General features: G+C 67.2%; 82 protein-coding genes (1 of these 82 only partly in view). 40 read left to right on the top strand and 42 right to left on the bottom strand.

The features are described from left to right. Window positions 1–36: 36 nt before the first annotated feature. The 9 genes from MOM01_RS17890 to MOM01_RS17850 all read right to left on the bottom strand — a co-directional run bounded on the left by MOM01_RS17890 (window position 37) and on the right by MOM01_RS17850 (window position 11326). Entirely contained in the window at window positions 37–201 is a 165-nt protein-coding gene (locus tag MOM01_RS17890) for a hypothetical protein (protein WP_241386778.1), read from the bottom strand. Window positions 202–730: 529 nt separating this feature from the next. Beyond that, on the bottom strand, window positions 731–1861 hold the full coding sequence (locus MOM01_RS17885) for a nitronate monooxygenase (protein ID WP_241386777.1): 1131 nt from the start codon (window positions 1859–1861) through the stop codon (window positions 731–733). Window positions 1862–1953: 92 nt separating this feature from the next. After that, window positions 1954–3171 carry a CaiB/BaiF CoA transferase family protein gene (locus tag MOM01_RS17880; protein ID WP_241386776.1) on the bottom strand — a complete coding sequence of 406 codons (1218 nt, stop codon included), beginning with the start codon at window positions 3169–3171 and terminating at the stop codon, window positions 1954–1956. 19 nt (window positions 3172–3190) lie between these two features. Then, on the bottom strand, window positions 3191–4666 hold the full coding sequence (locus MOM01_RS17875; protein WP_241386775.1) for an aldehyde dehydrogenase family protein: 1476 nt from the start codon (window positions 4664–4666) through the stop codon (window positions 3191–3193). Next, window positions 4666–5994 carry a homogentisate 1,2-dioxygenase gene (gene hmgA / locus MOM01_RS17870; RefSeq protein ID WP_241386774.1) on the bottom strand — a complete coding sequence of 443 codons (1329 nt, stop codon included), beginning with the start codon at window positions 5992–5994 and terminating at the stop codon, window positions 4666–4668. The genes MOM01_RS17875 and hmgA overlap by 1 nt, the downstream gene beginning before the upstream one ends. Further along, on the bottom strand, window positions 5991–7043 hold the full coding sequence (locus MOM01_RS17865; protein ID WP_241386773.1) for a lipocalin-like domain-containing protein: 1053 nt from the start codon (window positions 7041–7043) through the stop codon (window positions 5991–5993). Before MOM01_RS17865 ends, hmgA begins: the two co-directional genes overlap by 4 nt. A 43-nt stretch (window positions 7044–7086) precedes the next feature. Beyond that, complete coding sequence (locus MOM01_RS17860; protein WP_241386772.1) at window positions 7087–8364, bottom strand: oxygenase MpaB family protein; 1278 nt, start codon at window positions 8362–8364, stop codon at window positions 7087–7089. Then, on the bottom strand, window positions 8361–9536 hold the full coding sequence (locus MOM01_RS17855) for an alpha/beta hydrolase (RefSeq protein ID WP_241386771.1): 1176 nt from the start codon (window positions 9534–9536) through the stop codon (window positions 8361–8363). Before MOM01_RS17855 ends, MOM01_RS17860 begins: the two co-directional genes overlap by 4 nt. Next, entirely contained in the window at window positions 9533–11326 is a 1794-nt protein-coding gene (locus tag MOM01_RS17850; protein ID WP_241386770.1) for a multicopper oxidase family protein, read from the bottom strand. Before MOM01_RS17850 ends, MOM01_RS17855 begins: the two co-directional genes overlap by 4 nt. A 146-nt stretch (window positions 11327–11472) precedes the next feature. On the opposite strand from MOM01_RS17850, the gene MOM01_RS17845 reads away from it, so the two are divergent. Then, window positions 11473–12054: a TetR/AcrR family transcriptional regulator gene (locus MOM01_RS17845; RefSeq protein WP_241386769.1), complete on the top strand. Its 582-nt coding sequence runs from the start codon at window positions 11473–11475 to the stop codon at window positions 12052–12054. A 64-nt stretch (window positions 12055–12118) separates the two neighbouring features. Here the strand turns inward: MOM01_RS17845 and MOM01_RS17840 are convergent, their stop codons facing one another. Then, the gene (locus tag MOM01_RS17840; protein WP_241386768.1) at window positions 12119–13231 is read right to left on the bottom strand and encodes an NAD(P)H-dependent flavin oxidoreductase; all 1113 of its coding nucleotides are present in this window, start codon (window positions 13229–13231) and stop codon (window positions 12119–12121) included. A gap of 7 nt (window positions 13232–13238) precedes the next feature. After that, window positions 13239–14909 carry an acyl-CoA synthetase gene (locus MOM01_RS17835; RefSeq protein WP_241386767.1) on the bottom strand — a complete coding sequence of 557 codons (1671 nt, stop codon included), beginning with the start codon at window positions 14907–14909 and terminating at the stop codon, window positions 13239–13241. A 45-nt stretch (window positions 14910–14954) separates the two neighbouring features. Between MOM01_RS17835 and MOM01_RS17830 the strand changes: the two genes are divergently transcribed. Together MOM01_RS17830 and MOM01_RS17825 are read left to right on the top strand one after the other, a co-directional pair. After that, window positions 14955–15854: a crotonase/enoyl-CoA hydratase family protein gene (locus tag MOM01_RS17830; RefSeq protein WP_241386766.1), complete on the top strand. Its 900-nt coding sequence runs from the start codon at window positions 14955–14957 to the stop codon at window positions 15852–15854. Window positions 15855–15982: 128 nt separating this feature from the next. Further along, window positions 15983–17512 (top strand): AMP-binding protein, encoded by a 1530-nt coding sequence (locus MOM01_RS17825; protein ID WP_241386765.1) that lies wholly within the window; start codon window positions 15983–15985, stop codon window positions 17510–17512. A gap of 60 nt (window positions 17513–17572) precedes the next feature. On the opposite strand, the gene MOM01_RS17820 is transcribed toward MOM01_RS17825, so the two are convergent. Beyond that, complete coding sequence (locus tag MOM01_RS17820; protein WP_241386764.1) at window positions 17573–18610, bottom strand: LLM class F420-dependent oxidoreductase; 1038 nt, start codon at window positions 18608–18610, stop codon at window positions 17573–17575. Window positions 18611–18700: 90 nt separating this feature from the next. Here MOM01_RS17820 and MOM01_RS17815 point away from each other — a divergent pair, with 90 nt between their 5' ends. From MOM01_RS17815 to MOM01_RS17785, 7 genes are read left to right on the top strand one after another with little or no spacing between them, the layout of a single operon-like run. Beyond that, a complete protein-coding gene (locus MOM01_RS17815) occupies window positions 18701–19672 on the top strand; it encodes a Zn-ribbon domain-containing OB-fold protein (RefSeq protein WP_241386763.1) in 972 nt (323 codons plus the stop codon). Window positions 19673–19685: 13 nt separating this feature from the next. Next, a complete protein-coding gene (locus MOM01_RS17810; protein ID WP_241386762.1) occupies window positions 19686–20747 on the top strand; it encodes a thiolase domain-containing protein in 1062 nt (353 codons plus the stop codon). Next, entirely contained in the window at window positions 20747–21922 is a 1176-nt protein-coding gene (locus MOM01_RS17805) for a thiolase domain-containing protein (protein ID WP_241386761.1), read from the top strand. Before MOM01_RS17810 ends, MOM01_RS17805 begins: the two co-directional genes overlap by 1 nt. 8 nt (window positions 21923–21930) lie before the next feature. After that, complete coding sequence (locus MOM01_RS17800) at window positions 21931–22812, top strand: TIGR03619 family F420-dependent LLM class oxidoreductase (protein ID WP_241386760.1); 882 nt, start codon at window positions 21931–21933, stop codon at window positions 22810–22812. Continuing rightward, a complete protein-coding gene (locus MOM01_RS17795) occupies window positions 22809–23222 on the top strand; it encodes a nuclear transport factor 2 family protein (protein ID WP_241386759.1) in 414 nt (137 codons plus the stop codon). Before MOM01_RS17800 ends, MOM01_RS17795 begins: the two co-directional genes overlap by 4 nt. 9 nt (window positions 23223–23231) lie before the next feature. Beyond that, window positions 23232–23804 carry a nucleotidyltransferase family protein gene (locus MOM01_RS17790; RefSeq protein ID WP_241386758.1) on the top strand — a complete coding sequence of 191 codons (573 nt, stop codon included), beginning with the start codon at window positions 23232–23234 and terminating at the stop codon, window positions 23802–23804. 60 nt (window positions 23805–23864) lie between these two features. Beyond that, window positions 23865–25130 (top strand): hypothetical protein, encoded by a 1266-nt coding sequence (locus tag MOM01_RS17785; RefSeq protein ID WP_241386757.1) that lies wholly within the window; start codon window positions 23865–23867, stop codon window positions 25128–25130. Between the two features lie 81 nt (window positions 25131–25211). On the opposite strand, the gene MOM01_RS17780 is transcribed toward MOM01_RS17785, so the two are convergent. Further along, the gene (locus MOM01_RS17780) at window positions 25212–26465 is read right to left on the bottom strand and encodes a cytochrome P450 (protein ID WP_241386756.1); all 1254 of its coding nucleotides are present in this window, start codon (window positions 26463–26465) and stop codon (window positions 25212–25214) included. 181 nt (window positions 26466–26646) lie between these two features. On the opposite strand from MOM01_RS17780, the gene MOM01_RS17775 reads away from it, so the two are divergent. The 3 genes from MOM01_RS17775 (at window position 26647) to MOM01_RS17765 (ending at window position 29042) form a co-directional block, all read left to right on the top strand. Further along, window positions 26647–27810 carry a steroid 3-ketoacyl-CoA thiolase gene (locus tag MOM01_RS17775; protein ID WP_241386755.1) on the top strand — a complete coding sequence of 388 codons (1164 nt, stop codon included), beginning with the start codon at window positions 26647–26649 and terminating at the stop codon, window positions 27808–27810. Window position 27811: 1 nt separating this feature from the next. Next, window positions 27812–28285, top strand: a complete 474-nt coding sequence (locus tag MOM01_RS17770; RefSeq protein ID WP_241386754.1) for a nitroreductase family deazaflavin-dependent oxidoreductase — start codon at window positions 27812–27814, stop codon at window positions 28283–28285. A 97-nt stretch (window positions 28286–28382) separates the two neighbouring features. After that, on the top strand, window positions 28383–29042 hold the full coding sequence (locus tag MOM01_RS17765) for a GNAT family N-acetyltransferase (RefSeq protein ID WP_241386753.1): 660 nt from the start codon (window positions 28383–28385) through the stop codon (window positions 29040–29042). 79 nt (window positions 29043–29121) lie between these two features. Here the strand turns inward: MOM01_RS17765 and MOM01_RS17760 are convergent, their stop codons facing one another. Both MOM01_RS17760 and MOM01_RS17755 read right to left on the bottom strand, forming a co-directional pair. Next, on the bottom strand, window positions 29122–30036 hold the full coding sequence (locus MOM01_RS17760; RefSeq protein WP_241386752.1) for an SDR family oxidoreductase: 915 nt from the start codon (window positions 30034–30036) through the stop codon (window positions 29122–29124). Beyond that, window positions 30033–30809 (bottom strand): SDR family oxidoreductase, encoded by a 777-nt coding sequence (locus MOM01_RS17755; RefSeq protein ID WP_241386751.1) that lies wholly within the window; start codon window positions 30807–30809, stop codon window positions 30033–30035. The genes MOM01_RS17760 and MOM01_RS17755 overlap by 4 nt, the downstream gene beginning before the upstream one ends. 195 nt (window positions 30810–31004) lie before the next feature. Here MOM01_RS17755 and MOM01_RS17750 point away from each other — a divergent pair, with 195 nt between their 5' ends. From MOM01_RS17750 to MOM01_RS17725, 6 genes are read left to right on the top strand one after another with little or no spacing between them, the layout of a single operon-like run. Next, window positions 31005–31559: an FAS1-like dehydratase domain-containing protein gene (locus MOM01_RS17750; RefSeq protein WP_241386750.1), complete on the top strand. Its 555-nt coding sequence runs from the start codon at window positions 31005–31007 to the stop codon at window positions 31557–31559. Continuing rightward, complete coding sequence (locus MOM01_RS17745) at window positions 31556–31963, top strand: Zn-ribbon domain-containing OB-fold protein (protein ID WP_241386749.1); 408 nt, start codon at window positions 31556–31558, stop codon at window positions 31961–31963. Before MOM01_RS17750 ends, MOM01_RS17745 begins: the two co-directional genes overlap by 4 nt. Continuing rightward, a complete protein-coding gene (locus MOM01_RS17740; protein WP_241386748.1) occupies window positions 31960–32370 on the top strand; it encodes a MaoC/PaaZ C-terminal domain-containing protein in 411 nt (136 codons plus the stop codon). Before MOM01_RS17745 ends, MOM01_RS17740 begins: the two co-directional genes overlap by 4 nt. Beyond that, entirely contained in the window at window positions 32367–33551 is a 1185-nt protein-coding gene (locus tag MOM01_RS17735) for a lipid-transfer protein (protein ID WP_241386747.1), read from the top strand. The genes MOM01_RS17740 and MOM01_RS17735 overlap by 4 nt, the downstream gene beginning before the upstream one ends. A 44-nt stretch (window positions 33552–33595) precedes the next feature. Continuing rightward, the gene (locus tag MOM01_RS17730) at window positions 33596–34813 is read left to right on the top strand and encodes an acyl-CoA dehydrogenase family protein (RefSeq protein ID WP_241386746.1); all 1218 of its coding nucleotides are present in this window, start codon (window positions 33596–33598) and stop codon (window positions 34811–34813) included. Window position 34814: 1 nt separating this feature from the next. Then, window positions 34815–35945 carry an acyl-CoA dehydrogenase family protein gene (locus tag MOM01_RS17725; RefSeq protein WP_241386745.1) on the top strand — a complete coding sequence of 377 codons (1131 nt, stop codon included), beginning with the start codon at window positions 34815–34817 and terminating at the stop codon, window positions 35943–35945. A 48-nt stretch (window positions 35946–35993) separates the two neighbouring features. On the opposite strand, the gene MOM01_RS17720 is transcribed toward MOM01_RS17725, so the two are convergent. Continuing rightward, a complete protein-coding gene (locus tag MOM01_RS17720) occupies window positions 35994–36617 on the bottom strand; it encodes a TetR family transcriptional regulator (protein ID WP_241386744.1) in 624 nt (207 codons plus the stop codon). 290 nt (window positions 36618–36907) lie between these two features. On the opposite strand from MOM01_RS17720, the gene MOM01_RS17715 reads away from it, so the two are divergent. Next, window positions 36908–37426, top strand: coding sequence for a flavin reductase family protein (locus MOM01_RS17715; protein ID WP_241386743.1), 519 nt, complete (start codon window positions 36908–36910; stop codon window positions 37424–37426). A 49-nt stretch (window positions 37427–37475) separates the two neighbouring features. Then, on the top strand, window positions 37476–37901 hold the full coding sequence (locus MOM01_RS17710) for a LapA family protein (protein WP_241386742.1): 426 nt from the start codon (window positions 37476–37478) through the stop codon (window positions 37899–37901). Between the two features lie 16 nt (window positions 37902–37917). Here the strand turns inward: MOM01_RS17710 and MOM01_RS17705 are convergent, their stop codons facing one another. The 3 genes from MOM01_RS17705 to MOM01_RS17690 form a co-directional block, all read right to left on the bottom strand. Beyond that, complete coding sequence (locus MOM01_RS17705) at window positions 37918–38496, bottom strand: dihydrofolate reductase family protein (RefSeq protein ID WP_241386741.1); 579 nt, start codon at window positions 38494–38496, stop codon at window positions 37918–37920. A 159-nt stretch (window positions 38497–38655) separates the two neighbouring features. Then, on the bottom strand, window positions 38656–39222 hold the full coding sequence (locus tag MOM01_RS23370) for a TetR/AcrR family transcriptional regulator (RefSeq protein ID WP_308197006.1): 567 nt from the start codon (window positions 39220–39222) through the stop codon (window positions 38656–38658). Then, complete coding sequence (locus MOM01_RS17690) at window positions 39209–40735, bottom strand: MFS transporter (RefSeq protein ID WP_241386740.1); 1527 nt, start codon at window positions 40733–40735, stop codon at window positions 39209–39211. The genes MOM01_RS23370 and MOM01_RS17690 overlap by 14 nt, the downstream gene beginning before the upstream one ends. Before the next feature lie 848 nt (window positions 40736–41583). Between MOM01_RS17690 and MOM01_RS17685 the strand changes: the two genes are divergently transcribed. Further along, window positions 41584–41835 (top strand): hypothetical protein, encoded by a 252-nt coding sequence (locus MOM01_RS17685; protein ID WP_241386739.1) that lies wholly within the window; start codon window positions 41584–41586, stop codon window positions 41833–41835. Between the two features lie 40 nt (window positions 41836–41875). Here MOM01_RS17685 and MOM01_RS17680 read toward each other — a convergent pair whose 3' ends face one another. The 7 genes from MOM01_RS17680 to MOM01_RS17650 form a co-directional block, all read right to left on the bottom strand. Beyond that, entirely contained in the window at window positions 41876–43342 is a 1467-nt protein-coding gene (locus MOM01_RS17680) for an FAD-dependent oxidoreductase (RefSeq protein ID WP_241386738.1), read from the bottom strand. A 146-nt stretch (window positions 43343–43488) separates the two neighbouring features. After that, window positions 43489–44370, bottom strand: a complete 882-nt coding sequence (locus MOM01_RS17675; protein ID WP_241386737.1) for an alpha/beta fold hydrolase — start codon at window positions 44368–44370, stop codon at window positions 43489–43491. 53 nt (window positions 44371–44423) lie between these two features. Further along, window positions 44424–45593, bottom strand: a complete 1170-nt coding sequence (gene hsaA, locus MOM01_RS17670) for a 3-hydroxy-9,10-secoandrosta-1,3,5(10)-triene-9,17-dione monooxygenase oxygenase subunit (protein ID WP_241386736.1) — start codon at window positions 45591–45593, stop codon at window positions 44424–44426. Between the two features lie 11 nt (window positions 45594–45604). After that, window positions 45605–46528, bottom strand: coding sequence for a VOC family protein (locus tag MOM01_RS17665; protein ID WP_241386735.1), 924 nt, complete (start codon window positions 46526–46528; stop codon window positions 45605–45607). Between the two features lie 34 nt (window positions 46529–46562). Continuing rightward, entirely contained in the window at window positions 46563–47741 is a 1179-nt protein-coding gene (locus MOM01_RS17660) for an acyl-CoA dehydrogenase family protein (protein ID WP_241386734.1), read from the bottom strand. Between the two features lie 170 nt (window positions 47742–47911). Beyond that, window positions 47912–48778: an alpha/beta fold hydrolase gene (locus tag MOM01_RS17655; RefSeq protein WP_241386733.1), complete on the bottom strand. Its 867-nt coding sequence runs from the start codon at window positions 48776–48778 to the stop codon at window positions 47912–47914. Window positions 48779–48870: 92 nt separating this feature from the next. Then, on the bottom strand, window positions 48871–49764 hold the full coding sequence (locus MOM01_RS17650; protein WP_374112322.1) for an IclR family transcriptional regulator: 894 nt from the start codon (window positions 49762–49764) through the stop codon (window positions 48871–48873). A 273-nt stretch (window positions 49765–50037) separates the two neighbouring features. Between MOM01_RS17650 and MOM01_RS17645 the strand changes: the two genes are divergently transcribed. The 3 genes from MOM01_RS17645 to MOM01_RS17635 all read left to right on the top strand — a co-directional run bounded on the left by MOM01_RS17645 (window position 50038) and on the right by MOM01_RS17635 (window position 53932). Further along, window positions 50038–51183 (top strand): oxidoreductase, encoded by a 1146-nt coding sequence (locus MOM01_RS17645; RefSeq protein WP_241386731.1) that lies wholly within the window; start codon window positions 50038–50040, stop codon window positions 51181–51183. A 231-nt stretch (window positions 51184–51414) separates the two neighbouring features. Beyond that, window positions 51415–52761, top strand: coding sequence for an MFS transporter (locus MOM01_RS17640; protein WP_241386790.1), 1347 nt, complete (start codon window positions 51415–51417; stop codon window positions 52759–52761). Window positions 52762–52879: 118 nt separating this feature from the next. Then, entirely contained in the window at window positions 52880–53932 is a 1053-nt protein-coding gene (locus MOM01_RS17635; RefSeq protein ID WP_241386730.1) for a ferredoxin--NADP reductase, read from the top strand. A 166-nt stretch (window positions 53933–54098) separates the two neighbouring features. Here MOM01_RS17635 and MOM01_RS17630 read toward each other — a convergent pair whose 3' ends face one another. The 5 genes from MOM01_RS17630 to MOM01_RS17610 all read right to left on the bottom strand — a co-directional run bounded on the left by MOM01_RS17630 (window position 54099) and on the right by MOM01_RS17610 (window position 59116). After that, the gene (locus MOM01_RS17630) at window positions 54099–54902 is read right to left on the bottom strand and encodes an SDR family NAD(P)-dependent oxidoreductase (protein ID WP_241386729.1); all 804 of its coding nucleotides are present in this window, start codon (window positions 54900–54902) and stop codon (window positions 54099–54101) included. Window positions 54903–54951: 49 nt separating this feature from the next. Next, complete coding sequence (locus MOM01_RS17625) at window positions 54952–55209, bottom strand: hypothetical protein (RefSeq protein WP_241386789.1); 258 nt, start codon at window positions 55207–55209, stop codon at window positions 54952–54954. 21 nt (window positions 55210–55230) lie between these two features. Further along, complete coding sequence (locus MOM01_RS17620; protein ID WP_241386728.1) at window positions 55231–56397, bottom strand: Rieske 2Fe-2S domain-containing protein; 1167 nt, start codon at window positions 56395–56397, stop codon at window positions 55231–55233. Between the two features lie 200 nt (window positions 56398–56597). Further along, the gene (locus MOM01_RS17615) at window positions 56598–58277 is read right to left on the bottom strand and encodes an AMP-binding protein (protein WP_241386727.1); all 1680 of its coding nucleotides are present in this window, start codon (window positions 58275–58277) and stop codon (window positions 56598–56600) included. A 26-nt stretch (window positions 58278–58303) separates the two neighbouring features. Further along, the gene (locus MOM01_RS17610) at window positions 58304–59116 is read right to left on the bottom strand and encodes a MaoC/PaaZ C-terminal domain-containing protein (RefSeq protein ID WP_241386726.1); all 813 of its coding nucleotides are present in this window, start codon (window positions 59114–59116) and stop codon (window positions 58304–58306) included. A gap of 238 nt (window positions 59117–59354) precedes the next feature. Between MOM01_RS17610 and MOM01_RS17605 the strand changes: the two genes are divergently transcribed. Beyond that, on the top strand, window positions 59355–61034 hold the full coding sequence (locus MOM01_RS17605) for a class I adenylate-forming enzyme family protein (protein ID WP_241386725.1): 1680 nt from the start codon (window positions 59355–59357) through the stop codon (window positions 61032–61034). Between the two features lie 66 nt (window positions 61035–61100). Here MOM01_RS17605 and MOM01_RS17600 read toward each other — a convergent pair whose 3' ends face one another. Next, window positions 61101–62318 (bottom strand): acetyl-CoA C-acetyltransferase, encoded by a 1218-nt coding sequence (locus MOM01_RS17600; RefSeq protein ID WP_241386724.1) that lies wholly within the window; start codon window positions 62316–62318, stop codon window positions 61101–61103. A 127-nt stretch (window positions 62319–62445) separates the two neighbouring features. Here MOM01_RS17600 and echA20 point away from each other — a divergent pair, with 127 nt between their 5' ends. The 4 genes from echA20 to ipdC are packed head-to-tail and all read left to right on the top strand — an operon-like array spanning window position 62446 to window position 65942. Beyond that, window positions 62446–63207, top strand: coding sequence for a (7aS)-7a-methyl-1,5-dioxo-2,3,5,6,7,7a-hexahydro-1H-indene-carboxyl-CoA hydrolase (gene echA20, locus MOM01_RS17595; protein ID WP_241386723.1), 762 nt, complete (start codon window positions 62446–62448; stop codon window positions 63205–63207). 28 nt (window positions 63208–63235) lie between these two features. After that, window positions 63236–64114 (top strand): CoA transferase subunit A, encoded by an 879-nt coding sequence (locus MOM01_RS17590; protein ID WP_241386722.1) that lies wholly within the window; start codon window positions 63236–63238, stop codon window positions 64112–64114. Next, complete coding sequence (ipdB, locus tag MOM01_RS17585) at window positions 64111–64869, top strand: cholesterol ring-cleaving hydrolase subunit IpdB (protein ID WP_241386721.1); 759 nt, start codon at window positions 64111–64113, stop codon at window positions 64867–64869. Before MOM01_RS17590 ends, ipdB begins: the two co-directional genes overlap by 4 nt. Then, on the top strand, window positions 64866–65942 hold the full coding sequence (gene ipdC, locus MOM01_RS17580; protein ID WP_241386720.1) for a (3aS,4S,5R,7aS)-5-hydroxy-7a-methyl-1-oxo-octahydro-1H-indene-4-carboxyl-CoA dehydrogenase: 1077 nt from the start codon (window positions 64866–64868) through the stop codon (window positions 65940–65942). The genes ipdB and ipdC overlap by 4 nt, the downstream gene beginning before the upstream one ends. An 83-nt stretch (window positions 65943–66025) precedes the next feature. Here ipdC and MOM01_RS17575 read toward each other — a convergent pair whose 3' ends face one another. Further along, window positions 66026–66943, bottom strand: a complete 918-nt coding sequence (locus MOM01_RS17575) for a TIGR03564 family F420-dependent LLM class oxidoreductase (RefSeq protein WP_241386719.1) — start codon at window positions 66941–66943, stop codon at window positions 66026–66028. 91 nt (window positions 66944–67034) lie between these two features. Here MOM01_RS17575 and MOM01_RS17570 point away from each other — a divergent pair, with 91 nt between their 5' ends. The 5 genes from MOM01_RS17570 to MOM01_RS17550 all read left to right on the top strand — a co-directional run bounded on the left by MOM01_RS17570 (window position 67035) and on the right by MOM01_RS17550 (window position 73580). Continuing rightward, window positions 67035–67868, top strand: coding sequence for a TauD/TfdA dioxygenase family protein (locus MOM01_RS17570; protein ID WP_241386718.1), 834 nt, complete (start codon window positions 67035–67037; stop codon window positions 67866–67868). Beyond that, entirely contained in the window at window positions 67865–68422 is a 558-nt protein-coding gene (locus MOM01_RS17565) for a nuclear transport factor 2 family protein (RefSeq protein ID WP_241386717.1), read from the top strand. The genes MOM01_RS17570 and MOM01_RS17565 overlap by 4 nt, the downstream gene beginning before the upstream one ends. A 99-nt stretch (window positions 68423–68521) precedes the next feature. Beyond that, complete coding sequence (locus tag MOM01_RS17560; RefSeq protein WP_308197005.1) at window positions 68522–70042, top strand: ABC transporter substrate-binding protein; 1521 nt, start codon at window positions 68522–68524, stop codon at window positions 70040–70042. A 68-nt stretch (window positions 70043–70110) separates the two neighbouring features. Then, window positions 70111–72129 (top strand): CocE/NonD family hydrolase, encoded by a 2019-nt coding sequence (locus tag MOM01_RS17555; RefSeq protein ID WP_374112323.1) that lies wholly within the window; start codon window positions 70111–70113, stop codon window positions 72127–72129. A 158-nt stretch (window positions 72130–72287) separates the two neighbouring features. Beyond that, entirely contained in the window at window positions 72288–73580 is a 1293-nt protein-coding gene (locus MOM01_RS17550) for a hemolysin family protein (RefSeq protein WP_241386716.1), read from the top strand. Window positions 73581–73648: 68 nt separating this feature from the next. Here the strand turns inward: MOM01_RS17550 and MOM01_RS17545 are convergent, their stop codons facing one another. Both MOM01_RS17545 and MOM01_RS17540 read right to left on the bottom strand, forming a co-directional pair. Further along, a complete protein-coding gene (locus MOM01_RS17545; protein ID WP_241386715.1) occupies window positions 73649–74662 on the bottom strand; it encodes a hemolysin family protein in 1014 nt (337 codons plus the stop codon). Beyond that, entirely contained in the window at window positions 74655–76061 is a 1407-nt protein-coding gene (locus MOM01_RS17540; protein ID WP_241386714.1) for a hemolysin family protein, read from the bottom strand. Before MOM01_RS17540 ends, MOM01_RS17545 begins: the two co-directional genes overlap by 8 nt. 289 nt (window positions 76062–76350) lie before the next feature. Between MOM01_RS17540 and MOM01_RS17535 the strand changes: the two genes are divergently transcribed. Both MOM01_RS17535 and MOM01_RS17530 read left to right on the top strand, forming a co-directional pair. Further along, complete coding sequence (locus tag MOM01_RS17535) at window positions 76351–77418, top strand: potassium channel family protein (protein WP_241386786.1); 1068 nt, start codon at window positions 76351–76353, stop codon at window positions 77416–77418. A gap of 123 nt (window positions 77419–77541) precedes the next feature. Continuing rightward, window positions 77542–77826 (top strand): hypothetical protein, encoded by a 285-nt coding sequence (locus MOM01_RS17530; RefSeq protein ID WP_241386713.1) that lies wholly within the window; start codon window positions 77542–77544, stop codon window positions 77824–77826. A 13-nt stretch (window positions 77827–77839) separates the two neighbouring features. Here MOM01_RS17530 and MOM01_RS17525 read toward each other — a convergent pair whose 3' ends face one another. The 7 genes from MOM01_RS17525 to MOM01_RS17495 form a co-directional block, all read right to left on the bottom strand. Next, a complete protein-coding gene (locus tag MOM01_RS17525; protein WP_241386712.1) occupies window positions 77840–78022 on the bottom strand; it encodes a YbdD/YjiX family protein in 183 nt (60 codons plus the stop codon). Further along, complete coding sequence (locus MOM01_RS17520) at window positions 78019–80325, bottom strand: carbon starvation CstA family protein (protein WP_241386711.1); 2307 nt, start codon at window positions 80323–80325, stop codon at window positions 78019–78021. Before MOM01_RS17520 ends, MOM01_RS17525 begins: the two co-directional genes overlap by 4 nt. 120 nt (window positions 80326–80445) lie before the next feature. Continuing rightward, the gene (locus tag MOM01_RS17515) at window positions 80446–80715 is read right to left on the bottom strand and encodes a DUF2277 domain-containing protein (RefSeq protein WP_241386710.1); all 270 of its coding nucleotides are present in this window, start codon (window positions 80713–80715) and stop codon (window positions 80446–80448) included. A 142-nt stretch (window positions 80716–80857) separates the two neighbouring features. Further along, entirely contained in the window at window positions 80858–82012 is a 1155-nt protein-coding gene (locus MOM01_RS17510) for an acetyl-CoA C-acetyltransferase (protein ID WP_241386709.1), read from the bottom strand. A 9-nt stretch (window positions 82013–82021) separates the two neighbouring features. Further along, window positions 82022–82633, bottom strand: coding sequence for a TetR/AcrR family transcriptional regulator (locus MOM01_RS17505; RefSeq protein WP_241386708.1), 612 nt, complete (start codon window positions 82631–82633; stop codon window positions 82022–82024). 60 nt (window positions 82634–82693) lie between these two features. Next, a complete protein-coding gene (locus MOM01_RS17500; protein WP_241386707.1) occupies window positions 82694–83509 on the bottom strand; it encodes an SDR family oxidoreductase in 816 nt (271 codons plus the stop codon). Further along, complete coding sequence (locus MOM01_RS17495) at window positions 83506–84714, bottom strand: acyl-CoA dehydrogenase family protein (protein ID WP_241386706.1); 1209 nt, start codon at window positions 84712–84714, stop codon at window positions 83506–83508. Before MOM01_RS17495 ends, MOM01_RS17500 begins: the two co-directional genes overlap by 4 nt. Window positions 84715–84758: 44 nt before the next feature. Here MOM01_RS17495 and MOM01_RS17490 point away from each other — a divergent pair, with 44 nt between their 5' ends. The 3 genes in view from MOM01_RS17490 to MOM01_RS17480 are tightly spaced (each overlapping or abutting the next) and all read left to right on the top strand, a layout consistent with a single transcriptional unit that may run on beyond the window. Next, window positions 84759–86306: a FadD3 family acyl-CoA ligase gene (locus MOM01_RS17490; RefSeq protein WP_241386705.1), complete on the top strand. Its 1548-nt coding sequence runs from the start codon at window positions 84759–84761 to the stop codon at window positions 86304–86306. Continuing rightward, a complete protein-coding gene (locus MOM01_RS17485) occupies window positions 86303–87175 on the top strand; it encodes an enoyl-CoA hydratase (RefSeq protein WP_241386704.1) in 873 nt (290 codons plus the stop codon). The genes MOM01_RS17490 and MOM01_RS17485 overlap by 4 nt, the downstream gene beginning before the upstream one ends. After that, a protein-coding gene (locus MOM01_RS17480) for an acyl-CoA dehydrogenase family protein (RefSeq protein WP_241386703.1) crosses the window boundary here: on the top strand, window positions 87175–87893 show its 5' portion. The gene runs 442 nt beyond the window's last position; only the first 719 of its 1161 coding nucleotides appear in the window; its start codon is at window positions 87175–87177; its stop codon lies beyond the right edge, outside the window. Before MOM01_RS17485 ends, MOM01_RS17480 begins: the two co-directional genes overlap by 1 nt.

Below are 87893 nucleotides of genomic sequence, written 5' to 3'. Positions count from 1 at the left end.
CTGTTTGAGGCGACTCCGGAGGTCATTCTGAAACGATCAGTTACGCCGGGTCGACTCCGACCGCGACCGCACCGCCGCCCCGGCGACCTGCGCGAGGGTCTCGACCGGCAACACCGGCACGGACGGTGCGACGGAGTCCGGAGAGGTCGGGACAGGCGTCGGGACGTCGGCCGGGCGGCGGCTGAGCAGGTCGTCGGGCACGAACCGGGAGCCTACCGGCCGCTTCGGACAGGTTTCCACCAGAAAACGCGCTCAGCAGGGGTTTCGGCGGTGATGGTGCGCTAATGGCAATTAGCACACCATCGCCCCCTTCCGAGTCATGCGCCAGCCGTGCACGCTCCATCGGTGCTCGCCATCAGGTTGCGGCACGCGCGTCGGACACCCGGGACAGGGTCGAACCGCGTTCCCGCCCCCTGTCACGGATTCGCATTCGGCAGAATGTGTGCATCCGTTGGAGCACAGTACGATCCAGCCGAATCTCCGCGAACGCACACACCTCGGCGCGGCCTGCACGACGAGGAGCTGCACCCATCGTCCCGGCATGCCGGGCGAACAGTCGAAGGGACCGGTGACGCAACCTCACGGATGCTCGCCCGGACGCTGCCTACCCGAACGCAAGGGCCGCCGGGTTGATCACTCGGAAGATGCTCCGCGGGCGCCGAAACGGCTCGAGGTCCGATCCTGATCACATCCGGACCGAACCTCGAGCAGCCACATCGTCAAGCGCGGATCAGATACTCGCAGCTTCGTTCAGCTTCTCCAGCGTTCCGGTCGCCTCGAGGTACTCCTGCACCCAGCGTTCGATGACCGTCGAGGTCTTGTCGACCTTCGTGAACTGGCCGACGACCTGGCCGACCGGGTTGAAGGCGACATCGACGGACTCGTCCGGGTACTTGTGGGTGGCCGCGACCGCCATGCCGGACACCATGTACTGCAACGGCATTCCGAGGGGCTTCGGGTTGCCCTCCTGCTCCCACGCCTCGGTCCAGTCGTTGCGGAGCATGCGGCAGGGCTTGCCGGTGAACGACCGGCTGCGCACGGTGTCGCGGCTGCTCGCCTTGATGTATGCCTCCTGCTGGACGGGGGTGTTCTCCGCCTCCTCCACCATCAGCCACTGCGAACCGGTCCAGGCGCCCTGCGCACCCAGTGCGAGGGCAGCGGCGATCTGCTGACCGCTGCCGATACCCCCGGCGGCCAGCACCGGAACGGGTGCGACCTCCTTGACGACCTGCGGCCACAACACGATCGAGCCGACCTCACCGCAGTGGCCGCCGCCTTCGCCACCCTGCGCGATGATGATGTCGACGCCGGCGTCGGCGTGCTTGCGGGCTTGTTTCGGCGACCCGCACAGCGCCGCGACCTTGCGACCGGCGTTGTGGATGTGCTCGATCATGTCGGCCGGCGGGGTGCCGAGCGCGTTGGCGATGAGCGTGACCTTCGGATGCTGCAGTGCCACCTCCACCTGCGGGGTGGCGGTAGCCTCGGTCCAGCCGAGAAGCTGCAACGCGTTATCGTCACCTTCCGGAAGCGGAACCCCGTGATCGGTGAGGATCTTGCGGCCGAACTCGAGGGTCTCCTGCGGCACCATCGACTGCAGCATCTTCGTGAGTTCCTCGGCGGAGAGGTTCGCGTCCATGCCTTCGTACTTGTTCGGGATGACGATGTCGACACCGTACGGACGGTCGCCGATGTGCTCGTCGATCCAGTTCAGCTCGATTTCGAGTTCCTCCGGGGTGAACCCGACCGCGCCGAGGACACCGAAGCCGCCGGCCTTGGCGACGGCGACGACGACGTCGCGGCAGTGGGTGAAGGCGAAGATCGGGAACTCGATGCCGAGTTCGTCGCAGATGGGCGTGTGCATTCGGCACTCCTCGGAAGATCGGTCGCAGACTGTAACGTGTTCTACATTAGTGCGCGCCGGACCGAATAGCCATGCCCTCCTCCGGACAGCCTTCAGATGACCCCGCGCCCGCGCAGGTCCTCCCGCTCGGCTTCGCTCAGCCCGAGGATCTCGCCGTAGACCGCGGCGTTGTCGTAGCCGGCGACGGGCGCACCGGCGCGCCGCACCGAACCGGGTGTCGCGTCGAGGACGGGCACGACGCCGGGGCCGAGAACATCGCTGCCCGTACGCTCGTCGTGATGCGGGACGATCATGCCGCGCGCGAGGAACTGCGGATCGGCGACGACCTCGGCCACCGTGTTCACCGGGCCGGCGACCACACCTGCCTCCGACAGATGCGCCAGCAGATCGTCGAGCGTCCACTTCGCCGCCCACTCACCGATGAGCGCGTCGAGCTCGTCCTGGTTCACCCCACGCGCGAGGTGGTCGGCGAAACGCGGATCGTCGGCCAGTCCTGGCTGATCCATCGCCGCGCACAGGCGCCGGAAGACCGTGTCCTGGTTCGCGGCGATGACGATCCACATGTCGTCCGAGGTCCGGTACAGATTGGACGGCGCGATGCCCTCGAGCCGAGTGCCGGACGGTCCGCGCACCACACCGGCGGCGTCGTAATCGGGCAGCACCGATTCCTGGACGGCGAGGCATGCTTCGGTGAGCGCCACGTCGACGACTTGCCCACGCCCGGTACGTTCCCTGCTGAGAAGTGCCGCGAGCACTCCCTGCACCGCGAACATGCCGCCGAGGGTGTCGCCGAGCGACAACGCGAGTCGCGGTGGGGCCTGGCCCGGATAGCCGTTGAGGTGGCGCAGCCCGCTCTCGGCCTCGGCCACCGAGGCATATCCCGCGCGACCGGCCTTCGGGCCGGTCTGGCCGTATCCGGACACGCGGGCCAGGACGATACCGGGATTGATCTCGGAGAGGACGTCGTAGCCCAGCCCCCACTTCTCGAGGGTGCCGGGGCGGAAGTTCTCGACGACGACGTCCGATTCGGCGACGAGCCGCCGGAACAGTTCCTGGCCGTCGGGTGCCCGGAGATCGAGGGTGATGCACCGTTTGTTGCGGGCGTGCACCGTCCAGAAGAAGCGGTGCCCGTCCCGCTCACCCTGTCCCCAGGTGCGGAGCGGGTCGGGCCTCTTCGGGTCCTCGATCTTGATGACATCGGCACCCATGTCGCCGAGCAGGCGTCCTGCATACGGACCGGCGATCAACGTCCCCAGTTCGAGCACCCTGATGTCCGCGAGCGCTCCGGTTGCCGACTCGGCTTGTGTCACTGCCTCTTCCGTCCTCTGTTCAGTAGCCGAGGTGAACCGTCTTCTCCTCGGTGAACGCGTCGAGTCCGCTTCGGCCCAGTTCACGGCCGATACCGCTCGCGTCACGTCCACCCCAGGGTAGTGCCGGGTCCGGCACTCCCCAGCCGTTGACCCAGACCGTTCCCACGCGCAGCTGCGGGATGACGCTGTGCACCGTGGAGAGGTTCTGGCTGAAGATGAATGCGTTGAGCCCGTACTTCGTGGCGTTCGCCAGCTGCACGGCCTCCTCCGTCGTCCGGAAGGTGATGACCGTGGCGACCGGCCCGAAGATCTCCTCACGTGCGATCGTCAGATCGTTGGTGCCGCGGAAGACCGTCGGTTCGACGAAGAACCCGCGATCGCCCACACGCGACCCGCCGGTCAGCAACTCGGCGCCCTCGCTCCTGCCCTTCTCGATGTAGCCGAGGATGCGGTCCAGTTGTCTGCGGTTGACGATCGTGCCCTGGGTGGTGGAGGCATCGAAGGGGTCGCCGATCACCGAGCCGCGCGCGAATTCGACGAGACCGTCGACGACCCGGTCGGCGATCGATTCGTGCACGATCACGCGGGTGCCGGCGGCGCAGACCTGACCCTGGTGGTAGAAGTTGCCCATCGCGATCCACGGCAGCGACGCGTCGAGGTCGGCATCCGGGAAGATCAGCTGCGGGGCCTTGCCGCCGAGTTCGAGTGTCACCTTGCGGAACTTCTCCCCCGCCAGCGAGGTGATGGTCTTGCCCACGGCCGGGCTGCCGGTGAAGGTGATCTTGTCGATGCCCTCGTGCGCTGCGAGTGCCGCGCCGGCCTCGGGACCGAGACCGGGCACGACGTTGAACGCCCCGTCGGGCACGCCCGCCTCGGCGAGCAGATCGGCGAGTCTCAGCGTCGACAGCGACGCATCCTCGGCGGGCTTGACGACCACCGAGCAGCCCGCGGCGAGAGCGGGAGCGATCTTCCACGCCGCGACGACGGTGGGGTTGTTCCAGGGGGTGATCGCCCCGACCACACCGAGGGGCTGACGCAGGGTGAATCCGAAGCGGTGCTGCGGACCCACATCGGGCAGGATCATCGCCTCACCGGCGATCTTGTCCGCCCACCCGGCATAGTGCCGGAACGACGCCGCGGCGGCGGGGATGTCCCCGGCGACGGTGTCGGCGTAGAGCTTGCCCATCTCCGCCGTCTCCAGGGCGGAAAGTTCCGGTGCGTGCTGTTCGATGAGGTCTGCGGCACGGGAGAGGATCCGGCCACGTTCGGCGCCGGCCATGCGCGACCACGCACCGGACTCGAAGGTCACCCGGGCCGCCTCGACGGCGGCGTCGATATCGGCCGCACCGCCCGCGGCGATCTCCGCGACGATCTCTTCGGTTGCAGGATTGATCGACGAGAAGTGCGCACCCGATCTCGCCGGGACGGTCTTCCCACCGATGCGCAGTTGCGGGTCGGGGACGACGACGGGTGCAGGGGTGGACAGTTCGGTCATCACGACTCCTGGGGAGTGGGTGGAGTGAAGCGTCGAGTGAGACCGGACCACGACGAGTCGTAGTCCGGCTGGCGATGCGCCGCGCGGTAGGCCGCGTCGGTGACGGTGAGCGCGAGACGGGTCTCGAACATGAACGACAGCGTGTTCTCGAGTTTGACCGGTTTCAGTTCCGCGGCGGTGGCGAGGTCGAAGGTTTCGACATCGGGCCCGTGCGCACCCCACTGGTTGTGCAGGGAGGCGCCGCCGGGCACGAATCCTTCCGCTTTCGAGTCGTGTTGTCCACGAACGAGTCCCATGAACTCGGTCATGACGTTGCGATGGAAGTGCGGGGGCCGGAAGGTGTGCTCCCCGACCACCCAGCGGTCCGGGAAGACACAGAAGTCGACCCCCGCCTGCCCGGGGATCGAGCTCGCCGAGGTGAGCACCGTGAAGATCGACGGGTCGGGATGGTCCCATCCCGCCGTGGTCATGGCGTTGAAGCGGTCGAGGTCGTACTTGTAGGCACCGTGGGTGCCGTGCCACGCGACGACGTCGAGCGGCGAGCGGTCGAGTTCGGTGGCCCACAGGTGCCCACCGAACTTCTGGACGAGTTGCACCGGGCCCGAACGATCTTCGTACCAGGCCGTCGGATACAGGAAGTCGCGGGCGTGCGCGAGACCGTTCGCACCGATCGGGCCTAGTTCCGGAAGGCTCAGGGCGGCACCGTAGTTCTCGAGCAGATATCCCCTCGCGCTCTCTCCGAGCAGGTCGACGCGGAACCGCAGTCCTCTCCCGATCACGGCGATCTCACCGGGTTCGACAGCGATCCGGCCGAGTTCGGTGCACAGCAGCAGTGCGCCGTCCTGAGGCACGAACAGCAGTTCGCCGTCGGCGTCGACGAAACAGCGGTCGGTCATCGACCGCGACGCCGCGTACAGGTGGATCGCGATACCCGTACGCGTCCGGACGTCTCCGTTGACGGCGTACGTCGTCACCCCGTCGAGGAAGTCCGTGCCGGGCGCCGGTGCCGGCTGCGGATCCCACCGCAACCGGTTCGGTGTGAGGACTCCGCCGTGATCGGGCGCCGACACCCAGCCTGCGTCGTCGATCCGCTCGAACGGGCCGTGCGCTGCGGACGGCATGATCCGGTACGTCCATGTGCGGCGGTTGATCTCACGGGGCTCGGTGAAGGCAGTGGCCGAATGTTGTTCGGCGTACAGCCCGTGCGCCACCTTCTGCGGTGAGTTCTGTCCCCATGGGAGCGCACCCGCGACGGCTTCGCTGTGATGCTCGTTGCCGAAGCCGTGCAGATATTCCAGGCCCGCACCGACATCCGCCGGCCCGCTCATGTCAAGGCGACCATCTCGTGCAGCGTCGAACCGGACCGTTCGTGGTCGGTTCCGTCGATCGTCACCGTCATGGTGAAGTCGGACCGGAACCGGAAGTAACCGGGGTGACCCACGAGCCGGTTGACGAGCGGTTTGAGCAGAGCGCTCGACGCGAGCGGGACATCCTCGAGGAGGTTGTGCGCATGCACGATCTCACGAACGGTGAGCCGGACGTCGAGCGAGCCCGGCACGCGAATCCGGATCCACGCCGGGTAGGTCCGATCGGCCACCCGGTCGTACACCGCCGGGCCTTCCGTCAGTTCGACCTCGCCGTTGCTGAGGATCACGTCCTGCCCCTGCGCGACCATCACCGGCTGCGACCAGTGCGAACCGTACTTCTTCTGCGTGTGCACCATCGCGTAGACGAGGGTGAAGTCCTCGGTGTAGAGCCTGCCCCAGTACCACTTGTCGATGAGGCGTTTCATGTCGCCGACGCCCCAGTTGTGGTCGTGATAGCCGCGTCCGGTGACCTCGGTGGTCGTCCCGTCCACCGTGACCGTTCCCGCGACCCGCGCGCGAGGTGCACCGACCACCCACGCGAAGAATTCGCGATCGTTGTACCTGGTCTGCCCTCGTCCCGGCATCCACGGTGGCACTTCGGCGGTGAAGGTCAGGTCGAACGCGAGATCGCCCTCCGACACCGACACGTGATAGACGGGCAGTCCGTTCTCCTCACCGGTCAGCTTCGCGAAACTCGCGCCGACGCGGACGTCGCATCGTTCGGCGGAGACCGACAGGTCGGCGTCGGTGTACGACCGGCTCGCCTCCCGTCGTCGCCCGTCCGCGCTGTAGACGTGGATCTCGACACCGGGCTTGCGGTGCACCAGTTCCCGGGTCTGGATCATCGCCACGACGATCCGGCCGTCGTCGAGATGCGCATCGAAGTACCAGTGTTCGAAGGCGTGCTTGTCGGAGGAAGGATGGGCGCCGTTGTCGCTCGGCGTGACGACGGTGATCTCACCGTCCCGCCGCCCGGGGCCGTTCCAGGCTTCGACGATCTGCAGGGTCATGAATTCTCCGTAGTGTGATGTGGGTGTGCGGAGCCGGGCCGCCCTACCGCCGTAGCGCTCCGCTGGCGTCGAATGCCGCTTCGCGCCCTTCCATCTGGGCGCGGTACCAGTTCTCGCGATGAGCGCACATGATCTTCTCGTGAACGCCCGCGACGCCGGGGACGAACCGGCGGGCGAGCTCCGTCGCAGTGATCAGCGGGAAGCGGACGACCGGGATGATCATCCACGGAAGCACTGTCGGCATCGAATACTTCCGGCGTGTACCCGGCGCCATGAACATCGCCGAGTACACCGAGTTGATGCGGAAGTTGTAGTGCTCGCGCAGTCGCTTCAGCCCGCGATGGCCGTCGCGCGGAGCGAAGGCCTGCGGGTAGGACTCGATGAGTTCCTTGCCGTGCTCACCCGCATCGTAGGAACGCGAGACGACGGTGGTCATCAGCGTGCGGATGCTGTCGCCGATGGTCTCGGGATACCAGCTCGTCCGGACGCCCAGGAGATGACCCATGTACTTCTGGAAGTGGATGAGCGCGCGGATCTCTCGGGGCGTGGTGTGGTAACCGAGGGTCCACAACGCCAGTCCCGGCGTGAGGCTCCCGGCGATGAGCGTGAGCAGCATGTAGGTCTGGCTGATCGGCAGTCCCCACTTGTCGACATCCCATTCGGGGTGCTTCGCGACCCGGGAGCGGACCGACACGTGCATCACGCGGACCTTCAGAGCGGTGGCCCGTCCTTTCGACCCCGGCGTGAGCAGTGCACCGGGTTCGGACACGTCGATCCAGAAGCGGCAGGTCTCGAGGAACCGCCGCAGCGCGTTGTCACCGGCGTACCCTCCGGCGAGCGACAGTGGTGTCGCGACCGCCGCTTCGGTGTAGATCTCCAGGGTCTCGGCGCCGGCGAAGCTGAAGAGCATCGTGCCCCAGCGTCGCCAGATCGCGGCGCCCTGCTCGACGAGTTCGGGTTGCACCCAGTCGGGAACGGTCTCGAACTCGTCGAACAGGGCTTGCATCGCGGGGGGCACGTCGTCGAGGGAGCCGACGCCGTCGGCCAGTGCCTTCTCGAGCAGTTCGCGGGCCTTCGCGGGGCCGAGTTCGCCGTGATAGACCTCGTCGACGAAGCGTTCGGCGGTGGGGTCGCCGCTGAACAGGTCGTTGCACAGGGCTCGGGCCTGTTCGTCGGTCGGCAGGAAGTCGAAACCGGTGATCCTGCGGACGAGTGCGCGGGCCCGTGTGATGCCCGGTTTCTCGACGGCCTGCCAGTACGGGAAGGCCGTCGGGCATCGATCAGGGGCTGTGGATGCGGGCTTCGCGAGTGTTCCGGTCACGCCGGTACCTCCTCGAGGACGGTGCGGCGGATCCATGCGACGAGCCGTCCGACGACGTCGGTGAGTCCGTCGGGCTGATCCACGAGATAGTGGTTGAGATGCCGCATCTCGACCAGTTCCTTGTCTGTCGCGGCGAGCGCGTCGTACATCAGTCGGGAATCCTCGGCGAAGGCCGCCTGGTCGCCCAGCAGGCTCATCACCATGCTCGGGGTGGTCACGTGGTGCAGATCGGTGAGTGCGTCGGCATGCGTGTGGTCGACGCTCCAGGTGCTGAGCCAGCTGCGCACCGTGACGAACCGGGCGAGACCGCCGGCGGCCGTGTTGGCCGCCTGCGGGTCTCCGTACATCGATCCGATCTCGCGATCGCTCGGATCGAGGGAGAGATCGACGAAGCGCGGATCGGCAACCGTCCGGTGGACGACGAATCCCCGGTCGGAGGCACCGGTGCGTTCGAGGTCGGCGAGTTGCGCGAGCGCCCATGCGTCGATGCGTCGCATCCTCGCCAATTGCGCGTCGCGATAGTGCTGCACCCAGCCGGGATCGAGGGGAGCTCTCCGGCCGGGGGCGTAGAGGTCGAGTTCCGCATCGGTGGCGTAGGGATCGGATTCGTCGGTCACCGCACCGTCGATCCAGTGCCGCAGGACGCGTGCCCGGCCGGGATGTGCACCGACGAGCATGAGCGCGTCGGCCGGCCGCAGGTCCGCCTCCGCGAACGGCGCCGGGTCTCCCGCCGGTGTGGTCGTCACGGTGGGGTTCTGTGCCTGCGACTGGTAGAACGACGCCAGCGATCCACCGCCGCTGAATCCGAGGAGCACGACCTTCTCGAAGCCCAGTTCGTCCGCCATCCACCGCACCCCGGTGCCGAGGTCGAAGGCGGCGCGTTCCATCACGAGTGCCGGTTCGTTCGACGAGTACCGAGTGTTGAGACCCATGGCGGGAACGCCCGCTTGCGCGAATGCGCGGAGCAGGAAGTGGCTCAGGAAGTTCGACGCGGGGTGGCACATGACCACCCCGACGTCCTTCGAGAATCCCGGTTGCGCAACGAGGTTGCCGTGCAGTGTCGGATAGTGCCGACTGAGTCCGGAGTGCATCTCGACCCGGCCGTCGGTCGCCGGTTCGTAGGGAATGCGCTGGAAGTGGTCGTGGGTGGGGGTGGAACTGGTGGAAGTCATGTCACCGTCCGGAACTTGAGCATCATGTCGTGGTCTTCGTGGTCGAGGATGTGGCAGTGCCACACATATCCCTGCAGGTCGCCGTGGCTGCCCTGGCCGGCATGGGCATCGTGGGCGAGGTGGGCGGCGCGGTGCGGATCGAAGGTGTGGACGTCGCGTGAGAACGTCGCGTCCGGGTCGAAGCCGAGTTCGTCGGCCGTCGGGAAATAGGCAACGATGCGGGTCACCGAGTTCGGGTCGCAGACGACGGTGTCCTTGTATCCCGTCTCCCAGGGTTCCGGTCCGCGCATCGGTTCGACGACGAACGGATCGGCGTCGGGTGTCCACTTGATCCCGATCGGCGGTTGCGGCTGCCGTGCGCACATCGCGAGCGTGTCGATCGCTTGCCGCCCGAGCACCCGGAAGTGCACGAGGTGCAGATGGATCGGGTGCGGGTCGGGCGTGGCGTTGACGATGTTCCACTGTTCGACCGTGCCCTGGCGCGGCAGCTCGATGTCGTCGCTGTGGTAGTTCAGATTGTTGAGCGACATGATCGAGGGTGGAATACGCACGGCGGAAGGCTGACTGAGCGAGACGTTCCGGACGGTCCGAGGCGCCGGGATCGGCCCGACGAGCGGCGGCAGGCCCGGTCCGCCACGCAATCGATCCGGCACCGGGCCGGTGAATCCTCGGGCGCGGTCGGCGCGGAAGCGCATGAACACCGGCATGTGGACCGCGCCGATCTGCGCGGCCTGGGGTGCGGCGGGCTCGGTGTTGCGCAGTTCGACGGTGACGTCGGGTTCGAGCTGAGCGAAATCGACGAGCAGATCCACCCGTTCCCCGGGAGACAGGCGTACGCGGGTCGTGGGAGCGGGTGCGTCGAGCAGACCTCCTTCCATACCGATCACCCAGAAGGGCATGCCGTTGGAGAAGTGCAGATCCCAGATGCTGAACGAGGCCGCGTTGAGCAATCGGAGGCGGTAGAGACCACGCGCGACACGTGCCTCGGGCCAGATCTTGCCGTTGACGACTCCCACATCTCCGACGGCGCCACCCTCCCAGCGTCCCTGGGGCACGATCGGGGTGGAACGGATGCTCTGGGAGCCGTCGCCGTTCACGATCTTCTCCTGCAGTACCAGTTCGAGTTCGAACTCGCCGGTGGGCAGACCCAGAGGATTGCCGGGCAGGCCGGTGTCGTATTCGTCGCGCAGCAGATAGACACCCGCCAGGCCTGCATAGGCGTTCAAGCGTGTCACCGCCATCGCGTGGTCGTGGTACCACATCGTCGTCGCACCCTGACGGTTCGGATAGTGATAGGTGAAACCCTGTCCGGGACGGGAGATCTGCTCGGGATTGCCGTCGAACTCGGGAGGCGTGACTCCGCCGTGCAGGTGCATCGAGGTGGGCACGTCCGTACGGTCGCGCTCGCTCAGACCGTGCAACGACGTGTCGAAGTCCGGGGCGAAGGGATGTGCATCGATGCGATTGCGGTACTCGATCGACGTCTCCTGCCCGCGGTGCGCGACGAGTGTCGGCCCGCCGTAGGTGTTGTCGCCGTACGCCAGGGCGGGCCCGGGCGGGAGATCGCGGTGGAAACTGTGCATCGTGCTGACGGCGTCGATCCGGTAGGTCGAGGCATCCAGCCTCGGAAGCACGGGCAGTTCGTCGACGAAGGGCTCGAGTCGCGGAGAGTGGAACAACAGCGGGCGGGAGGCGTCCGGGCCGTCCGCGAACGCCCGCCCACCGAGGAGGACCGCACCGGTTCCTGCGGCGATTCCGGCGAGAAGGGTTCTACGGCTGATTTTCTGCATGAAGCGGCTTTCTCTGTTCCGTAGCGGGAGCCGACGCGCACATCTCCGTGATGGGCGCCACAGTACCATACGGTATGGTTTGGTCAAGGCCCGGAGAGCCTACCTGTAGTCTCGACTCGGACCCGAGTGAGACGAGGTGACCATCCGTGCCAGACCGACCGGCGAAGAGCGGTGGCCGATCCGGTCGCCGTCCCCGGCTGTCCTTCGACGACTGGACCGCGGCCGGCCTGCACCTGCTCGTCTCCGAAGGGCGCGGGGCCGTGAAGATCTCGCGCCTGTGCGAGGAACTGGGCGTCACCAAAGGCAGCTTCTACTGGCACTTCTCCGACGTCGACGATCTGATGAAGGCCATTGCCACCCGCTACACCTCGCAGGACAACGACGCCGCCCGCGGACTGACGAGCCTCGAGGAACTGCCCGTCGACGAACGTCTCGCGCGCATGGGAGCGATGCTCGTGGACGAACGCGCCCGCGAAGCGGAAGTCGCGGTGCGCGAATGGGCGCGCAGCGACCCGCAGGTCGCCGAGTCGGTGCGGGCACTCGACCGAAGGATCATGTCGGTGGTCGAGAACTGTTTCCTGGAGCTGGGTTTCGACAAGCGGGAAGCGGAATTGCGCGCCGGAACGCTCGTCTACGCGGGAATCGGGTTCCTGTACGGACGCGACAGCCTGCCCGCCCCCACCATCGACCGGATCGAGGAGTTGCTGAAGATCCTGGTCCGGCGCTGACCGCGGATACAGCGATGCCCGGGGCGGATCGTTCCACCCCGGGCATCGCCCACCATCACCCCGTCTAACGGGCCTCGTTCAGTCGCTCGACCGCCTCGTCGTAACCGCGGACGAGTTCGTCCATGACCTCCGCGACCGGGCGGATCTCGTTCATCCGCCCCACGACCTGCCCGACCGGCATCGCGACGGCCTCGGGATCGTCGGCCGCCGACATACGCTGATGCGCCTCGCTCACGAGGATGTTCTGCAGGGGCATCGGCAATGGCTCGGGCGCATCGGGTTTCGACCACGCCTCCGTCCACTTGGTCTTGAGCAGCCGCGCCGGTTTACCCGAGTAGATCCGCGAGCGCACGGTGTCGGACGAGCTCGCTCCGAGCAGTGCGCGCTGGATCGACGACGGGCCATGTGCCGCCGAGCCGAGTTTGTACTCGGAGGTGGTCAGCCAGTACGACCCCATCCACACCCCGGACGCACCGAGAGCCAGCGCCGCCGCGACCTGCCGTCCCGAACCCACGCCGCCTGCTGCCAGCACGGCCGCCGAGTCGCCGAGTGCGTCGACGATCTCGGGCCACAACACCATCGACGCGATCTCACCGGTGTGCCCACCGGCCTCGTAACCCTGCGCGATCACGATGTCGACACCGTTCTCGACGTGCCGTTTCGCGTGTTCGACCGCTCCCGCGAGCGCCGCGACCGGCACTCCCTTCTCGTGGGCGAGATCGATGACGTCCTTCGGCGGTGAGCCCAGCGCGTTCGCGATGAGTGCGGGACGGTGCGCGAGGGCGACCTCGACGTGCGAGCGGGCCACGGAGTGCAGCCATCCCAGCACGCCACCCGCCTCGGCAGCGTCCCCGGACAACGGCGGGACACCCAGTTCGGCGAGCGTGCGGTCGACGAAGGCGCGGTGTTCCGGTGGGACGAGCTTGTCGAGGTCGACGGCGGTGCCCTCGGTGGGCACCTTCGCGGGCATCACGACATCGACGCCGTACGGTTTTCCGTCGGTGTTCTCGTCCATCCACGTCAGAACGGCGTCGAGTTCCTCGGGATCGTTGAACCGAACGCATCCGAGGACACCGAGTCCGCCCGCCCGGCTGATCGCCGCGGCGACGTGCTCGGACGGGGTGAACCCGAAGATCGGATGGTCGATACCGAATTTGCGGCTGAGAGCGGTCTGCATCTGCTGCCTATCCCGCCGCGGCGCCGTTGCCGTTGCCGTCGCCGTTGACGTGGACGTCGTCGGCGGGGCGCAGTTCCGTCTGGTCCTTGGCCCACCGGTAATCGGGCTTCCCGGCCGGCGACCGCTTGATCTCGTCGACGAACCACACCGCACGCGGAACCTTGTAGCCGGCGATCTTCGTGCGCGCGACGGTCATGAGTTCGTCGAGGGTGGCCTGCTCGCCTTCACGGAGCGCGACGACGGCGGAGACCCGTTCGCCGAAGCGTTCGTCGGGGACACCGACGACCAGCACGTCGAAAACCGCCGGATGCTCCTTGAGCGCGCCCTCGACCTCCTCGGGGTAGACCTTCTCGCCGCCGCTGTTGATGCACACCGAACCTCGGCCGAGCATGGTGACCGTGCCGTCCTCCTCGACCCGGGCGAAGTCGCCGGGGATCGAGTAGCGGATGCCGTTGTATTCCCGGAAGGTCGCCTTCGTCTTGGCTTCGTCCTTGTAGTACCCGAGCGGGATGTTGCCCGTACGCGCCACCATGCCGACCTTGCCGGATCCGGGCTCGATCGGGTTGCCGTCGTCGTCGAGCACCGTGGTGGACTCATCGATCTTCACCGTGGGACCGCCGCCGAGGGTCTTGCCCTTCTCGACGATGCCGATGCCACCGAATCCGGTCTCGGACGAACCGATCGAGTCGGTGATGATCTTGCCCGGCATCAGGTCGAGGAAACGGTCCTTGATCGACGGGGAGAACAGAGCGGCGCTCGACGCCATCGCGAACAGTGTCGAAAGATCGTAGGGCTCACCGGTCTTCGGATTACCCTCTTCGAGGGCGTCGAGCATCGGACGCGCCATGGCATCGCCGGTGATGAAGATGACGTTGACCTTGTGATCGTCGATGATGCGCCACACCTCGTGACCCGAGAACTCGGGATGCATGACGACCTTGCCGCCGCTGAACAGCGACTGGAACAGCGCCCACTGGGCGCCGCCGTGGATCATCGGCGGGATGGGATAGCGCACGAGGCCGGGGTTCTCGGCCCCCTGCTTGGCCAGCTCCCACTCGTCCTTGACCCACTCGCCCGTCATGAAGTTGATGCCGCCGCCGAGCACTCGCCAGACGTCCTCGTGGCGCCACATCACGCCCTTGGGGTGGCCGGTGGTGCCACCGGTGTAGAGGATGTAGATGTCGTCCGCGCTGCGGTCACCGAAGTCCCGTTCGGGGGAACTCTGCTCGAGCGCCGTCTCGTAGGCGACTCCCCCGTAGGAGGAGAAGTCGTCGTCGGTACCGTCCTCCACGACTATCACGGTCTTCACCAGGGGCGTGTTCGGAAGGACGTTCGCGACCTTGTCGGAATACCGGCGCTCGTGAATGAGGGCGACCATGTCGGAATTGTCGAAAATGTAGTGCAACTCGTTCTCGACATAGCGGTAGTTGACATTGATCATGATCGCGCGGATCTTGAAGACCGCGATCATCGCCTCGACGGCCTCGATCGTGTTCCGCGAGTAGATGCCGACCTTGTCGCCCGGCTCCACACCTTGTTCGCGCAGGTAATGAGCAAGTCGGTTGGCTCGTTCCTCCAGCTGTGCGTAGGTGACCTCGCGTTCGTCCGAGGCCAGCGCGACGCGCTCGGGAACGAGGTCGATTGCGTGTTCGACGAGGTCTGCGATGTTTAGGGCCACGCTGACAAAAGTAGAACGTGTTACCGTTCCTGACAAGACCCGAATATGATCCAGTTCACAACACGGCGAGGAGTTCTCCCAGTGTCCGCTACCGAAGCCCCCGGCGCAGCCGATCCGGACATCTCGTCCCGCGAACCGCACTGCCTCGTCGAGCAGCGCGGTCACGTCCTGATCGTCACCCTCAACCGGCCCGAAGCGCGAAATGCGCTGTCGGGCGAGATGATGGCGATCATGAACGAGGCGTGGGATCGCGTCGACGACGATCCCGAGATCCGCGTCGCCATCCTCACCGGCGCGGGAGGCGCGTTCTGCGCGGGAGCCGATCTCAAGGCGATGAACGCGGCACCACCCGGAGACAAATTCGAGCAGGGCGAGCGAAGCGACGAGAAAGGCAACGGTGGCGGCTGGGACCTCACACGGTTGCCGGCATTGCTCAAGGGCCGCCGTCTGACCAAGCCGCTCATCGCTGCCGTGGAGGGTGCCGCTATCGCCGGTGGCACCGAGATCCTTCAGGGGACCGACATCCGAGTCGCCGGGGAGAGCGCGAGGTTCGGTGTTTCCGAGGCGAAGTGGGGACTGTTCCCCCTCGGCGGGTCCGCAGTGCGACTCGTCCGCCAGATTCCGTACACGATCGCCGCCGACATCCTGCTCACCGGCCGTCACATCAAGGCCGCCGAAGCCAAGGAGATCGGACTCGTCGGCTACGTCGTGCCCGACGGCACCGCGCTCGACAAGGCCCTCGAGATCGCCGAGACGATCGCGAACAACGGGCCCGTCGCCGTGCAGGCCATCCTCAAGACGATTCGCGATTCGGAAGGACTGCACGAAGAGGAGGCGTTCCGGATCGACGCCGAACTCGGAGCGGCCGTCTTCAAGAGCGCCGACGCCAAAGAGGGCCCGCGGGCGTTCGCCGAGAAGCGCGCCCCGAAGTTCACGGGTTCCTGACCTGCACGCTGTGGACCGCGCTCCCATCCGTGAGAGCGCGGTCACAGTCATGTCTTTAGCTCTGCTACATTGCCCGCTGTGACCCACAACACAGAGTCACCGCGTTCGCCGAGGTAACGAGGAGCCCTATGTATCCAGGAGTCCACGCCCGAACCGCCCCGGACAAGCTCGCCGTCGTCCTGGCCGACAGCGACCGGAGCCTGACCTACCGCGAACTCGACGACCGGTCGGCGGCGCTCGCCCGCGTGCTGCACGATGCCGGACTCCGCCCCGGCGACGTCGTCGCCCTCCTCACGGAGAATCAGCCGGAGGCCTTCGAGGTGTTCTGGGCCGCACTGCGATCCGGGTTGTACATCACGGCGGTCAACAGCCACCTCACCCCCGGCGAGGTGGCGTACATCGTCGAGGACAGCGGCGCGAAGGCCCTGATCGTGTCGGCCACGCTGGGTGAGCTCTCCGAGCAGGTCGGCGAGAAGGTCGCGATCGGTTCGGTGCGGCTCGCGTTCGGCGGCACCGTGCGCGGTTTCGAGTCGTACGAGGACGCCCTCGCCGCGGCCGGCCCGCGACTCGAGGAGGAACCGTGCGGCGCCATCATGCTGTACTCGTCCGGAACGACGGGCTTTCCCAAGGGAATCCAGCCGGATCTCCCGGAACGTCGCGTCGACGAACCCGGTGAGCCGCTGGTGACGGTGGCGCAGTTCCTCTTCGGCCTCACCGACTCCGACGTCTACTACTCCCCCGCCCCCATCTATCACGCGGCGCCTCTGCGCTGGGGTGGGGCGATCCACGCGCTCGGCGGCACGGTGGTCCTCGCCGAGAAGTTCGACGCCGAGACCGCGCTCCGGCACGTCGAGGAGCACGGGATCACCGCCGGGCAGATGGTGCCGACGATGTTCGTCCGCATGCTCAAGCTCGACGACGAGATCCGCGACCGATACGACCTGTCGAGTCTGCGCGTCCTCGTCCACGCCGCAGCTCCGTGCCCGCCGGAGGTCAAGCGGGCGATGATCGACTGGCTCGGACCGGTGATCTACGAGTACTACAGCTCCACCGAGGCCAACGGGATCACGTTCATCAACAGTCAGGAATGGCTCGAACACCCGGGCTCGGTGGGCAAGAGTGTGCTCGGGCCCGCGCACATCTGCGACGAGGAGGGGCGGGAACTCCCGGCCGGCGAGGTGGGAACGATCTACCTCGAATACGAGAAGGTTCCGTTCTCGTACCACAACGACCCCGAGAAGACCGCGGCGTCGCAGCATCCCGAGCACCCCACCTGGACCACGGTCGGCGACCTCGGCTATCTCGACGACGACGGCTATCTGTATCTGACCGACCGCAAGTCGTTCACGATCATCTCCGGCGGTGTGAACATCTATCCGCAGGAGATCGAGAACGTGCTCGCCCTGCACCCGGCCGTCGAGGACGTCGCTGTCATCGGCGTGCCCCATCCGGAGATGGGCGAGGAGGTCAAGGCCGTCGTGCAACCGGCGGGCGGATCCGCCGGATCACCCGACCTCGCCGACGAATTGATCTCGTACGTCCGCGAGCGGGTCGCGCACTTCAAGGTGCCACGATCGGTGGACTTCGTCGACGAACTGCCGCGCACCCCCACGGGCAAGCTGGTGAAGGGCAAGCTGAAGGCGGCCTACGCCTCCTGACGCCGCGCCCGCGGTGGGCGGAAACCGTCCTCACGGACCGGTTTCCGCCCGCTGTGGCGCCTAGCACAGCACCACCTCGGCGATCGTGCGCACCTGGTCGACGTCGCGACAACCGACCAGCAGCATCGTCACGCCGGCCGCCTCCCAGCGCTTCACACCCTCGCGCACCTCGTCGGCATTGCCGACGATCATCGTCTCGGTGACCATCTCGTCCGGGATCACTGCCGCCGCCTCGTCCTTACGACCGGCACGGAACAGTGCGGTCACCTCGTCGACGACCGCGCCGTAACCCATCCGCCGGTACACCTGGGCGTGGAAGTTCAACTCCGGCGCGCCCATTCCGCCGACGTACAGGGCGGTCACCGGTTTCATCGCCGCGACCGTGGCCGCTCGATCGTCGGTCACCACCACCTGGCAGGTCGCGGCGATCTCGAAGTCCTCCCGCGTACGGCGCGCGCCCGGGCGGGCGAATCCCTCGTCGAGCCACTCGTCGTACATCGAGGCCAGTCGCGGGGTGTAGTAGATCGCGAGCCAGCCGTCGGCGATCTCCGCCGTGAGCGCGACGTTCTTGGGCCCCTCCGCACCCAGCCAGATCGGGATGTCCGGCCTCAACGGGTGCGTGATGGGCTTGAGCGGCTTGCCGAGCCCTGTTGAGCCGGGGCCGGAATACGGCAGCGGATAGTGCGGACCGTCGTTCGTCACCGGCTCCTCGCGGGCGAGCACCTTGCGGACGACCGAGACGTACTCGCGTGTGCGTGCGAGCGGTTTCGCGAACGGCTGTCCGTACCATCCCTCCACGACCTGCGGACCGGACACGCCGAGACCGAGGATGTGCCGGCCACCGGAGAGGTGGTCGAGGGTCAGCGCATGCATCGCACAACTGGTCGGTGTGCGCGCCGAGATCTGGACGACGGATGTCCCCAGCCTCACCCGCTCGGTGGACGACCCCCACCAGGCCAGCGGAGTGAACGCGTCCGATCCCCACGATTCGGCGGCGAAGACCGCATCGAAGCCCGCCGCCTCGGCCGCGGAAACGAGTTCCGGTGCGTTCGGTGGAGGCTGCGCGCCCCAGTAGCCCAGTTGAAGTCCCAGTTGCATTGCACGCCTTCCCTCTCGCACCGATCCCGGCGAGATGCAGTTCACACGCTACTCTTGCCACCAACACTAGAACCTGTTCTACTCGAAGTTGTGAGCCTGGGAAAGAGCGCGGTCGCCGAGCCACCGCTGAACGCACCGCTGAATCTGAAGTTCGACTACACACGATCCACCGGGCCGACGGTCGGGGCGTTCGTCACCGGACTGCGTGACGGCCGCATCCTCGGCGCCCGCGGATCCGACGGACGGATCCTCGTCCCACCCCCCGAATTCGACGCGGTCACCCACGAGCCGCTCACCGATGTCGTGGAGGTCGGGCAGAGCGGAACTGTCGTGAGCTGGACGTGGAACGCCGAACCGCTGCCCGGACAGCCCTTCGACCGGCCGTTCGCCTGGGCACTGATCCGCCTCGACGGAGCCGATACCGCCCTCCTGCACGCCGTCGACGTCGCGTCCCCGGACGACATCGAGACCGGTCTGCGGGTGCGTGTGCGGTGGGCCGCCGAACGCACCGGCGACATCCACGACATCGAGGCGTTCGAACCCGGCGAGGCGACGATCACCGTCGCAGCGACCGAGGGTGAGCCGGTCACGATGATCACCACTCCCGTCGACCTGGACTACCGGCACTCCGCCTCCCCCGAGGAATCCTGGTATCTGCGAGGACTGAAGGAAGGCAGGATCATCGGTGGCCGCACCGGCCCGGGCGGGAAGGTCTACGTGCCCCCGCGCGGCGCGAGCCCCACCGACGGTGTACCGACGAAGGAACCCGTGGAAGTGTCCGACAAGGGCATCGTCACCACCTTCTGCATCGTGAACGTGCCGTTCATGGGCCAGCAGATCAAGCCGCCCTATGTCGCCGCCTACGTGCTGCTCGACGGTGCCGACATCCCGTTCCTGCACCTGATCCTCGAATGCGACGCGTCCGAGGTGCGGATGGGTATGCGCGTCGAAGCGAAGTGGCGCCCTCGCGAGGAGTGGGACCACACGCTGCGCAACATCGAGTACTTCCGTCCCACCGGCGAACCCGACGCCGACTACGACACCTTCAAACACCACCTCTGAGAGCGGCGGACACATGACAGACATTGCAGTCGTCGGCTTCGCGCACGCTCCGCACGTGCGCGAGACGTTCGGCACCACCAACGGCGTCGAGATGCTCGTCCCGTGCTTCAAGGAGCTGTACGACAAGCTCGGCATCACCAAGTCCGACATCGGATTCTGGTGCTCAGGATCATCGGATTATCTTGCCGGACGAGCTTTCTCGTTCATCTCGGCGATCGACGCCATCGGCGCCGTCCCGCCGATCAACGAGTCGCACGTCGAGATGGACGCGGCGTGGGCGCTCTACGAGGCGTGGGTCAAGCTCATCACCGGCGAGGTCGACACGGCCCTGGTGTACGGCTTCGGCAAGTCCTCGGCCGGCACCCTGCGACGCACCCTCTCCCTGCAGCTCGACCCGTACCTCGTGGCACCGCTGGGCGTCGACTCCGTCTCGCTCGCCGGCCTGCAGGCACGCATGGGCCTCGAAGCCGGTAAGTGGACGGCACGCGAGATGGCCGAGGTCGCGGTGCGCAGCCGCGCGGCGGCGAAGAGCAATCCCAGGGCACAGCTCTCGGGCGACCTCGACATCGACGAACTGCTCGCACAGCCGTACATCGCCGATCCGCTCCGCAAGCACGACTGCGCTCCCGTCACCGACGGTGCCGCCGCGATCGTCCTCGCGACCGGCGACCGGGCACGCGAACTGTGCGAGAACCCGGCGTGGATCACCGGGATCGAGCATCGCACCGATTCACCGAACTTCGGCGCACTCGATCTGACCGTCTCACCCTCGACCCGGGCCGCAGCGCAGGCCGTCACCGGCGGGGACACCGCCTTCGACGTCGCCGAGTTGCATGCGCCGTTCACGCACCAGGAACTCATCCTGCGCGAGGCGATCGGCCTGGGCGATACGACGACGATCAGCCCGTCCGGTGGGCCGCTGACGGGCAATCCGATGTTCTCCGGCGGTCTCGAGCGCATCGGTTACGCGGCACAGGCGATCATGGACGGCACAGCGGGTCGTGCACTCGCTCACGCCACGAGTGGTGCTGTGCTGCAACAGAATCTGGTAGCCGTTCTGGAGGGACGCAACTGATGGCGAAGCAACCGGCCGCTGTTCTCGGTACAGGGCAGACCCATTACGTCGCCAAGCGGCACGACGTGTCGATGTCCGGCCTGGTGCGGGAGGCGATCGATCGCGCGATGGCCGACGCCCAGGTCGGCTGGGACGACATCGACGCCGTGGTGATCGGCAAGGCCCCCGACCTGTTCGAGGGCGTCATGATGCCCGAACTGTCGATGGTCGACGCCATCGGCGCCACGGGTAAACCGATGCTGCGGGTGCACACCGCCGGATCGGTCGGCGGGTCGACGGCCAACGTCGCCGCAAGCCTCGTGCAGGCCGGCGTCCACCGCCGGGTGCTGGCCGTCGCCTGGGAGAAGCAGTCCGAATCCAACGCCATGTGGGCGCTGTCCACTCCCGTGCCGTTCACCATGCCGGTGGGGGCGGGCGCGGGCGGCTACTTCGCCCCGCACGTCCGCTCGTACATCCGACGGGCCGGTGCCCCCGAGCACATCGGGGCGATGGTCGCCGTCAAGGACCGCATCAACGGTGCGAAGAACCCTTATGCACATCTGAAGCAGCCGGACATCACCCTCGAGAAGGTTCAGGCCTCACAGATGCTGTGGGATCCGATCCGTTACGACGAGACGTGCCCGTCCTCCGACGGGGCGTGCGCGGTCGTGCTCGGCGACGAGGACACCGCGAAGGCCGCCGAACAGGCCGGTCGCCGGGTGGCCTGGATCCATGCCACGGCGATGCGCACCGAACCCACGACCTACGCCGGCCGCGACCAGGTCAATCCCGAGGCCGGCCGCATCGCGGCCGCGGCGCTGTGGAAGCAGGCCGGTATCACCGATCCGCTCACCGAGATCGATTGTGCCGAGATCTACGTGCCGTTCTCGTGGTTCGAACCGATGTGGCTCGAGAACCTCGGGTTCACCCCGGAAGGCTCCGGTTGGAAGCTCACCGAGGCCGGTGAGACGGCCATCGGAGGACAGCTGCCGATCAACATGTCCGGTGGCGTGCTGTGCTCCAATCCCATCGGCGCATCGGGGATGATCCGCTTCGCGGAGGCCGCGATGCAGGTGATGGGCAAGGCCGGGGAACACCAGGTCGACGGTGCCTGCAAGGCGCTCGGGCACGCCTACGGGGGTGGGTCACAGTACTTCTCGATGTGGGTGGTGGGCTCCGACCGGCCTGCGAACTAGGAGGCGTGATGGTCTCGTTCACCGTCGGGGTCGCGATGACCCCGCTCGACCAGCTCGGCGGTATCGCGCAGACCGCCGAGGAATGCGGATACACCTCGATCGCCCTGCCCGATTCGTTGTTCTACATGGAGAAGCAGACCGTCGACTATCCGTACACCCCCGACGGTTCCCGGATGTGGACACCGGACACGCCGTGGGTCGATCCGTTGATCGCCGCTGCGTCGATGGCGGCGACCACGTCGACGATCCGGTTCTACACCCAGGTGCTCAAGCTCGGGTCGAGAAACCCGGTGCTGCTGGCACGTCAGGTCGGGTCCGTTGCGAACCTCACCGGGAACCGATTCGGACTGGGCGTCGGAATCGGCTGGGCACCGGAAGAATTCGAGTGGTGCGGTGTGCCCTACGCGCGCCGCGGCAAGCGCGTCGACGAGATGATCGACGTACTGAAGCTGATCCTCGGTGGCGGCATGGTCGAACATCACGGCGAGTTCTACGACTTCGATCGGCTGCAGATGAGTCCCGCGCCCACCGAGCCGGTACCGCTCTACGTCGGTGGGCACACCGATGTGGCACTGCGCCGCGCGGCACGGGTCGGGGACGGATGGACCTCGGCGATGATCGAGTTCGACGATCTCGTCGGCGTCGTCACGCGACTACGCGAGTTGCGGAAGGAATACGGCCGCAGCGACCTGCCGTTCGAGATCCAGGCGGTGTGCATCGACAGGTTCGGAAGCTCGGGCTACGCCGAACTCGCCGACGCCGGCGTCACCGACATCATCGTGGTGCCGTGGATCTTCGACGGCCACGGATTCGATTCACCACTCGAAGCGAAACAGGAATCGCTACGGAAGTTCGCCGACAAATACATCCACGGAGGGGGCGGAGCATGAGCGAGGAACATCCGGCGCGGGTCGCAGCCCGGGCGTCGCAGACCGCGGCGAGCGGACGCCGCAAGGACGAGTGGCTCGCGCTGTTCGCGGAGGATGCGTGCGTCGAGGACCCCGTGGGACCGTCCGGTTTCGACCCCGAGGGCAACGGCCACCACGGCCACGAGGCGATCGCGAAGTTCTACGACATGACCATCGCGAACACCGACAAGCTCGAGTTCCTCGTCGACGACGTGCTGGTGTGCGGCGACGAATGCGTCAACATCGGCACCATCCGCACGACGATGGGCGGAAATCTCATCGACGCCGAGGGTGTGTTCGTCTACCGCGTGAACGGCGACGGAAAGATCGTCTCGTTGCGCGCGTTCTGGGAAGTGGACCGGGCGATGAAAACGGTGCGGCCCGCCTCGTAGAGTCGGGCTGTGGGTACCGCCGGGATCGTTCTCGCAGCAGGGGGCGGCTCGCGACTGGGCGGACGCGCGAAAGCGCTGCTCCCCCACCGCGGCCGTCCCCTGCTGCATACCGTCGTCGATGCGCTGCGCGAAGGCGGCTGCGGCGATGTCGTCGTGGTGGTGGGCGCGTACGGCGAGGAGGTCGCCGCCGCATGTCCGCCCGGAACCACGGTGGTGCTCAATCCCGACTGGCCGGAAGGCATGTCGACCTCCCTGCAACGCGGGGTGGAGGCCGCGCGGACCCACGACCGGGTCGCGCTCACCGTCGTCGACTTTCCGGGCATCACGGCCGATCTGGTGCGGCACGTTCTGGATGCGCACCTGCCGGGCACGGTGACGCTCCCCGTCTTCGGTGGTCGCCCCGGCCACCCGGTGGTATTCGACCTCGCCGACGCGTTCACTGCCGCCGAGGAGGCCACCGGCGACGAAGGAGCGCGGTCCTTCCTCGCCCGCAATCGTGACCGCGTGCAGCGTCTCGACTGCACCGGGCTCGGCGACCCCGGAGACGTCGACACCTCCGAGGATCTTCGCCGCCTGACCTGACCGCGTCGCCGTCCGGCGTGTCGGCGCCGCGTCCCGGTGACCGCTCGGAGAAGGTAGGGGGTGTTCTCCTGGATTCTCTACGCACTCGCAGCCGTCGGCAGTTTCACCGCCGGAACCGTCCTCGCCGCGCCGAGCGTCGACACCTATCCACTCGATACCGGGTTCGGTTTCGGTGCCGTGGAGACTTCGGGTATCACCGCGTCTGCCACGGGAGCGCTCGTCGCCGCGTTGATCACGCTGTGGTTACGCCATCGGGTGGGCGCGCTCGTCACCGTCGTGGCCGGAGCCGCACTCGTGGCGGTTGTCGCCATGCCGGGTGCGTGGCGGTTCGACATGTACGTCTCGGCGGTCGGTGCAGGCCTGGTGCTCGGTGCCCTCGTCGTCTGCTGCGCCCGAATTGCGGGCACCCGTCTCCCCGCGGTGATGACCGGTGGCGTCGTTGCCGCGCTGCTCACCGCAGAACCCCTCGCGGAATACCGGGAGTTCGCGGCCTCCTCGCCCGGAAGCGCCGTGTACCTCGAGGTGTCGGCGCAGCCCGCCAACGCGGTGTGGACGGTTCTCTCGGCGACTGTCATCGCGGTGGCAACAGCGGCTCTCGTGATGCGTGCCGGTGCTCCCGCGTCGGTCGACGAACGACGATGGGATGTGAGGGAAACGGTGGTCGGTATCGGCCTACCGCTCGTTGCTGTCGTGCTGTATCGGTCTCTTCACAGCGCCGTGTGGTCTCCGGATGCGAATCCCGGCGGGAACGGGCGATGGCTGTGGGGCATCGTCGCTGTCCCACTCGTGATCGGTGCTGCCCTGTGGCTGCGTGAGAGAAGCGGATCGGTCCTGCTCGCCGCCTTCGCCGTGGCCGTCGCCGCGGGTACCGCTCCCTCGTGGATTCCCGGCGGATGGTTCCTGCCGGCCGTGATGGTCGTGCTCGCCGCCGTCGGTGCGTGGCTGGGCCGTCGCGCGCCGATGCCGATGGCCGGAGTGGGCGTGCTCGCGTTCGTCACGATCACGGCGATCTTCACTCGTGCGCCCTGGGACAACGTCCACCTCCTGGCGACCCTCTTCGTTCTTCCGGTGGTAGCCGCGTACACGATCAGCGCGGCACTACCGTCGACGAGCGCGGTCACCGCCGCCTCCTTCTCGCTGCCCGCCGTGATGGCGTTGCCTCTGCTCACCCGATTCGGATGGACTGCCTACACGCCTCTCACCGGTTCCCCGTCCGGGTGGGCGCCGGACTCGTGGACGGTTCTGACGACCGGTGTATCGGTAGCCGGTGTGCTCGCGACGGGGGCCGCGATGTGGTGGATCGCCCGCAGGTCCGAGGCACGGTAGACGACACAGGATGTGCGAGGTCCCCGGCGCGCAGGGGCGGCCGGGGACCTCGATGTTCGGTTCGGTCGGTGTTCGGTTCGGTCAGTGCTGGACCGGGCACCCACCCGAGGTCTTGTAGTCGACCTGGAATTCCTTGATGCCGTTGAGCCAGCCCGACCGCAGACGGTGCGGGTCGCCGATCTTCGTGATGTCCGGGATGTGGTCGGCGATCGCATTGAAGATCAGGTCGATTTCCATACGTGCGAGGTTCGCGCCGAGGCAGTAGTGCGCACCGGTGCCACCGAAGGCCAGGTGCGGGTTCGGATCACGAAGGATGTTGAACTCGCGGGGGCTCTCGAACACCTCTTCGTCGTTGTTGGCCGAGGCGTACAGCATTACGACGCGCTCACCCTTGCGGATCGTCTGCCCGCCGAGTTCGGTGTCCTCGAGCGCCGTGCGCTGGAACGAGGTGACCGGGGTGGCCCAGCGGATGATCTCGTCGGCGGCGGTCTTCGGCCGGTCGCGCTTGAAGATCTCCCACTGCTCGGGGTTGTCCAGGAAGGCCGCCATGCCGTGGGTGATGGCGTTGCGGGTGGTCTCGTTGCCGGCCACCGCGAGGACGATGAAGAAGAAACCGAACTCCTCGGGAGCCAGCTCGTCACCGTCGATGTCGGCTTCGATGAGGGTGGTGACGATGTCGTCGGCCGGGTTCTCCTTGCGGGCGGCGGCCATCTGGTAGGCGTAGCCCAGCACCTCCATGGAGGCGGCCGCCGGATCGGCGGTGTTGTCCGGATCGTCGTAGCCCGTCATCTGGTTGGACCACTCGAAGATCTTCGCGCGATCCTCCTGCGGGACGCCGATGAGGTCGGCGATCGCCTGCAGCGGCAATTCGGCGGCGATCTGCGTGACGAAGTCGCCCTGACCTGCCTGGCAGGCTTCCTGGACGATCATCTTGGACCGACGGTCGAGCTCGTCACGCAGGCCGTTGATCGCGCGGGGCGTGAAGCCGCGGGCGACGAGTTTGCGCAGTTTGGTGTGCTCGGGGGCGTCCTTGTTGAGCAGGACGTGACGCTGCAGTTCGATGGCTTCGCGTGGGATGTCGTCGTTGAACCGCGGAATCGCAGTGTTCTCCCAGTTGGAGAACACGTCGCTCCGGCGGGAGACCTCACGGACCTCCTCGTGCCGGGAGACAACCCAGAAACCCTCGTCGTGGAACCCACCGACGTCGGGAGACTTCTTGTTCCACCACACCGGCGCCGTCTTCCGCAGTTCCGCGAACTCTTCGAACGGCATACGGTCTGCGTACAGATCGGGATCGGTGAAGTCGATGTCTTCGGGGATGTTCGGCTGCGCCACTGATATCTCTCCTGCCCTGGCGGGTACCGCTCGCGTGATATGGAACACGTTCTAGATCCATTCAAGCACAGGCGCGCTTCGCGACCAAGGGATCCGCATGTCCCGTGGGATAATCTGCCCCGGTTGCCAGGTGAGGAAACCTGTTCTATTTTGCGAAGAACGCAGTGGAAAGGAACCCGAAGTGGGCACACCAGTCATCGTCGAGGCCGCACGGACCCCGATCGGCAAGCGCGGCGGATGGCTCTCGGGCCTGCACGCCGCCGAGATCCTCGGCGCCGTCCAGGCCGGGCTCGTCGAACGCGCGGGCATCGATGCCGCGCTCGTCGAGCAGGTCATCGGTGGCTGTGTCACCCAGGCCGGTGCCCAGTCCAACAACATCACCCGCACCGCATGGCTTCACGCCGGTCTGCCCTGGCAGGTCGGCGCGACCACCATCGACGCCCAGTGCGGGTCCGCACAACAGGCCAACCACCTCATCGCGGGTCTCATCGCGACGGGTGCCGTCGACGTGGGAATCGCATGCGGCATCGAGGCGATGACCCAGGTTCCGCTGGGCGCCAATGTCGGTGATCAGGCCGGCCCGCGACGGCCGGAGTCCTGGAACATCGACATGCCCAACCAGTTCGAGGCCGCCGAGCGGATCGCGCGACGACGCGGCATCCGCCGCGAGGACGTCGACGCGCTCGGAGTCCGTTCGCAGCAACTCGCGAAGCAGGCGTGGGACGAGGGCCGATTCGACCGCGAGGTGCTGCCGGTCGTCGCGCCCGTCGTGGACAAGGAAGGCAACCGGACCGGCGAGAAGATGACCGTCACCCGCGATCAGGGACTGCGGGAGACGTCGGCCGAGTCGCTCGCGAAGCTGAGGGCGGTGCTCGAGGACGGCATCCACACGGCGGGCACCTCGTCGCAGATCTCGGATGGCGCCGCGGCCGTGCTCCTCATGGACGAGGACCGGGCGAAGGCGCTCGGGTTGAAGCCGCGGGCACGGATCGTCTCCCAGGCGCTCGTGGGTGCGGAACCGGAGTTCCACCTCGACGGTCCCGTGCAGGCCACGGCGAAGGTCCTCGAGAAGGCGGGCATGAGCATCGGCGATCTCGACCTGTTCGAGGTCAACGAGGCCTTCGCGTCGGTACTGCTGTCCTGGGCCCAGGTGCACGGACCGGACATGGACAAGGTCAACGTCAACGGCGGTGCCATCGCTCTCGGCCATCCCGTCGGTTCCACGGGCTCGCGCCTGATCACCACCGCGCTGCACGAACTCGAGCGCCGCGACGCGTCGACCGCGCTGATCTCGATGTGCGCCGGTGGAGCACTGGCCACCGGCACGATCATCGAACGGATCTGAGATGGGCACCGAGGCGGCTCCGAAAGGACTCGGTTCCGACACCACGGTCTCGGTCATCAAGTGGATGTCGCGGTTCAACGTCGCGGCCTATCGGGCGACGGGAGGTCGCATCGGCGGGAAATGGCGCGTGGGCAGCGCCTTCCCGTGGGGCATCCCGGTGTGCCTGGTGACGACGATCGGACGGAAGACCGGGCAGCCCCGGACGGCTCCCCTGCTGTTCCTCGAAGACGGCGACAAGGTGGTGCTGGTGGCGTCACAGGGGGGACTTCCCAAGCATCCCTTGTGGTTCCGGAACATCCAGGCGAATCCCGAGGTGACCGTCCAGATCAAGTCGCGGGTGCGGACGATGCACGCGAGGGTCGCGAACGAGGAGGAGCGGGCGCGGTATTGGCCGATGCTCACCGCGATGTACCCGGATTTCGACAAGTACCAGTCGTGGACCGATCGGGTGATCCCCGTCGTCGTGTGCGAGTGAGCCCGGTCCACCCCGTGGGACGTCGCTCCCCTCTGCCGTCGCATACGGGAATACTGAGTCCCGTACGTCCAGGTTCCCCATGAAGGGATGTCGCACGATGGCAGAGACGAATCACGACAAGGTCCTCGACCGGCGCGAGATCGCAGCCGCGCTGCTCCGGGCTCTCGAGCGACGCCACGAGGTGCTCGACGTGATCGTCGAGAGCAAGGACCGGCCCGAGGCCGTCGCGAAGCTGGCCTCGCTGCTCGACACCGACGAATTCTGCGCGGAAGCGGTGCTCAATCTTCCGTTCCGCCGGCTGACGCAGGCGGAACGGAAGAAGATCCGGGAAGAACTCGACGATCTCGACGCGGTCCTGCAGTGGACGACCGCGGCGCGGCCCTACTCGACCGGCGCGCATTTCCGGTTGCGGCCCATCTCCCACAGCGCCTCCGACACCGCGCTGTTCACGGAACGCTGCGCCGAACAACTCGGTGATGCCAGCGACGAGCGGGTCGAGGCCGAACGGCGGCGCGGGACCGAGCTGATGGACGACGAGTCCGGGATGTGGCTCGTCGCCGAAGATCTGTCGGGCGACGAGCCGAAGCCGATCGGATTCGTCTTCGGCGAACTGACCGGCAACGAGGTCGACGTGCGCATCTGGGTACATCCGGAACTGCGCAAACAGGGTTACGGCACCGCGACTCTCAAGCAGGCGCGCTCCGAGCTCGCCGCCTACTTCCCCGGTTCCACGCTCATCGTCCGCACGCCGGTCTGACCCCTGTCACGTCGATCGGGCACGTGCCCGTGACGGCCCCCATCGCCGCCACGACCACGTGCCCGATACGTGTTCTTTCTTATGCTCCGTAGACCGGCGTCGGCGGCTGCGACGACGCGATGAGCTTCTCGACGACGGGTCCGAGCTCCTTCGGATCCCAGCGGTCGCCCTTGTCGATCGCTTCGCCGTGCCGCCAACCGTCGGCCAGCGAGACCTTGCCGCCCTCGGCCTCGAACACGCGACCGGTCACGTCCTTCGCCTCGGCACTGCCGAGCCACACGACCAGCGGCGAGACGTTCTCGGGCGCCATGGCGTCGAAGCCTTCTTCGGGAGCAGCCATCATCTCGGCCATCGCGCCACCGGCACCGACGGTCATGCGGGTGCGCGCCGAGGGCGCGATCGCATTCACGGTCACGCCGTAACGGCCGAACTCGGCCGCGGCCTGGATCGTGAGGGTCGCGATGCCGGCCTTGGCCGCCGCGTAGTTGCCCTGGCCGATGCTGCCCATCAGGCCCGCACCCGAGCTCGTGTTGATGATGCGGGCGTCGACGGGATTACCGGCCTTGGCCTCGGCCCGCCAGTAGGACATGGCATGACGCATCGGCGCGAAATGTCCCTTGAGGTGCACGCGGATGACCGCGTCCCACTCTTCTTCGCTCATGTTGGCGAGCATGCGGTCGCGCAGGAAGCCGGCGTTGTTGACGAGCACGTCGAGCCGGCCGAAGTTGTCCAGCGCCGTCTTCACGAGGTTCTCGGCACCGGCCCAGTCGGCGACGTCGTCACCGTTGACGACGGCTTCGCCGCCTGCGGCACGGATCTCCTCGACGACCAGTTCGCCCGGGCTCTCACCCGTGGCGGATCCGTCGCTGCCGACACCGATGTCGTTGACGACGACCTTCGCACCCTCGGCCGCGAAGGCCAGGGCGTGGGCACGGCCGAGGCCACGCCCGGCGCCGGTCACGATGACGACGCGCCCGTCCAGCAGTCCACTCACTTCGTCTCCTTCGTTCGGGCCGCTGCCATGTAGGCAGGGCGTTCACCGCCGCCGTGGACGGTCAGTGTCGATCCGCTGACGTAACCCGACAGCGGAGAGGCCAGGAATGCGGCGCAGTGGCCGATGTCCTCGGGCTGGGCCAGTCGCCCCAGCGGGACGGTCTCGCCGACTGCGGCGACACCCGCCTTGTCGCCGTAGAACAGGTGCGACTGCTCGGTTTCGACGAGCCCGACCACCACCGAGTTCACCCGCACCTTCGGTGCCCACTCGACAGCGAGCGACTGTGCGAGGCTGTCGACGCCCGCCTTGGCCGCACCGTAGGCCGCGGTGCCCGGCGAGGGGCGGGATCCGCTCACGCTCGAGATGTTGACGATCGATCCCCCGGTGTCCTGTTTCTGCATCACCGCGTTCGCGGCCTGCGCGACCAGCAGCGGGGACAGCAGGTTCAGCTCCACGATCTTGGCGTGGAACTTCGGGCTGGCATCGGCCGCCAGCGCGTACGGCGACCCGCCGGCGTTGTTCACCACGGCATCGAGCCGGCCGTGACGCTCCACGATGGTCTCGATCAGCGCGCCGACCTGATCGGCGTCGCGGACGTCGCACGTCAGGAACTCCGCGGTCCGCCCGTCCACATCGAGGGGCTGTTCGGGTTCGTTGCGTGCACACGTCACGACGGTCGCGCCCGCACGGAGGAACACCCTGGTGATACCTGCGCCGACTCCTCGTATGCCCCCGGTGACGAGCACGACCGCACCGTCGAGTCCCAGATCCATTCGCTGCCTCCACGTCGTTCACCCCGCAGGATGCGCGGGTCTCACGCCGACAACTTACCAAGCAATCGCTTGGTTCGGTACCGGCTCCCCCACCCTCCGGTCCCCGCTCCTGCTCAGTGGGAATCGGGGGATGTTGCTTGTCGGCCCCACTTAGCGTGACGACGAACGCGCGTGCCGAAGAGGAGTGATTGGGCCATGCAGACCGTCGAGCAGGATTACGAGAAATACGTCGGGCAGGTGGCCGAACCGCCCCGCGTGGCCCGATACGTCGTCAACGACGCCATGATCCGCAACTGGGTCGAGGCACACGACGACTTCAATCCGATCTACGTCGACGCTGAGGCCGCTCGCGAGACCGGGCGCGATTCGATCGTGTGCCCGCCCGCCATGATCTCCACCTGGATCATGGCCGGTTACCGCCGCTGGCGCGAGGTCCAGCGCAAGCGTGCCGAGGGCGTCGTGGAGGACTTCGCATACTCCCGGATGCTCGCCGACCTCGATCGGGAGGGTTTCACCTCCGTCGTCGCGACGAACGTCGAGCAGGACTACCACCGCGAACTCGTCCCGGGCGACCACATCACCGCCCACTACACGATCGAGTCCGTATCCGAGGTCAAGCGAACAGGTCTCGGCGACGGCCGATTCTTCACGCTGTACAAGCGCTACGAGGACCAGAACGGCGAGCTCGTCGCCGAGGAACGCTTCCGGATGCTCCGGTTCAACCCGAACACCGACAAGGAGACGCGATGACCGCCGTCCCCCGGCTCACCATCACCCAGGACAACCAGTTCTGGTTCGACGCCGTCCGTGAGGGCCGACTCGAGATCCAGCAGTGCAGCGAGTGCGGCACTCTGCGCCATCCTCCGGGTCCGGCATGCCCCGCGTGCCGCTCGTTCGAATGGAAGACCGTCGAATCCTCACGGCGCGGAACGCTTCACAGCTGGACGGTCATTCACCACCCGCAGGATCCGGCCTTCGAGTACCCGCTCGCCGTCGGACTGATCGACCTCGACGAGGGGATCCGCATCGTCGCCGACATCGCGGGCGTCGACCACGACACCCTCGAGATCGGCATGGAACTCGAGGTGGGATTCGCCGAGCACGCACACGGCGAGATCCTGCCTCAGCTGCGCAAGCCCGGAGGAGAAGCATGAACCTCGCCGAATGCACTGTCGGACAGGAACTTCCCGAACTCGTCCTGCCGATGGATCGCACCACCATCGTGGCTACCGCGATCGCCTCGCAGGATTTCGAGGACGTGCACCACGATCCGGACGCCGCACTCGGTCGCGGCACACCGGACGTCTTCATGAGCATCAACGCCACGAACGGTTTCGTCGACCGGTACGTCACCGACTGGACCGGGCCGTCGGCGCGTGTACGCCGCGCGTCGCTGCGCCTGGGCGTGCCCTGCTTCCCCGGCGACCCCATGCACATGAACGGTGAGGTGACCGCCGTCGACGGCGCGACCGTCACCCTGAAGGTGCAGGGCCGCAACAGCAGAGGCGTCCACGTCACCGCCGAGGTCGTGGTGGAGCCCTACGAGAGGAAGACACGATGACCGTCAAGGGCTTCTCCGGAGCCGCCGCCATCGCCGGCATCGGAGCCACCGAGTTCTCCAAGAACTCCGGCCGCAGCGAATGGCAACTCGCATGCGAGTCGGTCCTCGCCGCTCTCGAGGACGCACAGATCGGTGTCGAAGAGGTCGACGGCTTCGCGCTGTTCACCATGGAGACCAACCCCGAGATCGCCGTCGCCCGCGCGCTGGGCATCCCGGAACTGAAGTTCTTCAGCCGGATCCCTCACGGCGGCGGCGGTGCCTGCGCGCCCGTGCAGCAGGCCGCACTGGCCGTCTCGAGCGGTGTCGCCGACGTCGTGGTCGTCTACCGCGCCTTCAACGAGCGCTCGGGCCACCGGTTCGGCGCCGGCCCACCGCCTTTCGCATACAACTCCAACACCGACCAGGAATACCGGAACTGGATCAACCCCTACGGTCTGCTCACTCCCGCTCAGCAGGAGGCCTTCCTGGCCCGCACCTACATGCACAAGTACGGGGCGACCAGCGCGGACTTCGGGCAGATCTCGGTGCTCTCACGCAAGCACGCGGCGAACAATCCCAAGGCCTGGTTCTACGAGCGCCCCATCACCATCGACGACCACCAGAACTCCCGGATGCTCGCCGACCCGCTGCGCCTGCTGGACTGCTGCCAGGAGAGCGACGGCGGCCAGGCACTGGTCATCGTGAGTGCCGAACGCGCGCGAGATCTTCCGCATCCTCCGGCGATCATCACCGCCGCGGCGCAGGGCGTCGGCCCTCAGCAGATCTCGATGAGCAGCTACTACCGCGAGGACATCGACGCGATGCCCGAGGTCGAACTCGTCGCCCGGCAGATGTGGGCCCAGGCCGGCTTCGGTCCCGAGGGTATCGACGCCGCAATCCTGTACGACGCGTTCACCCCCATGGTCCTGCTCCAGCTCGAGGAGTACGGCTTCTGCGGTCGCGGTGAGGCCAAGGATTTCATCGCCGACGGCAACCTCGAAGTGGACGGGCGGCTCCCGATCAACACCCACGGTGGTCAGCTCGGCGAGGGCTACATCCACGGCGTCAACGGCATCGCCGAAGGCGTCCGACTCATCCGCGGCACATCCGTGAACCAGCCGGCCAAGAATCTGGACAACGTGCTCGTCACGGGCGGATCGCCGGTGCCGCACAGCGCGATCGTGCTCTCGGCCGATCGCTAGACCCTGCCGAATCCCAGTCCTCCGAATAATTCTCAGGAGACCTCATGCACCCCGAGCTGTCCGAAAAGTCACGGCGGCTGCGCACCGAACTGCGGGAGTACTTCGCCCGCATCATCAACGACGAGGATCGTCGCGCCCTCGTCGACCAGACCGAGGGCGGCCCGGTCTTCGACAAGATCTACCGCCAGATGGGCACCGACGGCTGGCTCGGCCTGGGCTGGCCCGAAGAGTACGGCGGACGCGGGGAGGACCCCGAGGCGCTGTACGTCTTCTACGACGAGACGATCCGCGCCGGCGCACCGGTCTCGCTGGTCACGCTCAACACCGTGGCCCCGGCACTGATGAAGTACGGCACGCAGGAACAGAAGGACTACTTCCTTCCCAAGATCCTGACCGGTGAGCTGAAGTTCGCGATCGGATACACCGAACCCGGTGCCGGCACCGACCTCGCAGCGCTCCAGACCCGGGCGCGCCTCGAGGGCGACGAACTCGTGATCGACGGCAACAAGCTGTTCACCTCCTCCGCCATCTTCGCCGACTGGATCTGGCTCGCGGTCCGCACCGATCCGGACGCCCCCCGCCACAAGGGCATCTCGGTCGTGCTGGTCCCCACCTCGTCTCCCGGATTCTCGGCCACCGAGATCCAGACGGTCGGCGGCATCAGCACCGCAGTGACCTACTACGAGAACATCCGGGTCCCGGTGAGCAACGTCGTCGGCGAACTCAACGGCGGCTGGACCCTCATCACGAGCCAGCTCAACCACGAACGCGTCGCGCTGGCCGCGCGCGGGGGCATCGCCAACGAGATGTACGCCGAAGTGCTCGCCTGGGCGAAGCAGGAACCGTTCGGTCCCGGCGTCGTGTTCGACGTGCCGTGGGTGCGCAAGACTCTCGCCGAGGTCTACGCGCTGCTGGCCGCGACCGACCTCGTCAACCTGCGTCTGGTGGCGGACATCGCCGCCAATACCCTCGGAGGCGGTGACTCCGCCGCGGCGAAGATCTTCGGCACCGAAGGCGTGGTCGCCGCCTACGGCATGCTGCAGGAAGTTCTCGGCGCCAAGGGGCTCCTGCGTCCCGGCAGCCCCGGCGCGGTGATCGAAGGTCGCGTGGAAGCACTCGCGCGCCGAGCCCAGAACAACACCTTCGGTGGCGGCACCAACGAGGTCCTGCGCGAGATCGTGGCCGCGAAGACCCTCGGAATGACCCTCGGCGCACGTCGCCGTCCCGAGCCGTCGGCCAAGACGCCGGCCGAGAGGAGCTGACATGGAATTCGAACTCGATGACGATCTGGTCGCGGTCGAGGACCTCGCCTCGCAGGTCTTCGGTTCCCTCGCCAAGGTCGAGCGGGTGGTCGAGGTGGAGCGGACCGAGGGTGGCTTCGACGCCACCCTGTGGCAGTCCCTCGCCGACTCCGGCCTGATCGGTCTGGCGTTGCCGGAGTCTGCGGGTGGCGCCGGTATGGGCATGCTCGGTCTGACGACCGTGCTGCAGCAGCAGGGTCGCCGGGTCGCTCCCGTGCCGGTGTGGGCCGTGGTCGCCGGTGCCGCGATGCCGATCGCGCAGTTCGGTACCTCCGCGCAGACCGCGCGATACCTTCCGGGCATGGTCGACGGTTCGGTCGTTCTCGTCGGAGCGTTCGACGACGCTCCCGGGGCGAGCCCGGTCCTGACCGCGATCCGCAAGGGCGACGATCTCGTCGTCACCGGTGAGATTCCGTCCGTCCCGTGGGCTCCGGCCGCGGCGGGCGTCGTCGTCCCGGTGCGCTGCGAGGACGATTCGATCGCCGTGGTGATCGCCCCGGCGGATGCGACCGGCGTGACCGTCACCCCGCTGGCCGTCACGGGCCGCGGCGCGGACGCAGCCCTCCGGTTCGAGGATGTGCACGTCGGTGCCGAGGATGTCCTGCCCGGTGACGGCGCCGAGATCGCCGCGTGGGCGCGGCTGCGGATCCGCATCGCCCTCGCAGCACTCCAGCTCGGTGTGTGTGAGGAAGCGCTGCGCGCCACCGCTCTCTACACCTCCGAGCGCGTGCAGTTCGGTCGCCCGCTGTCCACCAATCAGGGTGTCGCCCTGCGTGCCGCGGATGCCTACCTCGACACCGAGGCGATCCGCCTCACGATGCGGCGCGCGGCATGGCTCGTCGATTCGGATCGCGAGGACGAGGCCGCGTCGGCCGCGCTGGTCGCGAAGTGGTGGGCGTCCCGCGCCGGTATCCGCGTCGGGCTCACCGCCCAGCACCTGCACGGTGGCATCGGTGCCGACATCGACTATCCGATCCACCGCTACTTCCTGTGGGGACGTCAGATCGCCTTCACCCTCGGCGGCGCGGATGCCACCGCAGCCGCGCTCGGCGACGTGCTCGAGACCGCGCCCCTGATCGGGGCTGCCGAATAATCGGTCGACCACGACGTGAGTCCCTTCCCGCCCACGGCGGGGAGGGACTCACGTCGTTTCGGCCGTCCGCTCCTCGAGGTGGACGAGCAGCAGCTCGCAACTGCTGCGCAGATCTGCCTCCGTCTCCTCGAGAGTCGCCGCCCCGTTGAGGTACGCCACCAGCAGCCCGGACCACATCATCGACAGCAGCCGCACGGCATTCCGGTCCTGTTCGGTCGGATCGTCGAGGCCCGCCTTGTCGAACAGGATCCGATGGAACGTCCGCCTCACCTCTTCGGAGTCCGGCACCACGGCCGCCGGGGCAGTGCTGTTGGACAACAGCATGGCGGACGCCAGGAGCGGCCGATCGACGAATCGCCTGGTCATCTCGATCAGCACTTCCGTGATCGCATCCCGCGCACTCATCTCCGGTTTCCGCGCGGGGAGCCGCGAGGCGCCCAGCTCCAGACGATGGAGCAGTACCGCCACGAACAGATGCGTCTTCGACGGGAAGTACCGGTACAGGGTGCCGATGGCCACTCCCGCGCTTTTCGCCACCTCGGTCATCTGCACGCGTGCCAGCTCGTGCTCGGATCCCAGCCTCGCTGCGGCGTCGAGGATCCGGACCTGTCGCTGCCGCTGATCGTCCGACGTCGGCTCGGCTCCGTCCCGCGCCTTACCGATTCTGGGCACCGGCCCCCCTTTCCACGATGCGAGCCCGTCGATTCTGCACCGTGCCCGACGGGCAGATCGTCTGCATCGTAGATTCTGCGCGGTCCGGCGGGACGATCCGGGCACTCACCGAAGGGCCGATCCTCGTCCCGCAAGGTGGGACCACGACCTCGGAACATCGCCCGATCGCGAAGTTCCGGCCGGAAGTCCACTCAGCGAGAATCCGTTCCGGGGGTGTCGCGCGTCACCCATACGCTCGATTCGAAGGACGTCGCCGCAGGCAGCGACCAGAGCGAATCGGAGTGAGGCATATGCAGACCCGGATACCGACCCACGAAGCCGTGCTCGATGTCGACCTGCCCAGCCCGGACGAGATGCGCCGCGCCATGGGCCGCTTCGCCAGTGGCGTCACTGTCGTGACCGGCCTCGACGACGACGGGCCCACCGGCTTCGCGTGCCAGTCGTTCGCGTCGGTGTCGCTCGAACCGCCCCTCGTGTTGTTCTGCGCGGATCACCGCGGACGCGCCTGGCCGCGCCTGCGCCGCGCCGGCTGGTTCACCGTCAACGTCCTCGGCGCGGAGCAGACCGACCTGTGCTCGCGCTTCGGGTCCAGCCGGGGCCTCAAGTTCGACGGTCTCGACTGGGAACTCTCCCGCTGGGGCACTCCGTCGCTGCCGGGCGTTCTCATGCGGGTGCACGCCTCGGTCGAGGACGTTCACGTCGCCGGTGACCACGATGTCGTCATCGGTCGCGTCGCCGAACTCGAGTGCCTGGGGGACGAGAGCCCGATGGTCTTCTACCGCGGAGCGTTCGGACTCGACGGGCGGTAGCCGCCCGGGATCGGGATAGCGGGAATGAAGTGTGGGTACTCGACCGAACATGTCGACTACCTCGAGGGGCCCGGACGACCCGAACCCCGACTTCTCGTCACCATCACGGCGCGGCAGCAGCCCCGTACCCCCCTCCGGTGCGACGCCGGATCCGGACGCTACCGCCGACCTGCATCCCGATCTCGCCCGCGGCAAGGGCATCAAGCGCACTCGCACGGGTGCGCTCTGGACCGCCCTGGTGATCGGAATACTCGTTCTGCTGTTGCTGCTGGTGTTCATTCTGCAGAACCTCGACAGTGTCACCCTCGAACTGTTCGCGTGGGACTTCTCGCTGCCGCTGGGTGTGGCACTGCTGTTCGCCGCGATCGCCGGCGCGGTGATCGTCGGCTTGTCCGGGGGTCTGCGGATCCTGCAGCTCCGACACGCCGCCAACAGACAACGCACACTCGGCACCACGTCGCGAGGCCGCCCCTGACGACTCCGGTCGCGTCCTACGACTCGGACAATCGTCGTCCTTTCGGCCGGTAGGTCCGGCCGAAACTCCGCGGGCTGTCCTCGTAGATGTCGACCAGTTCCCAGTCGATCCGGCGACCGCCCGGAACATCGAAGATGCGAACACCGTCACCGAGGAACACCGGCGCCACGAAAACCTGCAGTTCGTCGATGAGATCGTGTTCGAGTGCCTGCCGGGCGATATCGGCGCTGATGATCTGCACATCCCGGTCACCCGCGATGTCACGAGCGCGACGGATCGCCTCGACCACATCGCAGTTCATCGGGACGACGGCCGGGTCGTCGGCGAGTTCTTCCGGACGATGGGTCAGGATGAACTCGGTCCCCGACCAGGCACCTCCGTACGCCTCGGACGTCGTCTCGTCCCGCTCCCCCTTCTGTGCCCGGGCCGCGTCGTAACCGGCCCGGCCTGAGATGATCACTGCGACGTCTCCCGCCATGCGCTCCGTGGTGCCCTCGGCCAGCGGTTCCGCGGCGGACATCCAACTCATGTCGTGACCGGGTCCGGCGATGAAGCCGTCGATCGAGCACGTGAATCCCCAGGCGACCTTGCCCATCCTCTGCTCCCGTCCGGTTCCCGATGCCGCCGCTTCCGGAGAGCGGCCTCGTGATGGTCGTCGATAGAGACCGCTATCGCGGCACGAACTCATCGGCCCGGCCCGGCTCGGCAAGGCGACACACCCGTCCGAACCGCACTCCCGGCAGACCGCGCGGCTCTACGCCTCCACTTCGGTCATCGCGAGCAGTTCTGCTCGCGCCTGCGCCAGCGCCTCGTCGGTGAGATAGGGGCTCGAGCGGGCGACCGCCAGTCCTTCCGCCGCGTGTTGGATGACCAGCGCACGTGCATAGGGTAGGCCGTCGGCGGCGAGGGCCGCCTGCAATTTCTCGGCATCACGTGCGAACAGTTCCTCGATCCCGGGCAGGTTGCCGAGCGCGGCGCTGAGCCCGGTGGGGTCGAGAACGTTCGCGAAGTACTCACTGTCGCCGGTCAGTGCCCGGACGTAGCCGCGCAGCAGCTTTCCCGGCCTGTTCTCGGAGAGATCGACACACGCGTGGACCTCGGCCCACGTCCGCGCGATGCTGTGTTCGACCACTCCGTAGAGCAGCGCCTCCCGAGTGGGAAAGTGGTGCCGAAGTCCGCTCTGGGTGACCCCTGCCGCCTTCGCGATCTCGGCGAGGCTGGCTTTGGAACCGTGTTCGGAGAACATCTTCTCCGCGGCGTCGAGGATCGCCCGGCGGGTGCGTTCCTTGTCTCTGGTGACGGCCTGCTCAGTGCGCTCCACGAGTACTCACCTCGATCGTCCTCGACGACGGGATGACCCGCCAGGCCACCACCGCCGAGACCACGAGGATCGCCGCTGCGATGTAGGAGGTGGTCTGCACCGCAGTGGCGAAGGCGGTCTGGGCGTGCTCGACGACCACCGGGTCTGTGGCGGTCTCGACCGTCACGGCGAGCGAGGCCTGCGCTGCTGCCGCCTCGGAGGGATCGGTCCCTGCCGGCAGGTCCAGATGCGATCGGTACATCGCGAGGTGGATCGAACCGAGGACCGCGATGCCCAGTGCCACGCCGAGTTCGTAGGCGGTCTCCGCGATCGCGGATGCGGCACCGGCTCGCTGCTTGGGCACCGCCGACACCACCGCGTCGGTCGACAGGGTCATCGCGACACCGGTTCCCAGGCCGATCACGACCAGCGCGATGCCCAGTCCCCAATAGGCGGACTGGAAGGCGGTCAGCCCGATCCCGACCAATCCGATCGCACCGACTGCCAGGCCGAGGGCGATCGCGCGTCCGGCACCGAGTCGCGTCGAGAGGACACCGACGAAGGCGATGACCACCATCGAGGCCAGGGTGGTCGGTAGCTCGGCTAATCCGGCCTTCAACGGTCCGTACTCACGCACGAGTTGCAGGTACTGCGAGAAGAAGTACAGCAGACCGACGAAGGCGAAGATCGCCAGGCCGTTGGCGACGACCGCACCCGAGAACGCAGGGACCCGGAACAGCGTGATGTCGAGCAGCGGATGCGCCAGCCGGAGTTGACGGCGGACGAAGATCACGCCGGCGACCACACCGATCGCCGCGGCCACCGGGACACCGGCGTCCCAGCCGCTACCGACCCAGTGCTTGACCGCGAACACCACCGGGACGATCGCCAGGATCGACAGCAACGACGACCACAGGTCGATGCGCGTGGACGTGTCGCCGTGGGATTCGGGGATCAGGATCGGACCGGCGATCAGAACCAGCACCATGATGGGCAGATTGATCAGGAAAACCGAGCCCCACCAGAAGTTCTCGAGCAGCACACCACCGATGAGCGGGCCTACCGCGGCGCCGGCCATCGCACCGGTGGACCACACGGCGATGGCGGTGGTGCGTTGTTTCGCATCCGCGAACATCGCCCGGACGATCGACAGCGTCGAGGGCATCAGTGTCGCACCGGCGATACCGAGCAGTGCTCGGGCAGCGATGAGGGTTTCGGCATTCGGTGCGAACGCCGCGATCGCCGACGCGATCCCGAATGCCGCGGCACCGATGAGCAGAAGACGTTTGCGGCCGATGCGGTCGGCGACATTGCCCATCGTGATGAGCAGACCCGCCAGGACGAACGAGTAGATGTCCCCGATCCACAACAGTTGTGTGGCGCTGGGTGCGATGTCGGCGGTGAGCGACGGCACCGCGAGGTACAGCACGGTGCCGTCGACAGCGAGCAATGTCACAACCAGCACCAGTACCCCCAGAGCCGACCATTCGCGGCGGCCGGCGCGTGGGGCGGCGGACTGAGTCTCCTGATCCATGCCCCCACCGTAACAACTCATTCGAGTGGTTACAAAGCTGGAACAGGTTGTACGGGAGGCCTCGCGAGGCCTTCATCCGTTCGTGACGAGCCCCGGGCCGGGCGGGCCGAAGTGGTACCTCGCAGCACCGGTTTCCCTCGGGAGAAGCGCGCCGACGTCCCGATTCGGGGCCCGTAGCTTTCGACACCCGACAGCCCGGAGCGCACCCGCATACATCTGTCCCGAACGGGATCCTCGAATTTCTTTCGCGAGACGATTAATACTCGGCGCCGGTGGTACTCACATTCCACGCCCGGAAAAGAGCCGGGGGGTTCGGTCACACAGGCCGGATCGAATCGACACGAGGAGGAAAATGATGACCGAGATTCTGAACGCTTTCATCACCAACTTCGACGCGGTCCTGCAGACGCTCTCGACCGGTAGCGCCCAGCTCATCGAGACCGTCCTGTAAACCCGGATACGACAGGGAGATCGGAGGGTTCTCCCTCGAGAATTCGGCAGTGTCGAACAGTCTGCCACGGCAACTCCATCCATGCCGTGGCAGACTTTCGCGCATCCTCGATACGAATTACACGGAATTCGGAACACGGACGGTCCCGACTCGTCGACGCATAATGCGGGAATATCCGAACGCGTAATATCGCGCCTTTTTCCGCCACCTGCCGGGACCGACCGGAATCGAGACCACCGCACGGAACGCATTCCGATGGCAGTTCGAATTCGGATTGCTGCCCCTCACAAGCCCAGGCGACGACGCCGAGAACTGCGACGTTCCCACTCGTCGATTCGTTCACCACCCCTGCGGGTACATCGGGTGAACTACCTGCCACCGAACCAGGAGGACGATCGTGTCCACCCATCTGACCGCTGACGACCTACGCGACCTTCTCGACTCGACGCTCACCGATCCCGCACTCGTTCTCGACGAAGGCCGGTTCCGGGTGGTCGGTGCCGAGGACGTGACCGAACGGAACCGCGCCTTCGTCGTGCTCACACAGGAGCAGCTTCGCGAGCGACTCCCGCAGGAGGAGTACAGCCGGAGCGATCTCGAGATGCAGGCGAGCGTGCTGGACTCGACGATCGCGAATCTCGGAGGGTGACCGGACAGACGAACGCCGGCTGCGGGCCGGCTGTGTCACGTCACGTCGACGCGGCGCGTATTCCTGCGCGTCGACCGAAGAAGCTGCCGTCTCCCAGCGAGATACCACTGCAGTAACCCCAGGCCGACAGGCCGGACGTGCAGCGACCCGCAGCGTACAGACCGGGGATCGGATCTCCGTCCACGTGAAGGACTTCCGAGTCCACCGAGGTCTGCAAGCCGCCGAGGGTGAAACCGCCGGTCATCCCGCGCAGGTCGATTGCCGCGATCGGCGTTCCGATCGGTCGCACCCATTCCGGCTTCTTGCCCAGGATCGGGTCCGTCCCCGACTCGGCATGCCGGTTGTACAACTCCACCGTGGACGTCAGGGCGCCTGCGGGCAGGCCCATCTCCGACTCGAGCTCGGCCACCGTCTCGCACACCCAGGTCGGCTGGTGGCGCAGCTGCGGGCTCGAGCTCGGCGCGGCCATCCCTTCCTCGTATGCCTGCTCGTCGATGACCAGGAATGCCTGGTTGTCGTTCTGGTACATGGTGAGCTGGCCGACCCGCCCCGGATAGGTGTCCTCCGGGACGTAACGCTGCCCACGACCGTTGACGAGGATGCCGCGGGCGATCAGCTGCGGGTCGCAGAAGAAGGCGACCTCGCAGGCGTCCATGTGCGCGAGCCGTGCGCCGAGCGCCTGCGCCATCAGGATGCCGCGACCGTCGTGCTCCTCCACCGTCGCAGCGGGCCGCTTGTACAACCGCGGCGCGTACGCCTGCATCATCTCGTCGTTGTAGGCGAACGATCCGGTGGCGAGCACGACACCGCCGTGCGCGCGGACGGCGAGCGTGTCGCCGAACCTCGTGGCGACGATCCCGACGACACGGCCGGTCTCGTCGACGACGAGCCGCTGCACCCGGACATCGGATTCGACGCGGACGCCGAGGTCGGCGGCCTTGGCGATCAAGGTGGTCATGAGCACGTAACCGGCGGCCTGCTCACCGTTGCGCGGCATGGGCACCTGGGCGAGATGTCCGCGCGGGGCGGGCTCGACGAGCGTGTGGAACGGCGCGGCATTCTCTCCGCCGCTGTACATCAGCGAGTCGTCCACCGGGCACTCCCACCCGGGCTGCGACCAGAAGCTCTCCTTGTAGGGCACGCCGCACGCTTCGAGCCACTCGAAGTGATCGACGCTGCCCTCGCAGTAGACGTCGAGTTTGCCCTCGTCGACCCCCGGGCCGAGTGCTGCGGCGAGGAAGGTCTTCATGTTCTCCGGGGTGTCGTCGAAGCCGCACGCCTTCTGCAGTCTCGTCCCGCCGCCGAGATAGACGATCCCGCCCGACAACGCCGCGGCTCCCCCTCCACCTCCGGTCCGTTCGAGCACCAGCACGTCCGCACCGCTCTCGGCGGCACCGATCGCAGCGGAGACACCGGCGATGCCGAAACCTGCGACCACGACGTCTGCTTCGAGATCCCACTTCTCGATGTCCCGGACGGACAGCGGGCGGACCGGAGAATTGCTCATGCGACAGTTCCTTCCGATAGCGGAGTGCGGCACGACGATCCGCACGGGGTCGGGCGATCCCCCGGACCGTAGGTGCCATTCCTCCGCTCCGGCGGAAAATTCCCGGTAGGCGGAAACGGGACGGTGTACAGCGAGGCGGCTCTCTCTTACCGATCGGCGGTCACGATTCCGAGCATCTCCGCCCAGTGGCTCATCGGCAACAGATGCCCTTCTCCCTCGCACAGGATCAACTCGGCGTCCGGCAATTCTGCCGCGAGCCATTCACCGGCGACCGGCGGTGTCATCAGGTCGCGGCTTCCGTACCAGAGGTGGACCGGGGACGAGACATCGTGAACGTCGAACCCCCACGGCCCGACGAAGGCGACGTTGTCCCACGCGATGGCCATGGGCCCCTGGCGAAGAGCTTCCTGGAAGGAGGCATGGAGTGCCTGCCGCATCGCCGGTCGGGCGACCACGTCGGGATCGCTCTCCCCCCAGATCCAGTCGATCCACGGCGCCATCTCGTCGTCCTTCACCGACATCATGGCGTCGAGAAGCTGCCGGTTACCCACGAGGAACTGCTCTGCCGCCTTCACCGGATCGCCGGGAAGAAAGGACAGAGCTCTGAGGTCGTTCTCGGTCAGCGCTTCTCGCGCTCCCGGCATCTGTTGCACGGGAGCAGGACCCCCGGAGACCCCGACCCGGTTCACACGATCTCCCATCGCGGCTGCTGCCGCGAGGGCGAACGGTCCGCCACCGGACCATCCGAAGGCGGCGAAATTCCCCACGCCGAGCGAGTCGAGGACGATCTCTACGTCCCGTGCCACCGATCCGAGATCGGTCGCTGACGCAGCGGACCGTCCGTAACCCGGACGGTCGAAACTGATCACGCGAATCCCCATGTCGCGGGCGATCTCGTCCCCGAAACCGACCTCGAGCCGGGATCCTGGTGTGCCGTGGAAGTACACGAGGGGAACGCCCTGTCCGTCTCCGGTGTCTCGGACCATGACCGATCTGCTGGCGCCCACGGAGACCTCGAACCGATCCATATCGGGAGGCTATGCCATGCCCGGTGGATCGGCAGGTCTTCGCATGTCACCCGCTATACGAGGTTGTCCTCGACCGGCAACCCGAATGCGTCGCGCCCGTACAGGGCGTAGGCGCGTTCGGGTTCGTTCGCGACGTGGACACTGCCTGCGTGCGCATCACGCCACGCGCGTTCGATGACGCCGCCGAGGAACAGTGAGGTACCGCCGGCCGTCTTGAACAGCAGATCGATCGCCTCGACCGCCCGCTCGGTGGCCCGTACCTGGTCGCGGCGCGTACGCAGACGCAGACGCAGCGGAATCTCCTTGCCCGTGCGTGCGAGTTCCCACAGTTCACGGATGTTCCGGTCGAGCTGCAGAATTGCGGCGTCGATATCGGAGGCGGCACGTCCGACCGCGACCTGCGCGAACGGATCGTCCACGAATCGTCCTCCGCCCAGGCTCAGGCGCACCCGTTCCCGCATCGCGGACAGATACTCCTCGTAACATCCCGCGACCACCCCGACGACGGGGACGGCGACGGTGGTGGTGAACAGGGCCGCGAACGGGAGGCGGTAGAGCGGACCGGTATTGACCTTCTGGCCCGGGCCGCGCAGCTGCGAGGTCTCGTAGTTGCGTTTGACGCGATAGTCGGGCACGAACACGTCGTCGACGACGATCTCGTCGCTGCTCGTCCCCCGCATCCCGACGACGTTCCACATGTCGCGAATCGTGTAGTCGCTGCGGGGGACGAGCACCGTGACGAAATCCAGGGGCCTGCCCTCGGAGCCGACGATCATCGCGCCGAGCAGTGCCCACGACGCGAATCGGCAGCCGGAGGAGAACATCCACGTCCCGGAGAGCCGGTATCCGCCGTCGACGGGGACGAGACGACCGGCGGGAGCGTAGGCCGACGACACGAGCGTCGCATCGTCCTCCCCCCAGACATCGCGTTGCGCGCGATCGTCGAACAGGGCGAGGTGCCAGGGGTGAACGCCGACGACGGAAGCGATCCACCCCGTCGAACCGCACGATCCCGACAGGGCACGTACGACTTCGTAGAACCGCGCCGGTTCGGCCTCGAGTCCGCCGTAGCGGCGCGGTTGCAGCATGCGGAACACACCGGCGGAGACGAGCTCGCGCATCGTCTCCTCGGGAACACGGCCGAGCCGGTCGGTATCCGCTGCGCGGGCGGCGATCCCGGGCAGCAGATCCCGAACCGTGTCCAGGAGGTCGTCGGCGGCCATCGGTTGCGGGATCAGCCCGCCGGGGGCGTGAACGCCGCGAGCGGCTCGGAGCCCGACCAGTCGTGGCCCCAGTAGCTGTCCGCGGTGATTTCCTCTGCGGTGTAGAAGGTCTCGTCCACGAGCATGCCCTCGGTACCGAATTCGATGTCCCATCCGCCCGGAGCGCGGACGTAGAACGAGACCATCTTGTCGTTGGTGTGCCTGCCCAGGGTCGACGAGATCGAGAAGCCGAGCTTGTCGATCCGATCCAGGGCCTGCCCGACGGCGTCGAGCGTCTCGACCTCGAGCATCAGGTGCACGAGACCGGGTTCGCTTCCGGGCGGCGCCGGGCACAGCGCAAGGCTGTGATGGCGGCGGTTGACCCCCAGGAAGCGCACGCGCCGAACCGGCGGAGGTGCCGACAGCCCGCCGAGCCGAGTCGCTCCGCGCGGCAGGAAACCGAGGACCTCGGTGTAGAACTCGTAGGATTCGGCGAATGCCGCCGTGGGCAGGACGACATGTCCCAGCCCTTCCTCGCCCGTGTGGAAGGTGGCGCCGAAGGGCGTCACGAGCGGGCTGTGATCGAGCACGGGCCCGAAGAAGACCTCGGTGCGGGTGCCGCCCGGGTCGTCGAACGCGATGACCTGCTCGGCGTCGCGGTAGGTCGACTCCTCCTCGGAGAGGACCTCCACGTGGATGCCGGCCTTCTCGACCGCTTCGCGCACGCGACGCAGAGCGAACTCGTCACGCACTTCCCATCCGACGGCGAGCGCCTTGTCGATCTCGCCGGGAAGCACGATCAGCCGTGCGCGCCGCTCGTCGACACGCAGGTACAGACCGTCCGCCTCGGGTCCGGTACCCACTGCCATGCCGAGTCCGTCGACGACGAGTTCCCGCCACCGGGTGATGTCTGTGGTCTGGATCCTGAGATAGCCCAGGCCCCGGATGTCCGTCATATCCGAATGTTCCTTCGCCGTAATGGTTGTGGTGTCAGATCATCGACCGCATCATGCCCTGCGGCTCCTCGCCGAGCTGGCAGAGCGTCGAGGCATGGAAGATCGATCCGGGGACATGGATGGCGTGGCTCAGGCCCGCATGGGCGTCGCGCCAGAAACGCTGCAGCGGGTTGGTCATCTGCAGTGCTCCACCACCGGCCCGGGCGAAGATCTCGTCGACGGCCGCCACCGCCCGCCAGGCTGCGGCGGTCTGCGTGCGCCGGCCGATCGCGCGCTGCTCGAAGGTGACCTCCACGCCCTTCTCGGTCAGGTCCCAGAACCGGTCGACGGTCTCGAGGATCGCAGCACGGGACGCGGCGATCTCCGCCGCAGCACCACCGAGGGCCGAGAGCACGTAGGGATCCTGCTTGATCGGCGTCCCGGAGACGGTGACCCGCTCACGCTGGGTCTCGATGTAGCAATTGAGCGCGCCTTCGGCGATGCCGATGAGCGACGAGGTGATGCCGAGCGGGAAGATGCACGAGAAGGGGAACTTGTAGAGGGTCTCGTCGCGTCCGGCGTCCTTCCACGCGACGCCACCCATGACGCGCTCGGCGCGCAGGGTGCGGTATTCGGGGAGGAAGGCGTTCTCGACGATCAGATCCTTCGAGCCGGTTCCGCGCAGACCGACCACGTTCCAGCTCTCGTCGTCGATGCGGTAGTCCGACCGCGGCAGCAGTACATGCAGGCTCTGCGGGGGGCTGAGCCGATTGCCGTCCTTGTCTCCGACTGCCGCACCGATCATCACCCAGTCGCAATGATCCGTGCCCGAGGAGAACGACCAGCGGCCGTTGAGGATGTACCCGCCCTCGACGGGGGTGGCGACACCCATCGGCGCGTACGGCGAGGCGATCCAGGTGTCGGGATTCTCGCCCCACACCTCCTCCTGGGCCTTCGGATCGAAGAACGCCATCTCCCAGGGGTGTACACCGACGATCCCGCTGACCCAGCCCGTGGCGCCGTCCATCGCACCGATGGCCATGGCGGTCTCCGCGAACTCGCGCGGGTGCGCCTCGAGGCCGCCGAATTCCTTCGGCTGCAGAAGCCGGATGACGCCGGCATCGCGAAGCCGCTTGGCGCTGCGGTCGGTCAGACGCATGAGCTTGTCGCCCTCGGCGCCGTCCGCGCGGATCTCGTCAGCGAACTCCGAAACGGAGTCGAGCACCTGTCCCATGATCTCTCCAGCTCTGTAAGGGTGACGCCCCCGTTACGGCGTGGTGAGCGTCGGTTCCGTCGGCGCTTACGGTCTCAGGAGTACCGCCCTCGCATCGTCGGCTTTCCACTGAGCGGGAACCGTCTGGACGGGTGCCGGGAGGGCGGACGGGCATCCCGGCACCCGGTCGTCTAGACGTCCGTTCGGTTCAGGAACGCGAGTACGGCCGACAGCCAGGCGTCGCGGGCCTCGATCATGGTCCAGTGCCCGCAATTGGGGAACACGTGCAGTTCGCCCCGGCGCAGTTCGCGCATGGGGAGCATCGCCATGTCCACGGGGCTCACCCGGTCGTCACGTCCCCAGGTGAGCAGGGTCGGGGCGGTGATCTTGTGGAGCTGCGCCCAGTAGGGAGTGGCGTCGGAGGCGGCAGCGGCCTTCGCGGATGCGGCGAATGCCGCGGTGCTGTACATACGCCGCGCGATCTCGAGGGTCTTCGGCTCGGTGGCGAGCGCCCATCTCTCCTCGATGAGTTCCTCGGTCACGATCGCCGGGTCGTAGACCATCGAGCGCAGCCAGCGGACGAGCTTCTCGCGGGTCGGATCGTCCGTGAACTCCATGAGCAGCCGGATGCCTTCACCGGGTGCGGGTGCGAACACCGAGCGTCCCGCTCCGCCGATGGTGACGAGCTTCTTCACCCGATCGGGCTGCGCGATCGCGAACTGCGTCCCGACGATTCCTCCCATCGAGTTGCCGATGATCGAGACGCGGTCGAGACCGAGTCCGTCGAGGAAGTCGGTCACAGCCACCGAGGCCATGGCCATCGGGTGTCCCTCGCACGGGTCGCTCACGCCGAAGCCGGGGAATTCCAGGACGAGGCAGCGGAAGTGCTCCGCGAGGTCGGCCAGCACACCACGATAGTTCCGCCAGCCGGTCACCCCCGGGCCGGAGCCGTGGAGCAGCAGGAGGGGCTCACCCTCGCCGGCTTCGTGGTAGCGCAGAGTGCCGCGCTCGGTCGCGAGTTCCCTCGCGGTTGTCTCGAAACTCAATTCCGTCGTCATGGTGACGAGGCTTCCAGTGATGCACTTCACGTCGCACGGACGCTCCCGATGACCGGGATATCCCGGCCGTCGGGAGCGAACACGTAGTGCGATCAGATCCAGGCGTCGGACTGGGTGGCGAGCATGCGCTCCATGACCTGCGGCGACCAGGACGCCTCGGATGCCCGCGCGGCGCGATTGCGACGGGGCGCACTCAACTCGGGGTAGAGCGTGCGCGAGATGTCGCGGACGGCGTTGGCCACGAGCGGGGCGATGCGCTCGAGGTGGCCGGGGCGCGTGGGCCCGCACAGGGAGATCGCGGCGATCGGCGACGCGGGGCTGCGGATCGCGGCACCCACGCACGACATGCCGGCGGTGGCCTCACCCGTTTCGAAGGCCAGTCCGTGGCGGCGGCGGATGCGGTTGAGCTCGAGGTGCAGGGTCGACAGGTCGGAGATGGTCCGTTCGGTGCGACGCGGCAGTTGCGGACCGACGTAGAGGGCGTCGACCTGCTCCGGCTCGAGCCCGGCGAGCAGGGCCTTCCCTCCGGCGGTGGCGTAGGCGGGCACGCGTCCTCCGACGCGGGACGGCAGTGCGGCGGCGAGCTGGCCGCCGAGCTTGTCCAGGTAGACGCAGTCGCGGCCGTCGAGGACGGACAGGTGCGCGACCATGCCGGTGGTCATGTGGAGTTCGTGGAGAAGCGGCGCCGCGGCCTCACGGATGCGGATGTGCCCGCTGTCGCCCTCTCCCATGGACTTCGCGCGGCGGCCGAGGCAGTAGCCGAACGACGCGTGGTCGATCCAGTCGAGCCGCACCATCTGGTCGAGGATGCGGTGGACCGTCGATCGCGGAAGCTGGGTGCGGCAGGCGACCTCTTCGAGCGTGAGACGCGAGGAGAGGTCGTCGAAGGCATCGAGGATGAGGGTCATACGCTCGACCATCGACGCAGGCAGTTCGCGCTTCGGTGCCTGGGAGAGCTGCGCATGTTGCGACTCGGACATCGTCACCCTTTCTCCGACATTCGTCACCCACGGATCGAACTGACTGAAATTGATTCTTGTGGGTGCCCTCAGCGTACAAGGCGCGTGACTTATTGCACAATTCCCGGTCAGCGGACGTGGTGTACGCAGCACGGGAGGAATCACTCGCGGCGGCGGCCGCGAGCACGTCTCACTGAGCAGGAGATGCCTGTCTCTCCGACCGGGCCATCGGTACAACCGAGACGCGGGCCGAGCGTGCCTGCACCTGTCGCCGCACCAGCCGAAAGAGTCGAGACTGACATGACCGAAGCCGAGTCCCCCCTCTTCCGCCCCCTGTCGGTGCGCTCCCTCGAGCTCCGCAACCGCATCGTGATGTCTCCGATGACCCGGTCCCATTCGCCGGGGGGCATCCCCGGCCCCGACGTGGTCGAGTACTACCGGCGCCGCGCGGCCGGCGGCACGGCACTGATCGTCACCGAGGGTGTCGCCATCGATCACCCCACCGCGGTCGACAACCCCCGCGTGCCCCACATGTACGGCGAGGCCGCCCTCGAGGGCTGGAGCCGTGTCGTCGACGCGATCCACGCCGAGGGTGGACGCATCGTCCCGCAGCTGTGGCACGTCGGCCCCCTGTGGGGTGCGATGACCGCCGACGTCGATCCCGCACTCACTCCCATGCGCCCGTCCGGGATCTGGGGCGAGCCGGGTGTGACCTCCTACGGCGAGGACTACGTCACGCGAGCATCCGTACCCACGCGGGCGATGACGACCGAGGACATCGAGCAGGTGATCTCGGCATACGCGAACGCCGCCGCCAACGCTGCGGAGGTCGGCTTCGACGGCATCGCGCTGCACGGCGGACACGGCTACCTGCTCGACGCATTCCTGTGGGAAGGCACCAACCTCCGCGACGACGAGTGGGGCGGTGATCTCGAGCGCCGCACCCGCTTCCCCGCGGCGGTCGTGGCAGCAATCCGCACCCGGATCGGCGCCGACCTGCCGATCTTCTACCGCTTCTCGCAGCACAAGCAGCAGAACTACGAAGCGCGGATCGCCCACACCCCGGACGAACTGAAGGCCGTCCTCACCCCCTTGAAGGAGGCCGGCGTCGACGTGTTCGACGCGAGCATCCGCCGCTTCGACATTCCGGCCTTCGAGGGAAGCGATCTGAGCCTCGCGGGATGGGCGAAGAAGGTCACCGGCGCCCTGTCGATGGCCGTGGGCAGCGTCGGTATCTCGACATCGTTGCGCGAGAGCCGTATGCAGGGGGCCGCCCCCGTGCGCAACAACGTTCCCGAACTCGAACGCCGCCTCGGCGAGGACGAATTCGACCTGATCGCCATCGGACGACTGCACCTCGCGGACCCGTCGCTCGCGACGATTCTTCGTGACGGCGCCGAGTTGCCCGAGTTCGACCGCACGGTACACGAGGCCGCATTGATCTGATCCGTGCGTCGGACGCGGTCTCGCTCAGCGAGATTGCACGGCGAGACGACCCTCACCTGCCCTAGAAAGTGATCCGAACCACTCCCTTTTCCAGGGGCAGGAACTTCGGCCCGCGATCGGGCCGCCGAGAGTCTGGAATGTGCCGTGACGTCCTACGCCAACGAACTCTCCCAACAGGAATCCGCAGTTCCCAAGGGGAACGGTCGATTCGACCGGCAGCGGCCGGTATGGGTGATCGTGTCGGTCCTGATCGCCGTCGAGATCATCAGCGCATTCGAAACATCGATGATGTTCGCTGCGATCCCGACGCTGATCACCGAATTCGACAGCAACGCCTCGACGGTCGGGTGGGCGGTGACCGCCTTCCTGCTCGTCTCGGCGGCATCCGCCGCGGTGTGCGGCCGACTCGGCGACATGTACGGCCGCGAACGGATCCTGATGGTTCTTCTCGCCGTCGCGGCGCTGGGTTCGACCATCAGTGCCGTCGGTGACAGCCTCACCAGCATCATCATCGGCCGAGCGATCCAGGGTGTGGCGGGGGCGATTCTGCCGCTGTGCATCGGCCTGGCCCGTGAGCACCTGCCCGCAGCGCGCGTTCCTGTGGCAGTCGCGCTGATCTCGGGCTCCGCCGTGGCCGCGGGCTCCGCGTCGCTGCTCGTCGCCGGTCTGCTGATCGACAACGCCAGCTGGCACATGATCTTCGTCGTCGCGGCCGTCTACGCCGTCTTCGCCCTGCTGCTCGTCTGGTTCGTCCTCCCGTGGCGCCGGCCCACCGGCACCTCCGAGAAGATCGACTACGTCGGGGCGGCCGGCTTTGCGGGTGCTGTCGCCGCGATCCTGCTCGGTGTCAACAAGTCCCAAGCGTGGGGTTGGTCCGATACGCGCACCCTGGGCCTCATCCTCGGTGGCACCGTCGCGCTGGTCCTGTTCGTGCGCTGGGAACTCCGGATCCCCTCCCCCATCATCAACGTGCGCCTGTTCACCGATCGCAAGTTCTCCCTCACGATGCTGGCCACCGTGGCGATCGCGGCGGGACCGCTGGGTGTGGTCACCATGATCATCCCGATCATCATGCAGACGCCGTCGACCGGCGACTTCGGCCTCGGTCTCAGCGCGACGCACGCGGGCTGGCTGTCGTTCATCGGTTCCCTGTTCGGCTTCGTGTGCACCCCGCTGAGCGGACGGATCTCCGCCGCAGTGGGCTCTCGAGTGTCGATGCTGCTCGGCACCGCCCTCTTCATCGTCGGCACCGTCGTCATGCTCACCGCGCACCACTCCGTGGTCGCCATGACCGCGATGGTCGTGGTGGTCTCCGTCGCCACCGCCTTCGCCTACACGGCGATCCCGAACCTGATCGTCGAGTCGGTGCCCGAGCACAACACGAGTGAGACGACCGGCACGAATGCCGTGCTGCGCACCGCCGGTCAGGGTGTCGGTACGTCGATCGCCACCATGCTGCTCGCCTTCGCGGCGACCCCGCTCGCGGGAATCAACATGGTCGGCATCATGCTCATCGTCCTGTCCGTGGTGACCGTCGGCCTCACGCTTCTGATTCCCCGTACCACCCGCGCAGCCTGATCCCGAACCCGCGTCTCCTCCCGGTGTCCCGATTACCGGGAGGAGACGCGCGTGTGTATCGGGCGGCGTTCTACCGTGGTCCGATCGAGAATTGTTGTATCGAAGGGAACCCGCTGCGATGACAGCCGTCCAGGCACCGGTCAGTTCACGTTCCGCTGTGCTGACCGTCAGTGCAGTCGTCCAGGAGACCGCAGACGCGTGTTCGCTGGTGTTCGACGTACCTCAGGATCGCCGCGCGGACTTCACCTACAAGCCCGGCCAGTTCCTGACCCTGCGCATTCCCAGCGACGTGACGGGTTCCGTTGCGCGGTGCTACTCCCTGGCGAGTTCACCGCACGCCGACGAACCGCTCAAGGTCACGGTCAAGCGCACCGCGGACGGATACGGCTCGAACTGGCTGTGCGACAACATCACCGCCGGACAGAGCATCGAGGTGCTGCCTCCCGCGGGAGTCTTCACCCCGGTCGACCTCACCGAGAAGCTCGTACTGTTCGCCGGCGGAAGCGGGATCACCCCCGTGATGTCGATCCTCAAGTCGGCACTGCACAGCGGAAACCGCAATGTGGTGGTGGTCTACGGCAATCGTGACGAGAAGTCCGTCATCTTCGCCGAAGAACTCCGTGAGCTCGCCGCACGACACTCCGACGCCCTCACCGTCGTCCACTGGCTCGAGAGCGTGCAGGGCCTGCCCTCCCCGCAGCAGCTCGCGACCCTGATCTCCTCCTTCGCCGATCACCGCGCGTACATGTGCGGGCCCGGCCCGTTCATGGACACCGTCCGCGAGAGCCTGCTCCTGGCGGGTGTCCCCAAGGACCGGATCCACGCCGAGGTCTTCACCTCGCTGTCCGGCGATCCGTTCGCCGACGTCCCCCTCGTCGAGCTCGACGAGTCGGACGCCGACGCGACCTCTGCGACAGTGCAACTCGACGGCGAGGAGCACGAGCTCGTATGGCCGCGCAGCGCCACCCTGGTGGACATCATGCTGTCGAAGGGCCTGGACGTTCCTTATTCGTGCCGTGAGGGCGAGTGCGGGTCGTGCGCGTGCACCGTCGTCGAAGGAGAAGTGGACACCCCGCCCTCCGCGATCCTCGACGAGGAGGACATCGCCAACGGTTACGTCCTCGCGTGCCAGGCCAGGCCCAAGAGCAAGAACGTGCGCATCGACTTCTGAACCGGCCGTAGCGAACCGAAGGCCCCGTACCGCGTCGGCGGTACGGGGCCTTCGTCCGTCCGGGCGAGATCGTGCCGGACGGATGTCGTGAGCGAAGGGTCGTGAAATGGGGCGTCCCCGGGTGCCGTACGGCACCCGGGGACGAGTAGGTGGGATCCGAGGCGGATCAGCGGTTCAGAAGAGCCCGCATCGCTGCGGCTGCACCTTCGACGAGCTTGTTGCGGGGGAAACCGCTGCGCTTGACGGCGGCTTCGTAGTTTCCTCCGGCCACCCACACGGGACCGTCCTGGAGGTGCTCGAGGCCCTCGCGCGCGACGTCTTCCGGCTCGGCGACGAGCATCCCGGGGATGTCGAAGTTCAGGCCGGCGCGCACCATCGCCGGGGTGCGGGTGACGCCGAGGACCAGTTCGAGCACGTGCACACCGTGCGGTGCGAGCTCGAGCCACAGGCTTTCGGCGAAGACCCGGCTGAACGCCTTCGACGCGGCGTAGATGCTCTGGTGTTCGGCTCCCATGTAGCCGGAGAGCGAACCGAGGAGCATGATGCCGCCCCGGCCGCGCTCCTTCATCTGCCCGCCGAACAGGTGCGACAGTTCGATCTGCCGGTGGACGTTGAGGTCGATCACGCCGCGGAAGCCGTCGAGATCGCCGGTGACGAACTCGTGGCCGTAGCTGTTGGCGCCGGCGTTGAAGATGAACAGACCGACTTCGATGTCCTGTGTGGCCTTGCGGATCTCGTCGACGGCGTCGTCGTCGAGGAGATCCAGCGCGAGAGTGCGCACCTGTACGCCGTTGCTCCGCGCCTTGTCCGCCGTCTCCTCGAGTGGGCCGGGCTTGCGCGCGATGAGCACGAGATCGAATCCCGCGCGGCTCAGCTCGTCGGCGAAGGCGGCACCGACGCCTTCGGAGCCACCGGCGATGACGGCCCACGGGCCGTAGTACGAACGATCGAGGTCGAGGGATTCTGGCATCGTTGGTCCTTCGAGGAGTAGTCGGGAGCGGAAGGTCGGAAGGGAACGGTCACTGCACGATAGGGCCACGGACCGGCGTGTCGTCGAACACCTCGATGACGCCTGCGGTGGCAGCCCGGACGATCGAGGCGTCCAGGTTCGAGCACGACATCCGGGGCGCGCCGGGGCGGCCGTCGCGGCCGCCCTCGTCCTGCACGACAGGACAACGGCGGCGCGCATCGGCGTTCCACTGGATGGAAGTGTGCTCCCAGCTGTTCTTCTGGACCAGCACCTGCGCGGCGCATTCGCCGCACCGCAACGGTTCCATCCGGTTCTGCATGATCTGCTCCTAGCCCGTGGTGGTGGACTGCTGCTCGAGAGCCTTACGGGCGAGGTTCTCCTCGACTTCCTTCATCCAGGCAGCCACCGGGCGGGTGGTGTCCATCTCGAACTCGAAGCGGTCGGTCATCTCCGGCGTGACCTCCTCGACATCGACGTAGAACTGCTCGTACCAGCGACGCAGCTGGTAGACGGGGCCGTCCTCCTCGCACAGCAGCGGGTTGTCGATGCGGGTCTTGTTCCGCCAGATCTCGATGTCCTGCTCGAAGCCCTTGGCGATGAAGTTGCCGAACTGCTGGGCGGTCTGCAGCGCCTTCTCACCTTCGAGGCGGTCGGACTTCTTGACGATCATCCCGTACATCAGGACGAACTTGTCCTGGGAGACCGGGTAGTGGCAGTTGATCAGGACCGATTCGACGTCGTATCCCTCGTACTGGTAGACGAGATCGTCGATCATGAAGGACGGACCGAAATAGCTTGCATCGGAACGGCTTCCGAGCATCTTCGGCTGACCCGTCGCATGCGGCCGGGTGTCCTCACGGGCCTGCCCGCGCATGAACTGGCTGGCCACTTGACCTTCGAAGACGTTCTTGAAATAGACCGGGAAGGAATAGTGCACGTAGAAGAAGTGCGCCATGTCGACGATGTTGTCGATGATCTCACGGCAGTTCGTGTCGACCTCGGTGGTGTACCAGACCCAGTCGGTCCACTCGTCGCTCGTCGCGCCCTCGATACGCGGGATGGTCACGTCGGCGGGCGGCGGATTCCCCTGGGGATCGTGCCAGACGAACAGCAGCCCGTCCTGATCGAGGGTGTGCCACGCGCGGGTCTTCGCGATCGGAGGAACGCGTCGTGCGTAGGGGATGTTCTTGCAGCGACCGTTGCCGCCCCAGCGCCAGTCGTGGAAGGGGCACGCGATCTCGTCGCCCTTGACGGTGCCCTGGCTGAGATCGCCGCCCATGTGCCGGCAGTACGCGTCGAGAATCTTGATCTCGTCGTTGCTGTCGGCCCACACCACGAGCTTGGTACCGAAGGCCTGGACCGAATGCGGCTTGCCGTCCTTGAAGTCCTTCGACAGGCCCAGGCAGTGCCAGCCACGGGCGAAGCGGGCGGGAGCCGATCCGGCGACGATCTCACGGATTTCGGATTGTTCGGAAGTGCCGAGGCTCACGGTCATCCGTCCTTTCGGGAGGAAGGGAAGCGTTGAGGATTTCAGGCGGCGGAGTCCGCTGGGAGGATCCGTCGCGATACGTCCGAAACGCTAGGTGATCGGCATCACCCCTGATGGTGGCGTCTCACTGTTCGAGACCTTCCCCCCGGGCCGAGGGACGCGGGCCGCCGCCGGGCGAGGCCCGGCGACCCCGCGTCCCGCTGCGCTCACACTGCCGGGGCCGGTTCTGCGGTCGGCAACAGGGCCGCCCGACCGTTGGCGACGAACTCCTCCTCGATGCGTGCCCGTGCCTCGTCGTCGAGCAGGATGTACTCGGAGGTCCGGCCCACGCGCACGTAGACCGGGTCGGAGGTGTTCCACGCGACCGCCCGGAGGGGGGCCTTGTTCACCTTGTTGCTCCCCGTGAGCGGGATCTGGGCGGTCACGCGCACGAACCGCGGCCACCACTTGTCCCCCATATCGGGCTGCTCCGCGAGGAACGCCCCGAAGGCCGCCGGATCGAACTCCGCATCGGCGTCGAGTTCGACGGCGCACATGACCTGATCCCCGGTCGTGGGGTCCGGCACGGCGAAGATCGGTGCCGAGAGGATGCCGGGCACCCGCAGAAGGATGCGTTCGACGGGGGCAGCCGAGAAGTTCTCGCTGTCGACGCGAAGCCAGTCGGAGGACCGGCCCGCGAAGTAGAAGAAGCCGTTCTCGTCGCGGTACCCGAGATCACCCGACCAGAAGTCGTCGCCCTTGATGCGATCGGCCATCGCCCCGGGGTTCTTGTAGTAACCCTCGAAGGTGTGCGCGACACCGCACGCGACGATCTGGCCGACGGCCTCGCTGTTGAGCAGACGACCCGATTCGTCGAACCGGGCGCGCGGGCATTCCTCCCCGGTGGCCTCGTCGAGGATGCGGACGTCCACCCCGCCGACTGCGACGCCGAGCGATCCGGACGGGGTGTCCGGGGTCCGGTTGATCCGGAAGACGCCCTCGCTCAGCCCGTAGCCCTCGACGACCGTGCAACCGAAGCGCTCGGAGAAACGGGCGACGTCCGCTTCCGAGGCCTCGGTGCCGAACGCCAGTTCCAGGGTGCTCGTACGGTCTCGGGGGTCCTCCGGCCTGCTCAGGACGTACGACAGGGCGCGTCCGACATAGTTGACGAAGGTGGCGCCGTAGCGGTGGATGTCGTCGGCGAACCGGCTCGCGGAGAACTTGCGGATCAGGCAGACGGTCGCGCCGGCCTGCATGGCCGTGCCGAGATTGAGCATGAGGGCGTTGCCGTGGAACAGCGGCATGCACAGATAGGCCACCGAATCCGGCCGCATGCGCACACGTTCGGTGAGGGGGCCGAGCAGGCGGGCGAGCCGTCCCTGACTCACGATCACGGCCTTCGGGGCACCGGTGGAACCCGAGCTGAACAGCAACAGCGCGATGTCCTCGGGCGAGGGTTGCGTCTCCGGCAGGTCGGCGCCGCGGAAGGGCTCGAGCCACTCCTGGTATCGCGCTTCGTCGATGTCGTAGATCTTGTCGGCGGAAAGTCCGTGCTCGGCGCCCTCGAGGAGATGAGCGAGACGGGACTCGGTCACCACCAGGTCGATGTCCGCGTGCTTGATGTCCTGCGCGATCTCCGGGCCGCTGCGGCTGGCATTGATACCCACGACGGCGGCACCGGCGAGAGCTCCCGCACCGATCCAGAACACGAAGTCCGGAACGTTCTCGAGCAGGACCCCGATGTGGCGCTGACGATCTGCCGGAGCCGGCACGGTCGCCACGATCGCGGCGGCACGATCGGCGCTCTCCCGGATCACCTCGTCCCAGGTCCACTGCTGGTCCTCGAAACGCAACCCCACCTTCGGGTCACCGTGACGAGAGCGCACTACTTCTGCGAAGGTGTCCAAGTCTTTCCTCCAGACAGTTTTGCGGATCAAGCGAATACGGCGCGACCGCCGGAAAGGACGGCGCCGGTCTCGGTGGCGACGTCGAACCGGGCATCGGCCGGGCCACCCCACGCGCGCACTTGCGCCCGGTCGCCGGGGAAGACGGGAGCGGCGAATCGGCCGAACAACTCCCTCAGATCGGCGGGATGTGCGCCGAGCATGTCGGCGAGCGGCAAGGTCGCCGCCGCCAGCGTGCACAGTCCGTGCAGGATGGGGCGGGGCTGCCCGATCCGCGCAGCGGCCTCGGGATCGATGTGGATGTGGTGGCGATCGCCCGTCAGCCGGTAGAGGGCGGCCTGGTCCGCACCGGTGGAGAGTGTGCCGACCACATCGGCCTCTCCCTCGGGCGCAGCCGGCGCCGAGGGTCCGCGCTCGCCGCCGAAGCCTCCCGCCCCCGGCGCGAACAGCGACCAGGTCGCCACGAAGAAGTCGCTCTCGACGACGACCTCGAAGACCGCCGCCCGGCCCTTGTCCCAGACCTCGCCGACACGCGCCGACATCGTGATCTCCCCGGACCGCGGCAACGGCGCGAGAACCTCGAGACTCTGAGAGCCGTGGAGTGCGGTACTCGTATCGAACGCACCGAGTGCGCCGAGCGCGTCCGGCGCCCACTGGGCCAGCGTCAGGGCGAACGTCGGCAGCACCCGCAGCCTGTCCTCGAACACGAGATCGAGGTCCGTCGCACCGGCCCCTACGGCGAGCGCGTACAGGATCGCGTCCCGCTCGTCGTAGCCGACCGTGCGGGTACCCAGATCGTGGCCACGCCACTGCGCGGGCGACGACGCCGTCGTTGCGGTCATTCGAATGGAGTCCTTTCTGACGTACGGCGCCGGGCGGCGGCCCTACGGACACAGGACCCCGGCTTCCCCACAGACGCCCAGGTCACAGGCTAGGGAGAGTGGTGGTGCCCGTCACCGCCCGTCCCACTCACCGGTACATTCGAAGCCGGGATGACGGGCCGTGAGATTCTGGCGAGACGCACTCGATGGAGGAGGGGACGTTCGTGAAGCGTGCAGGGGAACCGGTGGGATGCAGGCGATGAGCATCCCCTCCGACCCGTCCCACTTCTCCGATCAGCTGATCTCGCGGCTCACCGGCCCCGGAGGCGAGTTCGAGATCGTGATGCAGGAAGTTCTGGGCACCGAGATGCCCGTCATGCGTAAACGCGACGTCGCCGTCGCGGACCTGCTGTCCCAGTCCCTCGCGTGGGGCGACCGCGAGTACCTGGTGACGTCCGACCGGCGCATCACCTTCGCCCAGAACGCCCGCATGTCGTACGCCCTGGCCGCGGCGCTCCACGAGCGGTACGGGGTGCGTTCGGGCGATCGGGTGGCGATCCTGTCCGCGAACAGACCGGAATGGGTCACCGTGTTCTGGGCTACGCAGGCACTCGGCGCGATCTCCGTGGGTCTGAACGCCTGGTGGGTCCAGCCGGAACTCGAGTTCGGCATCCGCCACTCCCGGCCCCGGGTGGTCTTCGTCGACGGCCCGCGCGCCGCGGCGGTGGCCGGCATCGACCGCGACCGCACCGTGGTGCTGTCGATCGAGGACGACCTGCCACGGCTGATCGAGGAATTCGACGGCGCGCAGCCCCCACCGCCGAGGATCGCCGAGGACGATCCCGCGGTGCTCCTGTACACCTCCGGCACGAGCGGCGACCCGAAGGGGGCGCTGCATTCCCAGCGGAATCTGCTGGCCGTCGTCGACTACAACCGGTATCTCGACGCGATCGCGACGATCTGGACCGGAGCAGTTTACAACCGAGCGGTGCCGTCGGATTCCCGGTACCTGCTGACGTCTTCGCTGTTCCACATCACGAGCCTGCACAACACGATCGTGCCGCGCCTGGCCACCGGCAGCGCCGTGGTGATGAATCAGGGATGGTACGGGGTGCGGCCGGTGCTCGAACTCATCGAGGCAGAGCAGGTCACGCACTGGATGGCCGTGCCGTCGATGGCGGCACGGATGCTCGAGGACGAGGACCTCGACGGATACGATCTGACCTCCCTGACACGATTCACCCTGTCGTCGGAGCCGTCGACGCCGGAGTTCAAACAGCGCCTGCGCGAACGACTTCCGTTCGGAAAGCACGCCATGGTGGACAGCTACACCATCACCGAGTGCAGCACCTCGATCGCGGTGGCCACCGCCGCGGAACTCGAGCAGTATCCGGGCACGGTGGGTGCACCGATCATCACGGTGAGCCTGGAGATCCGGGACCAGACCGGGGCGTGGCTCCCCGACGGTCATGTGGGCGAGATCTGTGTGCGCAGCCCGTTCGTCATGCTCGGCTACTGGGACGACGAGGCCGCGACGGCCGAGGCGATCACCCCCGACCGATGGTTGCGCACAGGAGATTTCGGAGTCGTGGAGAACGGCCGGCTGCGACTGGTCGGCCGGCGCGCGGATCTCATCCATCAGAACGGCGAGAACGTCTACCCGTCGGAGGTCGAACGCGTCCTGTCCGAGCATCCCGCGGTACGCGAATGCATGGTGACCGGCGCTCCCCACCCGGAATGGGGGCAGGAGGTCGTCGCGGTGGTCGTCCTCGTCGAGGGCTCCTCGGTCACCACCGAGGAACTGACCACTTTCGCCTCCGAACGTCTCGCCTACTTCAAGGTGCCCACCCAGTGGACTCTGACCCGTAACCTTCTGCCGCGCAACGCCACCGGGAAGATCATTCGCAAGGCGTGGCGGGATACGCACGGCCCCTGGTGATCGTGCGCATCCCCCGGCCGCAACGGGTGGGCCCGGCACGCCGGTACCCACCCGTGAGGCCCTCGATCAGCTGAGCCGCTCGAGCACCATCGCCATGCCCTGGCCACCGCCGACACACATCGTCTCGACGCCGAACTGCTTGTCGTGGGTGCGCAGGTTGTTGATGAGCGTCGTGGTGATGCGGGCCCCGGTCATACCGAAGGGATGACCCAGCGCGATCGCGCCACCGGAGACGTTGAGCTTGTCCTCGTCGATACCCAGCTCACGTGCCGAACCGAGCACCTGGACCGCGAAGGCCTCGTTGATCTCGAACAGATCGATGTCGTCGATTCCCATGTTCGCGTGGGCGAGGGCCTTGCGGGTCGCGTCGATCGGCCCCAGACCCATGATCTCCGGCGACAGGCCCGAGACCCCCGTGGAGACGATGCGCGCGAGCGGGGTGAGTCCGAGTTCCTTCGCCTTGACGTCGGACATGATCACCAGAGCGGCGGCACCGTCGTTGAGCGGGCATGCATTGCCGGCGGTCACGGTGCCGTCCGGGCGGAAGACCGGCTTCAGCTGGCTGACCGCCTCGTAGGTGGTACCCGGGCGCGGGCCGTCGTCGGTGGTGACGACAGTGCCGTCGGCGAGGGTCACCGGGGTGATCTCCCGCTCGAAGAAGCCGCTCTTGATCGCTTCCTCGGCGCGGTTGTGCGAACGCACGCCCCAGCGGTCCTGGTCTTCGCGCGAGATCCCCGTGTAGGAGGCGACGTTCTCCGCGGTCTGTCCCATCCCGAGGTAGACATCCGGAAGGAGCCCCTCACTGCGCGGGTCGGTCCACTTCACTCCGCCTTCGGCGAGCTTCGCACTGCGTGCCTGCGCATCGTCGAACAGCGGGTTCTTCGTGTTCGGCAGGCCGTCGGCGTTACCGGTGACGAAGCTCGACACCGACTCGACGCCGGCCGAGATGAACACGTCGCCTTCGCCGGCCTTGATGGCGTGCAGCGCCATGCGGGTGGTCTGCAGCGACGACGAGCAGTAGCGGTTGACCGTGACACCGGACAGGAAGTCGTAGCCGAGCTGCACCGCGACGACGCGGGCCATGTTGAAGCCGGACTGGCCGGCGGGCTGGCCGCAGCCGAGCATGAGGTCGTCGATCTCGGTGGGGTCGAGATCGGGGACGTTCGCGAGCGCCGCGGCGACCATCTGCGTCGCGAGGTCGTCCGGCCGGATCGACGCGAGCGAGCCCTTACGTGCTCGTCCGATCGGCGATCGTACTGCGGACACGATTACTGCTTCGGGCATCTTCTCTCCTCGATGTTCTGGTCGTACTGCACGACCGGTGACCACGACGACCCTCTGGGTCCAGCGGCTATCCTGTGCTAACTTACCAAGCAATCGCTTGGTTCGGTACAGACGTTAGGAACATGCCATGGGCATCACCTCGACCTCCGACAGCGCCGGTATCACCACGATCACCGTCGACTTCCCGCCCGTGAACGCTCTCCCCTCACAGGCCTGGTTCGACCTGGCCGAGGCCATCACCACGGCCGGGCGCAGCCTCGACACCCACGTGGTGATCCTGCGCGCCGAGGGCAGGGGCTTCAACGCAGGCGTGGACATCAAGGAAATGCAGGCCACCGAGGGCTTCGACGCCCTCATCGCCGCCAACCACGGTTGCGCTGCCGCATTCGCCGCCGTCTACGACTGCGAAGTACCGGTGATCGTCGCCGTCAACGGCTTCTGCGTCGGAGGCGGAATCGGCCTGGTCGGCAATGCCGACGTCATCGTCGCTTCCGACGACGCCGTCTTCGGGCTTCCCGAGGTCGACCGCGGTGCCCTCGGGGCCGCGACGCACCTCGCGCGCCTGGTCCCCCAGCACATGATGCGCACCCTGTACTACACGGCGCAGAACGTCACGGCGCAGCAGCTCGAGCATTTCGGCTCCGTGTACAAGGTCGTTCCGCGCAGCGAACTCGACTCCGTCGCACGAGAGGTCGCAGAGATGATCGCCGCGAAGGACACGCGCGTCATCCGCCGCGCGAAGGAAGCCATCAACCGCATCGACCCGGTCGACGTGAAGACGAGCTACCGCCTCGAGCAGGGCTTCACCTTCGAACTGAATCTCGCCGGCATCGCCGACGAGCACCGCGACGAGTTCGTCGCGACCGGAAAGCCGCGCAGCAACAGCTGACGCCCACACACCAGGAGTTCGGAACACCATGCGTGACAAGAAGATGTCGCTCGACGACGTGGTCGGCGAGCTGCGCAGCGGAATGACCATCGGCCTCGGTGGCTGGGGATCGCGCCGGAAGCCGATGGCATTCGTCCGCGCCATCCTGCGGTCGGACATCACCGACCTCACCGTCGTGACCTACGGCGGCCCCGATCTCGGCCTGCTCTGCTCGGCCGGCAAGGTCAAGAAGGCGTACTACGGCTTCGTCTCCCTCGACTCGGCACCGTTCTACGACCCGTGGTTCGCCAAGGCCCGCATCAACGGCGAGATCGTTGCCCGCGAGATGGACGAGGGCATGATCAAGTGCGGCCTCGAAGCCGCTGCAGCGCGACTGCCCTTCCTGCCCATCCGCGCCGGACTGGGTTCGGCCGTGCCCGACTTCTGGGACGGCGAACTGAAGACCGTCACCTCGCCGTACGCCGGGCCCGACGGTACCGAGACGCTCATCGCGATGCCCGCGCTGAACCTCGACGCCTCGTTCGTGCACCTCAACATCGGCGACGTGCACGGCAACGCCGCGTACACCGGTGTCGACCCGTACTTCGACGATCTCTACTGCATGGCCGCGGAGAAGCGTTACGTGTCGGTCGAGCGCATCGTCGACACCGACGAACTCGTCAAGTCCGTTCCCCTGCAGTCCCTCATCCTCAACCGCATGATGGTCGACGGTGTGGTCGAGGCACCGAACGGCGCACACTTCACCCTGGCCGGCGACAGCTACGGGCGTGACGAGAAGTTCCAGCGCCACTACGCCGAGTCCGCCAAGGATCCCGAGTCCTGGAAGGCATTCGTCGACCGCTTCCTCTCGGGCAGCGAGGACGACTACCAGTCCGCAGTCCAGAAGTTCGCACAGGAGCAGGCATGACCACCACCGAAACCGTGACCCGCGCCGAGTACTGCGCGATCGCATGCGCCGACATCTTCTCCGGCGCCGGCGAGATCATGGCGAGCCCGATGGCGACGCTGCCGCAGATCGGCGCGCGGCTGGCCAAGCTCACCACCGAACCGGATCTGCTGATCACCGACGGTGAAGCGCTCATCCTCGCCGACGTCCCCGCTCTCGGAGCGAAGGCGCCGATCGAGGGATGGATGCCCTTCCGCAAGGTGTTCGACGTCGTCGCCTCGGGCCGGCGCCACGTGGTGATGGGCGCCAACCAGATCGACCGGTACGGCAACCAGAACCTGTCGGCCTTCGGTCCGCTGCAGCAGCCGACGCGCCAGATGTTCGGCGTGCGTGGAGCTCCCGGAAACACCATCAACCACGCCACCAGCTACTGGGTCGGCAAGCACTCCGCACGTGTGTTCGTCGACCAGGTCGACATCGTCTCCGGCGTCGGCTACGACCGCGTCGACCCGAGCAACCCGGCGTTCCGCTTCCTCGACATCGCGCGCGTCGTCACCAACCTCGGTGTCTTCGACTTCGGCGGCCCGGACCACACCTTCCGAGCCCTCAGCCTGCATCCGGGTGTGGACGCCGCCACCGTCGCCGAGAACACCTCCTTCGAGGTCGCCGGCCTGGACGAGGTGGGCGTGACCCGCGAGCCCACCGCCGAGGAACTGCGTCTGATCCGTGACGTGATCGATCCCAAGGGATTGCGCGACCGCGAGGTCGCACTGTGACCACCCTGCGCACCGCGCTGACGGACCTGATCGGGATCGAGCATCCCATCGTCCAGACGGGCATGGGATGGGTCTCCGGTCCTCGCCTGACCGCCGCGACCTCCAATGCGGGTGGACTCGGCATCCTCGCTTCCGCGACGATGACCTACGCCGAGCTCGAAGCGGCGGTCGCGAAGACCAAGTCGCTGACCGACAAGCCGTTCGGTGTGAACATGCGCGCCGACGCTTCGGATGCCGGCGAGCGCATCGACCTGCTGATCCGCGAGAAGGTCAAGGTCGCCTCGTTCGCCCTCGCACCGAAGAAGGAGCTGATCGCCAAGCTCAAGGATCACGGCATCGTCGTGATCCCGTCGATCGGCGCTGCCAAGCATGCCGTGAAGGTCGCCTCGTGGGGGGCCGACGCGGTGATCGTCCAGGGCGGTGAGGGCGGTGGGCACACCGGTCCGGTCGCGACGACCCTGCTGCTCCCGAGCGTGCTGGACGCCGTCGACATCCCGGTGGTCGCGGCCGGTGGCTTCTTCGACGGTCGCGGGCTCGCGGCCGCACTGTCCTACGGCGCCGCAGGTGTCGCCATGGGAACGCGCTTCCTGCTCACCAGCGACAGCGCGGTGCCCGATTCGGTCAAGCAGCAGTACCTCGCCCGTGGTCTCCAGGACACGACGGTCTCACTCAAGGTCGACGGCATGCCGCACCGGGTGCTCAACACCGACCTCGTGAACAGCCTCGAACGTTCCAGCTACGCGAAGGGTCTGATCGCAGCTGCCCGGAACGCGACCAAGTTCAAGGCCATGACCGGGATGAAGTGGTCGACCCTGGTCAAGGACGGACTCGCCATGAAGAAGGCGAGCGACCGCACCTGGCAGCAGATCATCATGGCCGCCAACACCCCGATGCTCCTCAAGGCCGGCCTCGTGGAAGGCAACACCGACGCCGGTGTCCTCGCCTCGGGCCAGGTCGTCGGCATGCTCGACGACCTGCCGAGCTGCCAGGAGCTGATCGACCGGATCGTGGCCGAGGCCGTCGAGCGCATCGACGCTCTCGCCGCGCTCCGCAGCACGGAGCTCTCTGCCTGACAACCTGACTCGTGACCGGTGTCGTCGTCGAATCTTCGCGAGAAGTCGACGACGGCACCGGTTTCGGCGTTTCGTGCCGGCGATCAGTCGGCGGTGAGCGCACTCAGCAGAGCCCGCGTCCGTTCCACCGAGGCACGCGTGTCGCTTCCCACCGGGACGATCGCCGCCCAGATGTCGGTGGCGCCGGCATCGAGTAATCCCTGCAGTTGCCGGCGAACCGATTCCTCGTCTCCGACGATCGCGATGTCCGCCGGACTGCTCGCGCCCCCTTCCTCCAGGACACGCCGGTAGCTCGGCATCCCGGCATAGGAGGTCGCGGTCGCGGCGACGGCCTCGCGGGCCGCATCCACGTCGTCGTGCACGGCGACGGGCAGGCCGGCCACGATGCGCGGTTCCGGCCGGCCGGAACGCTCGGCGGCCGCGCGGATCGCAGGAGAGATCCGCGACTCGATCACCTTCGGCGACGCCATCCACAGAACCGTCCCGCCGGCGTACCGACCCGCCACTCGCAGCATCCGCGGGGACATGGCGGACAGCAGGACCGGCACCTCGTGTGCGACGGCAACCATCCGTCCCTCGCTGCGGACGGACCAGTCACCGCCCCGGAAGTCGACGTCCTCACCCTGCAGCAGAGCGGTGACGATCCGGATGTACTCCTCGGTGTTCCGGCCGGGAGTGTCGTACGACAGTCCGTAGACCTCCCGGACCACGCTCTCGTGCGACGGGCCGAGACCGAGCGTGAAGCCGGGTCGTCCCATCGCTTCGGCCACCGCCGCGGCCCGGTTCGCCTGGAGCAACGGGTGGCACGGGAAGGTCTGGAGCACAGCGGTGCCGAGTTCGATCGAGGCGGTCTCGCGACCGGCCACCGCGAGGGCCGCCAGTGGATCTCCCGCAACCGTGCTCGCGAACCACAACGACGTGAAGCCGTCCGCCTCCGCTTTCCGGGCCTGCCGCACGATTCCGTCCGTGGACGACGCGCCGCCCGTGAGTCCGATCCGCATGATGCACCTCCACTGTGCGCGTTCCCATTTATTGACGAGAACAGTACTCTCATGTAAGGAGAGTGTTAATTCCCTATCGGAGGAGACCCCCGTGTTTGCCGATACCCAGCCGATCTCCGCGGAGATCGGCATCGAGATCTCCGGCGTCGACGGACGCTCCCTGACCGATCCGCGCGCGGCCGAACGTTGCCGTGAACTCGTCGACGAATACGGTGTCGTCGTCTTCCGCGAATCCGGCATCGGCGACGCCGATCTCGTGACGCTGAGCCGGATGCTCGGCGAGGTGGTCGTCCCCCGCATGGGTGGCCGGGAAGACCATCCGGAGGTGTCGGCGATCAGTCTCGACCCGGCCGAGACGGTGCTCGCCTCGTACAACCAGGGCACCTTCCACTGGCACATCGACGGCGCCACCGACGAGATCCCTCAGAAGGGAACTCTCCTCACGGCCCTGCGCGTGTCGGACGAAGGGGGCGACACCGAGTTCGCGAACACCTATGCCGCCTACGAGGCCCTGTCCGATCGGGACAAGGCCGAATTCGAGAATCTCCGCGTCGTCCACAGTTTCGCGACCGCGCAGCGTCTGGCGAATCCGGACCCGACCGAGAAGCAGCTGGCGGCCTGGGCGCGGGTTCCCGAGCGCGAGCATCCACTCGTCTGGACGAGACGCAGCGGCCGCAAGTCGCTGCTCATCGGGGCGACCGCATCGCATGTCGTCGGCTGGCCGGAAGAGAAGGGGCGGCGCCTCCTCGGCAGACTGCTCGCCTGGTCCACACAGCCGCGTTTCTCCCTTCGTCACCACTGGCGTCCCGGTGATCTGGTGCTGTGGGACAACACCGGCATGCTGCATCGAGCAGTTCCCTACTCCCCCACGTCTCCCCGGCTGCTGCACCGCACCACACTCCTCGGCGAGGAGGCGGTCGCGTGAGCGACCTCGCCGACCTGCAGCGCGACGTCCGGTACCTTCTCGACCGCACCGCGATCCTCGACTGCATCGCCGCACATGCACGCGGATGCGATCGGCACGATGCCGACCTGCTCTGCAGCACCTATCACGACGACGGGATCGACGAGCACGGCGCGACCGTCAACAGCGGTCCGGACTACGCGCAGTGGGCGAACACGGTGCACGCGGCGACGTCACGGGCACACACGCACAACGTCACCACCCATCTCTGCGAGATCGACGGCGAGACGGCCCACTGCGAGAGTTACGTGCTCGTGGGCCTGCTCGGACCGGATGCGAGCACCGTCCAACTGATGAGCGGGCGGTACATCGACCGCCTCGAGAAGCGGGACGGCACGTGGCGGATCGCCCTTCGCAGATCCACGGTGGAATGGAGTGCCGCAGCCGACGCCTCGATTCTGGCATCGCCCTATTTTCTCCGCCAGGGCTTCGCGGCCGGTACGCGCGACACCGACGACCTGTCCTATCGACGTCCTCTCCTCGCGGAAACTCCCGCGCCCGCCCGCTGGGTGTAGGCGAGCGTTCGGTTCCCGATTCAGCAGAAAGGCCCCCTTGTGAGTCGATGGAGAGCCCTACTCCGCGTGCTCGTGGCACTGTGCTCGACGCTGGTGGTCGTGACCGCCTGCAGTAGTTCCGGCGGCGACTCCGCACCCGTCGGCGCCGAGCCGGCGGGTGATCCCGTCGTGGGTGGATCCGCGCGGATCGCTCAGGTCCGCGAACCCGTCACACTCGACCCGGCGATCCTGGCCAACAACTGGGTGGGCCAGGCCCTGCTCGGCAATGCGCTGTTCGGAACGCTGCTCGTCGACGACCCGTCGACACTCGAGGTGGAACACAAGCTCGCCACCGACTTCTCGACCACCGACGGCGGTGCCACGTTCACGTTGACCCTCCGCCCGGGCCTGATGTTCTCCGACGGAACTCCGCTCGACGCGCAGGCGGTCGCATTCAACTGGGACAGGCTCCGCGATCCGTCCGTCGCCTCGAATTCGCTCGCGCAGGCATCCCAGGTCGCGGCGACGGAGGTGGTGGACGACACCACCCTGCGGATCACGATGGCGTCACCGAATCCTCATTTCGCCCACGCCGTCACGTCGAGTTCGCTGAATTGGATCGCCTCCCCCATCGCCCTCGGGAAGGGCCGGGAAGCATTCGATGCCGAACCGGTCGGCGCCGGACCCTTCGTTCTCACCGAGTGGACACGTCAGGACCGCATGCAACTCGAACGGAACCCCGATTACTGGGACGCACCGCGCCCCTATCTCGACGCCATCACGTTGATCACCGTCAGCGACGTCAACCAACGGACGAATGTACTCACCAGCGGGGCAGTCGATCTGGTCGCGGAGTCGAGCTGGTCGGCGCTGCGGCGGGCAGAGCAGGCAGGATTCCCGACGCAGATCGTCCCGGAAGGCGGCGGACAGTACATCGCACTCAACGCACGACGGGCACCCTTCGACGACGTCAGAGCACGAAGAGCAGTGACCTCCGCGTTGCAGCTCGACGGCATCGACAGCGCGGTCTTCGAAGGGAACGGTGAGGTCCCGAGCACACTGTTCCCGGAGTCGTCGCCCTTCTTCGCGGACATCGCGCTGCAGGAACACGATCCCGACGAGGCGCAGCGTCTCTTCGACGAACTCGCCGCAGAAGGAAAACCGGTCGAGTTCACCTTCCTCGCAACATCGCTCGTCGAGATCCGGACGGTCGCGGAGACGGTGCAGGCCCAACTCGGTGCCTTCGACAACGTCGATGTGAAGGTCGAGGTACTCGACTACGCGGCGTTCATGCCGCGGTACGCAGCGCGGGAGTTCGACGCGACCATCTGGTCGGCGAACGTGCAGGAACCCCACACCACGCTGTGGCACCAGTTCCATTCGGCATCATCGGGAAATGTGGCGGGTATCGCCGATGCTGAACTGGACGCGGCGCTCGAGGCCGGCCGGGCGGCGACCTCGCCGGACGACCGGCTCGAGGCGTACACGACGGTCCAGCAACGACTTGCGGATCTCGACGTGGGTATCTGGTACGTGCGCGCGGCACCGTCGGTGATCCACGTTCCCGGTCTTCACGGCGCCCGCATGTACGCCTTGGGTTCCCCCTTACCGGAGGAACTCTGGCTGACCGCGTCCGGATAGTCGCCCGCCCGTGTCGTTGACGCATCCGTCGTCCTCGCGTTAACGTGCGCGGAACTGTTACCGCAGGCATGGGGGCCCGGGTGAGATCACGCCGCACCGTCGCATTCGTCGTGGCGGCGGTCGTCGCCTGCACCGTGGCCTTCTCGGGGCCCGCGACAGCCGATCCCACCGGCGGTGACGCGGGCGCCTCCTGGCAGGACCTCGTCGACGCCCCCGACACCTATCCGAACACCGCGGTCGAGTGGGACGTTCCCATCACGCTCAGCGACGGCACGGTCCTCCGCGCCAACGTCTTCCGGCCCGCCGGTGCCGACGGAACACCGATCGAGGAGCCCACACCGGTCGTTCTCGGCCTCACTCCGTACACCAAACTGCTGTCGACCCTGGCGTCGGTCGCGATGGAGGATCCGCAGTTCGCCCCGATCGTCGACGAACTCGGATCGATTCCGAACTTCGGAGCCCCCTTCGACGGAATCACCGAACTCGCTGCACCGGCAGCGCAACTCGGCCGGATGTTCGGTCTCAACCGCGATCTCGTCCGCAACGGTTACACGCAGGTGATCGTCGATGTGCGGGGCACCGGTTTCTCCCACGGGAAGTGGGACGTGCTCGGCCCGCGCGAGCAACAGGACACCGTCGAGGTCATCGACTGGGCCGCGAAGCAGGAATGGTCGAACGGCCGGGTCGGAACGACCGGTGTCTCGTATTCGGCCATCAACCAGATCCAGGCGGCGGGTCTGCGTCCCGCGGCCCTCGACGCGGTCTTCGCCGTGGAACCCGGCAACGACCTGCTCCGCGACATCGTCGGCACCGGCGGAGCGGTCGGGGTGGGCTTCATGCCCGCCTGGCTCGCTCTCGTCAACGGTCTCAAGTGGATCCCCGACATGGAGGCCCTGTTCCAGGGTCGCTTCGACGCGCAATGGCTGCGGGACAGGCTCGTCGATCCCGCTACGAAGCTCCCCGAACTCTTCGAGGTCCTCACCGCCCCGAATGTCGACGGCGTGTCCCCCGGAGCCCTCGAGGTCGCCCAGGACGGACCGTTCTACCGGCAGCGAGAGGCACGACTCGAATCGATAGAGGTGCCCACCTTCGTAATCGGGAACTGGCACGACATCTTCGCGAACAGCGAACCCGACATCTACAACCGCATCCCCGTCGATCCCGGCCGGAAGCAACTCGTCATGGGCGACGGTTACCACGCGGTTCTCGGTGCCGGCTTCGGCACACCCGGGCACCCCCCGGCCACCGCGGCGTTGCAGCGCGCCTGGTTCGACCGGTGGCTGAAGGACATCGACAACGGCATCGACGATTACGGCCCGGTGACCCTGCTGCAGCAGGGTGGTGAGTGGGTCACGACCGACCGATTCCCCCGGCGCGATATCGACCACGAGAAGCTCTACCTCTCGGCGGCGCCGAGCGGGACGGCCGGGCACGCGCTCCACGACGGCACGCTCGTCACCTCGGCCATGGAGGCTCCGCACCGTCTCACGGTCGCACCGGGGCTGCGAGGCGTGTGTTCTCGCCAGGCGGCACAGGGGACCGCCGGCATCGCGGTGCTGCTCGGATCCGCGTGTACGAGAGACGCACGGGTCAACGAAGCGGAGGGCCTCACCTTCACCGGCGCACCGGTCTCCGAACGGACCGTGCTCTCGGGCCCGTTCACCGTCCACCTCGAGACAGTCCTCGACGCCCCGGACGGATTCTGGTCGGTCTCCGTGAACGACGTCGCGCCGGACGGGCGATCCACCGTCCTCACGACCGGTTCCCTGGTCTCGTCGCTGCGCGCGATCGACGATGCGAAGAGTACGTTCACCGCCGAGGGTGACTATGCACGGGCACAGCCGGTACTGACTCTCGAGTCCCGGCAGCCGATCGTCCCGGGGCAGCGGACGGGACTCGACATCAGCACGCTGCCGACCGAGGCGGTCCTGCAACCGGGCCATCGGCTCCGGGTGGACGTCTACGCCTCGAGTGTCCCCCGCTCACTGCCGCTCGGGCCGATGCTGCACGAGAGCGGTCTGCGGCCGCAGCACCTCGAACTGAGTGCCTCCTCACCGAGCTTCGTGACGGTCCCGGTGGCGCGCTGATCGCGGCACGCTGCGAACCGTCTCCGGCCGCTGGGCCGCGCTCGCGGATCTGCCTGCTCGACCTCCCGTTTCCCTACACTGGTAGCCACCCGTGAGGGAGAGTGGGCTATGGACGACAGGCCGAGTTTTCCGGTTCTCCACGACCGAAGACCGCCGGCATGACCACCGACACTCTCGTCAACCTGATTCTGGTCCTGGTATTCGTGCTGATCGGCGGGGTGTTCGCCGCCACCGAGATCGCGTTGGTCTCGCTGCGCGAGAGTCAGCTCCGGGAGCTGGAACGACGCAGCAACCGAGGTCGCCGCACAGCGGCTCTGGCACGGGACCCGAACAGATTCCTCTCGGCGGTACAGATCGGAGTCACCCTCGCAGGGTTCTTCTCCGCCGCCTACGGCGCGTCCACCCTGGCACCCGATCTGGCCCCGACGCTGCAGAACTGGGGGCTGTCCGACAGCACCGCCCACGCGATCGCGCTGGTCGGCACCACCCTGGTCATCTCCTATCTGTCGTTGGTGCTCGGTGAACTGGTCCCCAAACGCATCGCCCTGCAGCGCGCAACCACGATGTCGCTGGCCGTCGGACCTCTCCTGGACCGATTCTCGGTCGTCATGCGGCCGGTGATCTGGTTGCTGTCGATCTCCACGGATCTTCTGGTCCGCTTGCTCGGCGCCGATCCCACGCGCAAAGGTGAGGAGATCACTCGCGAAGAACTCCGCGACCTGCTCGTCGGGCACGAAGCTCTCGTCGAGGACGAACGCAGCGTGCTCACCGAGGTCTTCGATGCCGGTACCCGCCATCTGACCGAGGTGATGCGACCGCGCACCGATGTCGACTTCCTCGCCGCCGATACGCCGGTCCCCGATGCCCGGGCCATCGCTCTGGCCGGCACGCACAGTCGTTTCCCGGTCACGGCCGAGACCGTCGACCATGTGATCGGGTTCGTGCACCTGCGGGATCTGCTCCACTCGGACGCGACCGGCCGGAGCCTTACCGTCGGCGATCTGTGCCGGCCGATTCAGGCCCTGCCGGGCTCGCAGCCCGTCCTGTCGGCGCTGAAGGACATGCGGCACAACAGCGCCCAGATCGCGATCGTCGTCGACGAATACGGCGGTACCGCCGGGATCGTCACCATCGAGGATCTCGTCGAGGAAATCGTCGGTGAGATCGACGACGAGTTCGATCCGGACGACTCTCCCGTGCTCGAGCGGACCGGCGGGGCACAGTCGCCGTCCCTCCCCGAGGTCGACGGCCGACTGCACGTGGACGATTTCGCCCGTGCGACCGGCATTGCACTGCCCGAGGGGCCCTACGAGACCGTCGCCGGCTACGTCCTGCATCGTCTGCAGCATCTCCCCCGGCCGGGCGAGAGTGTGGCCGTCGACGGCAGTCTGCTCACCGTCGACGATGTCGACGGTCACCGGATCGCCCGGCTTCGCCTGACCCGCCGTTGACTCCCCTCACGGACGCACTGCGGCCGGTACCCCGGGTTCGGGGCACCGGCCGCAGTCGGTGATCATGCTCAGGCCGCAGCGCCGGCAGTGGGCAGCAGTCGTTCGAGCACGTCGCTGAGGGTGATCAATCCGACCACCTGCCCGTCGGAGGTGACGGTGGCCAGGTGGTTGCGGCTCTCACGCATCGTGCGCAGCGCCTCGTACACCGGGACCTGGGCTTCCACCGTCAGCGCCGATCGCATCAACTGCCTCGCGGTGGTCCCCGGTTCGGCGGCGAGTGCATCCCGCACATGCACCACCCCGTCCACGTGACCGTTCGCGCGGACGAGCAATCGCAGGTGCCCGGTGCGGCGAGCGGTCTCGCGGATCTGTGCGATATCCGCCTCGGGCGGCACGCTGCTCGGCCGGGCATTCGGGCGGACGATGTCGCCCACGGTGAGCGCCTCGAGTTCGAGAGCGCTGGTCAGATGCCCGTGGTAGCGCTCGTCGAGCGTGCCGACGGTAGCCGAGTGCTCGACCAGATGCCGCAGGGCATCGGGATCCTGGCCGGCGTTGACCTGGTCGACCGGGTCGACACCGACCCTGCGCAGGCACCAGTTGGCCATGTGGTTGAGCTGGACGATCAGCGGGCGAGCGACCCACATGAACACGCGCATCGGGATCGCCAGCATGGTCGCCGACTTCTCCGGGTGCGCGATCGCCCACGACTTCGGCGCCATCTCACCCACCACCAGGTGCAGGAAGGTGACGATGATCAAGGCCAGGACGAAACCGGCGACGTCGGCCAGCCACAGCGGTGCACCCCAGCTCTCGAAGGCGGGAGTCAGCCAGTGGTGCACGGCGGGTTTGGTCACCGCACCGAGTGCCAGGGTGCACACGGTGATACCGAGCTGGGATCCGGCCAGCAGCACCGACAACTCCGAAGCGCTGCGCAGCGCCGCTCGCGCCGACCTGCTGTTCGGTGCGGCGTCCTCGAGGCGGTGACGACGGGCAGCGATGAGCGCGAATTCCACAGCGACGAAGAAGGCACTCGCGGCGATCAGTCCGACGGTGACGGCAAGAACGATCCAGGGATTATCCATCGGTACGTCCCCTTTCCTGCTGCGCCGGCGCGGTCTCCTCCGTAGGGCCCGGGGCCGGTGCGAGGTGCACGCGCAACGAGGACGGCACGTGCTTGTCCACCGCCAGCACCTCGGCGACCAGGACTTCGGACTGCGGTGCGCGTTCGTGCACCAGATCCGCCGGGTCCGGTGCAAGAGCGATCGTGACGGTCTGTCCCACCTCGGGCAGTCCGCCGTATTCGGTGATGATCAATCCGGCGAGTGTTTCGTAGTCTCCCTCGGGCAGTTCGTGACCGAGGGTGCGCGCCACCTCGTCGAGGTGCACGTCACCGCGGATGCGCCAGCCGTCTCCGTCGGGCACGATGACCTGCGCCTCGAGAGCGGGGTCGTGTTCGTCGGCGATCTCGCCGACGAGTTCTTCGGCCATGTCCTCGACGGTGACGACACCGGCGAAGCCGCCGTATTCGTCGATGACGAGCGCCATTTCCTCTTTCTCTTCGGACAGGCGGGCCAGGACGTCCGGCAAGGGCAGCGTGGTCGGGACGATCACCGCCGGGCGCAGAGCGTCGGCAGCGGACCCGGCCTCGGAGGGACGGTCGAGCAGATCGTGCAGGTGCACCACCCCGAGCAGGTCGTCGGTGCTCTCACCGACGACGGGATAACGGGTGTGCCCGGTGCTCATCTTCTCGAGCACTCCGGTCAGCGGTTCGTCGGCACGGACGTAATCCACCCGGGCCCGCGGGATCATCGCGTGTTCGGCGGTTCGGGTGGGGAAGTCGAGGATCCGGTCGAGCAGAGTCGACAGTTCCCGGGGCAGTTCACCCGTCTCACGGGACTCCGCGACGATGTGCTCGAGATCACGAGGCGTGGCCGAGTGTTCGACATCGTGGACCGGCTCGATACGCAGCGCGCGCAGCAGCAGATTCGACGAGGCATCGAACAGCGTGATCAGCCAGCCGAACAGCTTCAGATACAGCGTGGTCGACAGGGCCAGCCACCGGGCCACCGGCTCGGGCCGGGCGATCGCGAGGTTCTTGGGGAACAGCTCCCCGAACACCATCTGCACCACGGTGGAGAAGGCCACGGCCAGCAGGGTGCCGATCGCGATGCCCACAGCAGTGGGGATCCCCACGCCGCCGAGCAGCTCGCCGAGGCCACTGCCGATCAGAGGTTCGGCGACATAGCCGACGAGCAGCCCGGTCACGGTGATGCCCAGCTGCGCGCCGGAGAGCATGAACGAGGTGCGGCGAGTGACCGTCAGGGCACGGGCGGCAGCACTGTCGCCGGCTTCGGCGCGGGCTTTGAGGCGGGAGCGGTCCACCGCCATATAGGCGAATTCCTGCGCGACGAAATAGCCGGTCAGCGCGGTGATGGCCAGGACTACGAGGATTCCGAGTGCGATTCCGGCGACGGTCAGCACGGCCGGATCCGATGTGCGGTGACGGGCGAATCGTCACACAGGGGCTGGGAGGGTCTTCGAGGTTTGCGCTTGGCGCGTCTCATGGCTCTCTCTGCGGTAGGAAACAACTACCCGATCCAGCATAAGGGGATCCCGGCGATTCAGCGATCGCCGGGACGGCGCACACACGAATACCCGCCCGGTTCCGCGCCGGGACGACGCGATGATGTTCGATGATCGGGACCATCGTGAGAACGGAAAGAGACGCTTCGATGACGACCGCACCGGCAACCACCCCGAAGGCTTCGTGATGGCCGGTAGGTTGCGGGTGCCACTGAGGCGCTCCGACACGCTCACCGACCGACCGGACTTCGCGCTCGTAGGCGTACTGCGGGTCCCGAAGGAACAGACCAGTCCGGGACGCGCGATCGCACGCCGCATCGGTTACGCCGTAGCCGCTCTGGCGGTGGCCGTGATCGTGGTGTTCCTGGGCCGGGACGGTTACCGCGACGTGCAGGAGAACCCCCTGTCGTTGCTGGACTGCATCTACTACGCCACCGTGTCGCTGTCGACCACCGGCTACGGGGACATCACCCCGATCACACCCCAAGCCCGGTTGATCAACGTCCTGGTCATCACCCCGCTGCGGGTGTTCTTCCTCATCGTCCTGGTCGGCACCACCTTGTCGGCACTGACCGAGAACTCCCGGCAGGCGTTCAAGATCCAGCGGTGGCGCCGCCGCGTGCGCAATCACATCGTCGTCGTCGGTTACGGCACCAAAGGACGCAGCGCCGTCGATGCGCTGCTCGCCGAGGGACATTCACCCTCGGAGATCGTGGTCGTCGACACCGACCCGATCAGCCTGGACATCGCGTCGCGTCAGGATCTGGTCACCGTGCAGGGCTCGGCCACCAAATCGGATGTGCTGCAACTGGCCGGGGCCCGCCGGGCCGCGTCGATCATCGTGGCGACCAACCGCGACGACACCGCGGTACTCGTCACGCTCACCGCCCGGCAGCTCGCGCCCCAGGCGCGGATCGTCGCCGCAGTCCGTGAATCGGAGAACACCCATCTGCTGCGTCAGTCCGGCGCCGATTCGGTCGTGGTGTCCGCCGAGACCGCCGGGCGCTTGCTGGGGCTGGCGCCTTCCACCCCCACCGTGGTGGAGATGATCGAGGATCTCCTGACGCCCGAGGACGGCTTCGCCGTGAGCGAACGCGGCGTCGCACCACACGAAGTCGGTGTTCCCCCTCGCGAGTTGCCGGAGATCGTGCTCGGCATCGTCCGCGAAGGACATCTCATCCGGGTGGACTCTCCCGCGCTCGGGGTGCTCGCCGCCGACGACAGGTTGCTGTACGTGCGCGTAGTGTCCGGCTGACACCGCTCCGGACGGGGCACGGCGACGAAAACTCGCGGGAGGCGTCCTGTACGGGCGCCGGGGGTGCACTATGGACCGGGTACCGTCTTCCCTCACGAACCACGATCCGCACCCGGAGCCGCGTTGACCGACGACCACCTCACTCGACCTCCCTACCGCAACGGTGTCGGTAGTGCGGCATTGATCGCGGGTATCGCTGCGGCCCTGTTCGCGTTCGTGCCGTTCGTCGGGGACATCGTCACCATCCCTGCCGGAGTGGTCGCCGTCGTGTGCGGGTGGATCGGACTCGAGCGGGTCGACAAGGGAACCGCGTCCAACCAGCGCGACGCCGTGATCGGCGGAGGCCTCGGCGTCGCGGCGCTGTTCGTGGTCTTCATCGTCTTCGCCGCGACCTACGACAGCACCTAGACCGGCCTCCCGATCAGCAGCATCTGCTCCCCGGGTTCGTCTCCGCTGCGGCGTGGCGCTCGCGCCAGTAGTCCCGTTCGCTCAGCGGGGGCCGTTCGGGGTGCAGTCGGCGATGCAGCGCGACATAGCGTGCGTAGTCGTGATCTCCCATGAAGGCCCCGACCCACCACCACGCACGCCGCAGCGCCGCGATCACGAATGCTCCCGATTCCGAGGACCGGGCGCGGAATGCGCCGCACCGGGAGCGCGCACCTTGCCCGACGCGATCAACTCGTCCCACTCCTTCTGCAACTCACGCTCGACCGGGGTCGGCACGAAGCCGGCCGGGGCGAAGATCTTCGACGGCACGGCCGGTGTCTCGGTCGTGGGCATTCCGCCGGCCCGGATCGATCTGATGCACACCACTGCCCCGGCGGCCACCACGATCAGTACGAGCACGGCGAACACGATCGACAATGTGCCCTGGATGAAGGTGTTGCGGATGACGGCCTCCATCTCCGCCGCCGTCTTCGCGGACCCGAAACTGGTTGCGCCACTGCTCTTCGCGTCGACGAACGCCCGGTGCTGCGCCCAATAGCCGACGGCGCGGTCGCCGGAGAAGATCTTCTGCCACGACGCCGTCATCGTGACGACGAGATCCCACAGCAGGGGCACCCCGGGTATCCAGGCCCACTTCAGCAATCCCTTCTTCACGACGATCGTGAGCACGACCGTCAGGGCGATCGCCGCGAGCAGCTGGTTGGCGATACCGAACAGGGGGAAGAGGGTGTTGATGCCGCCCAACGGATCGGTCACTCCCATCAGCAGGATGGCACCCCACGCGGCGACCACCACGAAGGAGCAGAACCAGGCTCCGGGACGCCACGAGGGGTCCTTGAACCGCTGAGCAGGCCCCCCGAAGTTGCCGAGCGAATCCGACAGCATGAACCGGGCGACACGGGTTCCCGCGTCGACCGTCGTGAGAATGAACAACGCCTCGAACATGATCGCGAAGTGGTACCAGAACGACTTCAGGGCATCGCCGCCGAACAGGTCGCTCAGCACCTGGGACATGCCGAACGCGAGCGTCGGTGCGCCACCCGTGCGGGAGATGATCGACTCCTCGCCCACCGCGGTGGCCGCGCCGGCGATCTCTTCCGGGGTGATGTCGGGCGGGGCGAGACCCAGCCCGTTGACGTACTCCGCGGCGGTCTCGGGTGTGCCTCCGGTGAGGGCGGCCGGCGCGTTGAGCACGAAGTAGAGATGCTGGTCGATGATGCACGCGGTGACGAGCGCCATGATCGCGACGAACGACTCGGTGAGCATGCCGCCGTAACCGATCAGCCGTGTCTGCTTCTCCTTCTCGAGCAGTTTCGGTGTGGTCCCCGAGGAGATGAGGGCATGGAATCCCGACAGGGCTCCGCACGCGATGGTGATGAACAGGAACGGGAACAGCGATCCGGCGAAGGCGGGGCCGTCACCGTCGATCGCGAACGACGTGATGTCGGGCATCTCCAGATTCGGCCGCGCGACGAGGATGCCGATCGCGAGGAGGACGATGGTGCCGACCTTCATGAATGTCGACAGATAGTCGCGCGGGGCGAGCAGCAGCCATACCGGCAGCACCGAGGCGGCGAATCCGTAGGCGATCATCAGCCACGCGATGGTCACCGGCGACAACGTGAACCATTCTTCGCCCCAGCCGGTTTCGGCGACGGCTCCGCCTGCGACGATCGCCAGGACCAGCAGCACGACACCGATGCCCGACACCTCGGCGACCTTGCCGGGCCGCAGATACCGGAGGTAGACGCCCATGAACAGGGCGATGGGGATCGTCATCGCGATGGAGAACAGACCCCACGGGCTCTCCGCCAGGGCGTTGACCACCACCAGGGCGAGCACCGCGATGAGGATGATCATGATGACGAGAACCGCCACGATCGCGGCGACACCGCCGACAGGACCGAGTTCCTCGCGGGCCATCTGCCCGAGACTGCGTCCGCGGCGGCGCGAGGAGATCCACAGTACGAGGAAGTCCTGGACCGCTCCGGCGAAGACGACCCCCACGATGATCCAGATCGTGCCGGGGAGATAACCCATCTGAGCGGCGAGAACGGGTCCGACGAGCGGGCCGGCGCCGGCGATGGCGGCGAAATGGTGGCCGAACAACACCCGACGGTCCGTCGGCATGTAGTCCTTGCCGTTCTCGAGTTCCTCGGCGGGGGTCGCGCGGTCGTCGCGCGGTTGCACAATCTTACGTTCGATGAACTTCGCATAGAACCGGTAGGCCACGAGATAGGTACAGACAGCGGCGATGACGAACCAGACCGCGTTGATCTCCTCGCCGCGCACCAGCGCGATCATCGACCACGCGACGGCACCCAGGACGGCGAGCACCACGAAGACGATGCGGGCTGTGGGCGACATCGGCGTCCGGTCGATCACACCGACCGGCGGAAGATCGGGGTCGGTGCGGAGATACTCGACCTCGCTGGTCCTCGGCGCGGGCTCGACCGCCATCTCGGCTCCTCACCGGGCCGCCGCCAAGCCCCCCGGGGGTCGCGACGAAGCCCCTCGAACGTGCACGATTTCGACCAGCGTCACGCTACCCGCGCACGTGCGTCCGGGAACCGGAATCGATCAGCCCCGTGCCGCGATCCTCGCGCGTACCTCGGGCCGCCGCAGTGGCGGAACCGTCGGCGGCGGTTGCCGCCGATCGGGAAGCACCCCGAGTAGTCGCGTGGTCGTCGCCGCGACCTCGGCGACCGCCTGATCGAAGGCTTCACGCGTGGTGTCGGAGGGTTTCGTGATCCCGCTGACCTTACGGACGTACTGACGCGCGGCCGCTTCGATCTCCTCAGCGGTCGCAGCCGGTTCCAGCCCGCGCAGCTCCGTGATGTTCCGGCACATGCCTCGAGGGTAGTCCTGCCCGGCGGTGAGGGTGATCCTGTTCGGCAGCAGGGATACCGCCGCCGATACGGACGTGGACACAACGCCCCGAGGGCGGTGAGCACGATGCTCACCGCCCTCGGGGCGTCGTCCGGATCTGTGACTACTCCGCGATGCGCTCGATGATCGTCGCATTGGCGGTGCCGCCACCCTCGCAGATGGTGAGCAGGCCGTAACGACCGCCGGTGCGCTCGAGCTCGTTGAGGAGCGTCGCCATGAGCTTGGTACCGGTCGCGCCGAGGGGATGGCCGAGAGCGATCGCGCCGCCGTTGACGTTGACCTTCGCCGGGTCGGCGCCGATCTCCTTGATCCATGCGAGGACGACGGGAGCGAACGCCTCGTTGATCTCGATCAGGTCGATGTCGTCGATCGTCAGACCCGCCTTCTCGAGCGCGTACTGCGTCGCCGGGATGGGGGCGGTGAGCATGAAGATCGGGTCGTCGCCGCGAGCGCTGAGGTGATGGATGCGGGCGCGCGGCTTCAAGCCGTACTTCTTCACGGCCTCGTCGGAGGCGAGCAGCACGGCGGATGCGCCGTCGGAGATCTGGCTCGCGACCGCCGCGGTCAGACGGCCTCCTTCGACGAGGGTCTGCAGCGATGCCATCTTCTCGAGGCTGGTCTCGCGCGGGCCTTCGTCGACGGCGGCGTCACCGAGCGGCACGATCTCGTTCTCGAAACGGCCCTCGGCGATCGCAGCCTTGGCGCGCTCGTGGCTCTGCAGTGCCCACTTCTCGAGCTCCTCGCGGCTGAGATCCCACTTCTCCGCGATCATCTCGGCGCCCTTGAACTGCGAGACCTCGTCGCTGCCGTAACGCTCGGTCCATCCGGTCGAACCACCGAAGGGTGTGTCGAATCCGTACTGCTGGCCGACGATCATCGCTGCCGAGATCGGGATCTGCGACATGTTCTGGACACCGCCGGCGATGATGAGGTCGGCGGTGTTGCTCAGGATCGCCTGCGCACCGAAGTGCAGCGCCTGCTGGCTCGACCCGCACTGACGGTCGACGGTCACACCCGGCACGTGCTGGGGGTAACCGGCGGCGAGCCACGACGTGCGGGCGATGTTGCCGGCCTGTCCGCCGATGGCGTCGACGCAACCGAAGACCACGTCGTCGACGTCGGCCGGGTCGATACCCGTGCGCTCGACGACGGCCTTGATGACGTGGGCGCCGAGATCGGCGGGATGCACGCCGGACAGTCCGCCGTTCTTCTTGCCGATCGGTGTGCGTACCGCATCGACGATGTAGGCCTCGGCCATGATTGCTCCTTATTCGGGATTCGGGTTCGACAGTCCGTCGAGAACGATGGAAAGGTACTGCTGGGCGACCTGTTCGATGGAGAGATCGCCGCCGGGCCGATACCAGCGGACCGCGACCCACACGGTGTCTCGCAGGAACCGGAAGACGAGTACGAGATCGAGGTCGGGACGGAACGAGCCGTCGGCCATACCCCGTTCGATCACACCCACCCACAGTTCACGGAACTCGGTGTTGCGTTCGGCGATGTACGAGAACCGCTCACCCTCGAGGTGTTTCGCCTCTCCCTGGTAGATCGCGACCGCGGCGTGGGAGCGGTCGATCGCTTCGTAGGAGGTCGTCACGAGTGCCGCGAGAGTGTCGCGGGACGACAGTCCCGAAGCGATGATCTTGCGGTACCGGTCGAAGAGGTCGTCGAGGAAGCCGCGCAGGATCTCGTCGACCATCGATTCCTTCGAATCGAAATGGTGGTAGAGGCTGCCCGAGAGGATTCCCGCCGCATCGGCGATGTCGCGCACGGTCGTTGCTCGCACGCCCCGTGAGGCGAACAACTCTGCGGCGATCGCGAGCAGTTCGGCGCGGCGTCCCGACTTGCCGGTGGTGTCGTCGCGGGAGGGAGTCATGAGAGACATCCTTTCAAGCCACCGTGAGCGCTCCCCGCGGAGGGAGCGCTCACGGGCACGTTACGCGCGCTGGGAGGAGATCGACACGACCTCGCCGGTCAGGTAGGTGGTGTAGTCGCTCGCGAGCATCGCGATGGTGGCGGCGACCTCCCACACCTCCGCAGCCCGCCCGAACGCCTCGTCGGAGGCGAGCCGGTCGAGCAGTTCCTCGCTGGTGACCTTCGCGAGGAAGGCGTGCCGTGCGATCGAGGGAGCGACGGCATTGATCCGCACGCCGTACTCCGCGGCCTCGATCGCCGAGCAGCGGGTCAGGGCCATGACGCCGGCCTTCGCGGCGGCGTAGTGCGCCTGCGAGTGCTGTGCACGCCAGCCGAGGACCGACGCGTTGTTGACGAGCACACCTCCGTGATCGACCGAGCGGAAGTACCGCAGGGCCGCACGGGTGGCGCGGAAGGTACTGGTGAGGGTGATGTCGAGGACACGGTCCCACTGGTCGTCGGTCATGTCCACGACCGGGGTCTCGCCCCCGAGGCCGGCGTTGTTGATCAGCACGTCGATACGTCCGAGCTGTTCGGCCGATCCGGTGATGAGCGCGTCGACCTGCTCGGTGGACGAGACGTCGCACACGATCGACGCGACCTGCTGCTCCGGGAACTCCGCAGCGAGCTTGTCCGCGGCTTCCCCGAGGCGGCGCTCGTGGAAGTCCGAGATGAGCACGTCGGCACCCTCGAGCAGCGCACGTCGCGCCGACGAGAACCCGATCCCGGTGCCGGCTGCGGCGGTGACGACGACCTTCTTGCCCGCGAGGAGGCCGTGGCCGGGGGTCTCGACGGGCGGGGTCGCGAGGGGCGAGGTGGTCTGGGGTGAAGCGGTCACGGACGTGCCTCCCGGGGAAGGCCGAGCACGCGCTCGGCGATGATGTTGCGCTGGACCTCGTTGGATCCGCCGTAGATGGTGTCGGCGCGGGTGAACAGGAACAGGCGCTGCCACTCCGCGAGTTCGAGATGCTCGGGATCCGTGATGTCGGAAGGATTCCCGGCATGATCGTGGTCGGGGCCGATCAGTGAGGACGCGCCCTGCACGTCCATCGCGAGCTCACCGAGATCCCGGTGCCAGTTCGCCCACAGCAGCTTGGCGACCGACGCCTGGCCCGGATCGGCGTCGCCGAGGGTGCGCAGCGCGTGAGCACGCATGACACGCAGCCCGATTCGCGCCCGGGCGATCCTCTCCCGGATGCTCGCGTCGTCGAATGCACCGGTGGCTCGTGCGATCTCGACGACACCGTCGAGTTCGCGGGCGAAGCCGATCTGCTGGCCGAGCGTCGAGACACCGCGCTCGAAGGTCAGCAGCCCCATCGCGACCTTCCATCCGTCACCGGGAGCACCGACGACGAGATCGGCGTCGGTGACGGCGTCGTCGAAGAAGACCTCGTTGAACTCGGAGGTACCGGTGAGCTGCTGGATGGGACGCACCGTCACGCCGGGCTGATCGAGCGGGACGAGCAGGAAGCTCAGTCCGTGATGCCGCGTCGAGCCCGGTTCGGTGCGGGCCACGACGAAGGCCCACTGCGCGACGTGGGCGAGCGACGTCCATACCTTCTGGCCGTTGATCACCCACTTGTCACCCACCAGACGCGCGGTCGTGGAGACGTTGGCGAGATCCGATCCGGCACCCGGCTCGGAATAACCCTGCGCCCACAACTCGGTGACGTCGCGGATTCCCGGAAGGAAGCGCTTCTTCTGTTCCTCGGTCCCGAAGGCGATGAGGGTGGGGCCGAGCAGTTCCTCTCCGAGATGGTTGACGCGCGCGGGCGCATTCGCCTTCGCGTACTCCTCGTGGAAGATCACCCGCTGGTCCATGTTCGCACCGCGGCCGCCGTGCTCGGTGGGCCACCCGATACAGGTCCATCCGGCGGCCGCCAGGTGACGGTCCCACGCGAGTCGCTGTTCGAAGAATTCGTGTTCGCTTCCGGGTCCGCCCTTACCTCTGAGCTCGGCGAACTCGCCGGTCAGATTGTCTTCGAGCCACTGCCGTACGGTGGCTGCGAACTCCGCATTGTCCTGGCTCTCGCTCTCGTGCACGTCTGTACGATAACCTACCAAGCAATTGCTAGGTAGGGAGCTACGTGAACACAACACCCGGAACCACGCCGGCCGCCCTCATCCGTGCCGCACGCGACCACGCCGACCGGTGCGCGCTCGTCGACGGCGACACCCGATTGAGCTTCGCCCAACTGCACGAACACGTCCGGGTTTTCGCTGCCGCCCTCGTGGCGCGTGGCCTGCAACCCGGTGAGCGCGTCGCGATCTGGTCCCCCAACACCTTCCACTGGGAGATCGCCGCACTGGGCGCGCACTGGGCGGGCGGCGTCATCGTCCCCGTCAACACCCGGTACACCGGCAGCGAGGCCGCCGACATCGTCGAGCGGGTGCAGGCCGCCGCTCTCGTCGTCGCCGGCGACTTCCTCGGTACCGACCGGTACGCCGCCCTGCGCGAAGCCGCGCCTCACCTCGATGTTCCGACGGTGATACAAATCCCGCTGGGCGGCAACGACACTCCGAGCGACGACGTGTTCGGGTGGGAGGACTTCCTCGCCCTCGCCACGGACGGACTGCTCGAGCAGGCGGACGAGCGCGCATCGGCGGTACGTCCCGACGACGTCTGCGACATCCTCTTCACCTCGGGCACGACCGGTCGCAGCAAGGGAGTGTTGAGTGCGCACCGTCAGCTCATCGGTGTCGCACAGGCCTGGGCGGACTGCGCCGCACTCACCCCCGACGACAACTATCTGATCATCAACCCGTTCTTCCACAGCTTCGGATACAAGGCGGGCTTCGTCGCCGCTCTGCTCGCGGGCTCCACCGTCGTCCCCATGGCCGTCTTCGACACCGAGAAGGTCATGGCGATGGTGGCGCAGGAGGGCATCAGCGTGCTGCCCGGCGCACCGACGATCTACCAGAGCATCCTCGACCACCCGCGCCGCGGCGACTACGACATGTCGAACCTGCGGGTGGCCGTCACGGGCGCCGCCCCGGTGCCCGTCTCCCTCGTCGAACGCATGCAGAACGAACTGAGCTTCGACGCCGTGCTCACCGCGTACGGACAGACCGAGGCCGTGGTCGCGACCATGTGCCGCATCGACGACGATCCGGTGACCGTGTCGAACTCGTCCGGCCGTGCCACGGCCGACTTCGAGGTACGTATCGGCGACAAGGGCGAGATCCTCCTGCGTGGCCCCAATGTGATGCTCGGCTATCTCGACGATCCCGAGGCCACCGCCAAGGCGATCGACGAGGACGGCTGGCTCCACACCGGCGATGTGGGTGTCCTCGACGACCGCGGTTATCTCGACATCACCGACCGCCTCAAGGACATGTACATCAGCGGTGGGTTCAACGTGTATCCCGCCGAGGTCGAAGCGGCCCTCCTGCGCCTGCCGGGCGTGCACGAGGTCGCCGTGATCGGTGTCCCCGACGAACGTATGGGAGAGGTCGGACGGGCGTTCGTCGTCCCACTGGACGGACATCCGCTCACCGAAGACGACGTGATCGCGTATGCCAGAGAGAAACTCGCCAACTTCAAGGCACCGCGCTCGGTTCGGTTCGTCGATGCGCTGCCCCGAAATCCGTCCGGCAAGGTACTGAAGAACGTTCTGCGTGAGGAGAAGTCATGACCGTCCCGTACGAGCCCGATGTCGTCACCTACGAGGTGCGCGACGGCGTCGCGATCGTCACCCTGAATCGCCCCGACTACCGCAACGCCCAGAACTCGGTCATGACCTATGCACTCGACGCGGCCTTCGAGAAGGCCGTCGAGGACGACGAGGTGAAGGTGATCGTGCTCGCCGGCAACGGCAAGCACTTCTCCGCCGGACACGATCTGGGCACCCCTGGCCGCGACCACCACGTGCACTACGACAACAAAGCCGTCATGTGGTGGGACCACGTCGACAAGGAAGGCGGCGACCAGCGCTACGCCCGGGAGATGGAGGTCTATCTCGGGATGTGCCGTCGCTGGCGCGAGATTCCCAAGCCCACCATCGCCTCCGTGCAGGGTGCCTGCATCGCCGGCGGCCTGATGCTCGCGTGGGTGTGCGATCTCATCGTCGCCTCGGAGGACGCCTTCTTCTCCGATCCGGTCGTGCGCATGGGCATCCCGGGCGTCGAGTACTTCGCCCACCCGTGGGTTCTCGGCACGCGCTTCGCGAAGGAGATCCTCTACACCGGCGACCGCTTCTCGGCGCAGCGTGCGTACGAGGTCGGCATGGTCAACCGCGTGGTTCCGCGTGAGCAGCTCGAGTCCGAGACGCTCGCCCTCGCCGCCCGCATCGCGGAGATGCCGCGCTTCGGGCTCGCGCTCACCAAGCGCGCCGTCAACCAGTGCGAGGACCAGATGGGCATGCGCAACGGCATGGACTCGGTGTTCGGTCTGCACCACTTCGCTCATTCGTACAACGCCGAGGTCGGCACCGACTCCCTCGGCGGCATGAACGCCAAGTCGATGGCCGCGAGCGCGCGCCCGGTCCAGGAAGGGTCCAAGTAGTGAATCTCGAACTCGACGATGCCACCGTCGCGTTCCGCGACGAAGTGCGCGCCTTCCTCGAGGCGAACGTTCCCAGCACACCGCTGAAGTCCATGGACACCGCGGAAGGCTTCGAACAGCACCGCGAATGGGAACGACGTCTCGCCGACGCACGGCTGTCCGTCGTCTCGTGGCCCGAGGAACTCGGTGGCCGCGACGCGACGCTCGAGCAGTGGGTGGTCTTCGAGGAGGAGTACTACCGTTCGGGCGCACCGGGACGCGTGAGCCAGAACGGCATCTTCCTGCTCGCACCCACCCTGTTCGAGCACGCGAACCCCGAACAGCTCGCCCGCATCATGCCCCGCATGGCCCGTGCCGACGACATCTGGGCGCAGGCCTGGTCGGAGCCGGAATCCGGTTCGGACCTCGCGTCGCTGCGCTCGACAGCCACGAAGGTCGACGGCGGATGGCTGCTCAACGGCCAGAAGACGTGGAGCTCGCGCGCCTCCTACGCCGACATGGGCTTCGGTCTGTTCCGGTCCGATCCGGAGGCCCAGCGTCACAAGGGAATCACCTACTTCATGTTCGACCTGCGCGCCGAAGGGGTCACCGTCCGCCCCATCCCGCAGCTCGACGGTGAACCGGGCTTCGCGGAGATCTTCCTCGAGGACGTCTTCGTGCCCGACGATCCCGAGAAGCCCGGCGAATCCGGCGTCATCGGCCGTGTGAACGAGGGCTG

Origin of the sequence: Rhodococcus sp. CH91, from assembly GCF_022554085.1 — a bacterium.
In the GTDB taxonomy this organism is placed as follows: Bacteria; Actinomycetota; Actinomycetes; order Mycobacteriales; family Mycobacteriaceae; genus Rhodococcus.
Note: the sequence above shows the minus strand (reverse complement) of the source record. Positions and strands in the feature narration are given on the sequence as shown.

Excerpts from the sequence above, each read along its gene's own strand:
- MOM01_RS17885 (WP_241386777.1), bottom strand. The coding sequence starts at position 1,861 with ATGCACACGCCCATCTGCGACGAACTCGGCATCGAGTTCCCGATCTTC.
- MOM01_RS17875 (WP_241386775.1), bottom strand. The coding sequence starts at position 4,666 with ATGACCGAACTGTCCACCCCTGCACCCGTCGTCGTCCCCGACCCGCAA.
- hmgA (WP_241386774.1), bottom strand. The coding sequence starts at position 5,994 with ATGAGCGGGCCGGCGGATGTCGGTGCGGGCCTGGAATATCTGCACGGC.
- MOM01_RS17865 (WP_241386773.1), bottom strand. The coding sequence starts at position 7,043 with ATGACCCTGCAGATCGTCGAAGCCTGGAACGGCCCCGGGCGGCGGGAC.
- MOM01_RS17855 (WP_241386771.1), bottom strand. The coding sequence starts at position 9,536 with ATGACTTCCACCAGTTCCACCCCCACCCACGACCACTTCCAGCGCATT.
- MOM01_RS17850 (WP_241386770.1), bottom strand. The coding sequence starts at position 11,326 with ATGCAGAAAATCAGCCGTAGAACCCTTCTCGCCGGAATCGCCGCAGGA.
- MOM01_RS17840 (WP_241386768.1), bottom strand. The coding sequence starts at position 13,231 with ATGCAGACCGCTCTCAGCCGCAAATTCGGTATCGACCATCCGATCTTC.
- MOM01_RS17830 (WP_241386766.1), top strand. The coding sequence starts at position 14,955 with ATGATCCAGTTCACAACACGGCGAGGAGTTCTCCCAGTGTCCGCTACC.
- MOM01_RS17825 (WP_241386765.1), top strand. The coding sequence starts at position 15,983 with ATGTATCCAGGAGTCCACGCCCGAACCGCCCCGGACAAGCTCGCCGTC.
- MOM01_RS17820 (WP_241386764.1), bottom strand. The coding sequence starts at position 18,610 with ATGCAACTGGGACTTCAACTGGGCTACTGGGGCGCGCAGCCTCCACCG.
- MOM01_RS17810 (WP_241386762.1), top strand. The coding sequence starts at position 19,686 with ATGACAGACATTGCAGTCGTCGGCTTCGCGCACGCTCCGCACGTGCGC.
- MOM01_RS17805 (WP_241386761.1), top strand. The coding sequence starts at position 20,747 with ATGGCGAAGCAACCGGCCGCTGTTCTCGGTACAGGGCAGACCCATTAC.
- MOM01_RS17800 (WP_241386760.1), top strand. The coding sequence starts at position 21,931 with ATGGTCTCGTTCACCGTCGGGGTCGCGATGACCCCGCTCGACCAGCTC.
- MOM01_RS17795 (WP_241386759.1), top strand. The coding sequence starts at position 22,809 with ATGAGCGAGGAACATCCGGCGCGGGTCGCAGCCCGGGCGTCGCAGACC.
- MOM01_RS17770 (WP_241386754.1), top strand. The coding sequence starts at position 27,812 with ATGGGCACCGAGGCGGCTCCGAAAGGACTCGGTTCCGACACCACGGTC.
- MOM01_RS17765 (WP_241386753.1), top strand. The coding sequence starts at position 28,383 with ATGGCAGAGACGAATCACGACAAGGTCCTCGACCGGCGCGAGATCGCA.
- MOM01_RS17755 (WP_241386751.1), bottom strand. The coding sequence starts at position 30,809 with ATGGATCTGGGACTCGACGGTGCGGTCGTGCTCGTCACCGGGGGCATA.
- MOM01_RS17750 (WP_241386750.1), top strand. The coding sequence starts at position 31,005 with ATGCAGACCGTCGAGCAGGATTACGAGAAATACGTCGGGCAGGTGGCC.
- MOM01_RS17745 (WP_241386749.1), top strand. The coding sequence starts at position 31,556 with ATGACCGCCGTCCCCCGGCTCACCATCACCCAGGACAACCAGTTCTGG.
- MOM01_RS17740 (WP_241386748.1), top strand. The coding sequence starts at position 31,960 with ATGAACCTCGCCGAATGCACTGTCGGACAGGAACTTCCCGAACTCGTC.
- MOM01_RS17735 (WP_241386747.1), top strand. The coding sequence starts at position 32,367 with ATGACCGTCAAGGGCTTCTCCGGAGCCGCCGCCATCGCCGGCATCGGA.
- MOM01_RS17730 (WP_241386746.1), top strand. The coding sequence starts at position 33,596 with ATGCACCCCGAGCTGTCCGAAAAGTCACGGCGGCTGCGCACCGAACTG.
- MOM01_RS17725 (WP_241386745.1), top strand. The coding sequence starts at position 34,815 with ATGGAATTCGAACTCGATGACGATCTGGTCGCGGTCGAGGACCTCGCC.
- MOM01_RS17715 (WP_241386743.1), top strand. The coding sequence starts at position 36,908 with ATGCAGACCCGGATACCGACCCACGAAGCCGTGCTCGATGTCGACCTG.
- MOM01_RS17710 (WP_241386742.1), top strand. The coding sequence starts at position 37,476 with ATGTCGACTACCTCGAGGGGCCCGGACGACCCGAACCCCGACTTCTCG.
- MOM01_RS17705 (WP_241386741.1), bottom strand. The coding sequence starts at position 38,496 with ATGGGCAAGGTCGCCTGGGGATTCACGTGCTCGATCGACGGCTTCATC.
- MOM01_RS17690 (WP_241386740.1), bottom strand. The coding sequence starts at position 40,735 with ATGGATCAGGAGACTCAGTCCGCCGCCCCACGCGCCGGCCGCCGCGAA.
- MOM01_RS17680 (WP_241386738.1), bottom strand. The coding sequence starts at position 43,342 with ATGAGCAATTCTCCGGTCCGCCCGCTGTCCGTCCGGGACATCGAGAAG.
- MOM01_RS17675 (WP_241386737.1), bottom strand. The coding sequence starts at position 44,370 with ATGGATCGGTTCGAGGTCTCCGTGGGCGCCAGCAGATCGGTCATGGTC.
- hsaA (WP_241386736.1), bottom strand. The coding sequence starts at position 45,593 with ATGGCCGCCGACGACCTCCTGGACACGGTTCGGGATCTGCTGCCCGGG.
- MOM01_RS17665 (WP_241386735.1), bottom strand. The coding sequence starts at position 46,528 with ATGACGGACATCCGGGGCCTGGGCTATCTCAGGATCCAGACCACAGAC.
- MOM01_RS17660 (WP_241386734.1), bottom strand. The coding sequence starts at position 47,741 with ATGGGACAGGTGCTCGACTCCGTTTCGGAGTTCGCTGACGAGATCCGC.
- MOM01_RS17655 (WP_241386733.1), bottom strand. The coding sequence starts at position 48,778 with ATGACGACGGAATTGAGTTTCGAGACAACCGCGAGGGAACTCGCGACC.
- MOM01_RS17645 (WP_241386731.1), top strand. The coding sequence starts at position 50,038 with ATGACCGAAGCCGAGTCCCCCCTCTTCCGCCCCCTGTCGGTGCGCTCC.
- MOM01_RS17635 (WP_241386730.1), top strand. The coding sequence starts at position 52,880 with ATGACAGCCGTCCAGGCACCGGTCAGTTCACGTTCCGCTGTGCTGACC.
- MOM01_RS17630 (WP_241386729.1), bottom strand. The coding sequence starts at position 54,902 with ATGCCAGAATCCCTCGACCTCGATCGTTCGTACTACGGCCCGTGGGCC.
- MOM01_RS17625 (WP_241386789.1), bottom strand. The coding sequence starts at position 55,209 with ATGGAACCGTTGCGGTGCGGCGAATGCGCCGCGCAGGTGCTGGTCCAG.
- MOM01_RS17620 (WP_241386728.1), bottom strand. The coding sequence starts at position 56,397 with ATGACCGTGAGCCTCGGCACTTCCGAACAATCCGAAATCCGTGAGATC.
- MOM01_RS17610 (WP_241386726.1), bottom strand. The coding sequence starts at position 59,116 with ATGACCGCAACGACGGCGTCGTCGCCCGCGCAGTGGCGTGGCCACGAT.
- MOM01_RS17605 (WP_241386725.1), top strand. The coding sequence starts at position 59,355 with ATGAGCATCCCCTCCGACCCGTCCCACTTCTCCGATCAGCTGATCTCG.
- MOM01_RS17600 (WP_241386724.1), bottom strand. The coding sequence starts at position 62,318 with ATGCCCGAAGCAGTAATCGTGTCCGCAGTACGATCGCCGATCGGACGA.
- echA20 (WP_241386723.1), top strand. The coding sequence starts at position 62,446 with ATGGGCATCACCTCGACCTCCGACAGCGCCGGTATCACCACGATCACC.
- MOM01_RS17590 (WP_241386722.1), top strand. The coding sequence starts at position 63,236 with ATGCGTGACAAGAAGATGTCGCTCGACGACGTGGTCGGCGAGCTGCGC.
- ipdB (WP_241386721.1), top strand. The coding sequence starts at position 64,111 with ATGACCACCACCGAAACCGTGACCCGCGCCGAGTACTGCGCGATCGCA.
- MOM01_RS17575 (WP_241386719.1), bottom strand. The coding sequence starts at position 66,943 with ATGCGGATCGGACTCACGGGCGGCGCGTCGTCCACGGACGGAATCGTG.
- MOM01_RS17555 (WP_374112323.1), top strand. The coding sequence starts at position 70,111 with ATGGGGGCCCGGGTGAGATCACGCCGCACCGTCGCATTCGTCGTGGCG.
- MOM01_RS17550 (WP_241386716.1), top strand. The coding sequence starts at position 72,288 with ATGACCACCGACACTCTCGTCAACCTGATTCTGGTCCTGGTATTCGTG.
- MOM01_RS17545 (WP_241386715.1), bottom strand. The coding sequence starts at position 74,662 with ATGGATAATCCCTGGATCGTTCTTGCCGTCACCGTCGGACTGATCGCC.
- MOM01_RS17535 (WP_241386786.1), top strand. The coding sequence starts at position 76,351 with ATGGCCGGTAGGTTGCGGGTGCCACTGAGGCGCTCCGACACGCTCACC.
- MOM01_RS17520 (WP_241386711.1), bottom strand. The coding sequence starts at position 80,325 with ATGGCGGTCGAGCCCGCGCCGAGGACCAGCGAGGTCGAGTATCTCCGC.
- MOM01_RS17515 (WP_241386710.1), bottom strand. The coding sequence starts at position 80,715 with ATGTGCCGGAACATCACGGAGCTGCGCGGGCTGGAACCGGCTGCGACC.
- MOM01_RS17510 (WP_241386709.1), bottom strand. The coding sequence starts at position 82,012 with ATGGCCGAGGCCTACATCGTCGATGCGGTACGCACACCGATCGGCAAG.
- MOM01_RS17505 (WP_241386708.1), bottom strand. The coding sequence starts at position 82,633 with ATGACTCCCTCCCGCGACGACACCACCGGCAAGTCGGGACGCCGCGCC.
- MOM01_RS17485 (WP_241386704.1), top strand. The coding sequence starts at position 86,303 with ATGACCGTCCCGTACGAGCCCGATGTCGTCACCTACGAGGTGCGCGAC.